Genomic DNA, 93,529 nt, shown 5'->3' on the forward strand with positions numbered 1-93,529 from the left:
GGCGCAAGGGAAGGGGCTGCCGACGCCGGTTTACCGCGAGGTCGAGCGCACCGGCCCGCATCACGACCCGCAATTCCGCGTCGCCGTCGACCTGCCGGGACTGGCGCCGGCCGAAGGCATCGGCGGCAGCAAGCGCGCGGCGGAGAAAGTAGCAGCTTCAGTGATGATCGAGCGTGAAGGCGTTGGCGGCGGCAATGACGGCTGAAACGAGCGGCGAGACGCCCACTGCGACGCGCTGCGGTTTCGTCGCGCTGATCGGCGCGCCGAATGTCGGCAAGTCGACGCTGGTCAATGCGCTGGTCGGCGCCAAGGTCACGATCGTCTCGCGCAAGGTGCAGACCACGCGCGCGCTGATCCGCGGCATCGTGATCGAGAACAATGCGCAGATCATCCTGGTCGACACGCCCGGCATCTTTCTGCCGAAGCGGCGGCTCGACCGCGCCATGGTCTCGACCGCCTGGAGCGGGGCGCATGACGCCGATCTCGTCTGCGTGCTGCTCGATGCCAAGACGGGCATCGACGAGGAGGCCGAGGCGATCCTGACCAAGGCCGCCAGCGTCAATCACGACAAGATCCTCGTCATCAACAAGGTCGATCTGGTCCAGCGCGAGAAGCTGCTGGCGCTGGCGCAGGCCGCCAACGAGCGCATGAAGTTCGCGCGCACCTTCATGATCGCGGCGATCTCGGGCGACGGCGTCGACGACATCCGCAAGACGCTCGCCGAGATGGTGCCGCCGGGACCGTATCTCTATCCCGAGGACCAGATGTCGGATGCGCCGATGCGGCAGCTGGCGGCCGAGATCACGCGCGAAAAAATCTATCAGAAGCTGCACCAGGAATTGCCCTACCAGTCCACGGTCGAGACCGACAAGTGGGAGGAGCGCAAGGACAAGTCGGTGCGCATCGAGCAGACGATCTTCGTCGAGCGCGAAAGCCAGCGCAAGATCGTGCTCGGCAAGGGCGGCGCCACCATCAAGTCGATCGGCGCGGACTCGCGCAAGGAGCTCATGCAGATCCTGGACGTGCCGGTGCATCTGTTCCTGTTCGTCAAGGTGCGCGAGAACTGGGGCGACGATCCCGATCGCTACCGCGAAATGGGCCTGGACTTCCCCAGGGAATAAGCAAGAACAGATCGGTTTCCGATGAGCGTGCCCAGCAATGTCAGGCGCTTCGAAGCGCTGCTCTATGCATCGTTGATGCTGGATGCCGTCTCGGTCGCGGTGCAGGACCGCACGCCCAATGCCGAGATGACCGAGCAGATGATCATGACGGCGACCGTGCTCGCCGGCGGCATGATCCTGCTGCTGGTCTACTTCGTCTGGCTGGCTGCGCATTGGCGCAAGAACTGGCCGCGCTGGGTGCTGGCGGCGGCGCTCGTGCTGTCGGTGATCTCGCTCGGCCAGATCATCGGCGAGAAGGGCCTGGAGCTCGACAGCGCCATCGAGATCGTCTCCTGCGCGCTGACCACGATGGGCCTTTACTTCTCCTTCAGCGGCGACGCACAGGGCTGGTTCAACGCGTGAAGTTACGCGCGGTGCCGTAGGGCGGATTAGCGAAGCGTAATCCGCCATTCTCAGGCACGGACGATGCGGCGGATTACGCCTTCGGCTAATCCGCCCTACGGTCGGTAAGTGTGGACGATGATCGCCGCGCTCACGATGATGGCCCAGATGACAAATCCGACGATCACGCCGAGCGCCGGGGACAGGATCACCCGGTCTTCGCCGGAACGCGTGATCTGCAGGAAGCCGGTCCAACCGATCCTGGTCATGACTTTGGGGAATTCGACCCTGACCTTGCCCCATGTGACTGCGAACAACACAGCCACGGCCGTAAAATAGAAAATCGTCGGCAGGGCGTCGAAGACGACCCACCAGAGCAGCCAGACGACCAGCTCGAGGATTGAGACAAACAAACCGGCAACGATGTCCATGTGATCCAGGGCGTCTCCGATCTTCTGCGTCAGGACATATAGCGCTATATTTGTCGGATGGAATGGACCGACGAAGGCATCGTGCTGGGCGTGCGGCGGCATGGCGAATCCAGTGCCATTGTCGAATTGCTGACCCGCGCGCACGGCCGGCATCTCGGTCTTGTTCGTGGCGGTGCCAGCTCGCGGCTGCGGCCGCTGCTGCAGCCGGGCAACAGCGTCAGCGCGGTGTGGCGGGCGCGGCTCGACGAGCACCTCGGCACGTATGCCATCGAGGGACTGAAGCTCCGCGCGGCGACGCTGCTGGGATCCTCTCACGGGGTCTATGGCGTTACCCATCTGGCCTCGATCGCGCGGCTGTTGCCGGAGCGTGATCCGCACGAGGAAATTTTCGCGCTGCTCGAACATTCGCTGGATGATTTCGACGATATCGGCAGCGCGGCCGTCCACCTCATCCATTTCGAGCTGGCGATGCTGGCCGAGCTCGGCTTCGGGCTGGCGCTGGAGAATTGCGCGGTGACCGGCGAGACCACCGATCTGATCTATGTCTCGCCGAAATCCGGCGGGGCGGTGTCGCGCGGCGCCGGCGAGCCGTGGCGCGACCGGCTGCTGCGCCTGCCGCCTTTCCTGCGCCATGGCGAAACCGCCAGCGAGCTCACGGACCAGGATCTGCAGGATGGCTTTCGGCTGACGGGACTTTTCCTGCTGCGCCACGTGCTGGAGCCGCGCGGGCAGGGCCATTCCGACGCGCGGGCAGGCTTCATCAACGCCCTGACCCGGCAGCAGGCGAGGGCGGCGATCCCCGCGCCATGAGCGAAGCGGGACTCTGCCTTGCTTCATCACATGGGGTTCCCGGGAACGAAATCGGGCTGGTCGAGTTCGCCCTTGAGGTTCCACAACGGGGACAGCCTAAATGTTGATCAGGGGATTCGCCTTGTCCGCGGCGCTGCTCGCGTTCGCGCCTGATGCCATGGCCGGTGAGCCGCAACCCGGTGTGTTTCGCCGGGCATCCTGCACGGTCGTCCGGTACTATGTGGCCAAATATTCCGCTGCGGCCGCAGAGACATGGGCACGGTCGAAGGGGGCGACCGAGGCTGAAATCGAGGCCGCCCGGCGTTGCCTGACCAATGCGCCGGTTCCGAGCCAGGCCCAGACCCCGACGGTGACGGCCGGCTGGGCCGGCCAGTAGGCCGCCCCAGGGAACCAATCCATCCTTGCCCGATTCCCTTCCACGGTTTAACCGGGCGGCATGGGAAAACGAATCGTTCCGCCGGAAGAACCGGCCGAAATTCACGAGGTCCGGCTGCAGGAAGCGCTGGAAGAGCGCTACCTCGCCTATGCGCTCTCCACCATCATGCACCGCGCGCTGCCGGATGCGCGCGACGGCCTGAAGCCCGTTCACCGCCGCATCCTCTACGGCATGCGCCTGCTTAGGCTCGACCCCGGCACCGCCTTCAAGAAGTCCGCCAAGATCGTCGGCGACGTGATGGGCTCGTTCCACCCGCACGGCGACCAGGCCATCTACGACGCCATGGTGCGCCTGGCGCAGGACTTCTCCTCGCGCTATCCGCTGGTCGACGGCCAGGGCAATTTCGGCAATATCGACGGCGATAACCCGGCCGCCTACCGCTACACCGAAGCGCGCATGACCGACGTCGCGCGGCTTCTGCTCGAAGGAATCGACGAGGACGGCGTCGAATTCCGTCCCAATTACGACGGCCAGTCGAAGGAACCGGTCGTGCTGCCCGGCGGCTTCCCGAACCTGCTCGCCAACGGCGCGCAGGGCATCGCGGTCGGCATGGCGACCTCGATCCCGCCGCACAACGCCGCCGAGCTCTGCGAAGCCGCGCTGCACCTGATCGAGAAGCCCGACGCGAAGTCGAAGGCGCTGATGAAATGGGTCAAGGGGCCCGATTTCCCGACCGGCGGCATCTGCGTCGATTCCAAGCAGGCGATTGCCGAAGCCTACACCACCGGCCGCGGCTCGTTCCGCGTTCGTGCGCGCTGGTCGCAGGAGGAGGGCGCGCGCGGCACCTGGGTCGTCGTCGTCACCGAGATTCCCTTCCTGGTACAGAAGTCGCGGCTGATCGAGAAGGTCGCCGAGCTGCTCGACCAGAAGAAGCTGCCGCTGGTCGGCGACATCAGGGACGAGTCGGCCGAAGACGTCCGCATCGTGATCGAGCCGAAGTCGAAAAACGTCGATCCCGCCCTGATGATGGAATCGCTGTTCCGGCTCACCGAGCTCGAGAACAAGATTCCGCTGAACCTCAACGTCCTGATCAAGGGCCGTGTCCCCAAGGTGGTGGGGCTGGCGGAGTGCCTGCGCGAATGGCTCGACCATCTGCGCGACGTCCTGATCCGCCGCAGCAACTACCGCAAGGCGCAGATCGAGCACCGCTTGGAAGTGCTCGGCGGCTTACTGATCGCCTATCTCAACATCGACAAGGTCATCAAGATCATCCGCACCGAGGATGAGCCGAAGCCGGCCTTGATGAAGGAGTTCAAGCTCACCGAGGTGCAGGCCGAAGCCATCCTCAACATGCGCTTGCGCTCCTTGCGCAAGCTGGAGGAAATGGAGATCCGCACCGAGGACAAGAACCTCCGTGCCGAGCTCAAGGGCATCAACGCGGTGCTCGCCTCCGAAGCCGAGCAGTGGAAGAAGGTCGGCGAGCAGGTCGGCAAGGTCCGCGACATGTTCGGACCGAAGACGCCGCTCGGCAAGCGCCGCACCACCTTTGCCGATGCGCCCGAGCACGATCTCGCCGCGATGGAGGAAGCCCTCGTCGAGCGCGAGCCGGTGACGGTCGTCGTCTCCGACAAGGGCTGGATCCGCACCATGAAGGGGCACGTCGAGGACCTCTCGGGGCTCGCCTTCAAGCAGGACGACAAGCTCGGCTTTGCGTTCTTCGCCGAGACCACCTCGAAGCTCCTGCTGTTCGCCACCAACGGCAAGTTCTACACGCTCGACGTCGCCAAGCTGCCGGGCGGCCGCGGACACGGCGAGCCGATCCGCCTGTTCATCGACCTCGAGCAGGAGGCCGCGCCCGTCGCGCTGTTCGTCAACAAGGGCGGACGCAAATTCCTGGTCGCCAGCCACGAGGGCCAGGGCTTCGTCGTCAACGAGGACGATTGCGTCGGCACCACCAAGAAGGGCAAGCAGGTCCTCAACGTCGACATGCCGAACGAGGCGCGCGCGATCACCGAGGTGCTCGGCGACACCGTCGCTGTCATCGGCGAGAACCGCAAGATGCTGGTGTTCCCGCTCGACCAGGTGCCGGAAATGGCCCGCGGCCGCGGCGTGCGCCTGCAGAAATACAAGGACGGCGGCCTCTCGGATATCGCCGTGTTCGAGGCCAAGGCGGGCCTCACCTGGAAGGACTCCGCGGGCCGCGAATTCTCCGCGACCATGAAGGAGCTCTCGGAGTGGCAAGGCACCCGCGCCGATGCCGGCCGCCTGCCGCCGAAGGGTTTCCCGAAGTCGAACAAGTTCGGCAAGGCGATCGGGTAGGGCGGCAGCACGCGCTGTTGCCCCAACATTGGTGTCATGCCCCGGCTTGACCGGGGCATCCAGTACGCCGCGGCTTCTCGGTTCAATCATCGACGCCTCTGGGATACTGGATCGCCCGGTCCTAGTGCGCAATTGCGCACTGGCCGGGCGATGACAGCAGTGGTGCGACGCGCACCTGCATCCCCACCGTCATTGCGAACTCCGCGAAGCAATCCAGAGTCTTTCCGCGGCGGTAGTCCTGGATTGCCTCGTCACGCTCGCAATGACGGGCTGCGACAGCCCCGCTCTCGAATTCGCATACCACCGCCCACCGCGCTCTGGTACCGTCCGACACGCCGGTCTTCCCGAATGTCGAGAAATAGCGCGATGTATGATGTCATTGTTGTCGGCGGCGGCTCCGCCGGCGCCGCCGTGGCCGCAAGGCTGTCCGAGGATCCCGCGCGGCGCGTGCTGTTGCTCGAAGCCGGCCGCGACTGGCGCGCCGATGAGGCGCCCTGGGAGGTGCGGACGCCGAACCCGATCCCGATCATCCACAAACGCGAGTACCAGGAGAAATGGCAGTGGCCCGATCTGTTGTCGCGCCGCGTGGCCGGGCAGGAGCCGCGCTTCTACTGGCGCGGCAAGGGGCTCGGCGGCTCCTCGATGATGAACGGCCAGATCGCGATCCGCGGCGTCGCCGATGCCTTCGACGAATGGGCCGCCGATGGCTGCACCGGCTGGTCGGCGAAGGACGTGATGCCGCTGTTCTCCGTGATCGAGGACGATCTCGAGTTCGGCGACGCCGAGGGCCACGGACGCGGCGGGCCGCTGCCGGTCTATCGCGCGCCGCCAGAAACATGGGGCCCGATCGACCGGGGCCTGCGCGATGCCGCGCTCGCGAGCGGCTATCCCTGGTGTGCCGACCTCAACGGCCCCGATGGCGAGGGCGTTGCCTGCTATCCCATCAACAGCCGCGACTTGCGCCGCATCAGCACCAATGAGGGCTATCTCGAACCGGCGCGTGGCCGCGCCAATCTGGAGATCCGCGGGCATGCGCTGGTCGATCGCGTCCTGATCAGCGACGGCCGCGCCACCGGCGTCCGCGTTCACATCGAGGGGCAGGGCACTCACGAGATCGGCGCGCGGCAGATCGTGCTCTGCGCCGGCGCCATCCACAGCCCCGCAATCCTGCTGCGCTCGGGCGTCGGCCCGGCCCAGGAATTGAAGGCGATGGGAATTGGCGTCGCACGCGATCTGCCGGTCGGCCGCCACTATTTCGATCACCCGCTGTTTCGTACCACGATCCAGCTTCGCGAGCAGCTGCGTCCCACCGATCCCGACACCCGCCACACCAATTGCTGCGTGACCTATTCTTCTGATCTCGCCGACGGCGGCAAGCGCGACATGATCCTGATCGCCTTCAATCATCGCGGCATCGGCATGCCCGGCGCGATCGGCGCCGGGCTGTTCAACGCGTACTCCCGTGGCACGCTCAAGCTGGCCTCGACCGATCCCGCGATCGATCCCATCGTCGAGGAGAACATGCTGGCCGATCCCCGCGACATGCTGCGCATGATGGACGCGGTGAGGCGCCTCGCGGTGATCACGTCGCAGCCGGCGCTGTCCGATATTGCCGACTGGATCCGGCTCGCCGACACGGATTTGACGCTGCCGCAGGCCGCTCGCTTGCCGGATCACGAGCTCGACGCGGTGCTGCGCCGCGAGACCGGCGACATCCAGCACGCCGCCGGCAGCTGCCGCATGACCGGCACCAATGATGCCGATGGCGTGGTCAATCCGGATGGCTCCGTGAAGGGCATCGCGGGTTTGCGCGTCGCCGACGCCTCGATCATGCCGTCCGACTGCCGCGCCAACACGCATTTCACCACGGTGGTGATCGGCGAGGCGATCGCGCGGATGATGATGCGGTAGCCACAACGACGGTGTCATGCCCCGGCTTGATCAGGGCATCCAGTACGTCGTGGCCTCACGCCGCAATCACGACGGTCTCGGAGTACTGGATCGCCCGGTCAAGCCGGGCGATGACACCGAGGATGGGGCAGGACCAGCCGCCGCCCCGTTTGTCAGGTGAGGCTTGACAGGCGGGTAGCACAAATTGACCGGTCTGTTTTGCCCAACAGGCAACGGCCGATTTGAGCCACGCGTGGAAGCGTCTTCAGATTTCGCACCCGCGCATATTCAACGCCTTGAGCAAGCCGCCAAATGCCTTCAGCCGGCAGGGCTCCGGATTGCTCGCGGCCTTTGAGCGTTGGGGGGCGGCGGCCTGCTTGACGGCGATCGCTCTTGGCTTCTTCTTTGGACGCTCAGCGGTCGCGAGCTTCTTCGAATTGTGCCGATGAAGGGCAATCGGCTTCGGCTCCGACGAACCAAGATGGACGTCTTGCGGGGGAGCAACACGGTCTTCAACCGGAGGCACCTGGGTCAGCGTCTCGCTGCTCCCGGCAGCGATCTCAAGGCGATCAGCCTTCGCCAGCGCGCCATGTGATGCAGAGGGGCTTGCGTCTTGCTCGGCAAGGGGCGGCGCGATCATGGCGACGCGACGCGGCGGAGCTCTCAGTTCCATGGCCGACAGCATCCCGACACTCAGCAGGATCAGCAGGCCCAGCAACGCCATTCTCAGCATCATGCGCCTCTAACAGATGTTAGCGCTGCTGAAGATTCTGCGTGCCAATGAGGGCAACTTGTCGGCGGGGCGCCGTGCCCCGGCAGATCATTTGCCGACAGGGTTAATTTCGGTGATGCCCTCTGGGGGCCGAGGATGCTGCTGCGCACGAATTGCTCCGGGGAATGGCCAGAGGCCACTCACCCGAATTTCCTGATGCGAACGTCAGAGTTCGACGCCTCAGGCCGGCAAGCCAGATCCCTGACGAGTGTCCTAAGCCTTCGCAAACCTTTGCGGGGCATTTCCGCCCATGCGGGTTGCCGCGGCGGCTTCGTCGATGGCATCCATCAACTGAGCAGTGGCGGAATGTTGAATCATATGACCCGCTCCAGCGATGCGATGCAATTTGCTATGCTTGATTTCACCGTGCAGTCTGACCGACTGCTTGTCGATGTCGATCAGACGGTCTTCGTCGCCTGCGATTATGATGGTCGGGATATTGATCTGATCATAGGTCTTCGATGACTCAAACGCGGCGGGTATCATCAACGCCGCTTCCGCCGCGCTGGCGCGCATCTGTGATGGTCGCACCGCCATCTCCTTCGGGAAGCCATCGAACTTATCGGGGACCGATCGAGGGCCGAACATCTTGTGCAACATGGCTGGCCACAAAATGCGACTGAAGATCGGCGAGATTGTGTGGCTGATGGCATCACCCACCCCAGGCATAGCAGAGACCGAGGAGGCCGCTACTTCGGCGCGGGCGGTTGGAAAATAGTAGCCCGATGCCAGCACCAAGGCTTCGACACACGACGGATGTCTTATCGCCAGCGCAAGGGCAACGGAAGCACCCCATGAATGTCCAAGCACAATTGCCTGCTGAACGCTCAGCCGTTCAAGTGCCTTTCGGATCAGATCTGCCTGTGCTTCGGGAGTCCAGATCACGTTGCGCGGCCGCGAGCTGTGCCCAAATCCGGGACGATCGAATACGATAACCCTGTAGCCATTGGCCGCGAGGTCGATCAGCCCGCTGGAGTCAAAGTCCTGGATCATGCTGCCGTTGCCGTGAAGGAGCACCAGGGGACGCCCGTCGCCGCGTTCCACGTAGTGCAGCCGGGCGCCGTCGATGTCCAGGAACTGCCCACGGGGTGGGTTATCGCGCTCGGCTTTCCTGGCGAGGCGCTGGTTCACGATCGCTGCCACCCCGAGAAGGGAAGCTGCCGCGGCAAAGGTCGCAAGCAGAGGATGACGTTGCAAGGCAACGACGTAGTCGGACGACAGGGAGGGGGAGCGTTTTCGCGCGAGAGCCATTTGCAGTACCTCAGGTGGTCTGCACGATGACTCAGGCAAATTGAGAAATGTTGCAGCTCACGGTCAACGGGGGCGGTTGAGCTTTCGTTCCAACACAAATCGGAGTGGCCTGGCGAGCATGCAAGAGGATGAGTGTGTCAGGTGGGTGGTGTCGCACCGTCATGGCCGCTGTCGCAGGCAGGCCTTTCGGGCGCTTGAGTGCCTCACTCGGTTGCCAATCCACGCGAACGCCAGACCAACGCGACGAAAACTGGAACATCGACCGTCGATTTCCGTTCAAGCCCGTTACGTCCTTCAAGGAGTAATGGCTAATGACGAACAACAAGAATCCGGATCAGAAGCAACCCGGCGAGAATCCGGATGGCAAATATCACTACAATCCTGGAAACATGGCTGGGAAAAAGCCCGGCGATGCGAAGCAGACGAAGGAAAATCGCGACGTTTCGCGTGAGCACAACGACGAGGAAAAGGCCGCCGACTAACAGTCGCTGATCGAAATCGGCAGTTCTTGCGCAAGAAGTCTAACATGATCGGCAAAACCTCTTGCGCGGTTCACGAGAATTGACCCGTCGCCAGTTGTGCGCCTGACGATGGGTCATCGCGGGTGGATGGCACGAGCTCAAGGTGGCTTTCGTTCCGTACGGTGCCGACTTGTGCCCGGCGGAATGCAGGCGGAAACGCTCCGTGATCCCCAGCAAAAAATACAGGGGAACGCTTCGCTCGTACCCGATTTGCTTCCAGAGGCCGGCATTGTTCAAGCACGCCGGCTTCATCACTCAACAAATCGGGATTGCGATGGCTTCCGTCGAATCGGGGTTGAACAGATATTTTGAACTGATTGAGCGTCGAGTGCCGACGAGAGCAGCTGGTTGGATTCGCTGGCTGCGAGAGCCATCCGTGTTCTGGGTCCGTCTCGGTGTCGCAGGGTTACTCGTTCTCGGGGGCGTTTTCAGTTTCTTGCCCCTCCTGGGTCTCTGGATGCTTCCACTCGGCCTGCTTCTCATTTCCCAGGACATGCCGATCGTGCAGAAGCCTCTCCTCGCCGTGCTGCGCTGGACCGAGGTGAAGTGGAGGCAGTTGAGGCGACTGTTCCGAACGCGGCCGTTATAGCCGAGGGATCAGGCGATACCTTCCTGCGACGTCGCGGCAAACCCGATATTTGGAACGTTGGGGTTGCGCAGGGCTTGGTCAAGCAGGAGGTCCCATGACCAAGACATCAGACCACGGTATCATGCGCGTACGGGGAGAAGATCAGCCTGCAGACAAGGAACGGGCTCAACTGGCTCAAAAAATCGAGCTCGGCCACACGCCGCCCGTCCTGCGGGAAGAGGCGAACGACCGGGATTGATCGGCAGCTCCTTTCGGTAGCTCGCGCGCGGGTCCGTGACAGGGATTCGCGCGCCGGCACATTATGCTGCCTTCTGCCGCTGCTCGAAAGCCGCAATGGCCCGATTGGAGAGCATCAGCGTGCGGCTTTCCCCCTTTAGAATTTGCGCCTTGATGCTTTCCAGTAGAATCTCCGCCGCCTGCTGAGGATCGGCGATCCCACCCGAGCGTTCGAGGAAGTCCCAGGCAATCTGAAGTGAGTTTTCTATGATCATCGGAAGTGGTTCGGTCATGCGGGACGAACGCCTCGGATGCCGTCCCGTTCCTCTGTTCTGGAGCCGGTGATCCCGGGGCAGAGACCGTTGGCTAAGAGCGTGAAGGAGATGTCCAGGAACGCTCGGCGAGCGGGCAGGGCGCCCTGACGCTCAGGCGGCAAGCTCTCGGAGCGTCGAGATGATTGCCTCTGACGGGTACGGCTTGCGGAAGAATCTCGCCCCATCGGGCAGTTCGGGTCCCTTGATAAGATGGCCCGAGACGACCAGCAGCTTGATCGGCGGCCACCTTTCGCGAACGGCTATCGCGAGTCGAACGCCATCCATCGAGCCGGGCATCCTGACATCCGTGAAGACCACGCAGACATCCTGTCTGGCTTCAAGTATCCTGATGGCCTCATCAGCATTGCCGGCAAGGAGCGGATGCAATCCTGCATCCTCGACGATGTCGCTCGCCATCAGGAGAAGCATCGGCTCATCCTCAACGACCAAGACGCAAGTGCCGTGAGGCGAGGTTTGCTCAAGCATATCATTCCCTTCGCACGCGGAAGACGACACCGGCCGGGACATCCCCGCAGTCACGCTCTTAAACCGTCACAGCAGCCGACGTTCCGAGTGTCCGGTTCTTTTTGGAATAATCTTCGCGGCATCGCCAATGCGGCTGACTATGAGCGGGAGATGCCGGCCATGCGCTGCCGCGACTTCCGTCACACGGCGTGGAACTTTGTCTCGCTCGCGTCTAGCCGCCGTCCTTAGTCACCGCCGCAAGGCTCGCCAGTCGAACGCCGCAGCGCTTGTCCTGGCCGGTCTGGTCATTGGCGCCGCAATCGGATCGAAAAGCACGTGCCTGTGTCTTTGCTGGATGCCACAGAGATCTCGCCGCCATGAGCTTCGACGATCAATTTTGCGATGTAGAGGCCCAGACCAAGGTGAGTGCTGTGCTCGGACGGGTCGCCGGCATCCTTGGCCTCGTGTCCAGGATTGGAAGATTGATTTCTGAGTCTCAGGCGGGATCGAAGACCCGAGATTGTGCACGTTGATCGTGACGGTATCAGGATCGTTGCCCGCAACCGTCACGGTGATCGGGGCCGTTACGTCGCTATATTGGACGGCGTTGCCCATCAGGTTGGACAGCACCTGTCCCAGACGAGCGGGGTCGCAGGAAACCAACGGATCACCCTCATGCGTGACCTGAAATTTCCGATCTGCGTTGACCGAGCGAAACTCATCCGCGATTGCCTGACATAAGGCCGCAACGTCGTTCCTGGTCTTTGTAACAGGGATCTGCGTGCCGAAAGACGAGCGCGTGAGATCGAGCAGATCGTCCAGAATTTGGGTCGCCCGCCCTGCCGCCAGCCTGATCTCCGAAACGATCCTGGCCTGCTTCGCGTCGGTTGTTCCAGATCGCTCGATCCACTGGGCGCCCATCGAAACGGCGCCCAGGGGATTGCGCAGATCGTGGCCAAGGACTCCCAGAAACAAGTTGCGCGAGTCATTTATCGTCTTTGTATAGTGCGCCACCGACTCCGTTACGGCCTGATCGATCGCCTCGTTGAACCGCGTCAAATCCTCGATATCGGTATCGGCAAGGCTCCGATGGTGCGCAACCCACTGCTTGACGACGCTTGCACGAAGCGCCCTGTATTCCGAAACCATCTGATCGATATCAAAGCCGTCGGCGAGGCGTAGAGCGGCATGAAGCTCGGCGGCGCTTTGAGAAAAGGCGCTATCTTGCGGGCCGTCGCCCCGCGATTTGTCCAACCTCTCCCGCGGGGTTTGTACGGTTTCTAGGTCGTCCGCCACAAACCTGAGAAGATCGACGATATGATCCTCCAGAGCCAGCTTTGACATCTTGTCGCTGGCCGGTGACAAGGTTCGCGCGAACTCCGTCCATTCCTTCACGATAGGGGCGTGGTTCTGTCGAATGAAGTCAGCCAGGCGTTCATACTCTCTCGGCCCAGTAGAACTGCCCAAAGCGAACTCCCTAGCGAGATGAGTGCAGGCCACATCCAGCGCGCATAAGCCTGCGGTCCGGAACGCCAAACTCTACATATAGCTACTGGCCTTCTCCGTCACAACTACGCTGCCGCCAGAGGCGGCAAGTTCATTGCAAGACCGAGTTGCCGTTTGCAGGGTCGGTGTGGAACCGACGAGGTGAAACTCGTCGGCAGACCTGCGCGCTTCAGATCACTCCCGCCAGCCGCAGCGCCACGCCCGCCGCGCAGCTTGCCGCCAGCACAGTGAGCATGCCCAGCCTGAAGCGGAAGATCGCGGTTGCCGCCGCGATCGACAGCAGCAATGCCGGCACATCGATGCTCCCCAGCACTGGCCTGTCGAAATCCAGCGGGAAGGCATGCACCGGCACGGTCTCGCGGAACAGCGTGTGCAGCGCGAACCAGATCGAGAGGTTGAGGATCACGCCGACCACGGCGGCGGTGATCGCCCCGAGCGCGCCGGCGAGGCCCGTGTTGCCGCGCAGGCGCTCGATATAGGGGGCCCCGACGAAGATCCAGAGGAAGCAGGGCGTGAAGGTGACCCAGGTGGCGAGCAGGCCGCCGAGCGTCGCCGCCAGCATCGGCGAGAGCCCGCTCGGGTCGCGGTAGGCGGCCATGAAGCCGACGAACTGCAGCACCATGATCAGCGGGCCCGGTGTGGTCTCGGCCATGCCGAGGCCGTCGAGCATCTCGTGCGGTTTCAGCCAGTGATAATGCTCGACCGCCTGCTGGGCGACATAGGCCAGCACGGCATAGGCGCCGCCGAAGGTGACCAGCGCCATCTTCGAGAAGAACAGCGCGATCTGGCTGAAGACGCTGCCTTGCCCGAGCACCAGCAGCAGCGCGGCCACAGGCACCAGCCAGAGCGCGAGCCACAGCGCGCCAACGCGGATCGCGCGTGCGGTGTCGGGGCGGACGTGCTCGGGCACGGCTTCGCCGAGCATGCTGTCGATCACGGCCGAGCTGCCGCCATGGCCGTGACCGGCGGGGGCGAATTCCGGGCGGCCGCTGCGTGCGCCGGCATAGCCGATCAAGCCGGCGGCGATGATGATGATCGGGAAGGGGACCGCGAAGAAGAAGATCGCGACGAAGGCGATGCCTGCAAGCGCGATCATGATGCGGTTCTTCAGCGCGCGCTTGCCGACGCGCACCACGGCCTCGACGACGATGGCGAGCACGGCAGCCTTGAGGCCGAAGAACAGCGCCTCGACGAAGCTGACATTGCCGTAGGCCGCATAGATGTAGCTGAGGCCCATGATGGCGATGATGCCGGGCAGGATGAACAGCCCGCCCGCCATCAGCCCGCCGGCGGTGCGGTGCATCAGCCAGCCGACATAGGTCGCAAGCTGCTGCGCCTCCGGGCCCGGCAACAGCATGCAATAATTCAGCGCATGCAGGAAACGGCCTTCGGAGATCCACTTCTTCTCCTCGACCAGGATGCGGTGCATCACCGCGATCTGGCCCGCGGGCCCGCCGAAACTCAGGCAGGCGACGCGAAGCCAGACGCGAAACGCGTCGTTGAAGCTGATGCCGTGACCGGCATCAGCTCCTGCTTGGACGTTGCGGGTGTCCATTACGCCTTCACCTTGTTGGTCGGCCAGTTGTGGGTCTCGGCCGTCGCATCGCGGCACCAGCGGTAGAAGGCATCGTAAAGCGTCATGCCGGCCTCGAGCTGTTCGAGGTCGTCGTCATACATGCGCGACAGCCCGAGCGAGGCAGCGAGCAGGCCGGGCGCTTCCGGCGCAAGATCTGGCCGGGCGGTGTCGGCGCCGCGCACCAGCGTCGCGAGCCGGAGCAGGGCCGGGGTGGCGATGCCGAACTCCTCGATCATGACGTCGAAGGTGCAGAGCTCGCCGCGGTGGCTCCAGAACACGTTCTCGATGTCGAAGGGCGCAGCGTTGAAGCGCTCGCCGACGGCGACCACCTCGGACGGTGCCACGTACAGGAACACCGCATTGGGGTCGACGAAGCGGCGGATCAGCCAGGGGCAGGCGATGCGATCGACCTTCGGCCGCGCCCGCGTCACCCAGACGGTGCGCCCTTTGGCATCGCGCGGCGGCAGCTTGCGGGCGTCGACCAGCGGCAGCTTGGCCGCCTTCCAGCCCTCAAAGCCGTCCTCCAGGGTTTCGGCCTCGGCGCCGAGTTGTCTCAGCCAGGCGGCCGTGCCCTGCGCCAGCTTGGCGCCGCGCAGGCAGGAGACGATGGCGGAGCGGCCGGCAAATGCGCCGCCCCATTCCGCGACGGTCTCGTGGCTGAGCTTGATCGAGCCGGGAATCAGCCGCCGGTCGGCGGCAAAATCCTCCTCGGTGCGGACATCGATCAGGACAGGAGCATTGGCCGTGCCGATCAGGCGCGCCAGCTTGTCGGATGAAATGGTCGTGAAAGTAGGCATGTTGTTGCGTCCTCGCAAAAACCGAACGGGACGCGATACTTGGGCATGTCGCCTCGTGGGGAGATCGCTCAAATCCCCATGAGGCAGATTACATCGAAACTAAGAAGCACTGTCAATCCGGGGAACGACTGGACCTTAGAAAAGTGCTGCCCGCCGGTCTATAATGAACCTCAACGGACCTGAATCTCCTGGAGAATTCGATGCACTCGCATTCCATCGAGCAATGGACTCACGACCACGCCTTCCTGGGCGAGAAGCACGACGAGAACGAGCGGCGCACCTGGCTCGTCGTCGTCCTGACGCTGGTCATGATGGTCGGCGAGATCGTGGCCGGCTCGCTGTTCGGCTCGATGGCGCTGCTCGCCGATGGCTGGCACATGGGCACGCATGCGGCCGCGCTCGGCATCGCCGCCTTCGCCTACCGCTTCGCCCGCCGGCATCTGGGGAATGCGCATTTCACCTTCGGCACCGGCAAGTTCGGCGATCTCGCCGCCTTCGCCAGCGCGATCATTTTGGGATTGATCGCGGTCGAGATCGCCTATGAGAGCGTGCTGCGGCTGATCAATCCGGTGCCGATCGTCTATGGCGAGGCGATAGCCGTGGCCGCGCTCGGCCTTGGCGTCAATCTCGCCAGCGCGTGGCTGCTGCGCGACAACCATGACCACCATCACGGCCATGCGCACGGCCACAGCCATGCGCATGACGATCATGACCACGACCACGATCATCACGGCCATCACCACCGTCATCACGACAACAATCTGCGCGCGGCCTACGTCCACGTCATGACCGACGCGGCGACCTCGGTGCTGGCGATCGCCGCGCTCGCGGTGGCCATGTATTCGGGATGGGTCTGGGCCGATCCCGCCGTCGGCCTGATCGGCAGCGCGGTGATCGCGAGCTGGGCCTTCGGCCTCGTCAAGTCATCGGGCGCGGTGTTGCTCGACGTGCGGGCCGACGAGAAGCTGGAGCGGGTGATCCGCTCGCGCATGGAGGCCGGCGACGATCGCGTCACCGACCTGCATCTGTGGCAGGTCGGCCCCGGCCATTGTGCCGTGCTGCTCTCGGTGGTGTCGGACAAGCCGAAGCCGCCGGCGGTCTACAAGCGGCGGCTCGCCGGATTGAAGGGCCTCAGCCATGTCACGGTGGAGGTCGAGACCTGTCCGCATTGACTTGCCCGCATTGACATGGCCGGAATTCTGTCGCGCGGCCGGGGTTGAACTTCGGTCGCGGCATGCACGGCCGCAAGGGAGGACCCATGATGCGCAGGACCAAGCTCGCTCTCGCCATGGCTGCACTGGCGCTGTCAGGCGCCGCGGCATCGGCGCAATCGGACAAGAGCGGTGTCGAGAAGCTCTACGTGCTCAATTGCGGGGAGGGCACCGCGGGCGACATCTCGCGCTGGACGCCCGGGCTGAACGAAGGCAAGACGATGGATTTCGTCGACACCTGCTATCTGATCAAGCACACCAAGGGCTGGTTCCTGTGGGACACCGGCATCGCCGATTCCGTTGCCGCGATGCCCAATGGTCTCGCGCCGGCCGATCCCAAGGCCGTCACCTGGCGCCGGCCGAAGACGCTGGCCGGACAGCTCGAGCAGCTCGGCGTCAAGCCGGACGACGTCAAGGCCATGGCGGTCTCGCACACGCATCCGGACCATACCGGCAATGTCGAGCTGTTCCCGCAGTCGATGCTCTACGTGCAGAAAGCCGAATATGACTGGCCCGGCGCCAACAACGCGCCGCGCTTCAAGCCTTCGCACCCGGCCGAGCTGCTCAGCGGCGACAAGGACGTGTTCGGCGACGGCAGCGTGACCATCCTGTCGACGCCCGGCCACACGCCCGGGCACCAGTCGCTGCTGGTGAAACTGCCCAAGACCGGCGCGGTGGTGCTGTCGGGCGATGCCGTGCACTTCAAGGACAATTGGGACAACCGCCGTGTCCCCAGCATGAATGTCGACAAGGACCAGACCACGGCCTCGATGCAGAAGATCGCGGACACGCTCGCCAGGGAGAAGGCGCAGCTCTGGATCAATCACGACAAGGCCCAGCGCGACAGCCAGAAGATGGCGCCGGAGTTTTACGACTGATCCAGCGCGGGTGCTGCTGCCATGATGGTGGCAGCAGCATCGTGCTAGGGGCGGCGGAAGCTCCACGATGGGAGACGAAGGTGGGGGAGTGGCTCGGGGTTGCGATCGCGCTGGTCTCGAGCAGCATTGGCGGAACCGCCGCGGCGATCACCCGCTATCTCGTCGGCGGCGCAGATCCCATCCTGCTGGCGATCCTGCGCTGGGGCATCGGCTTTCTCTGCCTGCTGCCGTGTGCGCTGCTGCTACGCGTGCGCTGGCCGCAACGGTCCGACTGGCCGGCCGTGGCCGGGCTCGGTATCTGCTTCTTCGGCGTGTTCTTCATCCTCTACAACATCGCGGTATCCTACACGACCGCAGCGCGCGCCAGCCTTGCGCTGGCGACGCTGCCGCTCCACACCATGGTGGTCGGCGCGATCCTCGGCGTCGAGCGATTGACGACGCGCAAGATCACGGGCGTCGGTATCGCCGTGCTCGGCGTGGCGGCGGCGCTGGCGACGGGCCTCGCGCAGAGTCCGCCGGGCGCCTGGCGCGGCGAGCTGATCATGACCGGCGCGGTGTTCTGCATGGCCTTCTACAACGTGCTGTCGCGGCCGCTGATGCAGCGCTCCAGTGCGCTCGGCTTTCTCACGGTCGGAATGGGCGCGGGGGCTGCGGTGCTGATACTGGCGGGCCTGGCGAAAGGCAGCTTCGCGGCGCTCGATCGTTTCACCACGGCACAATGGATCGCCGGCGTTTATCTCGGCATTGGCGGCGGTGCGCTCGCCTTCATCCTCTGGGTCATGGCCTTGGGGCGGGCGACGCCGACGCGGGTTGCCAACACGATGACGGTCAATCCGATCGCCGCAGCTCTGCTCGCGGCGCTCTTGATCGGCGAGCCGATTACGCCAAATCTTCTGGTGGGGCTGGTGGCGGTGTTCGCCGGCATCTGGATTGCGACCGGCGAGACGAACCCGGCCTAGCTTTTTGGCGCGGTTGCCGCGGGCGGGCTCGTCTCCGGCGTCTTCTTCGGCTTCAGCGAGCCGGCATAGAACGAGACCAGCCAGACCAGGAGAACGGCGAGCAGATAGACGCCCCAGGCCTGCGGCGGCGTGGTCGCCCAGCGCAGCAGGCCTTTGAACGTGCGGGGCGGGCGGGGCTCTTCGGTCATGGGCCGCTTGTGCGCGAAAGCCTTGACCCAGTCAATTCTTGGTCCGGTCAATCCGGCCGCGGCCTGGTGCGGATCAGGAACAACGCCGCCAGTGCCGACAAGCTGAGCGCGGATGAGACGATCAGCACCTTGGCGCCCATGACGTCGATCAGCAGGCCGAAGGCCAGCGGCGCCACGGCCTGCGCCATGCGTGCGGGGGCGCCGATGATGCCGAGACGGTAGCCGAAATCCTTCGGCCCGAAGATCGACAGCGGCAGCGTGCCACGCGCGATCGTCAGGATGCCGTTGCCCGAGCCGTGGAACAGCGCGAATGCGCTCGCCGCGGCGCCGCCGAAGATCGCCACGACCACCGCGCCGATCGGGTGGGTGAGGCAGGCAAGCCGGGTCGACCACAGCGGATGGAAGCGGCTGAGGAAGCCAGCCTCCAACATGCGTGCACCGACCTGCGCCGGGCCGATCAGGGCGCCGGCCGCGATCGCCTCGGCCGGCGTTGCGCCCGTCGTCTCCAGGATGCGCGGGAAATGAGCGGCCATGGCGCCGGTCACGGTCCAGACCGCCGCGAAGATAAAGGCCAGCAGAAGCATGGTGCGATCGAGCGGCAGATGCGGCTTCTCGGCCGTGGCCGCCGCTCGGCTGGCGCCCTTGATCGCCGGCAGCATGAAGAAGTTGAGCGGCAGGCCGATCAGGATGTTGGCGGCCGCCCAGGCAAAGCAGGTCTCGCGCCAGCCGATATGCGACAGGCCCCAGGCAGTGAGCGGCCAGCCGACGGTGGAGGCAAAGCCCGCCATCAGCGTGATGCCGGTGATGGGTCGGCGCGCCTCGGTGCCGTAGATGCGCCCCAGCGCGGCGAAGGCGGCGTCGTAGAGCCCCATCGCCATGCCGATGCCGAGCACGAGCCAGGCGAACACCATTACCGCAACGGACTGCGAGAGCCCAAGGAGCGCGAGCCCGGCGGCGATGGTCAGGTTCGAGGCCGACAGCACCTGCCGGCCGCCGACGAGATCGATCTGCCGCCCGATCCGCGGGCCGAGCATCGCCGAGATCACCAGCGAGGCCGAGAACGCGCCGAAGATCCAGTTGGAGGAGACGCCGAGATCGCGCGCCATGGGATCGGCGATCAGCGCCGGCAGATAATAGCTGGACGCCCAGGCCAGGGTCTGCGTGGTGCCGAGCGCCAGGATGATCGGAAGCTGGCGCTGGCTCATATTCCCGTATTTCTGGTCGCCGGTGTCATCGGTTCCATTTGCAGCTTGCGGCGCGAGCACGTCAACAGCGCCTGCGGCATATTCGACCTGCTGTAGACGGGAGCCTTTGACGCGTAAGGATGCGCATGGCCTTCCGCTCGTCACGAATGCACGCCATAATGGCGCATGCAATTGACCTCGCGCCTTGCGTTGATGAACTGGCTCACCGGCCAGGGGCTCACGGGCCTGCCCGAAATCGAACTGCTCCGCGGCTTCTGCGAGCGCTGCTGCGCCGAAGGGCTGGAGCTGTCGCGCGCGCTCGTCGTGATCGACACGCTGCATCCGATCTACGAAGGCCGCGGCTTTCGCTGGAGCGACCGGCCCAGCAACGAGAGCGACGCGTTCGAGTACGGCTCGACCGCCGACGGCGACGCCGCCGCAAGCTGGCGCCGCTCGGTGTTCTTCCACATGCTCGAGAATGGCCACGACGAGATGGTGATCGATCTTGCCGACGCGCCGTCGATGGATTTCTCGCAGATCGGCGAGCTCGCCGAGAAGGGCCACAAGCACTATCTCGCCTTCGTGCACCGCTTCGGCGAGAACGGCGCGCTCGGCCTGATGGACTGTCTCTATTCCTGCTGGACCACGCGGCGCGACAGCGGCTTCAGCGAAGCCGAGCTGGATTCGCTGCGCGATCTCGTGCCGGTGCTGGGGCTCGCGATCAAATCGGCGCAGCAGGTCGACATCGCGCGCACGCTCGGGCGCGTCTATCTCGGCCGCGACGCCTCCGCGCAGGTGCTGGCCGGGCGCATCTCGCGCGGCGTCACCGAGCGCATCAAGGCCGTGCTGTGGTACTCGGATTTGCGCGGCTCGACCGCGATCAGCGAGAGCATCGGCCCGGACGAGATCATCCCGTTCCTCAACGACTATGCGCAGGCCGTAATCGACGCGATCCACGATGCCGGCGGCGACGTGCTCAAGCTGATCGGCGACGGCGTGCTCGCGATGTTCTGGGGCGAAGACATGGCGGATGCGCGGCGCGCTGCGCTGCGCGCCGAGCATCTGTTCCGCAAGAACGTCGCGGCGCTGAACAAGCGGCGGGAGGCCGACGGCCGTCCGACCACCTCGGCCTATATCGGCCTGCATGTCGGCGAGGTCTTTTACGGCAATATCGGCAGCCAGGACCGGCTCGACTTCACCGTGGTCGGCCCGACCGTCAACGAGGTCAGCCGCATCGCCTCGATGAGCCGCTCGGTCGATCGCGAATTGCTGGCGTCCTCCGAATTCTACAAGGGCCTCGACGCCGCCGGCCGGCGCTATCTCGTCTCCACCGGCCGCTATGCGCTACGCGGCATCGGCCGCGCGCAGGATCTCTACACGCTCGACCCCGATGTCGATTCGAGCGAGCCGGTGACGGGAAGCTACGAGCGGTACCTGACGGGTTAGGTTCGTCGTCCCCGCGAACGCGGGGACCCATACCGCGTGATCTATCGAATGCGGACGGTGCCAGTCCCAACGGACATGTGTAACGGCGAGCCTTCGTCAAACTTCTCCCTGGGGTTATGGGTCCCCGCGTTCGCGGGGACGACGGCGGAAGTCGTTGCTCGAACTCCAAGCGTGGCTAGCACCGCGCCGCGACTTCATCTCCCACCATCGCCGGCTGCCGGTCCAGCGCCACCGCCGGCGACAGCCAGATCACCAGGGCTTGTATGCCGAACACGGCGGCCGCCAGATAAAGGCACGCTTCCGCGCTCCAGAGCCCGCCGACGATCGCACCCAGCGCTGAACCGAGTGGGCGGGCGCCGTAGCTCATGATGTTGATGGCGGAGACGCGGCCGAGCAGGCGCGGCGGCGTCACGGACTGCCGCAAGGTCGTGGTCGAGATCACCCACAGGATCGGGCCGACGCCGAGCAGGAAGAAGCTCAGGGCCGCCAGCCAGGGCGAGGCGATCAGCACCGTCAGCGCCATCACGACCGCGGCGACGAAGCCGGTGACCGGGCCGAGGCCGACCACGGTGCCGAAGGCGATGCGCTGCATCACGCGCGTGGCGAGCAGCGCGCCGATCACCATGCCGACGCCGTACATCGTCAGCACCGTGCCGACGCCGGCGGCGGTCAGGCCGAGATGGCGCACGGCATAGGGCACGAACACGGCGATCTGCAGGAACCAGCCGGTGTTGAAGATGAACTGGGTGATGAACACCGGCCGCAGCAGCGGATGGTGAAACACGAAGGCCGCGCCCTCGCGGATCTCCTGCAACGGATGGCGTCGCGGCGCCGGCGTTCGCGCGGGCTCGAAGATGCCGGAGAGCAGCACGACCGCAATCGCCGACAGTGCCGCGGCAAAGCCGAAGGCCGGACTCGCGCCCAACCATCCCACCAGCGTGCCGCCGAGCGCAGGCCCGCTGGCAAAGGCGATGGTGCGCGCAAGCTCGATCCGCGCATTTGCGGCCGGCAGCAGCTCGGCGCTCACCAGCGATGGCACCAGCGCCGGCGCGGCCACGCTGTAGACCACGGTGCCGCACACCGCCGTGAAGCCCAGCAGCGCCAGCAGCGGCAGATTGAGCGCGCCGAGCGCCAGCAGCAGCACGATCGTGGCAAGCGCTGCGGCCCGCAGCGCCTCGGCCCCCGCCATCAGCGAGCGACGCGAGATGCGGTCGGCGAGCAGGCCGGCCGGAATCGCGAAGAGGACGAAGGGCAGGGTCAGTGCGGTCTGCAACAGGCCGGTCTGGCCTTCCGCCACTCCGAGCGTGAGCACGGCGACGATGGGGGCGGCGGCCAAAGCGATCTGCTCGGCGGACTGCGCCGCGAGGTTGGACCAGGCCAGGCGGCCAAAGGTGTCGGGGAGGCGCGGCGGGTTTGACATGGCTCATTTCCTGCAAAGTCGGATGGGCGCGAGTATCCGGCTCCGGGGCCCGTCAAACCCACCCGGTTTCCGACAGGGGCGAATATCGGCCGGGAGGGGAACCGATGCAGCCAGATGCATTTGCAAATGAGTTGCAATAAGAACGAAGTTGGGTATTCTGGCCTCATGGATGCCCGATCTCCCGACCTGACGCCCGACGCCGCCGGCTGGCGTGCGGATTCGCCCGCCACCAAGAGCCTCGCCGAGGTTAATTCCACCATCGCCATTCCGGCCTCGGGCCGCTGGTGGCGGCGGCTGCTCGCCTTTGTCGGTCCGGGCTATCTGGTCTCGGTCGGCTACATGGACCCCGGCAACTGGGCGACCGATCTCGCTGGCGGGTCGAAGTTCGGTTACACGCTGCTCTCGGTCATCCTGCTCTCGAACCTGATGGCGATCCTGCTGCAGTCGCTCGCAGCGCGACTCGGCATCGTCACCGACCGCGATCTGGCACAGGCCTGCCGCGGCACCTATTCGCCGGCGGTGAACTTCCTGCTGTGGCTGGCCTGCGAGGCGGCGATCATCGCCTGCGATCTCGCCGAGGTGATCGGCACCGCGATCGCGCTGAAGCTGCTGTTCGGCATTCCCCTGATCGGCGGCGCGCTGCTCGCGGCGCTCGACGCCTTCCTGCTGCTGCTGCTGATGAACCGCGGCTTCCGCTTCCTCGAAGCCTTCGTCATCGCGCTGCTGGCGGTGATCGCGATCTGCTTCGCGGTCCAGATCGTGGCTGCGGCGCCGCCGGTCGCGGAGGTCCTGCACGGCTTCATGCCGAAGAGCGAGATCTTCACCAACCCCGAAATGCTCTACATCGCGATCGGCATCATCGGCGCGACGGTGATGCCGCATAATCTCTATCTGCACTCCTCGATCGTGCAGACGCGTGCCTATGAGCGCAACGACGAAGGCCGCCGCGAGGCGATCAAATGGGCGACGACGGACTCCACCATCGCCCTGATGCTGGCGCTGTTCATCAACGCCGCGATCCTCGTCGTGGCCGCCGCGACCTTCCACAAGAGCGGTCATTCGGATGTCGCCGAGATCGGGCAGGCGTTCGAGCTGCTGTCGCCGCTGCTCGGCCTCGGCATTGCCTCTACGCTGTTCGCGGTGGCGCTGCTCGCCTCCGGCCTGAACTCGACGGTGACGGCAACGCTCGCCGGCCAGATCGTGATGGAAGGCTTTCTCGATCTGCGGCTGCCGAGCTGGGCGCGCCGCCTGCTCACGCGCGGCATCGCCATCATTCCGGTGATCGTGGTCACCGCCATCTATGGCGAGCGCGGCACGGCCGATCTGCTGGTGTTCAGCCAGGTCGTGCTGTCGATGCAGTTGCCCTTCGCCGTCATCCCGCTGGTCCGCTTCGTCTCCGACCGCCGCAAGATGGGCAAGTTCGCGATTCCCTCCTACGTCGCGGCGATCGCGTGGATCGTCGCGGGCGTCATCGTGGTCCTGAACCTGAAGCTGTTGTTCGACACGTTGTTTGGGTGAGTGCAGGGACTGCCCGCACGTTCCGCGCGGAGGAACCTGCGACGGGCTGCTCGCTAGCGCGAGCCGGCCGTACCCGTTTCGCGCGAACGTGGGTCCAACCCCTCGAAAATGCGCGCCGGCCGGTGACCGACGCTTTCGTCGCGCGCCGACGAACTACCGCTTTTCAATTGGTGCGAAGAGGGTATACTACCTTCAATTGCTGATGGGCCATATTTGCTGACAGGCCAAATTATGACGTTGCGTTTTTCAGGATTGATTTTTCTCCCCGCGGGATAATCGGCGGTCCCGCGCCGGAGTAGATGCGCCGGTCGCATTCTCTCCGGACAATTGGAATGGGTTGCGCGCAAGCTAGGCGCGCGAAGCCAGTGGCCCCGCCATTGGTGATCGACTGATTTTTGCTGCGCGGGTTCACGTCCTGGGAGGGGACGATGATCAGGCCAGAAAGCGTTGATTGCTGCGTTGAAGTCATTGATGAGCGTGTACTGCCGTGACCAAGTGTCCCGCATGTTCAGCCCGTGTCGCTCGCGAGCATCGCTTCTGCTCTCAATGCGGCGCGCGCCTCGATCGCGCCGTGGAGCAGCCCTCCGGTCCATCGGCGGCCAGCACAACTGACCGCGAGGTGCGGGTTGTTCCGCTGCAAGATCATGCGGCGGTTCGGTCACAGATGTTGACCGAAAACAAGCAGGTCAGCGTTCTCTTCGTCGACGTCTGCGACTCGACATCGCTGCTCCAGCACGCCGACCCCGAGGAATCCCGCAATTATCTCGGCAAGGCCCTGAACCATTTGGCCGAAGCGGTCGGGACCTATGGCGGCACGGTGAGTCAGTTGCTCGGCGACGGGCTCGTCGCCTTGTTCGGTGCGCCCGTGGCGCAGGAGGATCACGCCCTGCGCGCGTGCCTTGCGGCCCTCAAGATGCAGAGGGCAACCGTTCCCGGCCACGAGGTTCATGGCATGGCCAGTCCGATGCTGCGCATCGGCATCAATTCGGGCGAAGTCCTGGTCGGCGTCGTCGGACAATACGGCTGGTCGCATTACGGGGCCGACGGCAAGACGATTCACCTTGCATCGCGGCTCGAAAAGATGGCCCCGCCCGGCGGCATTCTGATCAGTGCCGTGACGCAGCGCCTCGTCGCGCAGCAGATCGACACGCGGCCGGTGGGGACGCGGCCGGTGCGAGGGCTGGACGACCCGGTCGAGCTCCATGAGGTCGTGGTCGCCACTGAAAGCTCGGCGGCCGCGCCTCTGACGCGCAAGCAGCGCTGGGCGCCCCTGGTCGGCCGCGAAGAGTCTTTGCGGATCCTGACTGCGGATCTCGACATCGTTCGAACCGGCGTGATGCGGACGATCGGGCTGTGCGGCGATGCCGGGATCGGCAAGTCCCGCTTGATCGCCGACTGGATCGCCGCGCTCGCAAGCCACGGCACGGAGGTCTGCCTTTCGCAGGCGAGAGGTTATGCAAGCGCACGCGCCTACAGCACTGCTGCGGACCTGATCTCAAGCCTGGCCGGGTTGCCGCAAACAAGCGCGACGGACCCACAATCCGTCAGGCAGATCCTGGCCGCCGAATGGGCCAGCGAAGGTGCCGCGCATCTGGCAGCGGTCAATGACTTGCTGGGTCTGGCGGCGCCGGACCAGGCTTGGCTGGCGCTGAATCCCGTCCAGCGGCGGCGGCGAATTGGTGACGCATTGTTGTGGCTCGTGCGCAGACGCGCCCAGGCAGGTCCGTTCGTGCTCGTGCTCGAGGATGTTTTCCTGGCCGACCGCGAGAGCCGGCGGTTGTTCGAGGCGCTGCTTCCAAAGCTTCAGGGTCTGCCCATCCTGGTCTGTGTCAGCTATCGACCCGATTTCGAGCATCAGTGGCGTCAGGCCCCATGGTTCGCGGAGCGCGTGATCGAGCCCCTTCGCGACGGCGAGCTGCTCAGGCTCGCGCGCGCCCTGATGGGGGACGATCCGTCCGTGCTCGGCATCATGAACGAACTGGTCGGGCGCGCCGACGGCAATCCCTTCTTCCTGGAGCAGTTGGTCATCACGCTGATCGACGACGGATCGCTGGAGGGGACGCCGGGTGCATACCGGCTGCAGCGGCCGCCCGGCGAGCTGCGCGTGCCGGGCTCCATCGCCGCGGTGATCGGCGCGCGCGTCGACAGGCTGCCCGAAGCTGCCAAGTCCGCGCTCGAGGCCGCGGCGATCCTCGGCGACCCCATCACGGGTGAACTGATCGCCGCGATGCAGGCCGTGGACTTGGGGCGTGCCGAAGAGCTGCTGAGCCTGTGCGTCGCGTCCGGCTTGTTGACGGGACCAGATCAGGCGCGCGGCCCGCTCGATCGGCATGCCTTCGCGTTTCGCCACGCGCTGGTGCGCGATGTCGTGCTCGGTGCCCTCACGCGTGCGCGGCTCAAGGCGCTGCATCGTCAGGCTTTCCTGGCGCTGCATGCGCGGCCGGGAGCGGCTGAGGCGGACGTCGCCCCCGCACTTGCGCACCATGCCTTCAAAGGGGAGGAGTGGGAGCAGGCGGCGAGGTTCACCGTCAAGTCGATGGCGCGTGCGATCTCGCGCTCGGCCAATCAGGAGGCCCTTCAACTGTTCGAGAAGGGTCTTCAGGCAGCCCGACGCGTCGACGACGCCTCGGTCGCGCAGACCCTGGAGCTCGCGCTTCGCCTGGAAGCCATCGGGGCGATGCTGGCCCTCGGACAGATCGACGACATCTTCAGCAATATGGAGCGTGCGGAAGCCATCGCGGTGCAACTGAACGATCAGCGCGCGCGGGCGGCGGTGTCGACCGAGACGGCGGTGTTCCTGTGGATGCGCGGTCGCTTCGAGCAGGGTCTGCGCTATGCCACGCGGGGTCTCGAGGCGGCGCGCCTCGCGCAACGCCGCCACATGATGATGGCGGCGCATCAGACCCGGTTGATGAATCTCCACGCTCTCGGTCGATATGCAGACGCCGCCATGGAGGGGCAGATTCTGCTCTCCGACTACGGACCGGAGCTGTCGGCGCATTGCGTCCAGCCCGGATGGGCCGCCATCCCCATCATCAATCTGTATGCGTTTCATGCCAGCACGCTCTGGCGGCTGGGAGACAGTGCAAGGGCGCACGCGTTTTGCGCCAAGGCCTACGAAATCTTGTCGAACATCAACCATCCTTATTCCCGTCTGCTGATCGACACCGTCCAGTCGCAGATCTGGATCGAGAGCAGGGAGCTCGATCGTGCCGAGACCTTGATGCGCACGGGCGTGCAGCAATGCATGACGCACAACGTCCCGACCATGCTTTCGGTTTGCACGGGCGTTCTCGGCAGCGCGCTCGCGCGCAACGGCAAGGCCGCCGAGGCGGCGACGATGCTGGAGAAGGGGTTCGCCGACCGCATCTACGAGGCGGCCGGGCCCTACGGCCGGACGTTCATGCGCGTGAGCCTGGGCGCCGCCTATCGCAAGCTCGATCGGCTCGACGATGCCATCGCGGTCGGTCGCAAGGCCGTCGAGGAGGCTGCCGAAGAATACGGTCACCAGACCGAAGCCCTGTTCGAGCTTGCGGAGGCCTTGCGGCAGGCCGGCGATCTTGCGGGTGCCGAAGCGCATTTCAGGCGGGTCGCCGAGGCAGCGGAGCGGCTGGGCATGCCCCACTATCAAGGACGAGCCGCAGCGGTGCTCGCAGATTGGCGGAAGGACGGGTATGCAGCATGAAACTCTCGACCTATGAACCCGACGCGTTGGCGCCGGGAATACGCAGGCTCTCCTACGGTCTGTTCTGCTGGCTCAACCGCCACATCGTCGTCTTGCGCGCGCTCGGCGCGCTGTTGCGGCGCTGGCCCTCCATCGGGGGCCCATTCGGCCTGGTGGCCCGCGCCAGCGCGGTCAAGGATGTGTTGACGCGCACGCCCAGCTTTTCCAACACGGCGCATGCCGCCAACATGGTGTCCGGGGACTACCTCATCGGCATGGATCCCGGCCCGACCTACACGGCCGACAGGGCTCTGGTCCGCGAGCGCCTCGACGCCCTGGATGTTCCGAACGCGTCCGACGAGGAGGCCAAGAGACGGATCGGGATGCTGGAATCCGGTGATCGCAGTTTCGATCTGATCGAGAACTATCTGATGTGGGTCGTCTTCCACGCCATGAAGCCGCTGTTCGGATCGGCGACCGACGCGGTGGTGGCAGGCTCGGCGGACCCGGCCGCGCAAGCCGCCGTCGATGAAGGCCTGCAACGGCAGTACATGCTGGAGATCCGGTATGTTGCAGGTCAATTGCTGGCCGGCAGCCTTGCAACGCTAGACCTTCGGCGGCGGGCGGAGACCTGTGGCGATGCGCTTCAGGCGCGGATCGATCGCGTGACCGGCCCCATCGGCACCGCGTGGGGTGTCAAAAGCGCATCCCGGGACATTGAACGAAACGCGGTGGGGCTTGCCTGGATTTCGCATCCGGTCACCGTTCAATCGGGAGCCCTTGCCGTGCAGGAGCTCCTCGACCGCCCGAAGGTCTACGAAAAACTCTGGTCCCGGGCCCAGACTCTCAAGGACGGCGTCTGGACCGACACGGGTTTCCGCAAGGATGTGCGCGACCATGTGCTCGAGCTCATGCGTTTCCGCCCGATCTTTCCGCTGCTGGCGCGCGACGTGCCGCGGGACACGGAACTGCAGACGGGCGCGCGACAGAACGCCAAATGCCCGGGTGGCGGGAAGGTGTCGCTGCTGGGGATCGCCGCTCTGTTCGATCCGAGCGTGGTCTCCGACAGCAGAAGCTTCTGCCCGGAGCGCGACTGGGGCAGCGAAGATCCGCTGCGCTATCTCATGTTCGGATATGGCTACCGCCAATGTCCTGCCCGGGACCACGCGGTGGATATCCTGACGAGCGCGCTGATCGGATTGCTGACGTTGCCCCGGCTACAGCTGGCGCGCGGTGAAGGCAAGGCCATCACCTATGACGGGCCGCTGATGTTGACCATGCGCATGCGTATCACCTGAGCGAGCGGAGAAGACGGCCATGCTCGAGATCGTCCGGCAGCAGATGATCTGCATCGTTGCGCCAGGCTGGAGCGGCGGAGCGGAGCTTCCAGCGCCGCTCCACGATGGGCTGAACGCCTTTCTGCGGGACGTCGCGGTGGTCCACTTCGCCTCGATCGGGCTGCTCCCGGGCTTGACCGGCGCGCCCAACCCGCAGCCGTCGCTCGTGCTCGAACTTGCCGTCGAGGAGGGCTTCCGCCCCTACGACCTGTTGTATCGGCTGGTCTACCATCCCGGTGGCACGATGTGGGCGCTGTTCGGCTCCATGATTGCTCCCAACGTTGCAGAGCCCACGGCGCAGCATAAGCAGCAATTGCTGGATAAGCTGATGAGCTGGCACAGCATCGCCGATGGCGGCTTCGTCGGCGCCCGCGACCGATCGGTCCGACAGATCGCGATGGAGAAAGACCTGCTCGATCAGACCCGCGTCGAAGCGCGGAAGCTGAAGCCGAAATACGGCAACGATCGCACCGCCTTCGCACTGGCGCTGGCCCGGTGGGCCTCTACCAATCCCGATTTCGGGTGGGCGGCCACACCTGCGCCGCGATCCTATTGGCGCGGGAAGGGGGCGGGCATCGGTGCGAAGCTCGCTTATCCCGTGGCCGCGATCGTGCTGTGGTTCGCGTTGCTCGGGATCGTCTGGGCATTGCCGCGCGCCTATAACTGGTTGTTCGGCGCGCCGGGGCACGTCGGGCAGGCCATCGAAAACGCCATCACCGCGACAACCGAATGCCTGTTCACGATGAGCTGGCACGGGCTGCTTGCGTTTGCGATCATTGTCTTCCTCGTCTGGCTGTTCCTGGTGCCGCTGCCCGCGCAATTCGTGTCGTGGAGGCGCTGGTTGAACAGCGTCCAGCAGGAGCTGGATCGGCCGACCGAGACGCTCTCGTCGCTGGCCACCTATGTGGGCGGCTGGATCATCGGCGTGCCGCTGCTCCTGGCCGTCGCCGCGTGCGCCATCGCCTACACGCTCGCTCCGCTGGCCTATGCGCTGGCTCCGGACTATATGCACGCCGTCATCGAACCTAAGCTGCCGAAGCTGACCGGATTGCAGATCATCGTGATCGCTGTCGCCGCGATCATCGTGGTGCTTGCCATCGGCGCGCTGTTCTACCGGCTCAATCGCTATTTCAAGGGGCTGAGCGAGAGGTTCTTTCATCCGCTTCAAGACGACGTTCCGCGCGCCCAGCAGATCCATCCCTCGATCGAGCGATGCGAGGCCGAGTTGGTCGATGGCACCCAGCACATGTTCAGCCTCACGGAGCTGCGCGGTCCGCAATGGTGGAGCGCGTGGTGCATCCGGGTGGCGATGCGCATCGTGACGTTCGCCGGACGTGTTTTCTTCACGCAAGGCTGGCTCGGCAACGCGCCGGGCATCCATTTCGGCCATTGGCACATCATCGACGGCGGTCGCCGCTTTCTGTTCTGCTCGAACTATGACGGCAATTTCGGCGGCTATCTCGACGATTTCATCAACGGGGCGGCCGTCGGCACCACGCTGGCCTGGCGCTGGACCCAGCTGCATCCGCGCGACCCGGCGCTGGCGGGGCAGCCCGGCATTGCAAAGCCGCGCAGCTTTCCGCCGACGCGCTTCGTCGTCTTCCGCGGCGTGAAGTGCGAGCTGAAATTCAAGTCCTATGCGCGCGACAGCATGCTGCCGCATCTCTACCATTTCGACGCCTGCAACCGGACCGTCGACCAGATCAACCTCGCGACGGGACTGCGCGACGCCCTGTTCGGCGAACGCAACGAGAAGAACGACGACCTGATCATGAGGGCCATCGAGACATGAAGCACGCTCCGCGTCTCTCCGAGCAAAGCCACGACATCCAGGGTATCCTCAAGAGCGGCTTCGGCTCGCTCACCGTCAGTCGTTTCAGGCTGCTGACGATCCACGACGCGAAGCTGGCGAAGGCATGGCTGGCGCAACTGCTCGCCACCGGCCTGATCGTCAGTGCGGAACAGGTCGGCAAACCGAAGCCGGCGAAGGAGAAGCAGGAGAAGCAAGAGAAGGAAGAGAAGGAAGAAAAGAAACCCGTCGATGCCGTCGTCTCGATCGGCTTTACCTATTCGGGACTGGTCAAGCTCGGTTGCCAGGAAACCAGCGACCATCCGTTTCCGACGCCGTTCCGCAGCGGCATGGGCAGCGAGCTGCGCGCCAAGCTGTTACGGGACGAATACCGGCAGTGGACCTGGACTGACCACGAAGGCCCCGGCGGAGGTGCAGTGGTGCACATCCTACTCGCCGAATGGAGGAGGCGCGGCGTCGCCTCGGGATTGCCTCCGATTAACCCGAGCGCCTTCTCCGTCATCGAGGCCGGGGACGATTCCGATTTCTTCGACGGGGACGGTAAATTGAGCGAGCCGTTCGGATTTCGCGATGGCCTCGCCCAGCCGGTGATCCGAGGCCTCAGGGATCAGGATGGCGGGAGCTTGACGCAGGTTCGGGCCGATGCCGCCGGTTTCTACGACGACCGGCTGGTGGAGCCGGGCGAATTCATCCTGGGCTATCGCAACGAATACGACGAGCTGACTTTTTGCCCGAACGTGCAGGGATGGGCGAGCGCCAGCGGCCGGTTCACCCTGAACGGAAGCTATCTCGCCGTCCGACAGTTCGAGCAGAACGTGACCGCGTTTAGGGCGTTCGAGGCTGCGCATTCGGACTTCGAGGCAGCGAACGGAGTTTCGGCTGGTGAGAAGCTGATGGGGCGCAGGAAGAACGGGCTTCCGTTGTCGTGGAAAGGCGACCCGACCGTGCCCGTGTCGGATTCGGCGGCCGATGCGTTCCGCTATCGCGTCGAGGACGCTAACGGTTTCATGTGCCCCAAGGGGGCCCATGTGCGCCGCTCCAATCCTCGTGACTCGCTCGGCATCGACGTCCAATCGAGCATCAAGTCATCCAAGCTGCATCGATTGCTGCGGCGTGGGCGCCCCTATGCCGAGGCCTCGGGCCGTCAGGGCATCTTCTTCATCGCCTGCAATGCGGATCTCGAGCGGCAGTTCGAGTTCATCCACCAGCGTTGGCTGCAAAACCGGAGGTTTGGAACGCTCGAGAGTCAGGATGATCCGATCGTGGGGTCGCAATCGTGTCCGAAGGCTTTCACCATTCCAGGCGAGGCCAGCGGCAGTGAAGTTTCGCTGCAGCATTTCACGGAGACGCTTGGGGGCGGTTACTTCTTCCTGCCCGGGATCGCGGCGCTGAAGTTCATCGCCCGGGTTTGATGGCGTGCAAGGTTGTTGTTTGCGGGGGACCTTTCCGGAAGGCGCTGCGCACCTTTTCCGGATCGGACCTCAGTCCTGCGGCTCGGACGCGGCATCGCCCTGCGCGTCGATGCGCAGCCAGCCGGAGGGCGCGAGGCGCTGCTGCGGCAGGAAGCGGGCCTTGTAGTCCATCTTCTTGGAGCCCTCGATCCAGTAGCCGAGATAGACGTAAGGCAGGCCTTGCCGGCGGGCGCGGGCGATGTGGTCGAGGATCATGAAGGTGCCCATCGAGCGGCTGACCTGGCCCGGCTCGAAGAACGAATAGACCATCGACAGGCCGTCGCTGAGCACGTCGGTCAGCGCCACCGCGATCAGCTCCTCGCCGCGGCCGGTGATGCCGCTGTCGGGCCCGCGCTTGCGGTACTCGATGATGCGGGTCTCGACATGGCTGTCCTCGACCATCATGGCGTAGTCGAGCACGGTCATGTCGGCCATGCCGCCATGGCGGTGGCGGGCATCGAGATAGGCCCGGAACACCGAGTATTGCTCGGAGGTCGGGACCGCGCTGCGCTGCTCGCCGATGATGTCGGAATTGCGCGCCATCACCTTGCGGAAGTTGCGGGAGGGCCGGAACTCGTTGGCGACGACCCGGACCGAGACGCAGGCGCGGCACTGGTCGCAGGCCGGCCGGTAGGCGATCGACTGGCTGCGGCGGAAACCGCCATGGGTCAGGAGGTCGTTGAGATCGCCGGCGCGCTCCCCCACCAGGTGCGTGAACACCTTGCGCTCATGCCGGCCCGGCAGATAGGGGCACGGAGAGGGCGCCGTCAGGTAGAATTGGGGGGTGTCGCGCGAGTGCTGGGTCAAGGGACGTCGTGGGCCTCCGAAGTGGGTCTCAGCATCGCGCTACGGAAGCCCCCGGTCAATTGGTCTACTCGGCAGGTCAGGTCAGACAGCTTAAGTGATCCTGGTTGATAGGTCCTTGATCGCCAGCCTCTCAATAGGTCCTTGCGCCCTGCGGTACGGGCGCGCGGACCGAATTGTTGATCACCACCGTTCCCAGCACGACATCGTGCAGCAGGCGGCGGCGGCCGTTGAACAGGCCGACCAGCACCACGAAGGGCGTCAGGAACGAGACCGAGACCCAGAACAGCACGGCATGGGTGGCGCCGAGCACGAAATAGCCGGGCGCGCCGTACCAGGTGCGCAGCTCCAGATCCATCAGGCGCATGCCGATCGTGGCGGAGGAGGGACCGCCGATGCAGGCGCCATAATAGACGATGGCCCAGATCACGGAGGCCGGCCAGGCCAGCCAGAACAGCGCCCAGCCGAGGCCGAGTGTCACCACGCCAAACAGGGCGATGAAGATGTAGCCGAGGATCACCGGTACCGAGATTACGACCATGTCGATCAGGAAGGCGAAGGCCCGCCGCGTTGCAACGCCGCGAAACAGCTCCGGGTGCAGATAGGGGTCGTAGGCGTGCGGTTGCACCCCGCCGTCATTGCGCCATGCGCCCGAATTGCCCGTCTCGTACGACATGTCGGTCCTCCCAAGGGGGAAACAGAGGGAAAAACCCTCGAGGCAGGACATGGGAACAGGCTCTCCCCCTGCCAAGGGCGCTGGGACGTCAACAAGCCGAAATATTCGGGCGATTCGGGGGCGGGGGCTTAGCGGTTGGGGGAGCCGATAGCGTCGCCACATCTTCGGTGTCGTCCCCGCGAACGCGGGGATCCATAACCACAGGGAGCAGTTTGGCGAACACCCACAGTTCATTCTTCGCTGGTACGGATACCGCGCGCCATCGAGGGATCACCCGGTATGGGTCCCTGCGTTCGCAGGGACGACAGCGGAGCTTATCCTTGGCTGCGCAGCTTCTCCGCCGCCTTCGGCGCAAAATAGCTGAGCACGCCGTCGGCGCCGGCGCGCTTGAAGGCGAGTAGGCTCTCCATCATCGCGCGCTCGCCGTCGAGCCAGCCGTTGTTGGCCGCGGCTGCGATCATCGCGTATTCGCCCGACACCTGATAGGCGAAGGTCGGCATCGCAAACGTGTCCTTCACGCGGCGCACCACGTCGAGATAGGGCATGCCGGGCTTCACCATCACCATGTCGGCGCCTTCGGCGATGTCGAGCTCGACCTCGCGCAGTGCCTCGTCGGTGTTGGCGCTGTCCATCTGATAGGTGCGCTTGTCGCCGGTCAGCGTCTTGGCCGAGCCGATGGCGTCGCGGAACGGGCCGTAGAAGGCGGAGGCGTATTTGGCCGCATAGGCCATGATCTGCACGTCGGACAGGCCGGAGCGATCCAGCCCCTCGCGGATCGCGGCCACGCGGCCGTCCATCATGTCGGAGGGCGCGATGATGTCGCAGCCGGCTTCGGCCTGCACCAGGGCCTGGCGCACCAGCACCGCGACCGTCTCGTCGTTCAGGATCCTGCCGTCCGAGATCAGGCCGTCATGGCCGTGGCTGGTGAAGGGATCGAGCGCGACGTCGCAGAGCAGGCCGATCTCCGGAAACTCCTTCTTGATCGCGCGCACCGCCTGGCAGACCAGATTGTCTGGATTGCAGGCTTCCGATCCGTGCTCGTCGCGCAGGGAGGGGGCGGTGTAGGGAAACAGCGCGATGCAGGGGATGGTGAGCTTCATGGCGCGCTCGGCCTCGCGCACGGCCTGGTCGACGCTGAGGCGCTCGACGCCGGGCATCGAGGCGACCTGTTCGCGCTTGTTGGTGCCGTCGATCAGGAACAGCGGCCAGATCAGGTCGTCGGTGGTGAGCACGTTCTCCCGCACCATGCGCCGGGCCCATTCGGCCTTGCGGTTGCGGCGCGGGCGGACGGTCAGATCGAGGGCATGGGGCACCATCGTGCCCTCGTGGCGCGAGACCTCGCGCAATTCGATCGGACGTCCGTATTTGATCGCCATCACTCTTCCTCCGGCTGGAATTATTCTTATACCAGCTCGCACGGTTCCCGTCACCGCGGCTTGACCTGCCGCAAGGCAGCCTTGAACGAGGCGCGGCCGATTGATTTTGCAGGGCGAAGCAGCCACAAAGGGCCCATGTCCGAGATCTCCACCCGCGATGCGGCCCGCGACGGCGCAAGGGACACTGCCCGAGACGCCGCCAGAGAGACGGCGAGGGAGAGCGCCATGTCGGTCGCCGCGATCTCGTCGGAGCGGACTGAGTCCGACGACAATGTCTGGACGCGCCGCCTGGTGCTGTTCCTGCGGGTGATGGCGCTGCTGTCGATCCTGAAGGGGCTGTATCACTGGGCCCAGGTCACGGGCTTTGTCGGCGGCGAGGACGAGGCGTTCGAGAATCAGTCGATGGCCTGGCAGGCCGCCACGGTCTACTTCGCCGTGATCGAGCTCGTTGCCGCGGTCGGCCTGTGGCTGGCAACGCCATGGGGCGCGGTGGTGTGGCTGACCACCGTGGTGTCGATGGCGGTGATCGAATTGATGTTCCCGGGAATCTACGGCGGCAGCCTGATCGTCGTCGGCGTCGAAGCCTTCATGCTCGCCGCCTATCTCGCACTCGCCTGGATGGCCGCGCGCGAACGGCCGCCATAGGCGACAACGTCGCGATCAACAATGCTCTCGTGCCCCGGACGCAGCGCAGCGCTCCTGGCGATGCGAAGCATCGTCCGGTGCGCTGCTGAGCCGGAGCCGATCTCTCCAAATCTCGTTTGTGGCTTTCTCGGTCCCGGATCTTTGCTTCGCTGGTCCGGGACACGAGAGCGGAGTTGTGCGCGTTTGGTTGACCGCTGGTTGCGTAAAATTTGCCGTTACTTTTCGCTAACCAGCCGGTTCCGCCACAGCTCTTACGCGCCCGTTTCGAAACGGAGCGGGGCTGTTCTGGAATGCGACAGTTGCGGCGGACGGAGGGTGAACAGGACCTTGCGAAGGTCAACAGAGGGTTGCGAAAAGTGCTTGTGGCACAGGCTTAATCCGCAATTCACTGTCTTAAATTCATGATCTCTTTATTCTCTTATTTAAGCCGATCTTCAAACGCGCCCCTTAAGTTGCACCTATCAGACGGGACACAAGTTTCGTCGAATAAGTGTCGATAAAAACGACAACAGGGGAAGTGTCATGATGAAAGCCGTCGCAACTGCGGCAGATACCGCAGAGCGCGTCTCCGGCCAGCAGGGTTCGGTGCAGTCGCTCTATCTGGAAGCCTTGACTCTGGTGGAGCGGCTGCATCGCCGGCTCCTCGACGTGATCAAGGACGAATTCGATCGCCGCGGCCGCGCGGACATCAACTCGGTGCAGGCGCTCCTGCTCTACAACATCGGCGACAAGGAGCTGACCGCGGGCGAGCTGCGCACGCGCGGCTACTATCTCGGCTCCAACGTCTCCTACAATCTGAAGAAGCTCGTCGAGCTCGGCTTCCTCGATCATCAGCGCTCGCGCGTTGATCGCCGCTCGGTGCGCATCCGCCTGACCCCGCAGGGCCAGGAAGTCCGCCGCATCGTCGATGCGCTCTACCAGAAGCACGTCAAGACGGTCGAGCAGGTCGGCGGCATCTCGGGCGAGGAGTTCTCGACCCTCAACAAGTCGCTGCACCGCCTCGAGCGGTTCTGGACCGACCAGATCCTGTATCGCCTCTGATTTTTCGAAGGGATTAGGCCAAGCCGGCCCGCAACAAGACCGGCAAGCCTTTCCGAAACGTGCCTGACTTCCCCAAGCGCGCTGGCCCGGAGTTGCCCCCGGACCAGCGCGTTTACATGTATTGCACTTGCGAAAAAAGTAGCGGAGGCGGGGAACCAGTTCCAGCTCCGGCGCTTATCTCCTTCGGATCGGAGACATGACGATGTTGGTCGAGCGCGGGCTTCAGGCGATGAATGTGGAACTCGTGAGCGAGGCCTACGCCATCGCCGCGAACTACCTTCGCCGCTCCGGCGCGATCCCCGATACGCTCGTCACCGACGAACGCCTGCTCGAGATCATCATCAAGCTGATCCAGCACGGCGGATTCAACAAGATCAGGCTCGCCAACAAGGCGATCGCCCGGTTTCAGGCGCAAGCCGAGGCCCGCGCCGTTGCCTGATCAACACTCCCGAAACTTGGAAGAACCAGAGGGTGCCATGGAAGCCGCCATCGACCGCATCATGCAGACCTATGACCTGCTCGCTAACCGCACGGCCGCGGCCAGCGAGGAGGCACGGGCCAAGGTCACGAACTACCTCAATACGCTGATGGAAGCCGGCGAGAAGGACACCCATCGGTTGACGGTGTGCGGCCTGACCTATCTGCGCCAGCTCGACGGCAGCGTCGATCCCGTGAAGGCGGGGTATACCGGGCTGTGACCTGACATCGGCCGCCGTCCGCGGCCGGGGATGAGACGTTAAGGCCCGAAGCGGTCCTATTTCGGGCTAAGGCCGACGGGCGGTTTCCTCGACCCGGCCGGGCTGCCGAAAACCTTCAATCCCCACCATATCTTGCACAAATATCGAGCCCGACCCGCAAACCCTTGGCCTGTTGCGGGTGATGTGGTAGATCGCGCGTGCTTCCGATCGCCACACCAGACCCGCCCGTAGCCCGCCAAAAGGCTGCGGCGGTGGAGATATTCGCAAGATGACCTCAGCCAAGAACTCTACAGCGTCCGCCTCCGCGCCCGATTCGTTTTTCACCGCCTCGCTCGAGCAGGCCGACCCGGAAATCGCCGCCGCCATCAAGGGCGAGCTCGGTCGTCAGCGCCACGAGGTCGAGCTGATCGCCTCCGAGAACATCGTCAGCCGGGCCGTGCTGGAAGCGCAGGGTTCGGTGATGACCAACAAGTACGCTGAGGGTTATCCGGGCGCGCGCTACTATGGCGGTTGTGAGTGGGTCGACGTCGCCGAGAATCTTGCGATTGATCGCGCCAAGAAGCTGTTCGGCGCCAAATTCGCCAACGTGCAGCCGAACTCCGGCAGCCAGATGAACCAGGCGGTGTTCCTGGCGCTGCTACAGCCCGGCGACACCTTCATGGGCCTCGACCTTGCGGCCGGCGGCCATCTCACCCATGGCTCGCCCGTCAACATGAGCGGCAAGTGGTTCAAGGCCGCGCACTACACCGTGCGCCGCGAGGACCAGATCATCGACATGGATGCGGTCGCCAAGCAGGCCGAAGAGGTCAAGCCGAAGCTGATCGTCGCCGGCGGCTCGGCCTATTCGCGCGCCTGGGACTTCAAGCGCTTCCGCGAGATCGCCGACAGCGTCGGCGCGTATCTGCTGGTCGACATGGCCCACTTCGCCGGCCTCGTCGCCGGTGGCGTGCATGCCTCGCCGGTGCCGCATGCCCACATCACCACGACGACGACGCACAAATCGCTGCGCGGCCCGCGCGGCGGCCTGATGCTGTGGAATGACGAGGCGCTGACCAAGAAGTTCAACTCGGCGATCTTCCCAGGCCTGCAGGGCGGCCCGTTGATGCACGTGATTGCGGCGAAGGCGGTCGCCTTCGGCGAGGCGCTGCGTCCGGACTTCAAGGTCTATGCGAAGAACGTCGTCGAGAACGCCAAGGCGCTGGCCGAGGCGATGAAGAGCCACGGCTTCGACATCGTCTCCGGCGGCACCGACAACCATCTGATGCTGGTCGATCTCAGGCCGAAGGGCCTGAAGGGCAACGCCTCGGAGAAGGCGCTGGTTCGCGCCGCCATCACCTGCAACAAGAACGGCATTCCGTTCGACCCCGAGTCGCCCTTCGTCACCTCCGGTATCCGTCTGGGTACGCCGGCGGCGACTACGCGCGGCTTCGGCGTCGCCGAATTCCAGCAGGTCGGCGGCATGATCGCCGAGGTCCTCAACGCCATCGCGCAATCCTCCGACGGCAAGGCGCCGCTGGTGGAAGCCGCCATCAAGGAACGGGTCAAGGCGCTCACCGACCGGTTCCCGATCTACCAATAAGGCTGGGTTCAACGGATGCGCTGCCCGAACTGCAACAGTCTCGATACGCAGGTAAAGGACTCGCGTCCGACCGAGGACTCTTCCGTCATCCGCAGGCGGCGCGTGTGCGTCGCCTGCGAATTTCGCTTCACCACCTTCGAGCGCGTGCAGCTGCGCGAGCTCACGGTGATCAAGCGCAACGGCCGCCGCGTGCCGTTCGACCGTGACAAGCTGATGCGCTCGGTGTCGATCAGTCTGCGGAAGCGGCCGGTCGAGCCGGAACGGGTGGAGAAGATGGTCTCCACCATCGTGCGCGAGCTCGAGACTGGCGGCGAGGCCGAGATCTCGTCCGAGGTGATCGGCGAGACCGTGATGGAGCATCTGCGTACGCTCGACGACGTCGCCTATGTGCGCTTCGCCTCGGTCTACCGCAATTTCCGCGAGGCGAAGGATTTCGCCGACGTGCTCGGCGAGCTCTCGGGTGAGGAGGAAGCGCGGCTCGCCGCGATCCGCAAATGATCTTCCGTATCCTGGAAGACCAGTTCGCCCAGAAGATCCGCGACGCCAAGGACGCCGACCGCCGCTTCATGGAGCTGGCGCTGGCATTGGGCCGGCGCGGGCAGGGGCGGACCTGGCCCAATCCTGCCGTCGGCGCCGTCATCGTCAAGGACGGCGTCATCGTCGGCCGCGGCTGGACGCAACCGGGCGGGCGGCCGCATGGCGAGCCCGAGGCTTTGCGGCGCGCGGGAGAAGCCGCCCGCGGCGCCACGCTCTACGTCACGCTCGAGCCATGCTCGCATTTCGGCAAGTCGCCGCCTTGCGCCGATGCGGTGATCGCCGCCGGTATCAAGCGGGTGGTGGCGGCGATCGAGGATCCCAATCCCGAAGTTGCAGGGCAGGGGCATGCACGCCTGCGCGCTGCCGGCATCGCCGTGGACGTCGGCCTGTGCGCGGCAGAGGCGGCGTTCGACCATGCCGGGCATTTCCGTCGCATCAGGGATCACCGCCCGCATGTGATCCTCAAGCTCGCGGTCTCGCCCGACGGCAAGATCGGCGCCGCCGGCGGCAAGCCGGTCGCGATCACCGGGGAGGCGGCGCGCAATCGCGTGCATCTCCTGCGCGCGCAGAGCGATGCCATCCTGGTCGGCATCGGCACGGTGCTGGCGGACGATCCGCAGCTCAATTGTCGCTTGCCGGGCATGGAGGCGCGCTCGCCGGTGCGTGTGGTGCTCGACCAGAGCCTGCGCATCCCCGCTTCAAGCCAGCTCGTGCGTTCCGCGCGCGAGACGCCGCTTTGGGTGATCGGGTCCGAGCTCGCAGAAGCCGCGGCCGCGACCCGCCTGGGCGCGGCCGGTGCGCAAATCATGCGCATGCCGCCGAACGGTGCATCCGGGCTCGATCTTCCCGCCGTGCTGCATGCGCTGGCCGAGAAGGGCATCACGCGGCTGATGGTCGAGGGTGGCAGCCGCGTGGCGGCGTCCTTCGTCGCGGCCGGCCTCGTCGACGAGATCTGGCTGTTCCGCGGCACGGAAGCGGTTGGCCCTGGCGGCGTCGATGCGCTCGATGCATTGCCCCTGACGAAAATCACGCAGTCGCCGGCCTACAAGGTTCATGCTAGCGAAACATTCGGCAAGGACACTCTCACCATCTACGAGCGCGCGTAATGTTCACCGGCATTGTCACCGATATCGGCGAGATCGTCAGCTTCACGCCCGTGGCACAGGGCCAGCTGCACCGGCTGCGCATCGCCTGCAGCTACGACCAGGCCACCATCGCCGACGGCGCCTCGATCGCCAGCAACGGCGTGTGCCTGACGGTGGTCGCCTCCGGCGTCGCAGGCGGCAAAACCTGGTACGATGTCGATGCTGCGGCGGAGACGCTGGCGCTGACCACGGCCAAGCACTGGAAACTGGGCACGAAGCTCAATCTCGAGCGCGCGCTCAAGATCGGCGACGAGCTCGGCGGCCATATCGTCGCCGGCCATGTCGACGGCATCGCGACCATTATCGGCCGCGAGGACTTGCCCGACATGGCGCGGTTCGAGCTCTCCACCACGCGGGAGCTGGCCCGGTTCATCGCCACCAAGGGCTCGATCACGCTCGACGGCGTCTCGCTGACGGTCAATACGGTCAAGGACGTGACCTTTTCGGTGCTGATCATCCCGCATACGCTCGATGTCACCACGATCGGTGGCTGGAAGGCGGGCAGCGAGGTTAATATCGAGGTCGATCTGATGGCCCGCTATGCGGCGCGGCTGACGGAAATGACGGTCTAGCCGTCATTCCGGGGCGATGCGAAGCATCGAACCCGGAATCTCGAGATTCCGGGTTCGCTTCGCGCCCCGGAATGACAGTTTCTAACTTGGCTTACGTGCCTGCGGCGACTACATAACGCGCCGACCCAAGAGACGACTTCACGAACGGATTGAGACGATGGCAGACGCGCGGCGCGCACCCCTGAAGGACCAGACCGACATTTCCGGCGCGCGCGCGCTGATTGTCGAGGCACGGTTCTACGACGATCTCCAGGACGCGCTTCTGGACGGCGCGGTGACCGAGCTGAAGGCGGCCGGCCTCACACATGACGTCATTACCGTTCCCGGGGCGCTCGAAATTCCGGCGGCCGTGGCCATCGCGGTGGATGCAGCGGCGGCGAACGGCAAGCCCTATGACGCAGTGATCGCGCTTGGCTGCGTGATCCGCGGCGACACCATCCACTTCGAGATCGTCTCGCAGGAATCCTCGCGGGCGCTGATGGACCTCGCCGTGGCGCGCAAGCTGCCGCTCGGCAACGGCATCCTCACCGTCAACAACGAGGACCAGGCCTGGGCGCGGGCGCGCGCCAGCGAGCTCAACAAGGGCGGCGATGCCGCGCGCGCGGCGCTGGCGATGTTGCGCATCAAGCGCCGTCTGGCGCGGGCCTGAAGCCATGGCTGACACCAGGAAACCGCCGGCTGCGGAGAAGAAGGCGAACCGGCGCGGCGCCGCGCGGCTCGCGGCCGTGCAGGCGCTCTACCAGATGGACATCGCCGGCGCCGGCATCAACGACATCTTCGCCGAGTTCGAGAGCCACTGGCTCGGCAACGAGGTCGAGGGCGACACCTATTTGCCGGCGGAAGCCGCCTTCTTCCGCGACGTCGTCTCGGGCGTGGTGCGCGACCAGAAGAAGCTCGATCCCCTGATCGACGAGGCGCTGTCGAAGGGCTGGCCGCTCAAGCGGATCGAGGCGATCCTGCGTGCGGTGCTGCGGGCAGGGGCCTACGAGCTCGAGCACCGCAAGGACGTGCCGGGCCGCGTCGTCGTCTCCGAATATGTCGACGTTGCCAACGCCTTCGTCGACCGCGAGGAGACCGGCATGGTCAACGCCGTGCTCGACCAGATCGGCCGCCAGTTTCGCAGTGACGAGTTCGGGCGGTAGTCGTGCTGAGGGGCGTCGCATTGAAGCAATACGCGAGCCCCATTCTCCGCTGTCATCACCCGCGAAGGCGGGTGATCCAGTACGCCGCGGCCAATCGATTTGACATGATCGTCTCTGGAATATTGGATCGCCCGGTCAAGCCGGGCGATGACACCTGTCTGTGGGGCTAAGCCGGTGACAAACCCGCAAAATCCCTCCGCCGAAGACAGCCTCATCGCGCGCTATTTCAAGCCGCTGGCGACCGATCCGGGTGCGTTCGGGCTGGTTGATGATGCCGCGGTGCTGTCCTCGTCCGGCGACGACATCGTCGTCACCACCGACGCCGTCGTCGAGGGCGTGCACTATCTTGCCACCGACCCGCCCGACACAATCGCGCGAAAAGCGCTGCGGGTGAATTTGTCCGATCTCGCCGCCAAGGGCGCGGTGCCGGCCGGCTTCGTGCTGACGCTGGCGCTGCGGGCCAAGGAGGATTCCTGGCTGCGGCCGTTCGCGGATGCGCTGGGCGAGGACGCCAGGGAATTCGCCTGTCCGCTGCTCGGCGGCGACACGGTCTCGACGCCAGGTCCGCAGATGATCTCGATCACCGCCTTTGGCCGCGTGCCGAAAGGGCGGATGGTCGGCCGGACCGGCGCCAGGCCGGGCGATCGCATCCTGGTGACGGGCACGATCGGCGATGCCGCCCTCGGCCTCGCTGTGCTCACCGGCGGCGCCGCCGCGGCGGCTCTGGCGTCCGATGCTGCCGCAAGGGAAGCCCTGGTCTCGCGTTATCGCGTGCCGCAGCCGCGCAACGTCCTGGCGCAGGCGGTGCGCGAACATGCGACCGCCGCGATGGACGTCTCGGACGGGCTCGCCGGCGATCTGACCAAGCTCTGCGCGGCCTCGAACGTCTCGGCCACGGTCGAGGTGACGAGCGTGCCGCTCTCGGCCGCGGCTGCAAGCCTGATCGCCCGCAACGTGGTTTGCGTCGAGACGCTGCTGGCCGGCGGCGACGATTACGAGGTGCTGTGCACGGTGCCGCCGGCGCAGGTCGATGCGCTGGTCGCGGCGGGGCGGGCGGCTGGCCTTGCCGTCACGGCGATCGGCACGATCGTCGCGGGCCAGCAGGGCGCGCGCTTCCTGGACGGGCAGGGCCAGGAATTGGTTTTGAAGCGGCTGTCCTACAGCCACTTCTAGGAATTGCTCCAAACCGGCATCTTAGTTCTCGGCACATGCTCCTAAATACCTGCCGAGATCGACGTTTTCGCCTCTATCCGGCGTTGCACCCTCAATTTGATTTTGGCAAGCTTGTGGACGACTGAGGCCGCCCCTTTTGGGCAAGGGGCGGCTTTGTTCGAAATCAAGGCGCCGCACCGCACGACGGACAACAAAGGCGCCGGGGATACATCAAGGGATCTGAGGCAAACATCACATGACAGCATTATGGTTGATAGTGCTCTGCGGAGTGCTTTCCGTCGTCTACGCGATTTGGGCGACGTCTTCGGTGTTGAGCGCGGATGCGGGGTCGCCGCGCATGCAAGAAATTGCAGGAGCGGTCGCTGAGGGTGCTCAGGCGTATCTGCGGCGCCAGTACACCACGATCGGTATCGTCGGTATCGTCATCTTCGTGCTGCTTGCCTATTTCCTCGGGCTTTACGTCGCGATCGGTTTTGCCATCGGCGCCATCCTGTCCGGTGCCGCGGGCTTCATCGGCATGAACGTCTCGGTCCGCGCCAATGTGCGCACCGCCCAGGCCGCGACGACCTCGCTTGCCGGCGGCCTCGAACTCGCCTTCAAGGCGGGCGCGATCACCGGCATGCTGGTGGCGGGCCTCGCGCTGCTCGGCGTGACGCTCTATTTCGGCTTCCTGGTGCATTCGCTGAAGCTGGCGCCCGATAGCCGTGTCGTCGTCGACGCCCTGGTGGCGCTCGGCTTCGGCGCTTCGCTGATCTCGATCTTCGCCCGTCTCGGCGGCGGCATCTTCACCAAGGGTGCGGATGTCGGCGGCGATCTCGTCGGCAAGGTCGAGGCCGGCATTCCCGAGGACGATCCGCGCAATCCGGCCACGATCGCCGACAACGTCGGCGACAATGTCGGCGACTGCGCCGGCATGGCCGCGGACCTGTTCGAGACCTATGCGGTGACCGCGGTCGCCACCATGGTGCTCGCCGCGATCTTCTTCGCCAAGACGCCGATCCTCTCCAACATGATGACGCTGCCGCTCGCGATCGGCGGCATCTGCATCATCACCTCGATCATCGGCACCTTCTTCGTCAAGCTCGGGCCGAGCCAGTCGATCATGGGCGCGCTCTACAAGGGCCTGATCGCAACCGGCGTCCTGTCGCTGGTCGGCATCGGCGGCGTGATCTACGCCCTGATTGGGTTCGGCAAGCTCGACGGCGTCGACTACACCGGCATGGCGCTGTTCGAATGCGGCGTAGTCGGCCTCGTCGTCACCGCGCTGATCATCTGGATCACCGAATACTACACCGGCACGGACTATCGTCCGGTGAAGTCCATCGCCCAGGCCTCGGTGACCGGCCACGGCACCAACGTGATCCAGGGTCTTGCCGTCTCGATGGAAGCGACCGCGCTGCCCGCGATCGTCATCATCGCCGGCATCCTGGTCACCTACAGCCTTGCCGGCCTGTTCGGCATCGCGATCGCGACCGCCACCATGCTGGCGCTGGCCGGCATGATCGTCGCGCTCGACGCCTTCGGCCCGGTGACGGACAACGCCGGCGGCATCGCCGAGATGGCGGGCCTGCCGAAGGAGGTGCGCAAGTCGACCGACGCGCTCGACGCGGTCGGCAACACCACCAAGGCGGTGACGAAGGGTTACGCGATCGGTTCCGCCGGTCTCGGCGCTCTGGTGCTGTTCGCGGCCTACAACCAGGACCTCAAGTTCTTCGTTGGGGATTCCGCGCACCATCCCTACTTCGCCGGCGTCAATCCGGACTTCTCGCTGAACAATCCCTACGTCGTGGTCGGCCTCTTGTTCGGCGGCCTGCTGCCGTATCTGTTCGGCGCGATGGGCATGACCGCGGTCGGCCGTGCCGCGAGCGCGATCGTCGAGGAGGTCCGGCGCCAGTTCCGCGAGAAGCCGGGCATCATGCAGGGCACCGACAAGCCTGACTACGGCAAGGCGGTCGACCTGCTGACCAAGGCGGCGATCAAGGAGATGATCATCCCCTCGCTGCTCCCGGTGCTGTCGCCCATCTTCGTCTATTTCGCGATCTACGCGATCGCGGGCGGCGGGGTGGCCGGCAAGTCGGCGGCGTTCTCGGCCGTCGGCGCCATGCTGCTCGGCGTGATCGTGACGGGCCTGTTCGTTGCGATCTCCATGACCTCGGGCGGCGGCGCCTGGGACAACGCCAAGAAGTACATCGAGGACGGTCATTTCGGCGGCAAGGGCTCCGATGCCCACAAGTCGGCGGTGACCGGCGACACCGTCGGCGATCCCTACAAGGACACCGCGGGCCCCGCGGTGAACCCGATGATCAAGATCACCAACATCGTGGCCCTGCTGCTGCTGGCGATCCTGGCGCACTGAGCCTCGCAGACGTGACAAGAGAAAACCCCGCGGCGCGAGCCGCGGGGTTTTGCTTGGCAGCAACCTCGTTCGCTGCATGCGAACAAACACGGAGATCAATCCATGTCGCTCTCATCCGCCCGGAATTATGCACTCCGCGCCGCCAAGTCGCAGGACCAGAAGGAGGCCGCCGAATTGTTGTCCAAGGCCATCCTGGAGCTCGCTCTGGCGATCGAGGCCACCGATGCCAAGGTCAAGAAGATCAACAAGTCGTCCTAAATCATGAAACAACAACCTGAAGCGCGATGACGATTCATCCAGATCTCATTGCGCTTCGGCGCGACGCGATTGGGTTGAATCATCATCGCGCACCTGCGCGAACACCTCCTTCGCGGCAAACAGCCCGTTGAGCGCGGCCGGGAAGCCGGCATAAACGGCCATCTGCATCAGGACTTCGACGATCTCATCGCGGCTGAGGCCGACGTTGAGGCCTGCCTCGATATGCACCTTGAGCTGAGGTGTGGCGTTCCCCATGGCCGCGAGCGCTGCGATCGTCGCGATCTCGCGCGAACGCAGGTCGAGCCCGGGTCGTGAATAGATGTCGCCGAATGGAAATTCGAGGATGTAGGTGGCGAAGTCCGGGGCGATGTCGCCAAGCGCCGCCACGACCTTATGGCCGGCCTCTCCGTCGATCTCAGCGAGTGCGCGGCGACCGCGCTCCAGCCGGCTTGCGTCGGCGTTCGGGAAGTGTTGCGTCATACTGTTTCATCCTCTGTTCCGTTTCGGCATAACCGCCGATCTTGGTGTCGAGGACGAGAAGACAGGCGTTCAGTTCGTCGACATGGGCACGCACGCTGTCGCGGTGCCGCTCCAGCAGCGCGCGCCGCTCGGCCTCGGTGCCGCTGCCTCGATCCCGGAGTTCCGCGTAAAGCAGCATGTCCCGGATCGGCATGCCGGTTGTCTTCAGGCGGCCGAGAAACTCGATCCAGACCAGGATCGCGGCGTCGTAGTCGCGTCGGCTGGATCGATCCCGGTCGGCGTAAGGCAACAACCCGATCCGCTCGTAGTAGCGGATCGTGTGGGCCGTCAGTCCGGAACGCCTTGCGAGTTCGCCGATCTTCATGCCCACCTGTCTCTCATCACGACGCACGCAAACTACGAGTTTGAGCGCGCTCTAAGTCAAGCGACATTTGGGGCGAGACAATGAGAACAGCGTAGGGCGGATTGGCGAAGCGCAATCCGCCACCTTTGCGTGCCGCGGCAATCGGCGGATCACGCCCAGCGACAGCGCTTCGCACAGTCGCAAGGCTAATCCGCCCTACAGGCTCGGAGCGCGCAGCTACTGCACGTCCATCTGCAGCCCTTCCTTCTGGATGATGCCGGCGAACTTCTTCGTCTCGGAATCCACGAAGGCGGCGAACTGCTCGGGCGTGCCGTAGTCGGCGCGGGCGCCCATGGCGAGGACCTGCTTCTTGATGTCGTCGCGCTCCAGCATCGCCTTGACCTGGAGATTGAGCGCGCTCAGCACCTCGGGCGAGACGCCCTTCGGCAGGAACACCGAGAACCAGGACGAGACGTCGAAATTCGAAAGCTCCGGCGCGCTCTCGCGCATGGTCGGCAGGTTCGGCGCAAGCTCGCTGCGCTCGGGGGTGGTGACGCAGAGACCGGTGAGCGTGCCGTTCTGTACCTGCGGCAGGCTCGGATAGAGATTGTCGAACAGGATCTGGATGTCGCCGGCGAGCGCGGCCTGCAGGGCGGGGCCGGCGCCGCGGAACGGGATGTGCGTCATCTTGAGGCCGGTGAGCTGCAGGAACCAGGCGCCGGTGAGGTGAGGGCTTTGGCCGACGCCGGAGGAGGCGTAGCTGAGCTTGTCCGGATTGGCCTTGAGAAAGGCGATCAGCTCGCCGACCGACTTGATGCCGGTCTTCGGATGCGCCGACACGATGTTCGGAATCCGGATCATGTTGGAGACCGGCTGAAGCTGGTCCGGCTTGTAGGTGAGATTCTTGAAGATGCTGTAGGCGATCGCGTTCGGGCCGGGATTGCCGATCAGGATGGTGTGGCCGTCGGGCTTGGCGCGAACCACCTCGGCCGTGCCGATGGTGCCGCCGCCGCCGGAGCGGTTTTCCACGACGGCCGACTGGCCCCAGGCGGTCTGCAGATGCGCAGCCAGGAGCCGGCCCATCACGTCGGTCGAGCCGCCGGCTGCGGCCGGCACGACGAGACGGACGTTTTCGGTGGGCTTCCAGTCCGCAAGGCTTGATCGCGGCAGGATCGCTGCGGCCGAAAGGCCGGCCACACCGGTGAGCACGCGACGGCGGGACAACAAAGTGTTCTGAAGTTTCTTGGGCACGAATCCCTCCCTGCTTCTTTCTTTGCAGGGAGCGTAGGGAACCGGACGTGCGACGGCAAGTCGCGCGCGACGACAGGTGCCGCGCGGAGGGCGGCACGACGCCGCAGGCGAGAGTCATATGCCTTCCCGCGGAATTGGAAGGCGCTCCCGATACTTATCCGGAAGCGTTGTCTTGACGCGGGTCGATCCCGACGCCGCTCGAAAACGCTGTGGCGACTTAGTTGAAGCTGAGCAGCTTGAACAGCGGCGCGAGGTAGCTCATCTCCTGGCCCGACGTCGCCGTGGTGCGGCTGATGAAGTCGAAGATCTTGCCGTCCTGAAGGCCGTAATTCGCCAATCGCCGCACGCGCCGGTTCTTGTCGAAATAGACCGCGATCACGCGCTGGTCGACCACCTTCTGGTTCATGAAGGCGACCATGCGCTCCGAGCGCTGCGAGATGTAGTAGAACACCTCGCCGTCCAGGGTGGCGACGGTGGAGGGCGTGCCCATCACGATCAGCACCTGGTCCTGGCTCGCGCCGATCGGAATCTGCTCCAGCGCGCCGGGCGGCAGGATGTAACCCTTCTGGAACTGTTCGCCGGTGCAGCCGGCAAGTGCCGCGCCGACCACGGCCATGGCGGCGAGCATGCGGAAAGCCCGCCAGCGTGCATGAAGGCCGCGCCGCTGATCTGCGCGCGGGCTGGTCTGGTTCGTTGTCGTCATAGCGGAACTGATTCCGTCCCCTTGCGTCGCGCGAGGCGCTGAAGTACCGGGCTGGGCGACTGAATGCAACACACGCGCGCCCGCTTGCGGAAACCACAATGCTTTGGCCGTTCAATCACTTCAGGAAACCCCGGCTAACCCCGCCGGGCACCATTGAAGCCATCTATGGCATGATCGTGACGCAGGCGCGAGAACCCATATTTTACCGCGACTTGGGCGTGCCCGATACGGTTAACGGCCGTTTCGATCTGTTGCTGCTGCATCTGTGGCTGTTGCTGCGACGCCTGCGCACGGTCCAGGGCGCCGCGGAGCTGTCGCAGGCGCTGTTCGACCGCTTCTGCGAGGACATGGACGACAATCTGCGGGAGATGGGAGTGGGCGACCAGACCGTGCCGAAGCGGATGCGGGCCTTCGGCGAGGCCTTCTACGGCCGCGTCCAGGCCTACGACCAGGCCGTCGAGGCCGGCGGCGAGGCCCTGGCAGAGGCGATCTGCAAGAATATCTTGAATGGGACCGGCCTGGACCAGGCCAAGCGGATCGCGGCCTATGCCAAGGCCAGCGAGGCCGCGCTCGGCCAGACCGGCGAGGCCGCGCTGCTGCAGGCCTCCTTCAGCTTTCCTCCAGCGCTTCCCGAAGGTGTCACGCCATGAGCCGACCAAATACCGGATCCGGGCCCGATCCCTGGCGGGTGCCCATCATCGTGGCGCAGATTCCCGATACCGGCCTGCATCGCAAGCTCGAGGCCTCGGCCGCCGAGCGGCAGGCCATGGCCGAGATCGCGGGCGTGCGGGAGATTCCGTCCGCCCACGCCGATTTCGACGTGGTGCCCAAGAGCGGCGGCCGGGTTCAGGTGACCGGCACCATCAGGGCCAGGGTTGGCCAGACCTGCGTGGTCACGCTCGATCCGATCGAGAGCGAGATCGAGGAGGGGGTGGACCTGATGTTCGCCCCCGAGGCCGAGGTGCGGCGCCTTGCCGACCTGATCGAGGAGGGCCGGGACAACGACGATCCGCCTGAGGTCGCCGATCCGCCCGAGGCCATCGTCAATGGCATCATCGACCTCGGCCGGCTCGCCACCGACGCCCTGTTCCTGGCGATCGATCCCTATCCGCGCAAGGAGGGGGTCGTGTTCGAGGCGGAGGTCACCGCCCTCGATCCGGAGGACCATCCTTTCGCGGCGCTGAAGGCGCTGCAGGACAGCAAGAAGAAGCAATAGCAGGGCATTTCCTTGCGGGATCGCCTTGCGAGGGCACGCAAAGTGTCTGCCGGGATGGTTTGAAAGAGGCCTCTATCTGGCTGATTTCAGTGGCGTTCTTGCTGTTTTGGTGATTTGCGGCCGGATCGCGCGCAAAGCAAAAGGCTGGGGGCAAGAGGTTGTTTCGGGGTAACAAAACGCTATTGTCGCGCCCCGGCCCGGGTGCGGCGTGGCGCTTGGCCGGTCGCCATGTCCGTGGCGAACCCATTTGCGGCTCCCGCTGATCCAAGACCGCACCAGACCAGGTTTTCCAGGACTTTTATGCCAAGCAAGGTTCGCATCGCGCTGGACGCCATGGGAGGCGATGTCGGCCCCGCCGTGGTCATTCCGGGCGCGGCCATCTCGCTTGGCCGGCACCGCGATAGCGAGTTCCTGCTGGTTGGCGACCGCGCCAGGATCGCCCCCGAGCTAGACAAGCACCCCGCGCTGAAGGCCGTCTCGAAGATCGTCCATACCGATGTGGCCGTCGGCATGGACGACAAGCCGAGCCAGGCGTTGCGGCGCGGCCGCAAGACCTCCTCGATGTGGATGGCGATCGACGCCGTCAAGCGGGGCGAGGCCGATGTCGCGATTTCGGCCGGCAATACCGGCGCGCTGATGGCGATGGCCCGGTTCTGCCTGCGCACGCTGCCGGGCATCGACCGCCCCGCCATTTCGGCGATCTGGCCGACCAAGCGCGGCGAATCCGTGGTGCTCGATCTCGGTGCCACGCTCGGCGGCGACGCCCACCATCTGGTATCAATGGCGGTGATGGGCGCGGCCAAGGCGAGCGTGCTGTTCAACAAGAAGCGGCCGACCGTCGGCCTGCTCAATATCGGGACCGAAGAGGTCAAGGGCCACGAGGAGATCCGCGAGGCCAGCGAGATCCTGCGTGCCAGGAACCTGCCGGAGCTCGAGTATATCGGCTTCGTCGAGGGGGACGGCATCGGCAAGGGCGTCGCCGACGTCATCGTCACCGAAGGCTTCAGCGGCAACATCGCGCTCAAGACCGCCGAGGGAACCGCCCGGCAGATGGCCGAGTTGCTCCGCAACGAGCTGCAGCGGAGTTGGTTGACCAAGCTCGGCTATCTCTTGGCCCGCCGCGCCTTCCAGGCCCTGCGCGACAAGATGGATCCCAACAAGTCCAACGGCGGCGTGCTGCTGGGACTGAACGGGATCGTGGTCAAGAGCCATGGCGGAATCAGCGCCGAAGGCTTTGCCTATGCGATCGATGTTGGCTATGAGATGGCTCACTACGATCTCCTGAACAAGATCAATCAGATGCTCAACCGCGAGGGTGGTGCACTCAATTCCGTGCAGGCCGCGCAGGAGGCTGTTTCGTGACTCAAATTCGTTCGGTCGTGCTCGGCTGCGGCTCTTACCTGCCGGAGCAGGTGGTGACCAACGCCCAATTGGCGGCGCGTATCGACACCTCCGACGAGTGGATCGTGCAGCGCACCGGCATTCGCGAGCGGCACGTCGCGGCCGAGGGCGAGTTCACCTCGCACCTGGCGATCAAGGCGGCGCAGGCCGCGCTCAGCGATGCCGGCCTCGACGCGCAGTCGATCGACCTGATCGTGCTGGCGACCTCGACGCCCGACAACACCTTCCCCGCCACCGCCGTCGCCGTGCAGCACGGGCTCGGCATCAACCACGGCGCGGCGTTCGACCTGCAGGCGGTGTGCTCGGGCTTCGTGTTCGCGCTCGCCACGGCCGACAATTTCCTGCGCACCGGCGCCTTCAAGCGCGCGCTGGTGATCGGCGCGGAGACCTTCTCGCGCATCCTCGACTGGAACGACCGCGGCACCTGCGTGCTGTTCGGCGACGGGGCCGGCGCAGTGGTGCTCGAGGCGCAGGCGCAGCCGGGCCATGCGGCGACCGACCGCGGCGTAGTGACGACTCACCTGCGCTCCGACGGCCGCCACAAGGCCAAGCTGTTCGTCGATGGCGGGCCGTCCTCGACCCAGACCGTCGGCCATCTGCGCATGGAGGGCCGCGAGGTCTTCAAGCACGCCGTCGGCATGATCACCGACGTGATCGTCGATGCCTTCCAGGCGACCGGGCTCAATGCCGAGACCATCGACTGGTTCGTGCCGCACCAGGCCAACAAGCGAATCATCGACGCCTCCGCCCACAAGCTCCATATCGCGCCGGAGAAGGTGGTGCTGACGGTGGACCGTCACGGCAACACCTCGGCGGCCTCGATCCCGCTGGCCCTGTCGGTGGCGCGCAAGGATGGTCGCATCAAGGGTGGCGACGTCGTCCTGATGGAGGCGATGGGCGGCGGCTTCACCTGGGGCTCGGCGCTCGTGCGCTGGTAGAGCCACAGTCGATAAAATTTTGCCGGAATCAGCTGAGATTATCGATGCGTCTGCATTGATGAGCGCTGTTGACCGCCGTAACGTAAGCTCATAATTTCAGACAACAATTGTTCGCCGTGATGTGGGGCAGGGCGATGACCGATCAAAGTAAAACCGTAACGCGTGTCGATCTGTGCGAAGCCGTCTACCAGAAGGTGGGCCTGTCGCGCACGGAATCGTCCGCCTTCGTGGAACTCGTGCTGAAGGAAATCACCGACTGCCTGGAAAAGGGCGAGACGGTGAAGTTGTCCTCGTTCGGGTCCTTCATGGTGCGCAAGAAGGGCCAGCGCATCGGCCGCAACCCGAAGACCGGCACCGAGGTGCCGATCTCGCCGCGCCGCGTCATGGTGTTCAAGCCGTCGGCGATCCTCAAGCAGCGGATCAACGCCCAGCACCGCACCAACGGCGATGCCAGCAAGGCGCAACCCGAGGCGTAACCGCCTTTCGAGAAGGATTTGCATTTGGACAAGGCGCCGGATGCGTTCCGAACCATCAGCGAAGTAGCGCAGGAGCTCGACATCCCGCAGCACGTGCTGCGGTTCTGGGAGACCCGCTTCTCCCAGATCAAGCCGATGAAACGCAGCGGCGGCCGCCGCTATTACCGCCCCGACGACGTCGACCTGCTCAAGGGCATCCGCCGTCTGCTCTACGGGGAGGGCTACACCATCCGCGGGGTGCAGCGGATCCTCAAAGAACACGGCGTCAAATCGGTGCAGGGCCTCGCCGACACCGCCGCCGCGGTCTCGTTCGGCGCCATCGAGGATGCCATCGGCGCCAGCCTGATGGAGCCCGAGGACGAGGAGGCGCCGATCAAGGGCGTCACCGACAGCGACGAGGACGACTACCAGGGCGACGAAGAGGAAGGCATCGACTTCCGCTTCACCGAGGTCGACGACGAGGAGATCCTCACCACCTTCCGCAAGGGCGGCACCCCCGCCGCACCCGCCGGCCCCAGCGCGCTGGACCGGGAACGCCTCGGGAAAGTGCTCGCCGACCTCGTGGCGTGCCGCGAGATGCTGGATCAGGCACTGAACGAGGGCTAGAGGCGGTCTTCGGACCGCTTGCGGCCAGTTCCCGGGAGCGCCCCAGGCTCAAAGCCGATCGAGGAGAGGCACCAAAATGCTGCGGCCTCGCCTTGCGCATCGCGCCGATCCTAGCTAATGGAACGACGTTCGGAGCGTGGCGCAGCCCGGTTAGCGCACTAGTCTGGGAGACTAGGGGTCGGAGGTTCAAATCCTCTCGCTCCGACCATTTTTCTAAATAAAACCAGTAATTTGCGTCGCGGGCTTTCGAGGTCTGCTGTTATCGTCGGCGTCGTGTAGGCACGCTCGAGCGGCGGCCGAAGGCAGCGATCCAACATGGACCACCACTTCAACCCGCGATTTTACCTGGGCCAATGGAAAGGTCCCGATGAGCGCGTGTGCGAGCTGCGGCTGATCCGGGGCAAGATGGTCGCCAAACGGAAGTTTCCGCAGAACACCGGCGCTCTGAAAGACCTGTACCGCATTGACGGCGTCTCGGACGACATCGCCCAGAACCTCGAAACGCAATGCTTTTCGCCACTCGACGGGAGAGCTGCGAAGGTGCTGCGAAAGCTTGTCGCGGGCGTACCCGAATTGCCGCTTGAGGACCGCGCGTCTTGGGCGCGCTTCCTGCTGTCGCTGCTCTATCGCAATCGCGAGGGGGTCAAGCTGATCAAGGACCACATGGCTGATCTTGTGCGCGCGACCATTGCTGCATCGGAAGCCGACTGGGTAAAGCGCCGTAAGCCGGAAGAAACCCGGTCGCTAGCCGAGGCATTGGCAGACCGCGAGCTCGGCTACGCCGGTACCCGAGCCGCGAACATTATAGCTGACATCATCAGCAACCATCGGGCGTTGCCCGACATCCTCAGAATGAATTGGGTCGTGCTTGACCTGAGCAATTCAACTCGCGCGCTGCTGACTTCCGACCGACCTGTTTTCTTCGGGGCGCTGTCTAATCCTCTTGCCTACATCGCGCTACCGTTGGGCCCTTATGACCTGTTCGTTGCTGCATACGACGACCGGTTCAACAAATCGCTCGACGCGACAGAAGCGGTCTATCGAATGAACCGCGATGTGGTTTCGAACGCCAGGGAATTCGTATGGGCCGTCGACGACAGCCAGGTCGACTTCATTCGAACGTGGATCGGAGCCAACCCGGATCGGGTCATTCTGACCGACGATCAACGCGACGAAGCCGTTGCCGCGGCAGGCAAGCCCGATGATAGCGAGGCGGCATGACGGTTAGTGGTTCTCAATCGCCCGACAATTGGTCTCGCCTGAGCTATTGCGCCGCGGTCGTCGCTCTCACGACGGTTCTGGTGATGCAGCAAGTCACCGCATGGATAACATTGCCGCTGGCTGCCTTCGCTGCTTTCTGGACAGCGCTTTGTACTCGCGCATTGTGGCACGTCGCGAGCTTTCAGATCGCCGCTTGGCGTCACCATGCAGCTTCCTCTCTTACGATAGACAAGCCACCGAAAATCAGTGCATGGCGATGGCTGTCCCATCCCGGTCTGGACGGCTTAGTCAATGCAGGAACGCTCGCGCTCGTGCTCGCCTTTCCTGTAGTCTTGTGGCTACCCGTCACCCTTTGGCTGCTAACGCCCTAAGTCGAGGGGCTGACCGCATGGATCGACTGAACTCCAAGCCTAAGCGGCCCTTCCGCGGTCCACGGTTGCCCGCCGAGCCGCTCAACTTGACGCTCACACAAGCGGCAAGCCGACAGGTCGAGGCTGCAATCGGCGCCTTGGAGCGTGGCAGGTTCGAGGTCGCACTGACACTCGCTGGCGCGGCAGAAGGGATGATCAAGCGCGACGGCCATCATCTGTTCGTGGCGCTGCGCGACAATCCGCAGGCAAAAGAACGAACTGCCGAAAAGAAAGACTGGATCAGTTTGCTCAATCGAGAACGCGATTGGCTCAAGCACGGCGGCGATGATGCGATGACAGTTGAGTGCTTCGACGCCGCCATGATGATCGCACGCGCGCTGTCTAAGCTGGAGGCGAACGACTGGACGCCTCGAATGGAGGACTTCCGCAAATGGTTTCTTCAGAACATAGATCTTGTTTAAACGCCGGCCCATCCGAGGTCAGTGTCGACGGTGACGATGATCTGCAAAAAATTTACGAGTGGCACGAACGGGTCGAACGGCGGCGGAAAGGCTCCCGGTTGGATCGAGAGGTCTGGGTCAGGGCAGCTCGTGAGTTGTTCGTACCGGGCGAGCGCGAGCCGTGCCACGTCTGCGGACGCTTCAAGGGGATCGCGCAAGCTCACCACGTCGTCCCGCTCACGAGGCAATATGATCGAGGGTTCGAATACCTTGATCAGGAGTACGTCTGGCTATGCCCCAACCACCACGCGATGATCCATCTGTTCATTCAAGGGGACAATTTGTCGTGGACCCGTTCAGCAATCCGCGCGAGAGGAAAACCACCTCGGCGCTCCACGTCGATCTGACGGAAGGGGAGTTTGATCTGATGATGGAGCTGATGCGCCGATCAGGAAGGTCCCCGGCGTGACAGGCAGCTAGGTTAGATCGTCTCAGAACACGTTCGCAAGCCAGTCGAGCAGCTCTTCCCAGTCGCCCGGCTCGTAGGCGACCAGTTGGAAGGCGCCGGCCTTCGACCAGTGAATTTCGAGCACCTTGCGCCCAAGGTGTCGAACTTGAATTCGTGAGAATTCGTAGGGCCGCCCGGGTCGTGACGGAGTGACATAGGAGCCCGATAGTCCGCGGCGATCGAACTCGCGCAGGTACTTGTCCTTACCTTCGATAGCGATGATGCCGACAAGATCCTCATATCTCAGCATGTCGAATGCCAGCCGCCCGAGCTCTTTGGCTCGCTTCAGTCGCGCTTGGCGGTCGCTCGCTCTCATCGACGGCTCTTCTCCGGGCGAGGAGCGGCAGCTCGCACCGCCGCTCCACTGGCCTATCCCACCCCTGCGTCTCCAGCCATAGCGTGTGGCGACCGAGAGCACCAAGTCGTCGTGAGCCCCGACGCGCGCCGCATAGGTCGTGCGGCCAGCCTCTGAAATCTTCCGCTTGAAGTCCTTCAGATTATGACGGGCGTTAACAACTCGCAGGCAGAAGCGGCCAGCAGGCCGAGCTATCAATTTCAGCGGTGTGAGCGAATGCCGCCATACTACCTCAAATACCCCACCACCAACCGCGTCGTCTCGTCCGCCAGCACCTTCACCATCTTCTCCGACAGCATCTCGGCGCCGTGCAGCACCGTGTTGTGCGCGATCGCTTCGATCGTGCTGACGCAGATGAAGGTTGCGACGTCGAGGTCGACCTTGCGCATCTCCTTGCGGCGGCTTTCGAGATAGCTGCGCACGAGGGTCTGGATCTCGCGGTTGTAGGCTTCGACATCCCTGAGCTGGCCGGTGCGCGGGATCTGCTCGGCGAGCACGCGATGCAGTTTCGGATTGATGCGGTGGGCGTCGATCGCGACGGTGACGAGTTTTCGCACCGCCTTGTCGATCGGCAGGTCCGCGACTTCAGTGAGCGCGGCGCGGACGATGCCCATGATCTCCTCATTGTGGCGGTCGATCACGGCGGCGACCAGCGCTTCCTTGCTCGGGAAGTATTGATAGAGCGAGCCGACGCTGACGCCGGCGACTTCCGCGATGCGGTTGGTGCTGGCCTTCTCGAAACCGTCGCGGACCAGAATGCGAGCGGTCGCCTCGACCAGCGCGTCTACGGTGGCGCGGGAGCGCTCCTGCGAGGCATTTTTCCGAGGTTTTGTCGGCGGTTGGCGAGCCACGATGTTGTGATCCGAATGCGAGTATGAAAAGCGAGCGAATGCTCACATTATATCGGCAGGTGATGGTGGGTCGGCAAGCCCCTTGTCGCCGTGTCGAAACAGCCATGTGGGGATGTGGCCATGAGCGTCGCCAGACTAGTGTCGGCCTTGCAGTTCTGCCCGGGCGGTTGCCTGTTCAGTCCGCCGGCCCGGCGCGATCCGGCCCCAAGCCTGCAGAGCCGCGCCTTCAACGTGGCTCTCTCCCTGCTGCCCCACAAGAAGCAGCTGGCATCGGCCGAAGCAGTGCACGCGCATGTGCAGAAGCTCGCGCTTAAGCCTGTCACCTTTGAGCCGACGGGGCTCGGTCGCGGTGTCGAGGCGACGCTGACGAAGATGGGCGGATGGCCGGTCTATTACACCGCGCCGTCCTCGGGCCATGAGGGCTGCAACTTCGTGATGTTCCTGCATGGCGGCGGCTACATCAACGAGATCGTGCCGGCGCATTGGCGCTTCGTCGGCGAGATGACGCGCAAGGCGAACGTCGTCTGCGTCGTGCCGATCTATCCGTTGGCGCCGCGCGCGACCGCGAAGGATGTGGTGCCTGTTACGGCCGAGATCTTGCGGATGCTGCTGGAGGATGCGGGGTCTGCAAAGGTGACGGTGGTCGGCAACTCCGGCGGCGCGGGGCTCGCGCTCGCCGCGTGTCAATGGCTGCGCGATCATGGCCATCGCCAGCCGGACCGGATGGTGCTGATCTCGCCCGCCGCCGATGCCTCGGTCAGCCGTCCCGAGCAGAGCGAGATCGCCAAGCGCGATCCGCTGCAGGACATTCCGGGGATCGTCGAGGCCGGGCATCTCTATGCCGGCGCGCTCGATATCGGCCATCCCTTCGTCAGCCCGCTCAACGGCGCCTTCCGCGCGCTGGCGCCGATGACGATCTTTTCGGGCACGCGCGATCTGCTCTATCCGGACAGCGTCGATCTCGCGGCGCGGGCGAGGGCGGTGGGCGTGCCGGTGGATCTGCATCTGCTGCGCGACCAGCCGCATAATTATGCGCTGATGCCGACGCCGGAGGGAAGGCGCGCGCGGGCGATGATCTTGCAGGCGGTGGCGTGATTGAAAGAGGCGTGTGAGCGATGTCACGAAGCGCGCCGTCTTTTTCACGGCTGGCGCGGTGGGGCCCGTCGGACGCGGCCTCCGGGGCGTTTCCTCGGATACGCTACAGCGTATCAGTAGTTTTGCGGGGCCGTCAGGCGTGGCCCTTGATCTCGTAGCGGCCGGGCACGCATTTGTACCGATCCAGGCGCCAATTGGCGTGATAGATCGGATGCTCGCCCATCCATTTCGCAAGCGGTGCCTGTGCGCCGACCGCACATTGCATCATCGAAATCTCGGGCGTCATGTTGCTGTCGGTCACGATTTCCTCGACGCAACTGCCTGAGCTAGCTGCGCTAAGCCGGCAGAGCACGGCTACGACGGTCACGAACATTCCTGTCACCTCATCGATCGTTGCAGACCACGAAGAGGATGCAAGCGGAGTGCCAGAGCCTGTGACACGCAAACAACACGCTGGCCTGGCCGACTCGACCCAGCGTCCGGAGTCCATTTGACGATTCGGATTGTAAAAAAATTGCCCATAAACCGAAGCCGGACAAATACGGGAACCGGGGGACTACGGCTCCGCGCCGGCCTCCGCGCCTGGCAACGGCTCTCCTTGCGACGACGGAGCAAGCGCCTCGTCCTTCGACACGACCGCTTTCAGCGGTCCCTCAGGATGAGGCTAATTGAGCAGCGGTGCTCGTTGAGGCCGCCGCCACAGGCTCCGCCCTCATCCTGAGGGCCCGCCAACGGCGGGCGTCTCGAAGGATGTGCTGCGGGCGTTGCCGTCTTTCATGCAGGAGCTACGTGAGCGCGCGATAGTCCGCGCGCCGAAATAATCGATGCAGACGATTGCAGCGCCGATCCGCTTTCATTTGCGGAGGCGGCGCTGCTACATTTCGCGCGCGCCCGCCAGCGGCGCGGCGACGAAGAAACATACCGACAAGGGAGGGGCCGAAAGTCCCATGAAGGATTTCGCAGGAAAGATCGCGGTCATCACGGGTGGCGGCACGGGAATGGGGCGAGAGCTCGCGCGGCAGCTCGTGGCGGAGGGCTGCAACGTCGCGATGTGCGACGTCTCGGAAGCCGCGATGGCGGAGACCAAGCGGCTCTGCGAGGTCGAGAAGCTGCCGCAGGGCCTGCGGGTCACCACGCATGTCGCCGACGTCGCGATCGAGGATCATCTGAAGCGTTTTCGCGACGAGCTCGCCGAGCAGCAGAAGACCGACAGGATCCATCTGTTGTTCAACAATGCCGGCATCGGCGGCGGCGGCAGCCTGTTCACCAACACGCGCGAGCAGTGGGAGCGCACCTTCAACATCTGTTGGGGCGGCGTCTATCTCGGCGTGCGCACCTTCCTGCCGATGCTGGTCGCCGCGGACGAGGCGCACATCGTCAACACCGCCAGCGTCAACGGCTTCTGGGCCTCGATCGGCATGGGGCAGGCGCACACCGCCTACAGCTCGGCCAAGTTCGCCGTCAAGGGATTCACCGAAGCGCTGATCAACGATCTGCGCCTGCACGCACCGCACGTCAAATGCTCGGTGGTGATGCCCGGCCACATCGGCACCTCGATCGTCTCCAATTCGCGCAAGGTGCAGAGCGCCGATGGATCGGAGCGCCTCAACCCCGACGAGGTCGCGCTGACGCGCAAGCGCATGGTCGCAGCCGGCGTGCCGGATGCCGACAAGATGTCGGACGACGACATCCAGGCGGTGTTCGCCGAGCGCGCCCGCAGCTTCCTGGAGGATGCGCCGACCACGGCCGCGCAAGCCGCCAAGATCATTCTCGACGGCGTCAAGGCGGAGCGTTGGCGCATCCTCGTCGGCGACGATGCCAGGCGGCTCGACGAGCGCGTGCGTGCAACGCCCGAGCAGGCCTATGACCGCGCCTTCTACGAAAGTTTCACGCAGGAGGTCGGCTGGCGGCTCGGTTGAGACGCCACCCCGACGGCCGCTTCCGGGCGCGCCCATGTAGGTATGATAGTCATCATGACAAGAGGGGTGCGCCTGATATTGCGTGCCACCTCTTGCCAATGTTCAGGCCCGTATGCCGAATTGGAATGTCATGCATGCGTCACAGATCATCGTTCAAGCGATGGTGATCTTGAACCGCTCTCCTTCGGTGCACGGCTGCTTGGTCGGCGAACTGAAATGGTTTAGTGAATCAGGGGTAACGCGAGATAGAGCGTAGCTCCCGATGATACCCGCATGCCTCTCCGACGACTGGACCCTTTGCCCGGAGCGAGAGGACATCTCCGCTGAATTCACGCGGCTGCTGACCGCGGCGCAGGAGGGCGGCGCCACCATCGCCGAATGCCTGATGATCGCGCGGCACCTCAAAAGCGGCGACGACCGGTCCTGGCACCGCGAGTGGAAGCGGCTGGCGCAAGCCAACCGGCAGCGCGCCGAGGCCGCCTTCGCGGAAGGCCATCTGGCGAGTGCACAGCGCAACTGGCTGCGCGCCATGAACTACTATGCTGCCGCGGCGATGCCGCTCGACCAGGGCGACGAGCGCCGCTGGGTCGCCGTGCTCGCGATGCAGGAATGCGCGCGCCGCTACCTGTCGGCGCGCAGCCCCGCCGGCGAGGTCGTGACGATCCCCTGGCTCGACGGACATGCGCTGCAGGGCTACTTCCTGCCGGCACCGTCGGGAAGCGTGCGGGCTCCGACCGTGATCTGCATCGGCGAGCCCGGCCATCGCAAGGAGGAGTTCCTGTACAAGCTCGTGCCGCATGCGCGCGAACGGGGCTTCTCGATGCTGGCGCTGGACCTGTTCGGCGACCAGCGCGACGACTATATCGACGTGCTGCTCCGGCGCGGCGATCTCGAGAGCGCGATTCCTTGCGTGATGGACCATCTGGAAGCGCGCGGCGACGTCGATTTCGCGCGGGTCGGAATCATCGCCGATGGCTGGGGCTCGTCCTTCGTGGCGCGCGCGGTGCTGCAGGAGCCGCGGCTCGCCGCCGCCGTCTGCGACGGCGGCCTGTGGGACCTGCACGAGCGGGCGTTCTTTGCCAGCCGATTCGCGCTGAGCGACGTCGGCATCGTGCCGGTGCCGCATGCGCCGCTGATGGCCTCGAGCGCTGATTGTCCGGTGCTGATCACGCTCGGCGAGGACGGCTGGCTCAAGGCCGACCGGGCGCGCCAGCTGGTCCAGAACTCCCGACAAGGCAGTTCGGACGTGATGCTGAAGGTGTTCACCGCGGCCGAGACCGGCGCGGCGCAGGCCCATGCGGACAATCCGAGCCTTGCCAACGAGTACATCTTCGACTGGCTCGAATCGCGGCTCGGCGCCGCCGCCAGGCGGATCTGAGCGCCAGCCCGGTTCGGCCGGTCCGGTTTCAGAAGTCGAGCGAGATCCGGACGCAGGCCTTCTCGAGGCGGTTCTTCAGCGTCGCGAGCTTTGCCGTGAACTCCGTCAGTTCGTCCTCGTCGAACTCCTGGAAGACGAATTCGCGAATCGTCTTGTACTGCTCGTGCAGGCTCGCGATATGCTTCTGCGTCTTGTCGGTCAGCGACAACCGCACCACGCGGGCGTCGGTCGGCGAGGGGCGACGGCGGAGCAGGCCCTTCTTCTCGAGCAGCTTGGACTGCGTGGTGATGAAGGACGGATCCACGTGGAGCAGCTTGGAGACGAGGTTGACCGGGATGCCGTCGTCCTTGTCGAGGTCGGAGATGGCCATCAGAATCAGCCATTGCGGGCCGCTGATGCCGAGCGTCTTCGCCCAGAACTGCCGCAATTCCTCCAGGTGCATGTTGATCGACGATATCTCCCAGGTGAAACGCCGGATGATATCCAGGTTGCCGACCGAGCGCATTCGCGCTCCTTCTTTCCTCGTCGCGGACACAGCATCACTCCAGTGAACGATAGTTCAGGCCGGTGTTCGGGGAGGGCCATAGTCCACGCAAGCCTGCTCTGACGCAAGTGCAGGGCAGGGTAATTTCGTCATTAAAATTACAAAGATGATCAGCTCAGGGATTGGGTCCGCAGACATACGGTGTGGCGCGCGGAGCACAGGTCGGGCGAAACCATAAAGCTGATCTAATAAACTATTTTGATTAGCGAACGACGCGCTGCATATTGTTCCCCGACGGTGGGGGGTACTCGATCGTCCCGCTGCAGGTGGTTCGCTCACGTTCCTCGCGTCGAAAGCCGAGGGTGTCCGAAAGCCGGCCGGGCGGAATTGAGAGATGGGGATCTGGGGGGCCTCACGGTCCGGTCTCCGCAACTTGGAGGTTTTTATATGAGAGTGGTGAAGAGCCTTTTGCTCGGCACTGCGGCGGGTCTGATCGCCGTCGGTGGAGCCCAGGCGGCCGATCTTCCGGTCAAGGCCAAGGCGGTCGAGTACGTCAAGATCTGCTCGCTGTATGGCGCGGGCTACTACTACATCCCGGGGACCGACACCTGCATCAAGCTGGGCGGCTATGTGCGTGCGGAAGTCGCGCTCAACGCCGGCGGTAACTACAGCGCCCAGTACAACGGCGTGTTCGCGGCCAACAACCGCCTGAACAACTACTATTCGATGCGCGCCCGTGAAGATCTCAACATCGACACGCGCACCTCGACCGAATACGGCGTCGTCCGCACCTACTTCGACGCGGTGTTCACCTGGACCACCGGTAACTACGGCGGAACGGGTTCGGCCACCGGCGCGACCCAGTACAGCGGCACGGTCGGCCTCAACGCGGCCGGCACCGGCCTCACCGGTTCGGGCGGCGGCGCCATCAACGGCACCGACGGCAACCTCTCCGGCGGCGCGCTCGGCGTCTACTACGCCTTCATCCAGTTCGCCGGCTTCACCATGGGTAAGGCGGTGTCGCAGTTCGACGCGCCCTGGATCAACTATCCCGGCAACAACTTCGACCAGCTCGTCGGCGGCAGCGGCTCCACCAACGGTGTCGCGCAGTTCACCTACACGGCCGATTTCGGCCAGGGCATCACGGCGGCGTTCTCGGCGCAGGACCAGACGCAGGTCTACCAGACCAGCCTCTGGAACACGGCCGGCATGTCCACCACCGGCGTGCTCGGCGGTGCGTACGGCTCGAACGACATCGGCGGCAGCCGCTCGCCCGACCTCGTCGCGATGGTTCGCGTCGATCAGGCCTGGGGCCTGTTCCAGGCGTCGGTCGCAGCGCACGACAACCATGTCGCCTATTACGGCGCCTCCGAAGCCACCGGTCATCCCGAAGACAAGTGGGGCTGGGCCGTTCAGCTCGCCTTGGGCATCAAGAACATCCCGACCGGTGCCGGCGACGTGATCAACATCTCGGGCGTCTACACCGAGGGTGCGAGCCGCTACAACTTCCAGGAGCTGGCTGCGACCAGCTACTCGATGTTCGGCAGCTCGAATGCCGCCTACCAGAGCATCGGCTTCGCCGGCGTGTCCGACGCGGTGTTCGCGCCGGGCGGCCAGCTCGAGCTGACCAAGACCTACGGCTTCCGGGGTGCCTACACCCACAACTGGAGCCCGTACTGGAACACGGCGCTTTACGGCGCGTGGGCTGCGGTCAACTACAGCGGCACCGCGAAGGGCCTGATCTGCGGCAGCGCCGCGTTCGCCACCCTGACCGGCACCTGCAACCCGGACTTCAACATCGGCCAGGTCGGTGTCATCACCCGCTGGACGCCGGTGAAGAACCTGACCTTCTCGGCTGACTTCACCTACAGCCACCTCGATCAGAAGTATTCGGGCGTGATCACGACCGGTGCGCTGACGGGCGTCGCCAAGCCGGCGGCGACCTACCAGCTGAAGGACCAGGACACCTACAGCCTGCTGCTGCGCGCCCAGCGCAACTGGTAAGCTTGACGTCCATCGATGCGACAAGGCCCCGGCGGGAAACCGCCGGGGCTTTTTTGTGGCGGCTCTCGCAATCCCGATCGCCCTTGCGACGGACGAAGACGAGCTATGCGATTCAATGGCGTCAAATTAATTTACTTACATGAGTTAGTAAGCTATATAGCTCCTGGCCAAATACGAAAGTTGCGGCTCTTAGCTTCACGCTAAGCCTCCAGAGACCTCCGGCGATGCCCCGCCGGAGGTTTTTCATTTCCGGATCGCCGCGCGACGCCCGCGCAACGATTTACCCGCGCATCATTCGCGCGCGCGAATTCGGCCGGTAGGCGAGGCGGCTGTGGCCGGCGCAATAGGACTGACCGTCGGGCGCGGAATTGCCGCAGAAGCAGAAATCCTCGGCACCCGGCGTCGAGATTGGCCAGCGGCAGCGGTTCTCCGCCAGCTCCAGCAGCGAGCAGCGATTGGCCTCGTCGATGGGACCTGTGACCGCGGGGGCATCGGTCTCGCCGTAGATCGTGGCGAGCATCTCATATTGCAGCCGCGGCACGGCCCGCACCCTTGCCGGCGCCGAGCTTCTGTCCTGAACCTTGCGGTCGTCGACAGTCCGGCCACGCGTCAGATTGAGGCGGGACAGCTTGCCGATCACGGCGTTGCGGCTGACGCCGATGTCGGCGGCGATCTCGCGGCAGGACAGGCCGGCCTCGAAATGCTGCTTCAGAAGTTCAATTCGTTCGTCGGTCCAGGTGGGTGAGAGAACAGGCATTTGTAAACGGTCCCAGGTTGCAGATGTCGGCCATCCGCCGCTCGAGATCCGTCCGCTTCGCGCACCGGCGCGCGCTCACGTCCTGCCATTGTCGCGGATCGACAAAAGCCCGTCCTTGATGGCGAGACGGATGCCTTCCTCGATCAGGGTGCGTGCAACGCCGGGAACGCTGGTGCCGTGGGTGCCCTGTCTCACCAACTTCTCCAGGTAGGTGATGGTCGAGAGCGCCAAGGTTACGGGAATACGGTCAGTCTCGGCTTTTTCGGTGGCCATGGCCCGAACGCTAGCCTCTTACTCAGGTACATAAAAGTAACGATTAAGACTCTATTTAGGTTCGGGGGCGGAAGTCAAATGCAGCTTTGGCTTGACGCTCAGCGCGTTGGAATCGCACGGAAAAATCGCTGCGACTCGGCGCACCGCGCGGAAGTCCGGCAGCGTTGGGGCGTCGACGGGGCGGGGAGGAGCGGGCCGGCTCAGCCGTGCACGATGGCCTTTTCGATCATGCAATGGATGCCTTTGGCGCCGTTGACGGTCTGGGTCACCCGCAGGTCAGCCGCCAGGCTGCACAGTGTGTAGGCATCCTCGCGCGAGAGGTTTCGCTTCTCGCCGAGCAGCGCGATCATGTCGCGCAGCGCGCGGACCACGCACTGGTCGAGGTCGGGGTCCATCGCCATGGTCATGTAGTGGGCCGCCGTCTCGGCGCGGGGGTAGTCGAATTTGAGGTCCTTGCGCAGCGTCAGGCGGAAGCGGCCCTGCAGCGCGGTCTCGATCGCGGTGACGCAGACCTCGCCGTCGCCCTGCACGCCGTGGCCGTCGCCGCAGGAGAACATCGCGCCGGGCACGAACACCGGCAGATAGAGCGTCGCCCCAGTGCCAAGCTCCTTGTTGTCGAGATTGCCGCCCATCGCGCGCGGAATCAGCGAGGAGATGCGGCCCCAGCTCGGGGGCGGCGACACGCCCATCACGCCGAAGAAGGGTTTGAGCGGCAGGTCGAGGCCCCACGGCATGCGCCCCACCATCCGCGTCCGGTCGAGCGGAATGTTGAGGATGCGCGTCTCGTGGAAATCGTCGGGCAGGGTGCCGGACAACGGCTTGATCATGTTCCAGCCCCAATCCTGCCGGAGCTGAACGTCGAGGATCTCGACCGCGAGCACGTCGCCGGGTTCGGCGCCTTCGATCGCGATCGGCCCGGTGAGGATGTGGCCGGGCAGCATGCGCTCGTTGCTCGCATGAACCTCGAACATCTCGGGGGGAATGTGAAACTTGGTGCGGTCGGGAAGCATGTCCGGGCCGCCGCTGATGGTGTCGACGGTGACCTCGTCGCCGCTCGCGATGGTGAGGACCGGCTCGAGGGCGGCTTCGAAGAAGCCCCAATGGCAGGTTTTGGGGCTGGAATGCAGGTGATGATGGGTCATGTGCCGCGTCCGGTCGCTTTCATCAGGCCGGGCTTGACCCGGCGATCGATCCTCTTTCAAGAAGATTTCTGAAGATGGCAGGGCGGGTCAAGCCCTGCGCAGACTGGCACGGCCATTCCAGCGAGGCTCCCCTGTTTTTCGTTCTGTCCAAGACAATCGGCACCGCGCTGCTGCCGATCAACCTTCTGATCGAGCTCGGCATCGTCTCGCTGCTGCTGATGGCGACGCGGTTTGCCGCGTTCGGCCGCAAGCTGGCCGCGACCACGCTGGTGCTGCTGGCGCTGGCGGCGTTCTCGCCGCTCGGCAATCTCCTGATCTATCCGCTGGAGTCGCGCTTTCCGGCGTGGGACGCCGCGCGCGGCGCGCCCGACGGCATCATCGTGCTCGGCGGCTCCGTCGACACCGATCTGTCGGCGGCACATCGCACGCCGGTCGTCGCGCACGCCGCCGATCGTCTGTTCGCGCCGGCCGAGCTCGCGCGCCGCTATCCGAACGCGCGCATCGTGTTCACCGGGGGCACAGCGAACCTTGTCTCCACCGATGCCAGGGAAGCCGACTATTCCGCGCCGATCCTGGAGAATCTCGGCATCCCGAAGGATCGCCTGATCCTCGAGCGCAATTCGCGCAACACCTGGGAGAATGCGATCTTCACGAAAGATCTGGTGAAGCCGAAGCCGGGCGAGCGCTGGCTTCTGGTGACGTCGGCGTTTCACATGCCGCGCTCCATGGGAATCTTCCGCAAGGCCGGATTTGACGTCGAGGCCTATCCGGTGGATTGGCGGATGGGCGGACGTGAGGATCTCTTGTCCTTCACCAACATGGGCGCGGATGGACTGGGCCGAACCGAAGTCGCCGTGCGCGAGTGGATCGGCCTCGTGGCTTACCGCCTGATGGGCAGGACCGGCGAGTTGCTTCCGGCCCCTGCGAAGGACTAGAACGAAGACCGCAAAACAACAACATGCGGTGGAACGCACCGCTCCGGAGGAAGCCATGCAACAGCAAAGCGCAGACCGCATCGATCTTGCCGGCCTCGTCGCCGATCTCAACAGCCTGCTGCGGCTGAAGACGACTGTGATCGGCATGAAGCTGTTCGCGCGCGCCGCAGACATGGAGGCGATCCCGAAGATCCGGCGGCCGAATGCAGTCCACACCACCGATCAGATCGTCAGCATGGCCTCACGGCTCGGCTGGACCGTCGGCATCACCGCCGATGATCTCGTCGGCGCGCAGTGCCGTGCCGTGATCGGCCTCGCGCCACAGGACGAGAAATGGCTCGCCGGTGAAAACTATGTCGGGGTCTGGCACGGCACCGCGGAGGACGCGCGCAAGCGCCAGGAGGCGCTGGATGTGGTTCCGTTCGGACAGTTTCAGGCGCTCGCCGTCAGTCCGCTCGCGAGCGGAAGGCTCGATCCGCCCGACATCTGTCTCGTCTATGCGACGCCCGGGCAGATGATCATCCTGATCAACGGGCTGCAATATACCGGCTACAAGAAATTCGAATGGGGCGTCGTCGGCGAGACCGCTTGCGCGGATTCCTGGGGGCGGGCGCTCAAGACCGGGGAGCCCAGCCTGTCCTTGCCATGCTATGCCGAACGGCGCTATGGCGGCGTGCCGGACGAGGAGATGCTGATGGCCTTGAAGCCTTCGCATCTCGCCAAGGCGGTTCAGGGCATGACGGCGCTGGCCAAGAACGGCCTGCGCTATCCGATTCCGCCCTATGGCATTCAAAGCGACGTCCGTGCCGGCATGGGCGTGAGTTACGCGAAAAAGTAAGGGACGACCATGAGCTCTGCGAAATTCGACATCGTCGTCTACGGTGCGACCGGTTTCACCGGCCAGCTCGTCGCCGAATATCTGGCGGCGCATTACAAGGACGACAAGTCCCTGAAATGGGCGATGGCGGGCCGCAGCCTCGACAAGCTCAAGTCGGTGCGTGATGCGATCGGTGCGTCTGCGGACACGCCGCTGATCGTTGCGGACGCATCCGATGCCACGTCGCTGAAGGCGATGGCGGAGCAGACGATGTCGGTGATCACGACGGTCGGCCCGTATCAGCTCTATGGCGAAGAGCTGTTGGCCGCCTGCGTCGCCACCGGCACCGACTATTTCGATCTCTGCGGCGAGCCGATCTGGATGCGGCAGATGATCGACAAGTACGAGGCGGCGGCGAAAGAGAGCGGCGCGCGCATCGTGTTCTCCTGCGGCTTCGATTCCGTGCCGTTCGAGCTCGGTACTTTCTTCGTGCAGGAAGAGGCCAAACGCGTGTTCGGCGCACCCGCCGCGCGCGTGAAGGGCCGTGTGCGCGACATGCGCGGCACCTTGTCGGGCGGTACCGCGGCGAGCGCGAAGGCGACCTTCGATGCGGTGGCCAAGGACATCAGCTTGATCGCGATCCTGAACGATCCGTTCGCGCTGACGCCGGGCTTCACCGGACCGAAGCAGCCGAAGGGCAACAAGCCGCTGATCGAAGAGGACCTGAACTCCTGGGCTGCGCCGTTCATGATGGCGCTGATCAACACCCGCAACGTCCATCGCTCCAACATGCTGATGGGCTTTCCCTACGGGCAGGATTTTGTCTACGACGAGATGGTTCTGACCGGTCCCGGCGAGAAGGGCGAGTCCAACGCCAAGCGCGTGATGGCCGCCAACGCCGAGAAGACCGGCCCGAGCGCGCCGAAGCCGGGCGAGGGGCCGTCGAAGGAAGAGCGCGAGAACGGGCTGTTCAATCTGCTCTACGTCGCGATCGCGCCCGACGGCCGCATGGTCCGCGCCGGCGTCACCGGCGACCGCGATCCCGGCTACGGCTCGACCTCGAAAATGATCTCCGAATGCGCGATCTGCATGCTGCGCGATGTGACCGACGTCGCGGCCGGCTTCTGGACGCCGGGAGCTGCGATGCAGCACAAGCTGATCAAGCGGCTGCAGGACAATGCCGGGCTGGCGTTCAGGGTGGAATCGTAAGGTCGGTGTCTCCGAAATTCGACATCGTCGTCTACGGCGCGACGGGGTACACCGGCCAGCTCGTGGCCGAGTACCTTGCCGCGCAATACGTCGGTGACGGTGCGCCGACCTGGGCGATGGCGGGGCGCAGCAGAGACAAGCTCGCATCCGTTCGCGATGCGATCGGTGCGCCCAAGGATACGCCGCTCGTCGTCGCGGACACGGCCGATGCTGCGTCGCTGCGGGCGATGGTCGATCAGGCCAAGCTGGTCGTCAGCATCGTCGGCCCATACCAGCTCTATGGCTCCGATCTGCTCGCAGCCTGCGTCGCATCCGGCACCGACTACATGGATCTCTGCGGCGAGCCGATCTGGCTGAAGCAGATGATCGACAAGCATGAGGCGGCCGCCAAGGCGAGCGGCGCGCGCATCCTGTTCTCCTGCGGCTTCGACTCCATCCCGTTCGAGCTCGGTGCGTTCTTCGTGCAGGAGGAAGCCAGGCGCGTGTTCGGAACGCCTGTGTCTCGCGTCAAGGGACGCGTCCGCGACCTCAGCTGGAAGTTCTCCGGCGGCACCTCGGCGAGTGCGAGGCTCACATTCGCGGCGGTCGCGCAGGATCTCAGCCTGGTCTCGATCCTGAAGGATCCCTTCGCATTCACGCCGGGTTTCGAGGGGGCGAAGCAACCGCGCGGCAACAAGCCCGTTTTCGAAGAGGATCTGCAATCCTGGTCGGCTCCATTCGCGATGGCCATCCTCAACACGCGCAACGTCCACCGCTCCAACATGCTGATGGGATTCCCCTATGGCCGGGACTTCGTCTACGACGAGATGGTGCTGACGGGCCCGGGCGAGGAAGGCCTGGCCAATGCGAAGCTCGTCATGGCCGCCAACAGCGAAAAGACCGGCCCTGAAGCGCTCAAGCCGGGTGAGGGCCCGTCGAAGGAAGAGCGCGACAACGGTCATTACGACCTGCTCTATGTCGCGATCGCGCCCGACGGTCGTCAGGTTCGCGCGGCGGTGAAGGGCGATCTCGATCCCGGATATGCCTCGACGGCGAAGATGGTTTCCGAATGCGCGATCTGCCTGCTGCGCGACACGCCCGACGTGCCGGCCGGCCTCTGGACGCCGGGCGCGGCGATGCAGCACAGGCTGATCAAGCGGCTGCGGGATAACGCCGGGCTGAGGTTCGAGGTGGAGGGGTAGGTGGCCGCTTCACAGACGCTGTCATGCCCCGCGAAGGCAGGGCATCCAGTACGCTGCGGCCTCTCGGTTCAATCACTGCCGTCTCTGGAATACTGGATCGCCCGCCTTCGCGGGCGATGACACCGAGGTTGCTGTTACACCGCCCGCGCGTCATAGGCGTACATGAAATCCATGCTCTTCGAGCCCAGCGGCAGCAGCCATTTCATCATCTGATTCCTGATCCACGCGCCGGTGGCGCTGAACTCGCGCTTGCTGTTGCCGTTGCGGCGGGCCATCGCGACGATCTTCTCAGTGCGCGGACGGCGTTCGGCCTCGAAGGCCTGGAAGGTGGCGCCGAGCTCCTGGCCGTCCTGCATCAGGCGGGCGAGCCGCATCGCATCTTCCAGCGCGAGCGAAGCGCCCTGGCCGGCGTGCGGGCTGGTGGCGTGCGCGGCGTCCCCGATCAGCAGGGAGCGCTTGCGCGACCAGGCCGGCAAGGTCGCAACGTCGAGCGTGTCGGTGACGACGATGTTCTCCGCCGCTTCGATGATGTCGGGGATCGGATCGTGCCAGCCGCGGTGGAAGCCGCGCAGGTGTTGCTTCAGCGTCGCCTGGTCGAGCGCGCGAAACATCGCCGCGTCCATGCCTTGGGCCGGCTGCGTGCTCCACCACATCACGCCGTCCTTCGGATCGGGGCTGCAATAGCCATAGCCGAAGAAGCCGCTCTGGCCGAACGTGGTCTCGACATGCCGGCCGATCGATCTGCCGTCGAGCACGGCGTGCGGCACGAACCCGCCGAAGCCGATCAGGCCGGTGTTGAAGGGTTGCGGTCCGTCCGGCACCACCTGGCGGCGCGCCACCGAGTGAACCCCGTCCGCACCGATCAGGAAGTCGCCCTCGGCCGTGGTGCCGTCGGCGAAATAGGCGATGACCGGCTGGTCGCCGCGGTCCTCGATCTTGATCAGGCGCTTCTCGAAATAGAGCGAGACGCAGGCGCACCAGGCCTTGTCGATGAGGATCTCGTTCAACGTGGCACGGCAGACGTTCACCGCGGGCTGGCCGAAGCGTTCGGCCATGTCGCGGTTGATCGAGCCGAGCCGCTCACCGCCCTGCGAATAGAAGTCGAAGGATTCCGCGACCGAGCCGCGATCGATCAGCTCCTTCGCGAGCCCGATCTCGTCCATCACATGCATGCCGTTCGGTGCGATCTGAAGGCCGCCGCCGATGCCCTTGGCGTAGGGCCAGGCCTCGTAGATCGCGGACTCGATGCCGGCGCGGCGCAGCAGGATCGCGGCCACGGGGCCGGCAATGCCGGCGCCGATGATCAGGGCCTTGCGGGGACGATAGTACATGGCTTGCTCCCGACGTTTCCGTGGTGCTAGGAGAAATTACGGTCGCTAAATCTCTTAGTGACTAAGATATATATCGACTAAGATATGAGGCCGACCTTGTCAAGGACGAAGGCGCGTACTGCGCTGCTGCAAGAGCTCGAGGAGGCCATGCGCAGGTCGTCCGCGCAGGGCGTGCTCTATGGGCAAGCCGTTGCCAACGTTGCCGGAATTGCCAATTCCGACCTCGAATGCATGGACATCCTCTATCTCGAGGGGCGCGTCACCGCAGGCCGGCTCGCCGAGGTCACGGGCCTCACGACCGGCGCCATCACCGGCGTCGTCGACCGGCTGGAGAAGGCTGGCCTGGTGCGCCGCGAACGGGACGAGAAAGACCGCCGCAAGGTCTTCATCGCAGTCGTGCCGGAGGCGGCCATGAAGATCGGCCAGTTCTACGTGCCGATGCAGCAGGCGATGGAGAAGGTCTTCGTCGCCTATTCCGACGAGGAGCTGCGCCTGCTGCTGCGCTTCGCCAACGAGGGCTACAAGGGCGTGCTCGCGGCGACCGAAGCGCTGAAGGGACTGCTCGATACGCCGCCGGAGAAACGTCCGGCGCTCAAGCTGAAGACCCGTCCTCGTCAGTCCTGATCTTGTGGATCTGCGCGGCCGCGATCATGCCCCACATCGCGCCCAGCATCATCCAGAAGTGCCGCCAGTGGTCGGTGTCGATCACGAAGCTTTCTCCGACCGTGCCGATGAAGGCGGAGAACACCGCAAGATAGGCGCGCTGCCAGGGTACGCGGACGAAGATGTGCCGGAAGCCCATGATGACGGTGGTGAAGACCAGCGCAGGATAGCACACGCCGGATAGCCAGCCGCCGGACATGAAGGCGTTGAGATAGGAGTTGTGGGTGTCCTCGGGGAAGAAGCGGTGGAATTGCAGGGGGCCGATGCCGAACGGCAGGTCGAGCGCCATCTCCGCACCGAGGATGTGCCGGCCGAACCGGCCAAAACGGCCTTCGTCGTAGCTCTGGTCGAAGCTCGCGCGCTGCTTGAACATCTCGGCTGTGGCATCGAATGACAGCAGCACCGCGATCAGCGCGAGGCCCAGCACCGCGGCCACGATCGCCATGATGATGATGCGCGAGCGCTGCGCGTTGGTGCGGCTGGTCAATACCATCAGCGCCAGCATGAAGGCGGAGGTCAGCACCAGCCCGCCCCAGGCCGCGCGCGAGAACGCGAGCAGGATCGCCAGCGACATGATGCCGAAGGCGATGACGTTGCGGAACGCCTTGATGAGCTTGTCCGAGACCACGCTCTGGAGCGAGAACAGCGCGGGCAGGATCAGGAAGGCGCCGAGCACGTTCGGGTCCTTGAACGTGCCGCGGGCGCGGCCGTAGAGCGTGAGGAGGTCGTTGCCGCCGGGGATCAGGTGGAAGTAGCCGGCGACCGCGAGGAGCGAGGCGATCATCGCGCCGACCACGAGGCCGCGACGGAGCATGTCGAGCCGGGCCGCGGTGTCCTCGGACATGACCATGGCGAAGAACACCACGGTCACCGCCATGTACCAGGAGGTCGCGATCCAGCTCACCACCTCGGACTTGTCGAACAGCGGGATCGCGCTGATCGTGTACCCGACATTGAGCAGCACCAGCAGTGCGACCAGCGGCATCAGCGCGAGCCGCAGGCGAAGGCCGGTGGCGAAGAACGTGACGGCCGCGAGCAGCGTCATGATCTCGTAGGGGCTCGGCTCGATGAAGACGACCGCGCCGGAGGCGCCGACCAGCCACACCAGCGCGCGCTGCAGGGCCAGCACGCCGGGCGCAGCCGGTACGGTTGCGTTCACTCCATCGGCCGTCGCCGCATACGCCATCAGATGCTCATACGCTCACGCAACTCGTCGTCACAAACACGGCTGTCATCGCCCGGCTTGACCGGGCGATCCAGTACTCCGTGGCGGCCATTGGAGAAGACGGCCGCCGCTGCGGCGTACTGGATGCCCCGCTTTCGCGGGGCATGACGGAGAACTCAACTCAATACGCGTTCTCGTTCTTGGTCAGCAGCGAGATCGGCGTTTTCAGGAGAATGTAGAGGTCGAACAGCACCGACCAGTTCTCGATGTAGTAGAGGTCGAACTCGACGCGCTTCTGGATCTTCTCTTCGTTGTCGATCTCGCCGCGCCAGCCGTTGATCTGGGCCCAGCCGGTGATGCCGGGCTTGACGCGGTGGCGGGCGAAATAGCCGTCAACGGCCTCGTCGAACAGCCGGCTCTGCAGCTTGCCCTGCACCGCATGCGGGCGCGGCCCGACCAGGGAGAGGTTGCCGGAGAACACCACGTTGAAGAGCTGCGGCAGCTCGTCGAGGCTGGTCTTGCGGATGAAGCGGCCGACGCGGGTGACGCGCGGATCGTTCTTGGTCACCACCTTGGAGGCGGTCGGATCGGCCTGATGATGGTACATCGAGCGGAACTTGTAGACGTCGATGCGCTCGTTGTTGAAGCCGAAGCGCTTCTGGCGAAATAGCACCGGACCGGGACTGGTGAACTTGACCGCCAGCGCCACCAGTCCCATCACCGGCAGCGCCGCGAGCAGGGCGAGGCTGCCGACCACGCGGTCGAACAGCCATTTCATCACCAGGTCCCAGTCGGTGATCGGCGCCTCGAACACGTCGAGCGTCGGCACCTCGCCGAGATAGGAATAGGAGCGGGGGCGGAAGCGCAGCTTGTTGGTGTGCGCGGAGAGGCGGATGTCGACCGGCAATACCCAGAGCTTCTTCAGCATCTCCAGGATGCGCGTTTCCGCCGAGATCGGCAGCGCGAACAGTACGAGATCGACGCGGGTGCGGCGGGCGAATTCGACGATGTCGTCGACCTTGCCGAGCTTGCGCGCGCCGGCGCAGGTGTCGAGCGCGCGGCTGTCGTTGCGGTCGTCGAACACGCCGAGCACGTGGATGTCGGAATCCTGCTGCGCCTTCAGTGCTTCGACCAGTTGCTCGCCGTTGCTGTCGGAGCCGACGATGATGGTGCGGCGGTCGAGCCGGCCCTGGCGTGCCCAGCCGCGCACCAGCGAGCGCAGCACGAGGCGCTCGGCGATCAGCGTTGCGAGCCCGAGGAAGTAGAAGGCGGCCAGCCACAGCCGCGAGATCTCGCTGCCGTATTTGGCGAAGAAGGAGATGCCGATGAACAGGAGGAAGACGAACGACCAGGACGAGATCATCCGCGTCATCTGCCGGAGCTGCCCGCGGAACAGCTGCACCTGATAGATGTCGGCGGCCTGGAAGCAGATCACGGCGGCGACCGCCACCGCGACGATCTCGGCAGGATAGAGCCAGTTGAAGCCGGCGTGCGGCATCACATAGCCGGCATAGAGCGCGATGCCGACGAGGCTCAGCAAGGCGAAGTCGGTCAGGCGCACGAAGCCGGCGATCACGATCGGCGAATAGGCGCGGGCGACCTTCTGGTTGACGACTTCGAGCGCAGCGGGCGTCAGCCGGCGACGGCGCTCGACGAAAGGTTGGTCAGCGGGCTTCGCCGCAGCGCTGGTCGCGGCGTCGAGCATCGAGCGTGCGTTGAGCGGTTCCACGGGCGTCCACGTCCATTCCAAAGCCCGCGGCACGGCCTTGAGCGCCCGGGCGAGCATCCCCTGGACCTTCGATTATCGAACAAATCGGAAGATTCTCTAAAGCGGGCTTAAGGATGGTTAATGATTGGCAAATGCGTCGCGATAACCGGCGATCACGCCCTCGACCATCGCGGCTTGCGAGAAATGCGCGGAGATTCGGCCGCGCAGGGAGACCGCGCGCTGTGCTGTGGTCTGCGGGTCATCGAGCGCCGCGGCGATTGCCTCCGCCATCGCCTCGGGGTTGCTCGGCGCGAACAGAGCGGGGCTGTCGCTGCCGAAGATCTCGGGGATGCCGCCGATGCGGGCCGCGATCATGGGAATTCCGGCCGCGCCGGCCTCAATCACCACATAGGGCATGGAATCGCCGCGCGAGGGGACGACGAGCAGCCGCCCCTTGGAGAAGCCGTAGCGCGCCTTGACGTGCCCGATGAATCGGATCGCCTCGGTGAGGCCAAGCCGCTCGACCTGCGCCTTCAGCGCCGCCGTTTCCTCGCCGTCGCCGCCGAGCGTCAGCGTGACCTTCTTGCCGCCTTCATGCAGGCGCGCCAAGGCGTCGACCAGGAGATCGGCGCCCTTGATGTGCCTGAACTCGCCGACATAGCAGAGGTCGGTCGCATCCTCGGCGGTGACAACAGGCTCAAACTCTTCCGGCGTGACGCCATTGAAGACGCAATGCACCACGCCCTTGGGCGTGCCGACGATGCGTTGATAGGTGTCGCGGGCAAACGCGCTCTCGAACAGGAACAGGTCGGTCGAATCCATCAACGCACGCTCGAGCCGCGCGTAGAACTCGCCCTTGAAGGTGTTGAGGGGATAGTGCAGCGAGCCGCCGTGCGGCGTGTAGATGCGGATGGTGTCGTCGGAGCGTCGCCGCATGCGGATGAAGGCGCCGGCCTTGGCGCCGTGGCCGTGCATCACGTCGGGCTTCAGCGTGGCGATCAGGCGCCGCATGCGAAGCCAGACCAGGACGTCGTCGGGCGAGGGCTCGCGCCGGATTGCCATGCGGTGCACGCCGAGCTTGAGCCGCGGCGCGAGCTCGGCAAGCGCCTTGTCGGCGCGCTCGCCACCGGTGAGGCTATCGGCGAGGATGCCGACATGATGGCCGCGATCGACCTGGCCGTTGGCGACGTCGAGGATGTGGCGGAAGATGCCGCCGACGGGAGCGCGCACGGCGTGGAGGATACGAAGCGGCCGGTCGGGAGAAGGGGGCATGAATCAGAACCAGCGCTCGACGGCGGATGCCGAACAATTCCTAGGAAAATATCGAGACGGATTAAGAGCCTTCGTGGTTAACAAACGGTGACGAGCGCGCGCGCTGCGAGCGCCGGATGCCGCGATTAACCCAGCGGCAACCTTAATGGAGTGTAATCGCCGCGGTTGAGGTAGCTTGGTGGCGTTGCCCCTGCGGGAGTGTTCGATGCGTATAGCGTTCTGGCGTGCCGGCAAGGACAAGGCTGTGGTTGCGCGCGCCGTTGCGAAGCCCAAGGCCGAGGTCGCGCCCAAAGCTGAAGCCAAATCAGAGGAAAAGCTCGAGCCCAGGATCGACGTCAGGCCTGCGCCTGTCGTCACCAAGCAGCCGCAGATCGAATCCGGCGATATCGACCTGCATGCGCTCGGTGGAGCATTGGCGCGCAAGCGCGCCTGGATCATCGTGCCGACCCTGCTGGCGCTGGTCGGCTCCATTGCCGTCGTCAATCTCGTCACCCCGCGCTACAAGTCCGAGACCCGCATCTTGATCGACGGCCGCGAGAACGTATTCCTGCGCCCGAACAGCGATCGCGCCGAGGAGCGGCAGGCGCTCGACGCCGAGGCCGTCACCAGCCAGGTGCAGCTGGTGCTGTCGCGCGATCTCGCGCGCGAGATCATCAAGAAGAACAAGCTCGCCGAGCGACCCGAATTCGATCCGGTGCTGCAGGGGGTCTCGCCGCTGAAGTCGCTGGCCGCGATGATCGGCATCGGCCGCGATCCGTTCTCGATGACGCCGGAAGAGCGCGTGCTCGACGCCTATTACGACCGCCTGCAGGCCTACGCCGTCGACAAGTCGCGCGTGATCGTGGTCGAATTCCAGTCCGCCGATCCCGAGCTTGCCGTGCGTGTCGCCAACTCGATCGCCGACGGCTATCTCGTGCTGCAGCAGGGCGTGCGCCAGGAGCAGGCCAAGAACGCCAGCCAGTGGCTGGCCGGCGAGATCGAGAGCCTGCGCAAGAAGGTCTCCGACGCCGAGGCGCGGGTCGAGGATTTCCGCTCGAAGTCGAGCCTGTTCGTCGGCACCAACAACACCACGCTGTCGAACCAGCAGATGGGCGAGGTCAACACCCAGCTCAACAATGCCCGTTCGATGAAGGCGGACGCGGAATCCAAAGCGCGGCTGATCAAGGAGATGCTCCAGAGCGGCAAGCCGATCGAGGCGTCCGAGGTCGTGAACTCCGAATTGATGCGTCGGCTGTCGGAGCAGAGGGTGACGCTGCGCGCGCAGCTCGCCGAACAGTCGTCCACGCTGCTCGGCAATCACCCGCGGATCAAGGAGCTGAAGGCGCAGCTCGGTGACCTCGACAATCAGATCCGCGACGAAGCGGCCAAGATCTCGCGCTCGCTCGAAAGCGACGCGAAGATCGCCAGCGGCCGGGTCGATGGCTTGATCACGAGCCTCGAGCAGCTCAAGAAGCAGGCGACCTCGACCAACGGCCAGGACGTCCAGCTCCGCGCGCTGGAGCGCGAGGCCAAGGCGCAGCGCGATCTGCTCGAGACCTATCTCGCCAAGTACCGCGAGGCCAATACCCGCGAAACCATCGACACTGCGCCGACCGACGGCCGCATCATCTCGCGCGCGCTCGTCTCGAACACGCCGGCCTATCCGAAGAAGCTGCCGATCGTGCTGATCGCGACGATCGCGACGCTGCTGCTGTCGTCCGGCGTCGTCGTCACCGGCGAGCTCTTGCGCCAGACCGCGCCGCGCGCGGTGGCGGCGGTGCTCCCGGCACGCGCGCCGGTGCGCCAGGAGGCGCCGGTCCCGCCGGTCGTGGATCCGGTCGAGGATCTCGGCATCGAGCCCGCTCGGGTGGAGCTCGCGCCGCTCCAGCCGGAGATGACTGATGATGCAGACGTCACCGAATTCACCGAGATCGAGCAGCTGGCCGAGGATTTGCGCGTCGCAGGCACGGCGGCCAAGAAGGTCACGGTGCTCGGCACCGCTTCCGGCGAAGCCATCACGCTGTCGACGCTGACGCTTGCCCGGCATCTGGCGCGCGAGGCGCGTGTCGTCGTGGTCGATCTCGCCGCGTCCTCGCCGACGATTGCGGCGGTGTCCGTCGATGCCTCCGCGCCCGGACTCGCCGAGCTGATGCAGGGCGAGGCGTCGTTCGCGCAGGTGATCACCCGGGACAAGCTGTCGCGGCTGCATCTGGTCATGGCCGGCCGTCCCGGCTTCGACCGCAGCCTGCTGCAATCGCCGCGCGTGACGCTCGCCATCGACGCGCTGCTGCGCGCCTATGATCACGTCCTGATCGACGCCGGCAGCGCCTCCGACCTTCCGGCCGAGCTGCTGACGGCGCATGCCCGCGCCGTCGTGGTGCCGGATCTGTCGATGGCGCCGGATGCGCGCACACTGATGTGCGAGCAGCTGAAGGCGGTCGGCTTCAGCGAGGTGACCATGCTGAGCAAGCCGGTGCAGGCGTCGAATGCGGCGGAAGCCCCGCGCGTCGTGGCGGCTTAGTCTCTCCACGAGCTCGGAATCGTAGGGTGGGCAAAGGCGCGCTTGCGCCGTGCCCACGATCTGTTTGATACGGTCACAAAACACGTGGGCACGCTTCGCTTTGCCCACCCTACGATATCGGAGTTTGCAGAGAGATCTTACCCGAACGCCTGTCGCACGCGGCGCGCCAGATCGAACAGCATCTGGTTCTGCTTCACCAGCCGCTTGCCGTGGCTGAGCGAGGACATCGCCATCGCGGCGAGCTTGCCGCGCGACGTCAGCGGAACGAAACTGTCAAAGATCTCTTCGTCGTCCTTGCAGAACATCCGTTTGTAGTCGTCCGAGCCGATGCCGAGGTCGAGCGAGCGGTAGCCGCGCTCGCCATAGCGATCGATGATGTAGCGCATCAGAATCAGGCCCGGGCTGTAGCGGGCGTGCTCGGACATCGTGTAGGTGTTGAACATCATCGAGAAGCGCTGGCCGTCGGCGACTCCGGCGAAGATCGCGATCACCTCCTCGTCGCATTCGAGCGCGTGGATGTCGATGACGCGGCCTTCGCCGCGGGGCGCGAGGCAAGCGCTGCGGATGAATTGTTCGACACCAGGCTCGGCGAACACGTTGGGGAGCTTCTGCTCGGCCATCCGCGCCGGCTTGACGCGGAAGAACCAGTCGAGCAGGCGGGTGACGTCGGCGTCGGACGTCGCCAGATGATAGCGATAGCCGGCGAGGGGCTGGAGCTTCTTTTCCTTGCTCTTGAGCCGGCGGCGGAAGGAATTGCTGAGCCGCGATGCCGGCGGTCCGCCGGGCTCCATCACCAGCTGCGGGCAGCCGTTGATCGCGCTCTGTCGCGGCAGCAGCGCAAACGGGTTTTGCTGGTCGCGCCAGCGCAGCGGCTGCTGTGTCAGCGCGAGCACGTCGACATGATCACGGAGCGGCGCCAGCATCGTTTCGAGATCGGCAGCAACGGTCTGGGCAGCGCATGCGGCGTCCCACAGGCCCATGTTGAAGGTCGTGTGCTTGCCGCCCATGAAACAGGCGGTGCGCACGCCGTGGCTCTGGCGCAGCGAGAGCGGCAGCAGCAGCAGCGGCCTGTGCTCGGCGTCACGGCCGATCACGATGAAGGCGCGCGTGCCTTCGCGCGCGCCGACCAGGCGCTGCCAGGGGCTCAACAGATCGAAGCGCTGATAGGGCGTGAAGAGATGGCCCGGCTCCTCGAAGGCGCGCCAGACCGCCTCGGTGGCGTCGAGATCGGTGACGATGTCGACATGCGCGATACGGCTCGCTTTCGACCGCGCTGGCGCTTCTGCCGTCCGGCTTTGCATCGCCGCAGCCATGGTCATCCGCAAAACCTGTCGAGAAATCAGAAATAGACGTCAATCGGCCTGTGGCCGACCTTTGCAAAGAAATGTCAACAAAGGGTAAGGACAATGGGAGGCGGGAACGGGCGCCTCGAGGGCGTGAAGGGTGGGGATATTGGCCTCCGACGACAGATGGCTGGAACGGCTGCGCCTCGAGCTCGCCTGGTTCAGCGGCCGGGCCGCGCTGGGCAGCCGCGGTGCCGGCGCCATCCTGCGCTTCGAACGCGTCCGACCGCGGCGGCGCGGCGCCTTTCAGCCGCTGCGCGCGCACGAGATCACGCCGCAATTCCTCGATCGTGCCGTTCGCGCGCTGAAGCGCTGGCAGTACGATTTTCTCGGCATGGACGAGGTCTGCCGGCGCGCGGTGACGCTGCCGGAGCAGCGCCGCTTCGTGGCGCTCACCTTCGACGGCGCCAGCAAGGATCTGATCGATTTCGCCTATCCGGTGCTGATGCAGCACGCCGTACCCTTCACGATCTACCTGCCCACCGCGTTTCCCGACGGCGTCGGCGAGGCCTGGTGGCTCGGGCTCGAACAGGTGATCACGCGCGAGAGCCGCATCAGCCTGATGATGGGCGAGAAGGAGCAGCGCTTCGTGGTCACCGATCCCGCCGAGAAGCAGGTGCTGTTCTCGCATCTGGAGAGCTGGCTGCGGTCGCTCTCGCCCGCCGATCTGTCGGCGGCGATCGCCGATCTCTGCACGCGCTATCGCATCGACCTTGCCGCGCTCTCGCGCGAGGCGTCGATGAATTGGGAGGATCTGGCAAAGCTTGCCGCCGATCCGCTCGTCACGATCGGCAGCGCGACCGTGAACTATCCCGTGCTCGCCAATATGAAGGACAATGCGGCACTGCGCGAGATGACGATGGGCAAGGCCGTCGCGGAATCGGCTTTCCGCCGCAACGTCGAACATTTCGCCTTTCCGTTCGGCGACCGCGCCTCGTTCCGGCGCAGCCACGTCGTGATGGCGGAGGAGGCCGGCTTTGCCAGCGCGGCGTCGGCGATCCCGGGCATCGTGGACGCGGAGGGTCGGACCAATCTGCGCGCGCTGCCGCGGATCTCCTGGGACGGCCGCATGCGCTCGCTGCGCATGTTGCGCGTGCTGGTGTCGGGCGTTGCCTTTGCGCCGGTGAAGCCGACCGGCCGCGCTACCGGCCAGACTTGACGCGATCGGGCCGCTGCATCCAGCTCACGATCGGCATCGCCGGCAGCACCCAGCCCATGCCGACCACCACGTAATAGATCGCCTGCCGCCAGCCGGACTCGGCGATCCACGGCATCTGCGCCGCGGCCATGCCGAGCAGGGCCCAGACGGTGCACAGCACCAGGAGCAGGATGGCGCCGAGGAACTTGCGGGTGCGGATCGTCATGGCGGAGGACTTGCGGCTTTCGCGTAACTTGCGCTGCGGGAGCGGGCGACTATAAGGGGCACGCAGTCCGGTTCAAGCCTCGAAACCCTGGTTTTGCTCCTGAAATGACGACGATTTCCACTCCGTCCGAGCCGCATCGCGCCGTGCGCTGGTGGCTGATCTCCGTCGCCGCTTTGATTGCGCTGATGGTGCTGGTGGGCGGTGCGACGCGGCTGACGGAATCGGGCCTCTCGATCGTCGAATGGAAGCCGGTCACGGGCAGCGTTCCGCCGCTGTCGGAGGCGCAATGGACCGAGGCGTTCGAGGCCTACAAGAAGATCCCGCAATATCGCGAGCTCAACGCGGGCATGACCCTGTCCGAGTTCAAGGAGATCTTCTGGTGGGAGTGGAGCCATCGCCTGCTCGGGCGCTTCATCGGCGTCGCCTATCTCCTGCCGTTCCTGGTCTTCCTCTGGCGCGGCGGCCTCTCCGGTGAGTTGAAGCGGCGGCTGTGGCTGTTGTTCGCGCTTGGCGGCCTGCAGGGCGCGGTCGGCTGGTGGATGGTGGCCTCGGGCCTCACCGAGCGGGTCGAAGTCTCGCAATATCGGCTGGCGACGCATCTTTCGCTCGCGCTCTTGATTTTCGCCGGCATCGTCTGGACCGTGCGGCGGCTCAAGGAGCGGCCGCAGATCGCAGCGCCGGCGCGGCTTCGGTTCACGAGCGCGCTGCTGCTCGTCGTGACGTTCGTTCAGGTCTATTTCGGTGCGCTCGTCGCGGGCCTGCGCGCGGGCCGCGCCTACAACACCTGGCCGCAGATCGACGGCGCGTTCATTCCCTCAAGCGAGCGGCTTTGGTTCGAGACGCCGTGGTGGCGCAACATGTTCGACAACGTGCTGACAGTGCAGTTCGAGCACCGCATGACCGCCTACGCGCTGTTCGTGCTGGCGCTGCTGCACGCGATCGACGCGGTGCGCGCGCGCGCAGGTGCGGCGGCAAGCGGTGCGCTGTGGCTGCTTGCGGCGATCGGCCTGCAAGCCGTGCTCGGCATCCTCACGCTGCTCAACCAGGTGCCGATTGATCTTGCGCTGTCGCACCAGGCGGTCGCGATCGCAGTGCTGACGCTTGCGGTGATGCAGGTGGAACGCCTGGCGTCGCGGCAATCTGCCGAGGCGCAGCCGCGTGCGGTTCCGGCTGGTCAGCCCGGCTGATCACCATCAGCCGGCCGATCAGGTCAGCAATAGCCGTAGATGCCGCACGAATAGGGCAAGCGCCAGAAATAATCGACCTGCTTCCCGCCGTAATACGAGCCCTGATAGTCGTAATCCCAGGGGCGGCCGTAATAGCCGGGCAGCGTGTGCGAGCCCGGCAGCAGCGGGGTGCCCGGCAGGTTGCTGATATAGCTTCCGATGCCATGGGCCGGCGAGATCAGCGCATCCGGATCGGTGTCGACCCAAACCTTGGGCGGCTCCTGCTGCTGCGCGGCGGCTCGCCGCTTCGGCGTGGCCGGCAAGTCAGCAGCGAGCGCGCTTGAAACCGTCAGCATCGCGGCAAGGGCAGGCAGCATCCAGCGCAGCATCGTCGGCTCCGAATCAAAGGGGCGATCCAAAGACGATGTATGCGGCAGATATGGTTAATGACTGTTAACCGGCGGCGTGTTTCCGGGGCGGCTTGGCGCTCCGCCCCGGAAGATCAGCAACTACGCCCCCAGCGCCTGTTCCAGATCCGCGATCAGGTCTTCCTTGTCCTCGATGCCGATCGAGAGGCGCACCACGTCGGGGCCGGCGCCGGACTTCACCTTGGCGGCGTCGTCGAGCTGGCTGTGCGTGGTTGAGGCGGGGTGGATGACGAGCGAGCGGGTGTCGCCGACATTGGCGAGGTGCGAGAACAGCTGCAGCTTCGACACCAGGTTGACGCCGGCGTCGTAGCCGCCCTTCAGGCTGAAGGTGAACACGGCGCCCGCGCCCTTCGGCGCGTATTTGCGCGCCAGCTGGTGATACTTGTCGCTCGGCAGGCCCGCATAGCTGACAGAGGCCACCGCCGGATGGCCGGCGAGGAATTCGGCGACCGCTTTGGCATTGTCGCAATGCCGCTGCATGCGCAGCGGCAGCGTCTCGATGCCGGTCAGGATCATGAAGGCGTTGAACGGTGACAGTGCGGGGCCGAGATCGCGCAAGCCCAGCACGCGGCAGGCGATCGCGAAGGCGAAATTGCCGAAGGTCTCCTGCAGCCGGATGCCGTGATATTCGGGCCGCGGCTCCGAGAGCATCGGGTACTTGCCGCCCGTGGACCAGTCGAAGGTGCCGGCGTCCACGATGATGCCGCCGAGCGAATTGCCGTGGCCGCCGAGGAACTTCGTCAGCGAGTGCACGACGATGTCGGCGCCGTGGTCGATCGGGCGGATCAGATAGGGCGAGGCCAGCGTGTTGTCGACGATCAGCGGCACGCCCGCCTTGCGTGCGACCGTCGAGATCGCCTCGATGTCGGTGATGCTCCCGCCGGGATTGGCGATGGACTCGATGAAGATCGCCTTGGTGCGCGGGGTCACCGCGCGCTCGAAGCTCGCGATGTCATCGGGATCAGCCCACACCACGTTCCAGCCGAAGCTCTTGAACGCGTGCGTGAACTGGTTGATCGAGCCGCCATAGAGCTTTCGCGCTGCGATGAACTCGTCGCCCGGCTGCAGCAGTTGCTGCAGCACCACGACCTGTGCGGCATGACCCGAGGCCACCGCCAGCGCAGCCGTGCCGCCTTCGAGCGCGGCGACGCGCTCCTCCAGCACCGCGTTGGTCGGGTTGCCGATGCGGGTATAGATGTTGCCGAACGCCTGCAGGCCGAACAGCGAGGCGGCGTGGTCGGCGTCGTTGAAGACGAACGAGGTGGTTTGATAAATCGGAGTCGCGCGCGCGCCGGTGGTGGGGTCGGGCTGTGCACCGGCATGCACGGCGAGGGTCGAAAATCCCGGAAGGCGATCGCTCATTGAGGGCGTCCTGTTCTTGTGATCTGAAATCGCGCGGCATGCTGATGGGCGCCGCGCTCGCCGTCAAGGCGCCGCTTCACATCAGGATGATTTGGGAATGATCCTGCTACGCATTGCCGCGTTCGCGAAATGAACGCTTCGCGATTGCGTCAGCTTTGCTCGCTCTTGTTCTTGGCCGCGCGATCGGATGCGGCGGTGTCGCCACCGCCGACACTCATCCGGTTGAGGGACAGCCGCATGCCTTGCGTCGGTGCCGGCGCGCGCTTGGAACTGAGCGTGCGCGAATTCACGCCCATCCAGGAGATTTCGGACGACAGCCGGCCATATTCGATCTTGGGGCAGCGGTTCATCACCACCTTGATACCGACCGATTCCGCCTTCGCCGCCGCGGCGTCGTCGCGTGCACCAAGCTGCATCCAGATCACCTTGGGCAGCGGATCGAGCGTGAGCGCCTCTTCGACGACAGGCATGAGGTGGCTGGAGTTGCGGAAGATGTCGATCATGTCGACGGGACGGCCGATGTCGGAGAGCGACGCGACGAACGGCTTTCCCAGCAGCTCCTTGCCGACATGACCGGGGTTCACCGGGATCATGTCGTAGCCGCGCTGCGCGAGGTATTTGAACGCGAAATAGCTCGGGCGCACGTTGATGGGCGAGGCGCCGACCATCGCGATCGACTTCACGCCGTTGAGGATGCCGCGGATGTAATTGTCGGGATAGGCGTCGTGGTTCATCACTTGTCTTTTCTTGTTGTTACTCGTCCCGCCATGTCGGCGTGCGCTTCTCGATGAACGCGCCGATGCCTTCCTCGGCATCGCGCGCCATCATGTTCTCGGTCATCACCTCGGCCGCATAGAGATAGGCGTCCGCAAGGCTCATCTCGGCCTGGCGGTAGAACGCTTCCTTGCCGAGCTTGACGGTATAGGCTGATTTCAGCGCGACCTTTTCGGCGAGCGCGATCGCGGCGTCACGCTCGGTGCCGGCGGCGACCACGCGGTTGACGAGCCCGATCTCGCGGGCACGCGCGGCCGGGATCGGCTCGCCCGTCAGCAGCATCTCCATGGCCTGCTTGCGCGGGACGTTGCGCGACAGCGCCACCATCGGGGTCGAGCAGAACAGGCCGATGTCGACGCCGGGGGTGGCGAAGCTTGCGGCTTCCGATGCGATCGCAAGGTCGCAGCTCGCCACGAGCTGGCAGCCGGCTGCGGTCGCGATGCCCTGGACGGACGCGACCACGGGCTTTGGCAAATGCACGATCGCCTGCATCATCGCGCTGCAGGCATTCATCATCTCGGCGAAGAAGGCCCGGCCGCGATCGGGGTCGCTGCGGCGCGCGGTGAGTTCCTTCATGTCGTGGCCCGCAGAGAAGGCGGGGCCGTTGGCCGCGATCACGACGCCGCGGACGGCCTTGTCGTCGCGGATCGCGTCGAGCTCGGCATGCAGGCCCGCGATCATCGCGGCCGACAGGCTGTTGCGGGCGGCCGGGCGGTTCAGCGTCAGGACCGCGATGGGACCTGCGGTCTCGCGCAGCAGGATCGGCGGTTGCGGGGAGGGGGCACGGGCAGCGGTGACGGACATTGACGCGAATTCCGCTAAAAGATTGCAATTGGATGACGCAGATAACTTAATGTAACAGAGCAAGTGAAGCGAGGGTGGGGAACAGCATGGCGTTAGCGAAAATGAGCGTGGCAGAGGTCGAGCAGTTCCTCCGTCACGAGTTTCCCCAGGCCTTCAGCGGCGACGACATCACGATCGAGAGCGCCGACGGCCAGACCTGCCTCTTGCGGCAGCGTTACAGCGAAAAGATGCTGCGGCCGGGCGGTACCGTGTCCGGGCCGACCCTGATGGCGCTGGCCGATTTCGCGATGTACGTGGTGCTGCTGTCCGCGATCGGGCCGGTCGGGCTCGCGGTGACCACCAATCTCAACATCAATTTCCTGCGCAAGGGCGGGTCCGGCCAGGACGTGCTGGCGGAGGCGCGGCTGCTCAAGCTCGGCAAGCGTCTGGCGGTCGGGGAAGTCAAGCTGCTGTCCGGCTCCTCGCCCGATCCGATCGCTCACGTCACCTCGACCTATTCCATTCCAACTGTTTGAGGTTTTCGCAGGTAATATAGCACCATATTTTTAACTCGTTGATATTGCATATATAATTTCCATCTCCGGGCATTGACCGCAACGCGTCTCTTCTCTAGAAAACCGCGCAGTCCGGTGCGGTGTTCGCGCCGATGCTCCCCGTCCACGGAAACTCTGACATGAAAACCTTTTCGGCAAAGCCGGCTGAGGTGACGAAGAAGTGGGTGCTGATCGACGCCAAGGGTCTGGTCGTCGGCCGTCTCGCCACCATCGTCGCCATGCGCCTGCGCGGCAAGCACCTCCCGACCTACACCCCGCACGTTGATTGCGGCGACAACGTCATCATCATCAATGCGCAGCATGCGGTCCTCACCGGCCGCAAGCGCGAGCAGAAGACCTACTACAAGCACACCGGCTATGTCGGCCACGTCAAGGAGCGCACCGCGCGCCAGATCCTCGAGGGCAAGCATCCCGAGCGCGTGCTCGAGAAGGCCGTCGAGCGCATGATCCCGCGTGGTCCGCTCGGTCGCGTGCAGATGGGCAACCTCCGTGTCTATGGCGGCGCCGATCATCCGCACGAGGCGCAGCAGCCCGAGAAGATCGACATCGCCAAGTTGAACCGCAAGAACACGAGGGCCGCATAACATGGCCGAATCCATCCAGTCGCTCGACCAGCTCTCGCAGCTCAAGACGGCGGCGGCGCCCGATGCGCCCAAGCACGAGAAGAAGGTCGACAAGTTCAACCGCGCCTATGCCACCGGCAAGCGCAAGGACGCGGTCGCCCGCGTGTGGATCAAGCCGGGCGCCGGCAAGGTCACCGTCAACTCGCGCGAGGTCGAGGTCTATTTCGCCCGTCCCGTGCTGCGCATGATGATCGAGCAGCCGTTCTCGGTGGCCGCCCGTTCCGGCCAGTACGACGTGATCTGCACGGTCGCCGGCGGCGGTCTCTCCGGCCAGGCCGGCGCGGTCCGTCACGGCATCTCCAAGGCTCTCACCTATTTCGAGCCGGAGCTGCGCAGCGTGCTCAAGAAGGGCGGCTTCCTCACCCGCGACTCGCGCGTGGTCGAGCGCAAGAAGTACGGCAAGGCCAAGGCCCGCCGGTCCTTCCAGTTCTCGAAGCGTTAATCGCTTCGGTCACATTCGCCGCGAAAGCGGCTTCAATGAGATGCAAAAGGGCGCTGATTTCAGCGCCCTTTTTGCTGTTCGTTTGTACGCAAATTGATGGCGTGTTTCCGGAAAAATTGGGCACCCGCGAAAACCTGAATGGAACCCGCCGGACCTAGCGTCGCCTTCGGAAGGGCGCGCAAATCGGATGGACCGATCGCGTAACTGCTATGTTCTAGAGGGGGCCGACATGATGTCGCTCGATAGCATCACGCTCTATTTGGTCGCCACCATGGTCGCCGCACTGCTCGGCGCCATGATGGTGTTTTTCGGCAGGCAGGAGGACAGCCCTGCACTGAAATGGTGGGGCACCGCCTATCTGCTCGGTGCCGCCTCCGTCGCGCTATGGACCGCGACCGGCGACAAGCTCGGTCCGCAGCTCTATCTCGCGCTGAATGCCGTCGGCTTCGTCGCTTGCGGCATGGTGTGGAATGCGGCGCGCGTCTTCCACGGCCGCAAGCCTCATTGGCCCGGCCTCGTGCTCGGCGCGCTCGCCTGGGTCGCCGCGGTCTCGCTGCTTTCCCCCGAGGCCTCGATGCTGCGCATGATGATCGGCGCCGGCATCGTCTCGGTCTACGCCGCGCTGACCGCGAGTGAGCTCTGGACCGAGCGGCGCAAGAGCCTGCAGCGGCGCTGGCCGGCTTTCGTCGTGCCGGTGATGCACGGCTGCGTGCTGATGCTGCCGATCGTGCTCGGCAGCTTCCTGCGTCCGCACGATGCCGGCTTCTCCTCCAGCATCTGGGTCACGGTGTTCGCAGTCGAGCTCATCCTCTACGCCGTCGGCACCGTGTTCGTGATCTTCATGCTGGTGTCCGAGCGCACGGTGACAGCGCACCGGACCGCAGCCTCCACCGACCCGCTCACCGGCATGCTCAACCGCCGCGGCTTCTCGGAAGCCTGCGGCCGTGTGATCGAGCGCGAGGCCAAGGCCGGCCGTCCCGTGACCGTGATGATCTTCGACATCGACCACTTCAAGTCGATCAACGACCGCTTCGGCCATCCCGCCGGCGACGAGATGCTGAGGCTGTTCTCGACCGTCGTCGTCAGCAACTTGCGCATCACCGACCTCTCGGGCCGCATCGGCGGCGAGGAGTTCGCAGCGCTGCTGCCGTGTTCGCTGGAGGAGGGCGTGCTGGTCGCCGAGCGTGTGCGCGAAGCCTTCGAAACCTCCGGCGTCGTGGTCGATGAGGGGCCGGTCGACACCACCGTCAGCATCGGCGTTGCCGGCGGTCCCGCCGGCACCGAGCTCGAGGTGCTGCTGGCCTCGGCCGACACTGCGCTGTACCAGGCCAAGCGTGGCGGCCGCAATCGCGTCGAGGCGGCGGAGGAGCTGCCGCTGTCGCTGGAGAACTGGCGCCGCCAGAGCGCCGCGCGGATCGGTGCGCCGCAGGCGCGGCCGGCCACGGCCTGAGACGCGAGGTGGCTTGCGGTAACCCTCTGTTTACCATTCGATCCCTACCATTGCGGTCATGGAATCGATCCGTCGACAGAACCCGCAAGCTGCCCTGATGTCGCTCGAAGCCGCTGCGGCGTCGGCACGCAGCGGTTTCGCCTGTCTGTTCTCGACGGCAGATGAATACGAGAGCGCGCTGATCAACGAGCGCCGCGCGCAGGGGCGCTACGCGCAAAGCCGCCGCAGCTACTGGCCGCTCGCGATGTTCGTCGGTTGTGCCCTCGTCGTGGCTGGCACGGTTCTGCTGCTGGTTTGAGAGACCTGCATTTTTGGGCCGACCGGGGCGCCATTTCGGCGCCTTCTTCTTTGCCCTCGGCTACGGTAGACACGCCCATCGAACAAAAACGGGTGGAAACCGATGATCACCGAGATCGCGCAAATCGACGTCAAGCCGGGCAGCGAGAAGGACTTTGAGGCCGCCGTCGCCAAGGCCAAGGCCGCCTTCGGCCGCTCCAAGGGCTTTCACGGTTTCGAGCTGCACAAGTCGATCGAGAAGCCGCAGCGCTACCGGCTGATGGTGAAATGGGCGACGCTGGAGAACCACACCGTCGATTTCCGCGGCTCGGAGAATTTCGCCGAATGGCGCGGCCTCGTCGGCCAGTATTTTGCCGCGCCGCCGGAAGTCGAGCACACCGAGACCGTGCTGACGACCTGAGGATCACGCCGCCTCCGCAAGCGGCGGCGCCTCATAGGTCTTGAAGTGATCGATCATGACCTTGGCGATGGCGACCAGCGGGAGCGCCAGCGCAAGGCCCCAGATTCCGAACACCACGCCGAGCAGGATCTGGAACGCGAACAGCGTGGCCGGCGGGATGTCCAGCGCCTGCCGCTGGAGCACCGGGGTCAGCACATAGCTCTCCATGGCGTGGACGCCCATGAAGAGCAGGAAGGCCGATAGTGCGGGGACCCAGCCCGATGCGAGGCTCGCCAGCACCACGATGACGCCGGCGATGATGGCCCCGACGGTCGGGATGAAGGCGAGCAGGCCGGCCTGAATCCCCAGGATGAACGAGCCGGGAATGCCGATGAGGAGAAGCCCGATCCAGGTCACCACGCCGACCGCGAGCATGACGATGATCTGCGCGATCAGCCAGCGCTCCAGCGTCTCGGCCGTGCGGTCGATGATGAGGGTGATGCGGGTGCGGTGTCTGGCCGGCGCCAGGAATAGCAGGCCGTCGTGATAGACGGCGGGCTGGGCGGCGAAGGCGAAGCCCAGGAACAGCACGATGAAGATGTTGCCGACGCCGTGGATGGTGCCGAGCAGCAGCTTGAAGGTCTGGCTCACGATCGCGCCACCGCTGGAAGCCAGCGCGCCCGCGCTGGGCAAGGCGCCGCGCGAGGGTGCCGCGGGTGCGGACGCAGCCTCCGACGACGGCGTGGTGCTGGCGGCGTCGGCCGCGCCGTTGCCGAGGTCGAAGAAGCTGGTGTCGATTCCGTGGCTGTCCAGGAAGGACCTGACGTTGGCGAGTTGCGATTTGAGGGTCTTGCTCAGCAGGGAAGCCTGCTCGGCAATGGTGGCGCCGCCGAGATAGGCGATGCCGGCGAGCATCAGGGCAAGGGCGGTGCAGACGATCGCGAGCCGTACCGCATGCGGCAGGGGCACGCGGCGCCCGAGCGCGCCGGTCAGCGCGTTGAGGCCGAGACCGAGCAGCATGCCGGTGAAGATCAGCAGCAGGGTGGTGGCGAAATACCAGGTGAAGGCGAGCAGTGCGGTGAACAGCACGACGCCGATGCCTCCGACCGAGATCGCCCAAGCCTGATCCCAAGCGAGGTCGCCGTGGGGCCGGGAGCGTTCATCCTTGGACATGGTCACATCGGGTCCCTTTCAGTGCGCTGCGCGCCGCACTCTCTCGACAAACGCGTTTTCGATCAAGCCCGCGTCAACGCGCTGGTTTGACGCCGGCACGCCGACGGTGCAGAGCGATGGGGAAAGAGCAATGGGGGCGGTTTGAGCTTCATCAGCAAATGGGCCGGTCTGCTCGGGCTTCTGGCCGTGCTCGTGATCGGCGACCAGATCCGGATCAACCGGCCCGGCCACAAATTTCGCCTCACGGTCGAAGTGACGACGCCCGACGGGATCAAGACCGGGGCGGGCATTCTGGCCGTCGTACCCGACCGCAACTACAACCGCAGCGGCCGCACCATGATGCGCGGGGAGGCGGTGTTCGTCGACCTCGGCCAAGATCCTGGCAAACACGGCGCCAAGGGCAGGAATCTGGTGGCCTTGCTGGTGCACCGGCAGGACGCCAAGCTGGATTTCGACGACATCAACTATGTCGCGCTCCGTGCCTATGGAGCTGCGCGCGGCAACCGTGTCTCGTTCAACGACATCCAGCGGCAGACCGGCGCGGTTCCGGTGCAGGGAGACCTCGTTCCGGTGCTCGTGAGCTTTGCCGATCCCAGGGATCCCGCCACCGCGCGGCTGGTCGCCGGCGACCGGGCAGAGGCGGTTCTGGGCGAAGGCTACGCGATCCGTGGTCTTAGCGCGGAAGTCGTGCCCAACGGGCTTTGGCCGATTGACTTCGGCGGGGCGCTCGGGGAGCCCGTGACGCGCGGCATCGAGGCGAAGCTGCCCTGGCTGGCCGCGCCGGGCGATGATGGTGCGGCAACTGCCCTGAAGGCCGCCGGCCTGCCTTCCGGGGACGAGGCCCGGGAGGCATTTGCGCGAAAATAGCATTGCCGTCCCGCGATCCCCTCTGTTGAATTTGTTCCATTCGAGGGGCATGTTTGGGGCATCTTCTTTCGGAGAGGCGCGGAACGACAGATGAGAAAGCCGGTCGTCGGCGTGATCGGGAATTCCCATCGCGTCGAAAATCGATTTCAGGTCCAGATGGTGGGCGAGCGCAATCTGCGCGCCGTGGCCGAGGTCTCCGGCGGCTTGCCGGTGATGTTTGCGGGCTCCCCGGATATCACCGATATCGGGGCGCTGCTCGACACCGTGGACGGCATCATTCTCACCGGGGCGAGGGCCAACGTGCACCCGACCCGTTTCAACGTCGATCCCTGCGCCAAGCACGAGCCTTACGACATCCACCGCGACGAGGTGGCGCTGGCGCTCTCGGTCGCCTGCGTATCCCGCGGCGTCCCGCTGTTCGGCATCTGCCGCGGCCTGCAGGAGATGAACGTCGCCTTCGGCGGCTCGCTGCATCCCGAGATCCGCGAAATCCCCGGCCGCATGAACCATCGCATGCCCCGGCTCGAGAACGGCGAGATCCATCCCGATCCGACCGTCGTGTTCGCCGACCGTCACGACGTCGACCTGACGCCGGGCGGGGCGTTCGCAAGATTGCTCAACTGCGAGAGGATCAGGGTCAATTCGCTGCACGGGCAGGGCATTCTCGAGCCCGGCAAGCGCGTCTTGATCGAGGGCGTCGCCGAGGACGGCACCATCGAGGCGATCCGGATCGCGGAAGCCCCGACCTTTGCGCTCGGCGTGCAATGGCACGCCGAATACGATCCCCAGCACAATCCGATCAACCGAAAATTGTTCGAGGCGTTCGGCGAAGCCCTGGTCGCGCGGCAGAGGGCGGCGGCGTAACTGACGCTCGCGTCCCTGGCGCCAAGCAGCGTTCTGACGCTGCTGCGCGGAGCCGCGAGCCCAGCAGAGCCGCGCGCGCAGAGAGGGGCTTTAGCCACGCGCTCGCAATGACGGCGTATGAGGGGATAGCCGGCCCTCAAAATGACGCTGTCATTCCCCGCGAAGGCGCAGGGATGTCCGGGGAATGATTCACTGTGACGCGGAGCATGCCCGGGTTTTCCCGGCGTGAAGCAGGTACTTTCT

At 65.0% G+C, this 93,529-nt stretch carries 95 protein-coding genes and 1 tRNA gene (1 of these 96 running past the window's edge); 60 read left to right on the forward strand and 36 right to left on the reverse strand.

The genetic code is table 11. The features are described 5' to 3' along the window. The 3 genes in view from rnc to CO669_RS28185 are tightly spaced (at most 21 nt apart) and all read left to right on the forward strand, a layout consistent with a single transcriptional unit that may run on beyond the window. On the forward strand, positions 1-205 hold the final stretch of the coding sequence (rnc, locus tag CO669_RS28175) for a ribonuclease III (protein ID WP_097663207.1). The gene continues 611 nt to the left of window position 1, outside the view; only the last 205 of its 816 coding nucleotides appear in the window; its start codon lies beyond the left edge, outside the window; its stop codon occupies positions 203-205. Next, positions 195-1,121 carry a GTPase Era gene (gene era / locus CO669_RS28180; protein ID WP_097663208.1) on the forward strand — a complete coding sequence of 309 codons (927 nt, stop codon included), beginning with the start codon at positions 195-197 and terminating at the stop codon, positions 1,119-1,121. The genes rnc and era overlap by 11 nt, the downstream gene beginning before the upstream one ends. Before the next feature lie 21 nt (positions 1,122-1,142). Further along, the gene (locus tag CO669_RS28185) at positions 1,143-1,523 is read left to right on the forward strand and encodes a hypothetical protein (protein WP_097663209.1); all 381 of its coding nucleotides are present in this window, start codon (positions 1,143-1,145) and stop codon (positions 1,521-1,523) included. A 95-nt stretch (positions 1,524-1,618) separates the two neighbouring features. On the opposite strand, the gene CO669_RS28190 is transcribed toward CO669_RS28185, so the two are convergent. Beyond that, a complete protein-coding gene (locus CO669_RS28190; protein ID WP_097663210.1) occupies positions 1,619-1,933 on the reverse strand; it encodes a hypothetical protein in 315 nt (104 codons plus the stop codon). A 57-nt stretch (positions 1,934-1,990) separates the two neighbouring features. On the opposite strand from CO669_RS28190, the gene recO reads away from it, so the two are divergent. The 4 genes from recO (at position 1,991) to CO669_RS28215 (ending at position 7,349) form a co-directional block, all read left to right on the forward strand. After that, positions 1,991-2,743: a DNA repair protein RecO gene (gene recO / locus CO669_RS28195; RefSeq protein WP_097663211.1), complete on the forward strand. Its 753-nt coding sequence runs from the start codon at positions 1,991-1,993 to the stop codon at positions 2,741-2,743. Positions 2,744-2,843: 100 nt separating this feature from the next. Continuing rightward, on the forward strand, positions 2,844-3,119 hold the full coding sequence (locus CO669_RS28200; RefSeq protein ID WP_097663212.1) for a hypothetical protein: 276 nt from the start codon (positions 2,844-2,846) through the stop codon (positions 3,117-3,119). Positions 3,120-3,179: 60 nt separating this feature from the next. Next, the gene (gene parC, locus CO669_RS28205; RefSeq protein ID WP_097663213.1) at positions 3,180-5,438 is read left to right on the forward strand and encodes a DNA topoisomerase IV subunit A; all 2,259 of its coding nucleotides are present in this window, start codon (positions 3,180-3,182) and stop codon (positions 5,436-5,438) included. Positions 5,439-5,804: 366 nt separating this feature from the next. Next, positions 5,805-7,349 (forward strand): GMC family oxidoreductase, encoded by a 1,545-nt coding sequence (locus CO669_RS28215; RefSeq protein ID WP_097663215.1) that lies wholly within the window; start codon positions 5,805-5,807, stop codon positions 7,347-7,349. A gap of 244 nt (positions 7,350-7,593) precedes the next feature. Here the strand turns inward: CO669_RS28215 and CO669_RS28220 are convergent, their stop codons facing one another. Then, entirely contained in the window at positions 7,594-8,052 is a 459-nt protein-coding gene (locus CO669_RS28220) for a hypothetical protein (protein WP_245444541.1), read from the reverse strand. A 261-nt stretch (positions 8,053-8,313) separates the two neighbouring features. Continuing rightward, positions 8,314-9,351 (reverse strand): alpha/beta fold hydrolase, encoded by a 1,038-nt coding sequence (locus CO669_RS28225; protein ID WP_097663216.1) that lies wholly within the window; start codon positions 9,349-9,351, stop codon positions 8,314-8,316. 311 nt (positions 9,352-9,662) lie between these two features. Between CO669_RS28225 and CO669_RS36175 the strand changes: the two genes are divergently transcribed. Together CO669_RS36175 and CO669_RS36450 are read left to right on the forward strand one after the other, a co-directional pair. Then, positions 9,663-9,833, forward strand: coding sequence for a hypothetical protein (locus CO669_RS36175; protein WP_198964302.1), 171 nt, complete (start codon positions 9,663-9,665; stop codon positions 9,831-9,833). 722 nt (positions 9,834-10,555) lie between these two features. Next, complete coding sequence (locus tag CO669_RS36450; RefSeq protein ID WP_245444543.1) at positions 10,556-10,699, forward strand: hypothetical protein; 144 nt, start codon at positions 10,556-10,558, stop codon at positions 10,697-10,699. Between the two features lie 61 nt (positions 10,700-10,760). On the opposite strand, the gene CO669_RS28240 is transcribed toward CO669_RS36450, so the two are convergent. The 5 genes from CO669_RS28240 to CO669_RS28260 form a co-directional block, all read right to left on the reverse strand. Continuing rightward, the gene (locus tag CO669_RS28240) at positions 10,761-10,970 is read right to left on the reverse strand and encodes a hypothetical protein (RefSeq protein ID WP_097663217.1); all 210 of its coding nucleotides are present in this window, start codon (positions 10,968-10,970) and stop codon (positions 10,761-10,763) included. A 132-nt stretch (positions 10,971-11,102) separates the two neighbouring features. Continuing rightward, positions 11,103-11,477: a response regulator gene (locus tag CO669_RS28245; RefSeq protein WP_097663218.1), complete on the reverse strand. Its 375-nt coding sequence runs from the start codon at positions 11,475-11,477 to the stop codon at positions 11,103-11,105. A 228-nt stretch (positions 11,478-11,705) separates the two neighbouring features. Further along, on the reverse strand, positions 11,706-12,923 hold the full coding sequence (locus CO669_RS28250; RefSeq protein WP_283806826.1) for a sensor histidine kinase: 1,218 nt from the start codon (positions 12,921-12,923) through the stop codon (positions 11,706-11,708). Positions 12,924-13,131: 208 nt separating this feature from the next. Continuing rightward, a complete protein-coding gene (chrA, locus tag CO669_RS28255; protein WP_097663219.1) occupies positions 13,132-14,517 on the reverse strand; it encodes a chromate efflux transporter in 1,386 nt (461 codons plus the stop codon). After that, positions 14,517-15,335: a chromate resistance protein ChrB domain-containing protein gene (locus CO669_RS28260; protein WP_143278753.1), complete on the reverse strand. Its 819-nt coding sequence runs from the start codon at positions 15,333-15,335 to the stop codon at positions 14,517-14,519. Before CO669_RS28260 ends, chrA begins: the two co-directional genes overlap by 1 nt. Before the next feature lie 200 nt (positions 15,336-15,535). On the opposite strand from CO669_RS28260, the gene dmeF reads away from it, so the two are divergent. The 3 genes from dmeF (at position 15,536) to CO669_RS28275 (ending at position 18,383) form a co-directional block, all read left to right on the forward strand. Next, complete coding sequence (dmeF, locus tag CO669_RS28265; RefSeq protein WP_097663221.1) at positions 15,536-16,507, forward strand: CDF family Co(II)/Ni(II) efflux transporter DmeF; 972 nt, start codon at positions 15,536-15,538, stop codon at positions 16,505-16,507. 86 nt (positions 16,508-16,593) lie between these two features. Further along, on the forward strand, positions 16,594-17,424 hold the full coding sequence (locus CO669_RS28270) for an N-acyl homoserine lactonase family protein (RefSeq protein ID WP_097663289.1): 831 nt from the start codon (positions 16,594-16,596) through the stop codon (positions 17,422-17,424). A gap of 80 nt (positions 17,425-17,504) precedes the next feature. After that, the gene (locus tag CO669_RS28275) at positions 17,505-18,383 is read left to right on the forward strand and encodes a DMT family transporter (protein WP_097663222.1); all 879 of its coding nucleotides are present in this window, start codon (positions 17,505-17,507) and stop codon (positions 18,381-18,383) included. On the opposite strand, the gene CO669_RS28280 is transcribed toward CO669_RS28275, so the two are convergent. Beyond that, complete coding sequence (locus tag CO669_RS28280; protein WP_097663223.1) at positions 18,380-18,571, reverse strand: hypothetical protein; 192 nt, start codon at positions 18,569-18,571, stop codon at positions 18,380-18,382. The two genes, CO669_RS28275 and CO669_RS28280, sit on opposite strands and share 4 nt — an antisense overlap. Positions 18,572-18,618: 47 nt before the next feature. Continuing rightward, positions 18,619-19,776, reverse strand: coding sequence for an MFS transporter (locus CO669_RS28285; RefSeq protein WP_097663224.1), 1,158 nt, complete (start codon positions 19,774-19,776; stop codon positions 18,619-18,621). Positions 19,777-19,941: 165 nt separating this feature from the next. Between CO669_RS28285 and CO669_RS28290 the strand changes: the two genes are divergently transcribed. Beyond that, the gene (locus CO669_RS28290) at positions 19,942-21,201 is read left to right on the forward strand and encodes an adenylate/guanylate cyclase domain-containing protein (RefSeq protein WP_097663225.1); all 1,260 of its coding nucleotides are present in this window, start codon (positions 19,942-19,944) and stop codon (positions 21,199-21,201) included. A gap of 175 nt (positions 21,202-21,376) precedes the next feature. On the opposite strand, the gene CO669_RS28295 is transcribed toward CO669_RS28290, so the two are convergent. Then, positions 21,377-22,621, reverse strand: a complete 1,245-nt coding sequence (locus CO669_RS28295; protein WP_097663226.1) for an MFS transporter — start codon at positions 22,619-22,621, stop codon at positions 21,377-21,379. Between the two features lie 165 nt (positions 22,622-22,786). On the opposite strand from CO669_RS28295, the gene CO669_RS28300 reads away from it, so the two are divergent. The 5 genes from CO669_RS28300 (at position 22,787) to CO669_RS28320 (ending at position 32,362) form a co-directional block, all read left to right on the forward strand. Beyond that, positions 22,787-24,139 (forward strand): Nramp family divalent metal transporter, encoded by a 1,353-nt coding sequence (locus CO669_RS28300; RefSeq protein ID WP_097663227.1) that lies wholly within the window; start codon positions 22,787-22,789, stop codon positions 24,137-24,139. 664 nt (positions 24,140-24,803) lie between these two features. Continuing rightward, positions 24,804-27,824, forward strand: coding sequence for an ATP-binding protein (locus CO669_RS28305; protein ID WP_245444547.1), 3,021 nt, complete (start codon positions 24,804-24,806; stop codon positions 27,822-27,824). Further along, a complete protein-coding gene (locus tag CO669_RS28310) occupies positions 27,821-29,101 on the forward strand; it encodes a cytochrome P450 (RefSeq protein ID WP_097663229.1) in 1,281 nt (426 codons plus the stop codon). The genes CO669_RS28305 and CO669_RS28310 overlap by 4 nt, the downstream gene beginning before the upstream one ends. Before the next feature lie 19 nt (positions 29,102-29,120). After that, a complete protein-coding gene (locus CO669_RS28315; RefSeq protein WP_097663230.1) occupies positions 29,121-30,932 on the forward strand; it encodes a hypothetical protein in 1,812 nt (603 codons plus the stop codon). Further along, positions 30,929-32,362: a Dyp-type peroxidase gene (locus CO669_RS28320; protein WP_245444549.1), complete on the forward strand. Its 1,434-nt coding sequence runs from the start codon at positions 30,929-30,931 to the stop codon at positions 32,360-32,362. Before CO669_RS28315 ends, CO669_RS28320 begins: the two co-directional genes overlap by 4 nt. Before the next feature lie 69 nt (positions 32,363-32,431). Here the strand turns inward: CO669_RS28320 and CO669_RS28325 are convergent, their stop codons facing one another. The 3 genes from CO669_RS28325 to hemB form a co-directional block, all read right to left on the reverse strand. Beyond that, the gene (locus tag CO669_RS28325; RefSeq protein ID WP_097663231.1) at positions 32,432-33,208 is read right to left on the reverse strand and encodes an arginyltransferase; all 777 of its coding nucleotides are present in this window, start codon (positions 33,206-33,208) and stop codon (positions 32,432-32,434) included. A gap of 130 nt (positions 33,209-33,338) precedes the next feature. Then, on the reverse strand, positions 33,339-33,881 hold the full coding sequence (locus CO669_RS28330; RefSeq protein WP_198964303.1) for an RDD family protein: 543 nt from the start codon (positions 33,879-33,881) through the stop codon (positions 33,339-33,341). 314 nt (positions 33,882-34,195) lie between these two features. Beyond that, the gene (gene hemB / locus CO669_RS28335) at positions 34,196-35,257 is read right to left on the reverse strand and encodes a porphobilinogen synthase (RefSeq protein WP_097663233.1); all 1,062 of its coding nucleotides are present in this window, start codon (positions 35,255-35,257) and stop codon (positions 34,196-34,198) included. Positions 35,258-35,392: 135 nt separating this feature from the next. On the opposite strand from hemB, the gene CO669_RS28340 reads away from it, so the two are divergent. The 13 genes from CO669_RS28340 (at position 35,393) to CO669_RS36180 (ending at position 46,403) form a co-directional block, all read left to right on the forward strand. Beyond that, the gene (locus CO669_RS28340; RefSeq protein ID WP_097663234.1) at positions 35,393-35,902 is read left to right on the forward strand and encodes a DUF6163 family protein; all 510 of its coding nucleotides are present in this window, start codon (positions 35,393-35,395) and stop codon (positions 35,900-35,902) included. A 522-nt stretch (positions 35,903-36,424) separates the two neighbouring features. After that, on the forward strand, positions 36,425-36,943 hold the full coding sequence (ldtR, locus tag CO669_RS28345; protein WP_018320040.1) for a transcriptional regulator LdtR: 519 nt from the start codon (positions 36,425-36,427) through the stop codon (positions 36,941-36,943). Positions 36,944-37,145: 202 nt separating this feature from the next. Continuing rightward, entirely contained in the window at positions 37,146-37,382 is a 237-nt protein-coding gene (locus CO669_RS28350; RefSeq protein WP_097663291.1) for a hypothetical protein, read from the forward strand. Positions 37,383-37,419: 37 nt separating this feature from the next. Then, positions 37,420-37,641, forward strand: coding sequence for a hypothetical protein (locus tag CO669_RS28355; RefSeq protein ID WP_091893260.1), 222 nt, complete (start codon positions 37,420-37,422; stop codon positions 37,639-37,641). A 268-nt stretch (positions 37,642-37,909) separates the two neighbouring features. Continuing rightward, positions 37,910-39,220, forward strand: coding sequence for a serine hydroxymethyltransferase (gene glyA / locus CO669_RS28360; RefSeq protein ID WP_097663235.1), 1,311 nt, complete (start codon positions 37,910-37,912; stop codon positions 39,218-39,220). A 15-nt stretch (positions 39,221-39,235) separates the two neighbouring features. After that, positions 39,236-39,718: a transcriptional regulator NrdR gene (nrdR, locus tag CO669_RS28365; RefSeq protein WP_027529969.1), complete on the forward strand. Its 483-nt coding sequence runs from the start codon at positions 39,236-39,238 to the stop codon at positions 39,716-39,718. Then, positions 39,715-40,863 (forward strand): bifunctional diaminohydroxyphosphoribosylaminopyrimidine deaminase/5-amino-6-(5-phosphoribosylamino)uracil reductase RibD, encoded by a 1,149-nt coding sequence (gene ribD / locus CO669_RS28370; RefSeq protein ID WP_097663236.1) that lies wholly within the window; start codon positions 39,715-39,717, stop codon positions 40,861-40,863. The genes nrdR and ribD overlap by 4 nt, the downstream gene beginning before the upstream one ends. Further along, entirely contained in the window at positions 40,863-41,474 is a 612-nt protein-coding gene (locus CO669_RS28375) for a riboflavin synthase (protein WP_097663237.1), read from the forward strand. Before ribD ends, CO669_RS28375 begins: the two co-directional genes overlap by 1 nt. Positions 41,475-41,631: 157 nt before the next feature. Beyond that, positions 41,632-42,123: a 6,7-dimethyl-8-ribityllumazine synthase gene (gene ribH, locus CO669_RS28380; protein WP_063683084.1), complete on the forward strand. Its 492-nt coding sequence runs from the start codon at positions 41,632-41,634 to the stop codon at positions 42,121-42,123. 4 nt (positions 42,124-42,127) lie between these two features. Further along, positions 42,128-42,616, forward strand: a complete 489-nt coding sequence (nusB, locus tag CO669_RS28385) for a transcription antitermination factor NusB (RefSeq protein ID WP_097663238.1) — start codon at positions 42,128-42,130, stop codon at positions 42,614-42,616. 147 nt (positions 42,617-42,763) lie between these two features. Continuing rightward, positions 42,764-43,789 (forward strand): thiamine-phosphate kinase, encoded by a 1,026-nt coding sequence (gene thiL, locus CO669_RS28390; protein ID WP_097663239.1) that lies wholly within the window; start codon positions 42,764-42,766, stop codon positions 43,787-43,789. A gap of 235 nt (positions 43,790-44,024) precedes the next feature. Further along, positions 44,025-46,145 carry a sodium-translocating pyrophosphatase gene (locus tag CO669_RS28395; protein WP_097663240.1) on the forward strand — a complete coding sequence of 707 codons (2,121 nt, stop codon included), beginning with the start codon at positions 44,025-44,027 and terminating at the stop codon, positions 46,143-46,145. Between the two features lie 102 nt (positions 46,146-46,247). Then, positions 46,248-46,403, forward strand: coding sequence for a hypothetical protein (locus CO669_RS36180; protein WP_008129438.1), 156 nt, complete (start codon positions 46,248-46,250; stop codon positions 46,401-46,403). Between the two features lie 45 nt (positions 46,404-46,448). Here CO669_RS36180 and CO669_RS28400 read toward each other — a convergent pair whose 3' ends face one another. The 4 genes from CO669_RS28400 to CO669_RS28415 all read right to left on the reverse strand — a co-directional run bounded on the left by CO669_RS28400 (position 46,449) and on the right by CO669_RS28415 (position 49,180). Continuing rightward, positions 46,449-46,883, reverse strand: coding sequence for a carboxymuconolactone decarboxylase family protein (locus CO669_RS28400; RefSeq protein ID WP_097663241.1), 435 nt, complete (start codon positions 46,881-46,883; stop codon positions 46,449-46,451). Beyond that, entirely contained in the window at positions 46,819-47,247 is a 429-nt protein-coding gene (locus tag CO669_RS28405) for a MerR family transcriptional regulator (RefSeq protein WP_097663242.1), read from the reverse strand. Before CO669_RS28405 ends, CO669_RS28400 begins: the two co-directional genes overlap by 65 nt. A gap of 216 nt (positions 47,248-47,463) precedes the next feature. Further along, positions 47,464-48,477, reverse strand: coding sequence for a Bug family tripartite tricarboxylate transporter substrate binding protein (locus CO669_RS28410; RefSeq protein WP_097663243.1), 1,014 nt, complete (start codon positions 48,475-48,477; stop codon positions 47,464-47,466). A gap of 217 nt (positions 48,478-48,694) precedes the next feature. Beyond that, the gene (locus CO669_RS28415; RefSeq protein ID WP_198964304.1) at positions 48,695-49,180 is read right to left on the reverse strand and encodes an outer membrane protein assembly factor BamE; all 486 of its coding nucleotides are present in this window, start codon (positions 49,178-49,180) and stop codon (positions 48,695-48,697) included. A gap of 98 nt (positions 49,181-49,278) precedes the next feature. Here CO669_RS28415 and CO669_RS28420 point away from each other — a divergent pair, with 98 nt between their 5' ends. The 9 genes from CO669_RS28420 to CO669_RS28460 all read left to right on the forward strand — a co-directional run bounded on the left by CO669_RS28420 (position 49,279) and on the right by CO669_RS28460 (position 55,870). After that, entirely contained in the window at positions 49,279-49,830 is a 552-nt protein-coding gene (locus tag CO669_RS28420; RefSeq protein ID WP_097663244.1) for a ubiquinol-cytochrome C chaperone family protein, read from the forward strand. Next, a complete protein-coding gene (locus tag CO669_RS28425) occupies positions 49,827-50,396 on the forward strand; it encodes a YceD family protein (RefSeq protein WP_097663245.1) in 570 nt (189 codons plus the stop codon). The genes CO669_RS28420 and CO669_RS28425 overlap by 4 nt, the downstream gene beginning before the upstream one ends. A gap of 300 nt (positions 50,397-50,696) precedes the next feature. After that, complete coding sequence (gene plsX / locus CO669_RS28430; RefSeq protein WP_097663246.1) at positions 50,697-51,758, forward strand: phosphate acyltransferase PlsX; 1,062 nt, start codon at positions 50,697-50,699, stop codon at positions 51,756-51,758. Further along, positions 51,755-52,735, forward strand: coding sequence for a beta-ketoacyl-ACP synthase III (locus CO669_RS28435; RefSeq protein WP_097663247.1), 981 nt, complete (start codon positions 51,755-51,757; stop codon positions 52,733-52,735). Before plsX ends, CO669_RS28435 begins: the two co-directional genes overlap by 4 nt. 134 nt (positions 52,736-52,869) lie before the next feature. Further along, on the forward strand, positions 52,870-53,211 hold the full coding sequence (locus CO669_RS28440; protein WP_018456841.1) for an integration host factor subunit alpha: 342 nt from the start codon (positions 52,870-52,872) through the stop codon (positions 53,209-53,211). 24 nt (positions 53,212-53,235) lie between these two features. After that, positions 53,236-53,817, forward strand: a complete 582-nt coding sequence (locus CO669_RS28445) for a MerR family transcriptional regulator (protein WP_097663248.1) — start codon at positions 53,236-53,238, stop codon at positions 53,815-53,817. Between the two features lie 130 nt (positions 53,818-53,947). Next, positions 53,948-54,025, forward strand: a tRNA-Pro gene (locus CO669_RS28450). Between the two features lie 107 nt (positions 54,026-54,132). Then, positions 54,133-55,038: a DUF4238 domain-containing protein gene (locus CO669_RS28455; RefSeq protein WP_097663249.1), complete on the forward strand. Its 906-nt coding sequence runs from the start codon at positions 54,133-54,135 to the stop codon at positions 55,036-55,038. A gap of 388 nt (positions 55,039-55,426) precedes the next feature. Continuing rightward, the gene (locus CO669_RS28460; protein ID WP_143278754.1) at positions 55,427-55,870 is read left to right on the forward strand and encodes a hypothetical protein; all 444 of its coding nucleotides are present in this window, start codon (positions 55,427-55,429) and stop codon (positions 55,868-55,870) included. A gap of 470 nt (positions 55,871-56,340) precedes the next feature. Here the strand turns inward: CO669_RS28460 and CO669_RS35760 are convergent, their stop codons facing one another. Both CO669_RS35760 and CO669_RS28475 read right to left on the reverse strand, forming a co-directional pair. Next, positions 56,341-56,673, reverse strand: coding sequence for a hypothetical protein (locus tag CO669_RS35760; protein WP_097663252.1), 333 nt, complete (start codon positions 56,671-56,673; stop codon positions 56,341-56,343). 266 nt (positions 56,674-56,939) lie between these two features. After that, positions 56,940-57,563 carry a TetR/AcrR family transcriptional regulator gene (locus CO669_RS28475; protein WP_097663253.1) on the reverse strand — a complete coding sequence of 208 codons (624 nt, stop codon included), beginning with the start codon at positions 57,561-57,563 and terminating at the stop codon, positions 56,940-56,942. Positions 57,564-57,683: 120 nt separating this feature from the next. On the opposite strand from CO669_RS28475, the gene CO669_RS28480 reads away from it, so the two are divergent. Further along, positions 57,684-58,658: an alpha/beta hydrolase fold domain-containing protein gene (locus tag CO669_RS28480; RefSeq protein WP_097663254.1), complete on the forward strand. Its 975-nt coding sequence runs from the start codon at positions 57,684-57,686 to the stop codon at positions 58,656-58,658. 133 nt (positions 58,659-58,791) lie between these two features. On the opposite strand, the gene CO669_RS28485 is transcribed toward CO669_RS28480, so the two are convergent. Continuing rightward, positions 58,792-58,959 carry a hypothetical protein gene (locus CO669_RS28485; protein ID WP_245444551.1) on the reverse strand — a complete coding sequence of 56 codons (168 nt, stop codon included), beginning with the start codon at positions 58,957-58,959 and terminating at the stop codon, positions 58,792-58,794. A gap of 646 nt (positions 58,960-59,605) precedes the next feature. On the opposite strand from CO669_RS28485, the gene CO669_RS28490 reads away from it, so the two are divergent. After that, positions 59,606-60,577, forward strand: coding sequence for an SDR family NAD(P)-dependent oxidoreductase (locus CO669_RS28490; protein ID WP_097663293.1), 972 nt, complete (start codon positions 59,606-59,608; stop codon positions 60,575-60,577). A 262-nt stretch (positions 60,578-60,839) separates the two neighbouring features. Next, a complete protein-coding gene (locus tag CO669_RS28495) occupies positions 60,840-61,955 on the forward strand; it encodes an alpha/beta hydrolase family protein (RefSeq protein WP_097663256.1) in 1,116 nt (371 codons plus the stop codon). A gap of 28 nt (positions 61,956-61,983) precedes the next feature. Here the strand turns inward: CO669_RS28495 and CO669_RS28500 are convergent, their stop codons facing one another. After that, positions 61,984-62,490: a MarR family winged helix-turn-helix transcriptional regulator gene (locus CO669_RS28500; protein ID WP_097663257.1), complete on the reverse strand. Its 507-nt coding sequence runs from the start codon at positions 62,488-62,490 to the stop codon at positions 61,984-61,986. A 396-nt stretch (positions 62,491-62,886) separates the two neighbouring features. Between CO669_RS28500 and CO669_RS28505 the strand changes: the two genes are divergently transcribed. After that, positions 62,887-64,443: a porin gene (locus CO669_RS28505; protein ID WP_097663258.1), complete on the forward strand. Its 1,557-nt coding sequence runs from the start codon at positions 62,887-62,889 to the stop codon at positions 64,441-64,443. Between the two features lie 280 nt (positions 64,444-64,723). Here CO669_RS28505 and CO669_RS28510 read toward each other — a convergent pair whose 3' ends face one another. The 3 genes from CO669_RS28510 to CO669_RS28520 form a co-directional block, all read right to left on the reverse strand. Continuing rightward, positions 64,724-65,200, reverse strand: coding sequence for a GcrA family cell cycle regulator (locus CO669_RS28510; RefSeq protein ID WP_097663259.1), 477 nt, complete (start codon positions 65,198-65,200; stop codon positions 64,724-64,726). A gap of 75 nt (positions 65,201-65,275) precedes the next feature. Continuing rightward, the gene (locus CO669_RS28515) at positions 65,276-65,473 is read right to left on the reverse strand and encodes a hypothetical protein (RefSeq protein ID WP_007603456.1); all 198 of its coding nucleotides are present in this window, start codon (positions 65,471-65,473) and stop codon (positions 65,276-65,278) included. A gap of 200 nt (positions 65,474-65,673) precedes the next feature. Beyond that, on the reverse strand, positions 65,674-66,615 hold the full coding sequence (locus tag CO669_RS28520; protein WP_097663260.1) for an acetamidase/formamidase family protein: 942 nt from the start codon (positions 66,613-66,615) through the stop codon (positions 65,674-65,676). A gap of 167 nt (positions 66,616-66,782) precedes the next feature. Between CO669_RS28520 and CO669_RS28525 the strand changes: the two genes are divergently transcribed. From CO669_RS28525 to CO669_RS28540, 4 genes are read left to right on the forward strand one after another with little or no spacing between them, the layout of a single operon-like run. Next, entirely contained in the window at positions 66,783-67,550 is a 768-nt protein-coding gene (locus tag CO669_RS28525; RefSeq protein ID WP_198964312.1) for a YdcF family protein, read from the forward strand. A gap of 55 nt (positions 67,551-67,605) precedes the next feature. Then, positions 67,606-68,388 (forward strand): DUF169 domain-containing protein, encoded by a 783-nt coding sequence (locus CO669_RS28530; RefSeq protein WP_097663262.1) that lies wholly within the window; start codon positions 67,606-67,608, stop codon positions 68,386-68,388. 9 nt (positions 68,389-68,397) lie between these two features. Further along, entirely contained in the window at positions 68,398-69,576 is a 1,179-nt protein-coding gene (locus CO669_RS28535) for a saccharopine dehydrogenase family protein (protein ID WP_097663263.1), read from the forward strand. 5 nt (positions 69,577-69,581) lie between these two features. Beyond that, entirely contained in the window at positions 69,582-70,757 is a 1,176-nt protein-coding gene (locus CO669_RS28540) for a saccharopine dehydrogenase family protein (RefSeq protein ID WP_097663264.1), read from the forward strand. Positions 70,758-70,891: 134 nt separating this feature from the next. On the opposite strand, the gene CO669_RS28545 is transcribed toward CO669_RS28540, so the two are convergent. Then, on the reverse strand, positions 70,892-72,088 hold the full coding sequence (locus tag CO669_RS28545; RefSeq protein WP_097663265.1) for an FAD-dependent monooxygenase: 1,197 nt from the start codon (positions 72,086-72,088) through the stop codon (positions 70,892-70,894). Between the two features lie 147 nt (positions 72,089-72,235). Here CO669_RS28545 and CO669_RS28550 point away from each other — a divergent pair, with 147 nt between their 5' ends. Next, entirely contained in the window at positions 72,236-72,712 is a 477-nt protein-coding gene (locus tag CO669_RS28550; protein ID WP_198964305.1) for a MarR family transcriptional regulator, read from the forward strand. Here CO669_RS28550 and CO669_RS28555 read toward each other — a convergent pair. From CO669_RS28555 to CO669_RS28565, 3 genes are all read right to left on the reverse strand, one after another. Then, complete coding sequence (locus CO669_RS28555) at positions 72,681-73,937, reverse strand: O-antigen ligase family protein (RefSeq protein ID WP_198964306.1); 1,257 nt, start codon at positions 73,935-73,937, stop codon at positions 72,681-72,683. The genes CO669_RS28550 and CO669_RS28555 overlap by 32 nt on opposite strands. A 160-nt stretch (positions 73,938-74,097) precedes the next feature. After that, positions 74,098-75,645 carry an undecaprenyl-phosphate glucose phosphotransferase gene (locus CO669_RS28560; RefSeq protein ID WP_198964307.1) on the reverse strand — a complete coding sequence of 516 codons (1,548 nt, stop codon included), beginning with the start codon at positions 75,643-75,645 and terminating at the stop codon, positions 74,098-74,100. Positions 75,646-75,762: 117 nt separating this feature from the next. Beyond that, positions 75,763-76,896: a glycosyltransferase family 4 protein gene (locus tag CO669_RS28565; RefSeq protein WP_097663269.1), complete on the reverse strand. Its 1,134-nt coding sequence runs from the start codon at positions 76,894-76,896 to the stop codon at positions 75,763-75,765. Positions 76,897-77,101: 205 nt separating this feature from the next. Here CO669_RS28565 and CO669_RS28570 point away from each other — a divergent pair, with 205 nt between their 5' ends. Beyond that, positions 77,102-79,396 (forward strand): GumC family protein, encoded by a 2,295-nt coding sequence (locus tag CO669_RS28570; protein WP_097663270.1) that lies wholly within the window; start codon positions 77,102-77,104, stop codon positions 79,394-79,396. A 137-nt stretch (positions 79,397-79,533) separates the two neighbouring features. On the opposite strand, the gene CO669_RS28575 is transcribed toward CO669_RS28570, so the two are convergent. Beyond that, on the reverse strand, positions 79,534-80,715 hold the full coding sequence (locus CO669_RS28575) for a GNAT family N-acetyltransferase (protein WP_097663271.1): 1,182 nt from the start codon (positions 80,713-80,715) through the stop codon (positions 79,534-79,536). Between the two features lie 133 nt (positions 80,716-80,848). Here CO669_RS28575 and CO669_RS28580 point away from each other — a divergent pair, with 133 nt between their 5' ends. Next, positions 80,849-81,898, forward strand: a complete 1,050-nt coding sequence (locus tag CO669_RS28580) for a polysaccharide deacetylase family protein (protein ID WP_097663272.1) — start codon at positions 80,849-80,851, stop codon at positions 81,896-81,898. Here CO669_RS28580 and CO669_RS28585 read toward each other — a convergent pair. Then, on the reverse strand, positions 81,882-82,103 hold the full coding sequence (locus tag CO669_RS28585; RefSeq protein ID WP_097663273.1) for a DUF2842 domain-containing protein: 222 nt from the start codon (positions 82,101-82,103) through the stop codon (positions 81,882-81,884). The genes CO669_RS28580 and CO669_RS28585 overlap by 17 nt on opposite strands. 104 nt (positions 82,104-82,207) lie before the next feature. Between CO669_RS28585 and CO669_RS28590 the strand changes: the two genes are divergently transcribed. Next, on the forward strand, positions 82,208-83,290 hold the full coding sequence (locus CO669_RS28590; RefSeq protein ID WP_097663274.1) for a COX15/CtaA family protein: 1,083 nt from the start codon (positions 82,208-82,210) through the stop codon (positions 83,288-83,290). A gap of 23 nt (positions 83,291-83,313) precedes the next feature. Here CO669_RS28590 and CO669_RS28595 read toward each other — a convergent pair whose 3' ends face one another. The 4 genes from CO669_RS28595 to CO669_RS28610 form a co-directional block, all read right to left on the reverse strand. Further along, on the reverse strand, positions 83,314-83,658 hold the full coding sequence (locus tag CO669_RS28595) for a hypothetical protein (RefSeq protein WP_097663275.1): 345 nt from the start codon (positions 83,656-83,658) through the stop codon (positions 83,314-83,316). 120 nt (positions 83,659-83,778) lie between these two features. Further along, positions 83,779-85,059 (reverse strand): O-acetylhomoserine aminocarboxypropyltransferase, encoded by a 1,281-nt coding sequence (locus CO669_RS28600; RefSeq protein WP_097663276.1) that lies wholly within the window; start codon positions 85,057-85,059, stop codon positions 83,779-83,781. 149 nt (positions 85,060-85,208) lie between these two features. Further along, positions 85,209-85,793 carry a CoA-binding protein gene (locus tag CO669_RS28605; protein ID WP_097663277.1) on the reverse strand — a complete coding sequence of 195 codons (585 nt, stop codon included), beginning with the start codon at positions 85,791-85,793 and terminating at the stop codon, positions 85,209-85,211. 19 nt (positions 85,794-85,812) lie between these two features. Then, a complete protein-coding gene (locus tag CO669_RS28610; RefSeq protein ID WP_097663278.1) occupies positions 85,813-86,637 on the reverse strand; it encodes an enoyl-CoA hydratase in 825 nt (274 codons plus the stop codon). A gap of 86 nt (positions 86,638-86,723) precedes the next feature. On the opposite strand from CO669_RS28610, the gene CO669_RS28615 reads away from it, so the two are divergent. From CO669_RS28615 to CO669_RS28640, 6 genes are all read left to right on the forward strand, one after another. Beyond that, entirely contained in the window at positions 86,724-87,152 is a 429-nt protein-coding gene (locus CO669_RS28615; RefSeq protein WP_097663279.1) for a PaaI family thioesterase, read from the forward strand. Positions 87,153-87,310: 158 nt separating this feature from the next. Continuing rightward, positions 87,311-87,775, forward strand: coding sequence for a 50S ribosomal protein L13 (gene rplM / locus CO669_RS28620; RefSeq protein WP_011087726.1), 465 nt, complete (start codon positions 87,311-87,313; stop codon positions 87,773-87,775). A gap of 1 nt (position 87,776) precedes the next feature. Further along, complete coding sequence (gene rpsI, locus CO669_RS28625) at positions 87,777-88,256, forward strand: 30S ribosomal protein S9 (RefSeq protein ID WP_008547917.1); 480 nt, start codon at positions 87,777-87,779, stop codon at positions 88,254-88,256. 229 nt (positions 88,257-88,485) lie between these two features. Continuing rightward, positions 88,486-89,706, forward strand: a complete 1,221-nt coding sequence (locus CO669_RS28630) for a GGDEF domain-containing protein (RefSeq protein ID WP_097663280.1) — start codon at positions 88,486-88,488, stop codon at positions 89,704-89,706. Between the two features lie 58 nt (positions 89,707-89,764). After that, positions 89,765-90,004, forward strand: a complete 240-nt coding sequence (locus tag CO669_RS28635; protein ID WP_097663281.1) for a hypothetical protein — start codon at positions 89,765-89,767, stop codon at positions 90,002-90,004. A gap of 102 nt (positions 90,005-90,106) precedes the next feature. Beyond that, a complete protein-coding gene (locus tag CO669_RS28640; protein ID WP_028171678.1) occupies positions 90,107-90,403 on the forward strand; it encodes an antibiotic biosynthesis monooxygenase family protein in 297 nt (98 codons plus the stop codon). 3 nt (positions 90,404-90,406) lie between these two features. Here CO669_RS28640 and CO669_RS28645 read toward each other — a convergent pair whose 3' ends face one another. Next, a complete protein-coding gene (locus CO669_RS28645; protein ID WP_502694525.1) occupies positions 90,407-91,561 on the reverse strand; it encodes an AI-2E family transporter in 1,155 nt (384 codons plus the stop codon). A gap of 135 nt (positions 91,562-91,696) precedes the next feature. Between CO669_RS28645 and CO669_RS28650 the strand changes: the two genes are divergently transcribed. Both CO669_RS28650 and CO669_RS28655 read left to right on the forward strand, forming a co-directional pair. Then, positions 91,697-92,422, forward strand: coding sequence for a hypothetical protein (locus CO669_RS28650; protein ID WP_097663283.1), 726 nt, complete (start codon positions 91,697-91,699; stop codon positions 92,420-92,422). 90 nt (positions 92,423-92,512) lie between these two features. Continuing rightward, on the forward strand, positions 92,513-93,286 hold the full coding sequence (locus CO669_RS28655; RefSeq protein ID WP_097663284.1) for a gamma-glutamyl-gamma-aminobutyrate hydrolase family protein: 774 nt from the start codon (positions 92,513-92,515) through the stop codon (positions 93,284-93,286). Positions 93,287-93,529 lie beyond the last annotated feature (243 nt).

The organism is Bradyrhizobium sp. Y36 (assembly GCF_002531575.1).
GTDB lineage: Bacteria > Pseudomonadota > Alphaproteobacteria > Rhizobiales > Xanthobacteraceae > Bradyrhizobium.

Coding starts and splice junctions, on each gene's coding strand:
- CO669_RS28420 (WP_097663244.1), top strand. CDS start 49,279: ATGCTTTGGCCGTTCAATCACTTCAGGAAACCCCGGCTAACCCCGCCG.
- CO669_RS28515 (WP_007603456.1), bottom strand. CDS start 65,473: ATGGCCACCGAAAAAGCCGAGACTGACCGTATTCCCGTAACCTTGGCG.
- recO (WP_097663211.1), top strand. CDS start 1,991: ATGGAATGGACCGACGAAGGCATCGTGCTGGGCGTGCGGCGGCATGGC.
- rplM (WP_011087726.1), top strand. CDS start 87,311: ATGAAAACCTTTTCGGCAAAGCCGGCTGAGGTGACGAAGAAGTGGGTG.
- CO669_RS28575 (WP_097663271.1), bottom strand. CDS start 80,715: ATGACCATGGCTGCGGCGATGCAAAGCCGGACGGCAGAAGCGCCAGCG.
- CO669_RS28425 (WP_097663245.1), top strand. CDS start 49,827: ATGAGCCGACCAAATACCGGATCCGGGCCCGATCCCTGGCGGGTGCCC.
- CO669_RS28455 (WP_097663249.1), top strand. CDS start 54,133: ATGGACCACCACTTCAACCCGCGATTTTACCTGGGCCAATGGAAAGGT.
- CO669_RS28570 (WP_097663270.1), top strand. CDS start 77,102: ATGCGTATAGCGTTCTGGCGTGCCGGCAAGGACAAGGCTGTGGTTGCG.
- CO669_RS28190 (WP_097663210.1), bottom strand. CDS start 1,933: ATGGACATCGTTGCCGGTTTGTTTGTCTCAATCCTCGAGCTGGTCGTC.
- CO669_RS28220 (WP_245444541.1), bottom strand. CDS start 8,052: ATGGCGTTGCTGGGCCTGCTGATCCTGCTGAGTGTCGGGATGCTGTCG.
- parC (WP_097663213.1), top strand. CDS start 3,180: ATGGGAAAACGAATCGTTCCGCCGGAAGAACCGGCCGAAATTCACGAG.
- CO669_RS28285 (WP_097663224.1), bottom strand. CDS start 19,776: ATGAGCCAGCGCCAGCTTCCGATCATCCTGGCGCTCGGCACCACGCAG.
- CO669_RS28545 (WP_097663265.1), bottom strand. CDS start 72,088: ATGTACTATCGTCCCCGCAAGGCCCTGATCATCGGCGCCGGCATTGCC.
- rpsI (WP_008547917.1), top strand. CDS start 87,777: ATGGCCGAATCCATCCAGTCGCTCGACCAGCTCTCGCAGCTCAAGACG.
- CO669_RS28185 (WP_097663209.1), top strand. CDS start 1,143: ATGAGCGTGCCCAGCAATGTCAGGCGCTTCGAAGCGCTGCTCTATGCA.
- CO669_RS28245 (WP_097663218.1), bottom strand. CDS start 11,477: ATGCTTGAGCAAACCTCGCCTCACGGCACTTGCGTCTTGGTCGTTGAG.
- chrA (WP_097663219.1), bottom strand. CDS start 14,517: ATGGACACCCGCAACGTCCAAGCAGGAGCTGATGCCGGTCACGGCATC.
- glyA (WP_097663235.1), top strand. CDS start 37,910: ATGACCTCAGCCAAGAACTCTACAGCGTCCGCCTCCGCGCCCGATTCG.
- CO669_RS28555 (WP_198964306.1), bottom strand. CDS start 73,937: ATGGCGTATGCGGCGACGGCCGATGGAGTGAACGCAACCGTACCGGCT.
- era (WP_097663208.1), top strand. CDS start 195: ATGACGGCTGAAACGAGCGGCGAGACGCCCACTGCGACGCGCTGCGGT.
- CO669_RS28490 (WP_097663293.1), top strand. CDS start 59,606: ATGAAGGATTTCGCAGGAAAGATCGCGGTCATCACGGGTGGCGGCACG.
- CO669_RS35760 (WP_097663252.1), bottom strand. CDS start 56,673: ATGAGAGCGAGCGACCGCCAAGCGCGACTGAAGCGAGCCAAAGAGCTC.
- hemB (WP_097663233.1), bottom strand. CDS start 35,257: ATGGCGATCAAATACGGACGTCCGATCGAATTGCGCGAGGTCTCGCGC.
- CO669_RS28655 (WP_097663284.1), top strand. CDS start 92,513: ATGAGAAAGCCGGTCGTCGGCGTGATCGGGAATTCCCATCGCGTCGAA.
- CO669_RS28280 (WP_097663223.1), bottom strand. CDS start 18,571: ATGACCGAAGAGCCCCGCCCGCCCCGCACGTTCAAAGGCCTGCTGCGC.
- nusB (WP_097663238.1), top strand. CDS start 42,128: ATGGCTGACACCAGGAAACCGCCGGCTGCGGAGAAGAAGGCGAACCGG.
- CO669_RS28290 (WP_097663225.1), top strand. CDS start 19,942: ATGCAATTGACCTCGCGCCTTGCGTTGATGAACTGGCTCACCGGCCAG.
- dmeF (WP_097663221.1), top strand. CDS start 15,536: ATGCACTCGCATTCCATCGAGCAATGGACTCACGACCACGCCTTCCTG.
- CO669_RS28640 (WP_028171678.1), top strand. CDS start 90,107: ATGATCACCGAGATCGCGCAAATCGACGTCAAGCCGGGCAGCGAGAAG.
- CO669_RS28400 (WP_097663241.1), bottom strand. CDS start 46,883: ATGACGCAACACTTCCCGAACGCCGACGCAAGCCGGCTGGAGCGCGGT.
- CO669_RS28635 (WP_097663281.1), top strand. CDS start 89,765: ATGGAATCGATCCGTCGACAGAACCCGCAAGCTGCCCTGATGTCGCTC.
- CO669_RS28495 (WP_097663256.1), top strand. CDS start 60,840: ATGATACCCGCATGCCTCTCCGACGACTGGACCCTTTGCCCGGAGCGA.
- CO669_RS28565 (WP_097663269.1), bottom strand. CDS start 76,896: ATGCCCCCTTCTCCCGACCGGCCGCTTCGTATCCTCCACGCCGTGCGC.
- CO669_RS28415 (WP_198964304.1), bottom strand. CDS start 49,180: ATGACGACAACGAACCAGACCAGCCCGCGCGCAGATCAGCGGCGCGGC.
- CO669_RS28305 (WP_245444547.1), top strand. CDS start 24,804: ATGTTGACCGAAAACAAGCAGGTCAGCGTTCTCTTCGTCGACGTCTGC.
- ribH (WP_063683084.1), top strand. CDS start 41,632: ATGGCAGACGCGCGGCGCGCACCCCTGAAGGACCAGACCGACATTTCC.
- CO669_RS28260 (WP_143278753.1), bottom strand. CDS start 15,335: ATGCCTACTTTCACGACCATTTCATCCGACAAGCTGGCGCGCCTGATC.
- CO669_RS28510 (WP_097663259.1), bottom strand. CDS start 65,200: ATGCCTGTTCTCTCACCCACCTGGACCGACGAACGAATTGAACTTCTG.
- CO669_RS28615 (WP_097663279.1), top strand. CDS start 86,724: ATGGCGTTAGCGAAAATGAGCGTGGCAGAGGTCGAGCAGTTCCTCCGT.
- CO669_RS28590 (WP_097663274.1), top strand. CDS start 82,208: ATGACGACGATTTCCACTCCGTCCGAGCCGCATCGCGCCGTGCGCTGG.
- thiL (WP_097663239.1), top strand. CDS start 42,764: ATGACACCTGTCTGTGGGGCTAAGCCGGTGACAAACCCGCAAAATCCC.
- ldtR (WP_018320040.1), top strand. CDS start 36,425: ATGATGAAAGCCGTCGCAACTGCGGCAGATACCGCAGAGCGCGTCTCC.
- plsX (WP_097663246.1), top strand. CDS start 50,697: ATGCCAAGCAAGGTTCGCATCGCGCTGGACGCCATGGGAGGCGATGTC.
- CO669_RS28350 (WP_097663291.1), top strand. CDS start 37,146: ATGTTGGTCGAGCGCGGGCTTCAGGCGATGAATGTGGAACTCGTGAGC.
- CO669_RS28600 (WP_097663276.1), bottom strand. CDS start 85,059: ATGAGCGATCGCCTTCCGGGATTTTCGACCCTCGCCGTGCATGCCGGT.
- ribD (WP_097663236.1), top strand. CDS start 39,715: ATGATCTTCCGTATCCTGGAAGACCAGTTCGCCCAGAAGATCCGCGAC.
- CO669_RS28315 (WP_097663230.1), top strand. CDS start 29,121: ATGCTCGAGATCGTCCGGCAGCAGATGATCTGCATCGTTGCGCCAGGC.
- CO669_RS28585 (WP_097663273.1), bottom strand. CDS start 82,103: ATGACGATCCGCACCCGCAAGTTCCTCGGCGCCATCCTGCTCCTGGTG.
- CO669_RS28610 (WP_097663278.1), bottom strand. CDS start 86,637: ATGTCCGTCACCGCTGCCCGTGCCCCCTCCCCGCAACCGCCGATCCTG.
- CO669_RS28630 (WP_097663280.1), top strand. CDS start 88,486: ATGATGTCGCTCGATAGCATCACGCTCTATTTGGTCGCCACCATGGTC.
- CO669_RS28240 (WP_097663217.1), bottom strand. CDS start 10,970: ATGACCGAACCACTTCCGATGATCATAGAAAACTCACTTCAGATTGCC.
- CO669_RS28440 (WP_018456841.1), top strand. CDS start 52,870: ATGACCGATCAAAGTAAAACCGTAACGCGTGTCGATCTGTGCGAAGCC.
- CO669_RS28395 (WP_097663240.1), top strand. CDS start 44,025: ATGACAGCATTATGGTTGATAGTGCTCTGCGGAGTGCTTTCCGTCGTC.
- CO669_RS28300 (WP_097663227.1), top strand. CDS start 22,787: ATGGATGCCCGATCTCCCGACCTGACGCCCGACGCCGCCGGCTGGCGT.
- CO669_RS28215 (WP_097663215.1), top strand. CDS start 5,805: ATGTATGATGTCATTGTTGTCGGCGGCGGCTCCGCCGGCGCCGCCGTG.
- CO669_RS28550 (WP_198964305.1), top strand. CDS start 72,236: ATGCGCAGGTCGTCCGCGCAGGGCGTGCTCTATGGGCAAGCCGTTGCC.
- CO669_RS28535 (WP_097663263.1), top strand. CDS start 68,398: ATGAGCTCTGCGAAATTCGACATCGTCGTCTACGGTGCGACCGGTTTC.
- CO669_RS28225 (WP_097663216.1), bottom strand. CDS start 9,351: ATGGCTCTCGCGCGAAAACGCTCCCCCTCCCTGTCGTCCGACTACGTC.
- CO669_RS28295 (WP_097663226.1), bottom strand. CDS start 22,621: ATGTCAAACCCGCCGCGCCTCCCCGACACCTTTGGCCGCCTGGCCTGG.
- CO669_RS28320 (WP_245444549.1), top strand. CDS start 30,929: ATGAAGCACGCTCCGCGTCTCTCCGAGCAAAGCCACGACATCCAGGGT.
- CO669_RS28480 (WP_097663254.1), top strand. CDS start 57,684: ATGAGCGTCGCCAGACTAGTGTCGGCCTTGCAGTTCTGCCCGGGCGGT.
- CO669_RS28605 (WP_097663277.1), bottom strand. CDS start 85,793: ATGAACCACGACGCCTATCCCGACAATTACATCCGCGGCATCCTCAAC.
- CO669_RS28530 (WP_097663262.1), top strand. CDS start 67,606: ATGCAACAGCAAAGCGCAGACCGCATCGATCTTGCCGGCCTCGTCGCC.
- CO669_RS36175 (WP_198964302.1), top strand. CDS start 9,663: ATGACGAACAACAAGAATCCGGATCAGAAGCAACCCGGCGAGAATCCG.
- CO669_RS28505 (WP_097663258.1), top strand. CDS start 62,887: ATGAGAGTGGTGAAGAGCCTTTTGCTCGGCACTGCGGCGGGTCTGATC.
- nrdR (WP_027529969.1), top strand. CDS start 39,236: ATGCGCTGCCCGAACTGCAACAGTCTCGATACGCAGGTAAAGGACTCG.
- CO669_RS28595 (WP_097663275.1), bottom strand. CDS start 83,658: ATGCTGCGCTGGATGCTGCCTGCCCTTGCCGCGATGCTGACGGTTTCA.
- CO669_RS28340 (WP_097663234.1), top strand. CDS start 35,393: ATGTCCGAGATCTCCACCCGCGATGCGGCCCGCGACGGCGCAAGGGAC.
- CO669_RS28310 (WP_097663229.1), top strand. CDS start 27,821: ATGAAACTCTCGACCTATGAACCCGACGCGTTGGCGCCGGGAATACGC.
- CO669_RS28520 (WP_097663260.1), bottom strand. CDS start 66,615: ATGACCCATCATCACCTGCATTCCAGCCCCAAAACCTGCCATTGGGGC.
- CO669_RS28200 (WP_097663212.1), top strand. CDS start 2,844: ATGTTGATCAGGGGATTCGCCTTGTCCGCGGCGCTGCTCGCGTTCGCG.
- CO669_RS36450 (WP_245444543.1), top strand. CDS start 10,556: ATGACCAAGACATCAGACCACGGTATCATGCGCGTACGGGGAGAAGAT.
- CO669_RS28460 (WP_143278754.1), top strand. CDS start 55,427: ATGGATCGACTGAACTCCAAGCCTAAGCGGCCCTTCCGCGGTCCACGG.
- CO669_RS28375 (WP_097663237.1), top strand. CDS start 40,863: ATGTTCACCGGCATTGTCACCGATATCGGCGAGATCGTCAGCTTCACG.
- CO669_RS28405 (WP_097663242.1), bottom strand. CDS start 47,247: ATGAAGATCGGCGAACTCGCAAGGCGTTCCGGACTGACGGCCCACACG.
- CO669_RS28355 (WP_091893260.1), top strand. CDS start 37,420: ATGGAAGCCGCCATCGACCGCATCATGCAGACCTATGACCTGCTCGCT.
- CO669_RS28330 (WP_198964303.1), bottom strand. CDS start 33,881: ATGTCGTACGAGACGGGCAATTCGGGCGCATGGCGCAATGACGGCGGG.
- CO669_RS28270 (WP_097663289.1), top strand. CDS start 16,594: ATGATGCGCAGGACCAAGCTCGCTCTCGCCATGGCTGCACTGGCGCTG.
- CO669_RS36180 (WP_008129438.1), top strand. CDS start 46,248: ATGTCGCTCTCATCCGCCCGGAATTATGCACTCCGCGCCGCCAAGTCG.